Raw genomic sequence first — 113,483 nt, 5'->3', positions numbered from 1 at the left:
TGCTGCTTTCCGAACAAGCCTACCGAAAAATCGACGCGGAATTAACCAAATTCCCGAGCGATCAGAAGCAATCGGTCATTATGGCGGCGCTCGCCTTCGCCCAGGACGAAAAAGGCTGGCTTTCCACTGATGTCATCGAAGATATCGCCAATTATCTCCAAGTGCCGCCCATCGCCGTGCAAGAGGTTGCGTCCTTCTACGACATGTTCAACACCAAGCCGGTGGGGCGCTTCAAGATCACCGTATGCACCAACCTTCCCTGTGCTTTGCGCGACGGGGTCAAGACGGCCGACTACATCAGCCGGAAATTGGGCATTGGTTTTCACGAGACCACCGAAGACGGCCAGTTCACCCTGATGGAAGGCGAATGCATGGGCGCTTGCGGCGATTCGCCGGTGCTGCTGGTCAACGACAAGCATATGTGCGTACGCATGGCCCCCGAAAAAATCGACGCCATGCTCGATGAACTCAAACGACACGGAGAATCGGCATGAACGCTCCGGAACCCGATGTGCTAAAGCAGTTTTCGCAGGGCCTCGACATTGCGCCTGACGGTGATTTGTCGCGCAGCATGATCTTCCACGGGCGTCACATCAAGCCGCAGATCGTAGCCGATCTGGACGGCGAGAACTGGCGCTTGCAAGACTACGTAAAGCGAGGCGGCTACGAGGGCCTGCGCAAGATTCTGACCACGGGCATGAAGCCCGAGGATGTCATTGCCGAAGTTAAAACCTCGGCCCTGAGAGGGCGGGGCGGCGCCGGCTTTCCCACCGGCCTCAAGTGGAGCTTCATGCCGCGCAGCTTGCCCGGCCAGAAATACCTGGTTTGCAACTCGGACGAGGGCGAGCCCGGTACTTTCAAAGACCGCGACATCCTACGTTTCAACCCGCATATTGTTATTGAAGGCATGGCCATCGCGGCTTACGCAATGGGCATCAGCGTGGGCTACAACTATATCCACGGTGAAATTTTCGAGGTTTACGACCGTTTCGAAGAGGCGCTCGAAGAGGCACGCGAAGCGGGTTTCCTGGGTGATCGAATTCTGGGCTCTGATTTCAACTTTCAGTTGCATGCCTTCCACGGCTATGGCGCCTACATTTGCGGTGAAGAAACCGCACTGCTCGAGTCGCTCGAGGGCAAGAAGGGCCAGCCGCGCTTCAAGCCGCCGTTCCCGGCCAGCTTCGGCCTGTACGGCAAGCCCACCACCGTCAACAACACCGAAACCTTCGCGGCCGTGCCCTGGATTTTCCGCAACAGCGGCCAGGCTTATCTCGAAACCGGCCTGCCCAACAATGGCGGCACCAAGCTGTTCTCAATGTCGGGCGACGTCGAACTGCCCGGCAACTATGAAGTACCGCTGGGCACGCCGTTTTCCGAACTGCTTGAACTGGCGGGCGGGATGCGTGGCGGGCGCAAGATCAAAGCCGTTATCCCGGGCGGCTCCAGCGCTCCGGTGCTGCCGGGCGACATCATGATGCAGACCACCATGGATTACGACGGTATCGCCAAGGCCGGTTCCATGCTTGGTTCGGGCGCCGTCATCGTCATGGATGAAACCCGCTGCATGGTCAAGTCGCTCTTGCGGCTGTCGTATTTCTATTTTGAAGAAAGCTGCGGCCAATGCACGCCGTGTCGTGAAGGCACCGGCTGGCTCTACCGCATGATCCATCGCATCGAGAACGGCCAGGGCCGCCCTGAAGATCTCGACGTGCTCGATTCCGTCGCCCATAACATCATGGGACGCACCATCTGCGCCCTGGGTGATGCGGCGGCCATGCCCGTGCGTAGCTTCATCAAGCATTTCCGCGACGAGTTCGCACACCACATCGAGCACAAAAGCTGCGTGGTGCCCAAATATCTGTAGGTCAGGACAAGCAATGGTTGAACTCACCATAGACGGCAACAAGGTTGAAGTGCCCGAGGGCAGCATGGTCATGCATGCCGCTCACAAGCTGGGCCTGTATGTGCCGCATTTCTGCTATCACAAGAAGCTCTCCATCGCGGCGAACTGCCGCATGTGTCTGGTCGAGGTTGAAAAAGCGCCCAAGCCCATGCCCGCCTGCGCCACGCCCGCCACCAACGGCATGGTTGTGCACATAAGCTCTGAAATAGCAGTGGCCGCACAGAAAAGCGTCATGGAGTTCCTGCTGATCAACCACCCGCTCGATTGTCCGGTATGCGATCAGGGCGGCGAGTGTCAGTTGCAGGACCTTGCCGTGGGCTACGGCGCATCGGCTTCACGCTATAAAGAAGAAAAGCGCGTGGTGTTCCACAAGCCCATGGGGCCGCTTATCTCCGCCGAGGAAATGCCGCGATGCATCCACTGCACTCGTTGCGTGCGCTTTGGTCAAGAGGTCGGCGGCATCATGGAGCTGGGCATGGTCCAGCGAGGCGAGCATGCCGAGATAACGTCCTTCGTCGGGCGCGCGGTCGAATCCGAGCTTTCCGGCAACATGATCGACATATGCCCGGTGGGCGCGCTTACTTCCAAACCGTTCCGCTATGCCGCGCGCACCTGGGAGCTTGCCCGGCGCCGCTCGGTCAGCCCGCACGACAGCCTGGGCGCCAACCTGGTAATTCACGTCAAAGATCATCGGGTGCTGCGCGTTGTGCCTTTCGAGAACGAAGAGGTCAATGAATGCTGGATCAGTGATCGAGACCGTTTCTCGTATACCGGCCTCTACACGGAAGACCGCCTTGCCCATCCCATGGTGCGTGATGCTACCGGGCAATGGCGCGAAGCCTCCTGGAGCGATGCGCTTCAGGCGGTGGTGCGCGGCCTGAACCAGGCTCGTGAAGATCACGGAGCTGATCAACTGGGCGCCATCGGCGCTCATACCGCAACGGTTGAAGAGCTTGCCTTGCTGGCGCGGTTGACACGCAGCCTGGGCTCCGACAATGTGGATTTTCGCCTGCGCTTCAACGACCCCGCGTTTGACAAAGCCTTGCCCGGAGTACCTTGGCTGGGCATGTCCATTGAAGAGTTCGGCCAACTCGACCGCGTGCTGGTCGTGGGGTCTTTCCTGCGCAAAGATCACCCTTTGCTGGCCCAGCGCCTGCGCCAGGCGGCCAAGCACGGCACACAGATCGCTTTCATCGACAGTGCGGCCGACGATCCTTTGTTTCCAGTTGCAGCGCGCCAAGTCGTGGCGCCGGCCGGTATTCCCAACGCCCTTGCGCAAGTGCTGGCGGCATGGGCCAAGGCCAACCAGCAAACCGTGCCGGAAGCCTTCGCATCGGTTGAGCCTTCGGAAGAGGCCGAACGCATAGCGGCGGCTTTGGCGGGCGGCGAAAAAGTGGCGGTCATGCTGGGCAATATGGCGGTTTCATCGCCCGACGCCGCCCTTATCGCGGCCAACGCGCAAGCATTGGCCAAAGCCATGGGCGCCACTCTGGGTTTTCTTACCCTGGGCGGCAACACGGTGGGGGGCTACTTGGCCGGCGCCGTGCCGCAAGAAGATGGGCTGACTGCCGAGCAAATGCTGCAAAAGGGCCTCAAGGGCTATGTGGTGTTGCATGCCGAACCCGCATTCGATTCCGATAACGGCGTGCAAGCACTGCGCTCGCTTCAGAATGCGCAGTTCGCCGTCGCACTCACTTCGTATTATTCGGCAGCGGCCGATTGGGCCGACGTCATGCTGCCCATCTCGCCGTTTACCGAAACTTCAGGCACTTTCGTCAATGCCGAAGGGCGCACGCAAAGCTTCAAGGGCACGGCCGCGCCTTATGGCGACGCTCGTCCGGCCTGGAAGGTGCTGCGTGTAATGGGCAATCTGCTCGAGCTTGCGGGTTTCGATGACGAAACCTCCGAGTCGGTGCGCGACACGGTGCTCGTGGACGGCATTCAAGAGCGTCTGTCCAACCAGGTTGCCGCCCCTGTGGGGTTGGGCCACGCCCCGCAAGGTTTGCAGCGTGTGGCCGATGTGCCCATTTATCGTAGCGATGCCCTGGTCAGACGCGCCGAGCCGCTGCAAGAGACTGCAGATTCACGCAAGCCGACAGCGCGCATGAACGCCGCCACGCTGCAGGGCTTGAGCCTCAGCGACGGCGACGCAATCCGTGTTCGTTCGGCTGACGGCGAGGTCGCCCTTCAGGCAAAGCTGGATCCTGCCGTAGCTGATGGCGCGATCAGGATTTCGACGGCGTTTGCCGAAACCCTGCCGCTGGGAGCCTCCTTCGGCGAAATTTCGGTGGAGCGTGCTTAAATGGACTGGTTGATTCAACTCGAAGCCTTCGGAACGGGGCTGGTCGGGCCGAACGCCTGGTACGTGGTGTGGACTCTCATCAAGGTCCTGGTGGTGGCCGTGCCGGTCATCTTGTGCGTCGCCTACCTAACCTACTGGGAACGCAAGATGATAGGCGCAATGCACGCGCGCCTTGGTCCGACCCGAGTCGGTTTCCGTGGGTTGCTCCAGCCTTTTGCGGACGTTTTCAAGCTGCTGACAAAAGAGCTGATCGTACCGACCAAGTCAAGCAAGCTGCTGTTTTTGTTGGCGCCGGTGGTAACCTTGATGCCCGCGCTGGCAGCTTGGGCTGTAGTGCCCTTCGGCCCCGACATGGTGTTGTCCAACGTCAATGCCGGGCTGCTGTATATCATGGCAGTCACCTCGCTGGGCGTTTACGGCGTTATCGTGGCGGGCTGGGCTTCCAACTCAAAGTACGCATTGCTCGGAGCCATGCGGGCCTCGGCTCAAATGATCTCTTATGAACTGGCCATCGGCTTTGTGCTGCTGACCGTGTTGCTGGTTTCAGGCTCGCTCAACATGAGCGAGATTGTTGTGGGGCAGGGCAGTGGCTGGTTTGCCGATCGCGGCCTGACTTTTCTTTCCTGGAACTGGTTGCCGCTGCTGCCGCTATTCGTTATTTACGTGATCTCGGCCGTGGCCGAGACCAACCGTCACCCCTTCGATGTGGTCGAGGGCGAGTCCGAAATTGTGGCCGGCCACATGGTCGAATATTCGGGAACGGCCTTCGCACTGTTCTTCCTTGGTGAATACGCCAACATGATCCTGCTGTCCGCCGTGGCCGCGATCATGTTCCTGGGTGGCTGGATGCCTCCGCTCGACGTTGCACCGTTCACCTGGGTGCCGGGCTGGCTGTGGCTGGGCATCAAGACTTTTTGTGTCGTCTCTATGTTCATTTGGTTCCGTGCGACTTTCCCGCGCTATCGCTATGACCAGATCATGCGCTTGGGCTGGAAGGTGTTCATTCCCGTCACCGGCGTCTGGCTGGTGGTGGTGGCGATCTGGATGCAGACGCCCTGGAACATTTGGCAATAGACTGACTGGGGCTAGATATGGAAGCTATCAAAGATTTTTTCGGCAGCCTGATGCTGACCGAGATGCTCAAGGGTATGCGCCTGACAGGCAAGTATTTTTTCAAACGCAAGGTCACCTTGCGCTACCCGCAGGAAAAAACGCCCGCGTCGCCGCGCTTCAGGGGCTTGCACGCCTTGCGTCGTTATCCAAACGGCGAAGAGCGTTGCATTGCCTGCAAGCTGTGCGAGGCGGTATGCCCAGCACTGGCCATCACCATCGAGTCGCACGAGCGGGAAGACGGCACCCGCCGCACCACCCGATATGACATCGACCTGGCCAAATGCATTTTCTGCGGCTTTTGCGAAGAAAGCTGTCCGGTGGACTCCATCGTCGAGACCCATATGCACGAATACCATGGTGAAAAGCGGGGCGACCTGTACTACACCAAGGATATGCTGCTGGCGGTCGGCGACCAGTTCGAAGAAGAAATCGCTCGCCGGCGCGAAGCCGACGCGCCTTACCGCTGATCTCGGGACAAAATCCATGACTTTTTATTCCGTCCTGTTCTACATCCTGTCGTTCGTGCTGGTGTATGCCGCGATCCGCGTGATCGCCGCCGCCAACCCGATCACGGCTGTATTGCATTTGATTCTGGCTTTCTTCAACGCTTCCATGCTTTGGATCATGGCGGGCGCCGAATTCCTGGGCCTGCTGCTGGTGCTGGTGTATGTGGGCGCCGTCATGGTGCTTTTCCTGTTTGTCGTCATGATGCTCGACGTGCGCATGGAAAGCCTGCGGCGGGGCTTCAAGGCTTACATGGTCATGGGCTCGATCATCGGCATCATCATGGTGCTGGAACTGTCATTCGTGCTGGGTAGTCTATGGCGCGGTTATGGCCCGCAGGCGCAGATGGGCGCCGACTTCAACAACACGCATGCCCTGGGCAGCCTGATGTACAGCGAATATGTATTCGCGGTACAGGTGGGCGCCGTCATACTGCTGGTCGGCATGGTGTCGGCCATTGCCCTGACTTTGCGCAAGCGACGCGACGTCAAGCGCTCCGACCCTTCCAAGCAGGTGCGCGTGCGCGCCCAAGACCGCCTGCGGATGGTCAGTATCCCGTCGCAGACCGAATCAACCGGCAAGGACACAAAATGACAATAACGCTGGCTCATTATCTGATACTGGGTGGCATTCTGTTTGCCATCGGCGTGTTCGGCTTTTTCCTGAACCGCCGGAATCTCATCATTCTCTTGATGTCGATCGAGTTGATCCTGCTCGCCGCCAATTTTAATTTCGTGGCGTTTTCCACATGGTTCGGCGATATGTCGGGCCAGGTGTTCGTTTTCTTCATCCTGACGGTCGCAGCGGCCGAGGCGGCCATCGGCCTTGCCATTCTGGTGTTGCTGTACCGCAACCTAAACACGATCAACGTCGACGAACTAGACCAGCTTAAGGGTTGATGGGATTACCGATACTATGAGTTCAATCAGTCTTTACCTCGTTATTGCGCTGGCGCCGCTGGTCGGAGCCCTCATCACGGGCTTGTTCGGCACCGGCTTCATGGGCCGCTTCGTGGGCCGAAGCGCCGCGCACAGCATCACCATTCTGGGGGTGCTTGTTTCTTTCATTGGTTCGGTCGTGGTTCTGTTCCAGGTACTGAACGGCCAGACATTCGACGGCACGGTATACATCTGGAACGCCATCGGCGACATCCAGATCGAGATCGGCTTCCTGATCGATTCGCTCAGCGCCATGATGATGGTGGTGGTTACGTCGGTGTCGCTGATGGTGCACATATACACCATCGGCTACATGGCCGACGACCCGGGCTATCAGCGTTTCTTCTCGTATATTTCGCTGTTCACGTTCTCGATGCTGATGCTGGTCATGTCGAACAACATGCTGCAGCTGTTTTTCGGCTGGGAGGCTGTTGGCCTGGTTTCGTATCTGCTGATCGGCTTCTGGTTCAAGCGCCCGACGGCCATCTTCGCAAACATGAAGGCCTTTGTGATCAACCGGGTGGGCGACTTCGGCTTCATCCTGGGCATCGGCTTGCTGTTCGCCTATACCGGCAGCATGCACTACGGCCAGGTGTTTGATCAGACCGACCAACTTGGCTCGCTGGCGTTTCCGGGCACCGACTGGAAGCTGATCACCGTCGCCTGCATTTCGCTGTTCATCGGCGCCATGGGCAAGTCGGCCCAAGTGCCGCTGCACAGCTGGCTGCCCGATTCAATGGAAGGCCCCACGCCCATCTCGGCGCTGATCCACGCGGCGACCATGGTCACCGCGGGCATTTTCATGGTGGCCCGCTTTTCGCCGGTGTTCGAACTGTCGTCCACCGCGCTTTCATTCATGATTGTCATCGGCGCCATTGGCGCACTGTTCCTGGGCATTCTGGGCATTATCCAGAACGACATCAAACGAGTCATTGCGTATTCCACCTTGTCTCAACTGGGATACATGACGGTCGCCCTTGGTGCGTCTGCCTATTCGGCTTCGGTATTCCACTTGATGACCCATGCCTTCTTCAAGGCCCTGCTGTTCCTGGCCGCGGGCTCGGTCATCATTGGCATGCATCACGACCAGGACATCCGCAATATGGGCGGCATGCGCAAATACATGCCGGTCACCTGGATCACCTTTTTGCTGGGCACGCTGGCCCTGGTCGGCACGCCGTTCTTCTCGGGTTTCTATTCCAAAGAGCACATCATCGAGGCGGCCGGCGCCGCCAATGTCTGGGGCGCGGGCATTGCCTACTACGCAACCCTCATTGGTGTCTTCGTCACTTCGCTGTACTCGTTCCGCGTGTACTTCCTGGTCTTCCATGGTAAAGAGCGTTTCGATACGTCCGGCCATGCGGCCGACGATCATGGACATCACGGCGGCACGCCCAAAGAATCGCCTTGGGTGGTTACTTTGCCTCTCGTTCTGCTGGCTATTCCATCGGTGGTCGTGGGGGCATGGCTGATCGAGCCGATGTTGTTTGGCGGGTTCTTTGACGGCGCCATTGCGGTGCTGCCCGAGCATCCGGCCATGGCTGAGCTGGCTTCGCATTGGCATGGCTGGGTCGCCTATGCTTTGCATGGCTTCGTCACAGTGCCGTTCTGGCTGATGATTGCCGGCCTCGTCGTGGCCTGGTACTGCTATATCGTGAATCCGGCCGTTTCGGCCGCCATCCGGCGCAGTTTGTCGGGCGTCTACAAAGTGCTCGACAACAAATACTATGCCGACTGGTTCAACGAGCAAGTCCTGTCCCGCTTTGTGTTCTGCCTGGGCCATGGTTTGTGGCAAAGGGGTGATCGCGGCCTGATCGACGGGGTTGTCGTAGACGGCAGCGCCAAGTTGATCGGCTGGGTGGCGGCCGTCAGTCGGCGCCTGCAGTCGGGCTACATCTATCACTACGCCTTTGCAATGATCATCGGCATCATGGCGTTCCTAACCTTTTTCGTGCTGACGGTTTACTGATGGCAAGCGACATGGCGTCTTCTACTTTTCCCTGGCTGACTCTATCGATCTTCGTGCCGATAGTCGCCGGCCTGATCGTCCTGCTTCTGGGACGCGACGACCGGCCCGCGTTTACCCGCTGGCTGTCGCTGGCCGGCTCGGTCCTGGCCTTCCTGGTTACGCTGCCTCTGTACACGGGCTTCAACTACGAGACGGCGGACATGCAGTTTGTTGAGAAGACGAGCTGGATTGAAACCTTTGCCGTCAACTACCACTTGGGCATCGACGGCATCTCGTTGTGGTTCGTGCTGCTTACCGCCTTCATCACGGTGATCGTGGTGCTGGCCGGCTGGGAGGTAATCAAGCAGCGCGTCGCCCAGTACATGGGCGCCTTTCTGATTCTTTCGGGCCTGATGGTGGGCGTGTTCGCCTCGCTGGACGGCATGCTGTTCTATGTGTTCTTCGAGGCCACCCTGATTCCGATGTATCTCATCATCGGCGTGTGGGGCGGGCCCAACCGGGTCTATGCGGCGTTCAAGTTCTTCCTTTATACGCTGCTAGGCTCGCTGCTGACGCTGGTTGCCTTCATCTACTTGTGGCATGCGGCCGGCGGCTCGTTCGACATCCTCACCTGGCATCAACTGCCGTTGGGCCAGACGCCGCAGATCCTGGTTTTCCTGGCATTGCTCGCCGCCTTCGCCGTCAAGGTTCCCATGTGGCCGGTGCATACCTGGTTGCCGGATGCCCACGTCGAGGCTCCCACCGGGGGCTCTGTGGTGCTGGCGGCCATCATGCTCAAGCTGGGCGCATACGGCTTCTTGCGTTTTTCGCTGCCTATCGCGCCCGATGCTTCTCATAGCCTGGCCGGCCTGATGATTGCGCTATCGCTGATCGCCGTCATTTACATCGGCCTGGTCGCCATCGTTCAAGACGACATGAAGAAGCTGGTCGCCTATTCCTCGGTGGCCCATATGGGCTTCGTAACACTGGGCTTCTTCCTGTTCAATACCGCCGGCCTTGAAGGCGCCATCGTCCAGATGATTTCGCACGGTTTCGTGTCAGGAGCGATGTTCCTGTGCATAGGCGTGCTGTATGACCGCATGCATACACGCCGCATCGCCGACTACGGCGGGGTCATCAACGTGATGCCACGGTTCGTCACCTTCTTTGTGCTGTTTTCGCTGGCCAACAGCGGCCTGCCGGCCACAAGCGGCTTCGTCGGCGAATTCACGGTCATCATGGGTGCAGTCGAGTACAACTTCTGGATCGGCCTGCTGACGGCCACCGCCCTGATCTGGGCCGCCGTTTATTCCTTGTGGATGCTCAAGCGCGTGGCGTTTGGTGAAATCACCAATGATCAGGTGCGCGCCATGCCCGATTTGAACGCACGCGAATTCCTCATCATGGGGATCATGGCTGTCATGGTTCTTTATATGGGCATTCATCCAAAACCGTTTACGGACGTCATGCATGTGTCAGTACAGGCCCTGTTGCAGCACGTCTCCATTTCCAAACTGTAGGCCTGGATCACTATGCAAAATCAATTTCATTTCGCATTGGCGCTGCCCGAGATTCTGCTCCTGGTCCTTACCGCGGCAATTCTGCTGATCGACGCCTTTTCCAAGACTACGGATCGTCATCTGACTTTCGTTCTTAGCCTGGGCACGCTTGTCGTGGTAACCGTGGTCAGCGCGCTGCAGTGGTCCAACGGCCTGGTGGGCACGACTTTCCACGGCCTGTACGTGGTTGATCCCTTAGCCCATCTGTTGAAGATCGCCTCCTATATCGCCGTGGCGGTTACCCTTGTATACGGTCGCGCGTATGCGGAAGGGCGCGACATGCTCAATAACGGTGGAGAGCTGTACACGCTGACGCTCTTTGCCTTGCTGGGGCAGATGGTCATGATCTCGGCGGGCAACCTGCTTACCGTCTATCTGGGCGTAGAGTTGATGTCCTTCGCTCTGTATGCGCTTATCGCGCTACGTCGAGACCACAGGCCTGCCGTCGAGTCGGCCATGAAATACTTTGTGCTCGGCTCACTGGCGTCGGGGGTGCTGCTGTATGGCCTGTCGATGATCTACGGCGCCACCGGCCAGTTGGACTTGACCTTGGTCGCGCAGACCATCGCGGCGGGCGAAACCAATCATATGGCCTTGGTGTTCGGAGTGGTGTTTATTGTCGCCGGCCTGGCGTTCAAGCTGGGCGCCGTGCCCTTCCACATGTGGGTGCCCGACGTCTACCATGGCGCTCCCACCTCGGTGACCTTGATCCTGGGCGCGGCGCCCAAGATTGCTTCGTTCGCTATTGTGCTGCGCCTGCTTACCGAGGCGTTGCATGGGCTCGCCTTCGATTGGCAACCGATGCTGCTGATCATGGCCGTGCTTTCGCTTGCCATTGGCAACCTGACGGCCATTGTTCAAACGAACTTCAAGCGCATGCTGGCATATTCCACCATCTCGCACATGGGCTTTGTGTTTCTCGGCTTGCTGTCGGGCGTGGTCGAAGGCCAGGCTGCCGCCACAGGCCAGGCTTATGGGTCGGCGCTTTTCTATATGCTTACCTATGTGTTGACCACGCTAGCCTCATTCGGCCTGATCTTGTTGCTTAGTCGCCAGGGGTTCGATTGCGAGAAGATTTCTGATCTGAAAGGCCTGAATCAGCGTAGCCCGGTCCTTGCCGGGGTGTTGCTGGTAACGATGTTCTCCTTGACCGGTATTCCGCCCATGGTGGGCTTTTATGCGAAGCTGGCGGTGCTTCAAGCCTTGATCGGAGCAGGCTATATCTCGATCGCGGTGATAGCAGTGCTGTTCTCTTTGATTGGCGCTTTCTATTACCTGCGTGTGGTGAAAATGGCTTATTTCGACGAGCCGGAAGGCGAGACTCTTTCGGCGCCCGCCGGCATCTTGCCGAATGGGTTGATGTCGATCAACGGATTGGCCATCCTGGTTCTGGGCGTCCTGCCTGGCGGGCTCATGGCTCTGTGTGTACGGGCCATTGAAACCTCGTTGGGATACTAAACGCGCATGGATCAATCGCTTGCGGTCTGGGTGGTGATATTGCTGGCTTTTGCTACCGCAAGCCTGCCGTTTTTGTTGGAACGCCATTTGTTGGCGTTGCCATGGGCGCAGCCAGGCGAGCCCCCGCGCCCGATAGTGCTCCGTTTACTTGAGTCGGTGGTTTTCTTTGCTTTGCTGGCGGGATGGTACCGGCTGACGCTCGATCTGATCGGCGATGCTTTCATTGGATCGGACGGGGCGTCGGCGGCGTTGTTCCTGGGCAAGGTGGCCGGCACGCTGGTGCTCGCAGTGCTGCTGCTGGCCTACCCCGGATGGCGTAATCGAGCGGTTTCGGTCGGGAAGCCGGTGCTGGCGCGCCTGATCGAGGTGCTGGTGTTGTATTCGATGGTGGGTACGCTCGGCCTGGCTTTCGAAGCGAATATCGGCAACCCGTTTGAGCAAGGCTGGGAGTTCTACGCCATTACGCTCAGCCTTTATCTGGTGTTGGCTTATCCGGGGTTTGTGCTGCGGTATTTGATGCGGCGGCAGGGGCGACGGCGGTAGGGGGTTTTTGATTCGACTCAATGGTTCGATTAATTGTCGATTCGTTGGGGTTGCGGATGTGGGTTCTTAAGCGCCGTCGGCCTGCCATGTTTGTGTCTCAAATCAAGGTTGGGCTAAACCGCCTCTTGTATGCCCAGATAGGTGTCGCGCACGGCGGGGGAATTCAGCAATTCTTGGCTGGCTCCGCTAAGCGCCATGTGGCCGTCTTCCATCACGTAGGCGAAATCAGACAGGCTCAGCGCTGCCTGGATGTTCTGTTCCACCAAGCCTATCGTAACGCCCGTATCGCGTATGCGGCCCAGAATATCGAAGAGCTCGTCGACCATGGTGGGGGCCAGGCCCAGTGTGGGTTCGTCCAGCAGCAGCAGGCTGGGGTTTGACATCAGGCTGCGGGCCAGCGCCAGCATCTGTTGTTCGCCGCCCGATAGAAACCCGGCCTGGTTGCCGCGGCGTTCTTTCAGGCGTGGAAACAATTCATACATCTGCTCGGCGCGCTCGCGCCAGCCTGCCCGCGCATGGGGCGTATAAGCGCCTATGCGCAAGGTGTCGGCCACCGAGAAATCGGGAAACACCAGCCGGCCCTCGGGCACGAGTGACAGCCCAAGCGCCAGCCTTTCGGGCGGACTCAGCTTGTCCACGGGCTTGCCCGCCAGAAGGATGGAGCCGCGCCTGGTGGACAACAGGCCGGCCAGCGTGCGCATCAAGGTGGTTTTGCCCGCTCCGTTGCTGCCGACGAAAGCCGTCACCTTGCCTTGCTCCAGCGTGATGCTGACCTGCTTCAGAATCTGTATGTCGCCATATCCGCTGCACAAGTCGCGCGTTTCAAGCAGTACGGGCATTTCTTTCTCCGAGGTAGGCTTGGATGACACGAGGGTCGCCGCCGACTTCGGCAGGCGTGCCTTCCATCAGTTTCTTGCCTTCGTGCAAAACCACGATGCGGTGGCTCATGCGCATAAGCACCTTCATGACGTGTTCAATGATGATGACGCTAAGGCTGTGTCGTTGCCTGATTTGTTCGATCAGCGCCACAGCTTCGTCGACCTCGCTGGCGTTCAGGCCCGCCAGCACTTCGTCCAGCAAGAGCAGGCGAGGCTGGGTGGAAAGGGCGCGTGCAATCTCCAGGCGCTTGCGGCCGGCGAGCGTCAGGGCAGCGGCTGCCTTGTGCATCTGCGTGGACAGCCCGACCTCTTCCAGTATCTCTTCGCAGAAACCGCGGGCCACAGCCATATCGCGCTGGCGACCGCTGCCGTACAAGGCGCCCACCATGCAGTTCTCCAGCACCGTCATGCCGGGAAAGGGCCTGACGATCTGGAATGTGCGGGCTATGCCCAGCCGGCTGGTCTGCTCGGGGCGGGCCGGCACAGCCTTGCCCTCGAACAGTATCCGCCCTGAACTGGGTGGCAGATTGCCCGCTATCATCGAAAACAAGGTCGTCTTGCCGGCGCCGTTTGCTCCCATCAGGCCCAGGATTTCGTTCTGGCGCATCTCGAAACTGACGTCCGACACGGCGACGATGCCGCCGAAACGCCGGGTGACCTGTTGCACTTGTAATAAGGTTTCCATCAGCCGCCTCCGCCGGCGCGGCCGCGCCGCGCCTGCCATTTACCCACGATGCCATCGGGCGCGAACAATACGAAGCCCAGCAGCAGCACACCCAGCAGAACCATGTAGAACTCGGGCATGCGGGACCACAGCAGTTCGGACAGCAGCATGATGAATGCAGCCCCCAGCACCGGCCCGGCCGGCCTGTCGCTTCCGCCTATGATGGCCATCGTGACAATGGTGAACGAGGTCATGGGGCTGAACATCTGCATGGGTTCGAAATAGGTCGAGCGCAATACCGTCAGGGCGCCCACCATCGCGGGTATGACGGCTGACAGGACGAAAGCCAGCAGCTTTACCCGGGTGGTGGGCACGCCCAGGGTCGCCGCCGCCGTTTCGTCCTCGCGCACCGCCCACAGCGCCACGCCAAGCCGCGAATGTCTTAGCGCCATCACCAGCAGCACAGCCAGCGCCGCCAGCGCTAGCATGCCGTAGCTCAGCCACAGGACGTCGGGTGCGCCCAGCAGCAAGCGGCCGCTGATGCCCAAGGCAGACTCTATCGCCACCACCACGTATTTGAAGAACTCCGCCAGTCCGAAGGTCAGGATGACGAAGTAGGGCCCTCTGACGCGCAGCGCCGGCAGGCCGACCAGGGCCGCGAAAGCGGCGGCCGCCAATGCGGCCAAAGGCAACACCACCAGTATCGGCGCCTGCATCCACAACAGGGCCATGATGTAGCCGCCCATGCCGTAGAAAACAGCGTGCCCAAGCGAGATATAGCCCGTCATGCCTGAGAAGGCGACCCAGCTCGCTGTCAGTGCTATCCACCCGTACATCTGCATCAGGACGTTCTGGCCATAGCTGCCCAGCGTGAGGGGGGCGATGGCCGATGCCGCCAGTACGACCAACCAGCCCGCGAAACCTGAAAAACGCGCACTGCTCATGCCGTCCTCCTGCCAAACAAACCTTGGGGCCGCACGAACAGCACGAGAATGAACACGCCGTACAGCAGGATGGAGCGATAGGCCGGTGAAGTGAGCGCTCCGCCGTAAACCTCTACACAGGCCAGCAGCAAGGCGCCCGCCATGCTGCCGCCTATGGAACCCAGCCCGCCCAGGATAATGACGAAGAACGCCGCTATCGTGAAGGGAAAGCCCGAGAACGGCGTGATGCTTTCGACCATGCTGACGAGCGACCCGGCCAGCGCCGCCAGGGCGAAGCCCAGGCAGAAGATGACGCGGTTGACTTTGTCGGCGTGGATGCCCACCAGCGAGGCCGCGTCGCGCTGTTGTATCAGCGCGCGTATCGCAAGGCCGGTGATGCCGAAGCGAAAGAACAGCATCACGGCGGCTGTGGCCGCCACGCTGACGGCGATGATGACCAGGCGGTTCAGGGCCACGCTGACCGAGCCTATCTGCACCAGCGACTCCATGTAGCTGTAGCTGCGCGCGTTGGCCGAGAAGGCCAGCGCGCCCAGGTTTTGCAAGATCACCGACAAGGCGAAGAACACCAGCAGCGAGTTGGCTTCGATGCGCTGCACCAGGGCCGGTGTGCGCGACAGGCGCTTGATCAGCAGCTCATAGCACAGCCAGCCCAGCGCCGCGGCGGCCAGCATGGCGCCGAACATGGATACCAGCGGCGACACTTTCCACGCCGTGAACAGGCCGAAGGCGATGTAGGCGCCCAGCATCATGATTTCACCATGCGCCACGTTCAACAGCCGCATCGCCCCGTAGATAAGGTTCAAGCCCAAGGCAACCAAGGCATAGATCGACGCCAATGCCAAGGTTGCGATCAGCAGTTCAGGAGAGAACAGGACATTCATCTTGGATTACTGTTCCCACTTTTGCTTGGGCTGGAACTTGGCCGTGGCCATCTCAGGCGGATGGATGATCTGTGCGGCGCCATCCTGGAACTGGAGGAACATCGTGGGCGTGGTCACGTTTTGCACGCCCTCGAAGCGGACCGGACCGTTGATGGTGGAGAAGGTTTCGGTGGAGATGGCTTCGCGCAAGGCGTCTTTGTCCAGCCCCGCCTTGGCCACGGCCTGTTCAAGTATCTCGGCGGACATATAGGCCAGCACGGCGTCCAGGTAGTCGGGCGCTTCGCCCATCTTGGCCTTGTAGGCGTCGAAGAAGGGCTTGGCCTTTGGCCAGTCGGTCTTGTCGGGCGACCAGTGGCCCATGGTTACGATGTTGTCCAGGTTGGCGCCGAACATCTTGCTGAAGAAAGCCGCGGTGGGGCCGACCAGCAGGAACTGGAACGGCACCGTAATGTTCTGCTCTCGGGCGCCGCGCATATACAGGATGGCATCTGGCGGATACGACAGATTGATGACCGCATCGGGCTGCAAGCGCTTGATTTCCGTCAGGGTGCTGGTCATGTCCTTGGCTCCCAGCGCGTATTGGCGGTCCAGCACAACCTTTATTCCCGCTTCTTTCAGCGCCGGGAGCAATTCCTGGCGGTTTTCCATTGGAAAGCCCGACTGCACGGTGTTGACCGCCACGGTCTTGACGCCCAGGTCGGTCAGCATTTTTGCCATTTCCCTGCCGTGGGCGTCCGGCATAGACGAGGTGGGAAACCAGATGTTCTTCGCCTTCAGTGAGCGGATCTGCAACGACGAGGCCGTGCTGCCCACCATGGGAAAGCCGTGTTTCTCCAACACACCGACAATGGCGAAGTGATTGTGCGAGCCCCAGGGCGACAGAAGCAGATCCACTTCGTCGTCCGAGATCAGCTTCTCATAGATTGCGGCTTCTTTGCTTACGTCGGATTGGTCGTCGTAGATGACGAATTCCACCGGGCGCTTCTCGCCCTTGACGTCCAAGCCTCCGTTGGCGTTGACCTGGTCGCGCCATAGCTCGTAGGCCGCGAGCGGCCCCGCCGATGTCGGCGCGGTATCGCCTGTGCGCGAAATGCCGAAACCGATACGCACAGGGTCAGCCGCAAGTGCGGCGCCGGATGCGCATAACGCCAGGGCCGCGACGGCCAGGCGCAATATTACGCTTCGTTGTTTCATTCTTGTCTCCTGATTGTTTTATGGGGCCAAGCCCGGCCCACGGGGTAAAACTTACTTCGTGCCTGTCGGTGCATGGTTGGCCGCGCGAAATACTTGCGAGGCGATCCAGGGGTCGCTCATGGCTCCGCGCATGACGCGGTTGCGAATGTCGTCCGGCAGGTAAGTGACTTCGCCATACAAAGAGGCCCATCGCTGGCAGTGCTCGGTGAGCTCACGCTCACTGCCTTCCCAGCGCTCGAGGGCGGCGGGGATGTCGCGTGGGTCGTCCACCCCCTGGAGGTGCACGGCCAAGGACAGGCCGTTTTGCATGGCCATGCCGCCGCCCTGCCCAAGATTGGGGGTTTGGGCGTGGGCCGCGTCGCCAAGGATGGCGGTACGGCCGGCCGACCAGGCATGACAGCGTGTAATGCTGTAGACGCCCCAGTTGATGGGCGCGCTGCCGATGCGGTCGATCAGATGCTTCCATTGCGGAAAATCGGCTGTCCATAATGCTTTGTTTACGGGCATGCTGCGCGCGGCTTTGTCATCATGTGGGCAGGTGAGCGCGAGGTAGGTTTCGTGCTCGCTGACCGGGGTGATCAGGAAGCGTCGTTCGCCGTTCCAGCATTCAATGTATTTGCCCACGCCGTCCGGGCCGAAATCGCCGGGTTGTGCGGGTATCATCGTGCGCAGGGCGCCTTCGCGGGTTTGCTCATGCAGCCGCTCCAGCCCCAGCGAGGTGCGCACCTTGGACCAGATGCCGTCCACGCCCACCGCCAGGTCGGCCTGCACCGTTTCATTGTTTGGGAACAACAGTTCGCCGCGTGACGTGGCGCCTATGACTTCGGCATGTGTCACCACGTGCACCCCCGCCCGCAGACAGGCGTTTTTCAGCGCGTCCAGCAGCATGCTGCGCGGCACGGTCAATAGGCGCTTGTCGGCTTCAATGGGAGCCGACTCGATGATGTTGCCTTGTGCATCGCGCTGCTCGAAATGCGTGCCCCGAAAAGCGCCCGCCGTGGCTTCTTCGTATGCGCCCAGGGCTTCCAGCACCCTGAGGCCGTTCTCCCAGATGTAGATGCCGGCGCCGACTGCGCGCAAAGCGTCCTGACGCTCGTAGACGGTGACATCCCATCCGCGCTGGGCCAGAGCCGCAGCCGTAGCCAGCCCGCCTATGCCGCCGCCCGCGATAATCGCCTTTAGTTTCTTCGTCATGTAAATGCTCCTACACGGCCATGGCCAAAGGCAGATCGCCGCGCGCCGACAGCATTCGTTTACCGGGCTGAGCGACATACCATTCGCTGAGCTGGCCGTCGGGGTCGCGCAGGAAGAGACTGTGCTTCCAGGGCAGTTGCGTTTCCTGCTCGATGGCCACGCCCGCCTGGGCCAGGCCCGCCTTGGCCCGTTCGAGAGTTTCAAGGTTGGCAAGCTGAAACGAGACGTGGTGATAGGCCGGCTTGTCGTCGGGCACCAATATCAGCGTGTAATCGTAAGCCTCAAGGTTGGTGTTCAGGTAAACAGCGCCGTCTTCGCGGGCCACGACACGCAGGCCGGCTATGTTGGTATAGAACTCGACCATTTCGTCCAGGCGCGGCGTTTGAAGCGTGGCATGCGTCAGGCGCCAGGGATGCACGGGCGCCGACTCGACGATTTCAAGGACGGGGTTATGTTCGTAGCGCCCTTCGGTAAAGCCTTCGGCCTGAAGAGGATCCCAGAAACTGGTCAGAAGCTCCATGGGGCCGGTCAGCACTTTGCGCCAGTCTTTGACGGTGTCGCAGTAGAACTCGTTGTAGTTGCCGTCGGGGTCGAACATGTAGACGCTGTGGGCGACTTGATGATCGACTGTCAGGTCGGTTTCGATGTTGTCTTGTTTCAGCTTGCGAAAGGCTTCCACCAGTTGAGCTTCATTTTCAAGTTCCCAGGCCAGATGGTTCAGCCCCGGTTCCAGGCCTATGGTGCCCGGCAGTTGCAACAGGCCGTTGCGGCCATAACGGGGTATGCCCTTGGTGGTTTGCATCATGCCCAGGTCGTGCGGGGTATGCCCGGTGCCCAGAAACGTGGCGATCAGGTCGGGTTCGGTGAACTCCACCTTCAGGCCGCAGACTGTGCTGTAGAAGCGTTCGGATTCGTGAATATCCTCTACCCAAAGATTGACGTGCCCCAGGCGCCGAGGTTGATAGTAGCGCTGCGCGGATGCTGGTTGAGTTGACTGTTCCATAGTTTCCTCCATGGCTTGATGTTCTGCGTATGGGGAAAATCATAAGAGCCGAATTGATATACGTCAATACATATGTAGAATCATATAATCAGTGAAAACACCTAGCTGAAAAAGTTTCCTATACTTCTGCCCTGGGGTATTTGGTCTAATGTTTATGCGTGTATTGGTGAATACACCTATACATATGTATTAGCATGTTAAATACCATTCCCCAATCTTGAAACGCTATCACCAGAGATATTTCCACCCATGCCGAGCCATAGCGCAAAGAACAATTCAGAGCGTCCGTATCATGAAAGCACCACCAGCTAGACGCCGAAAGGCCCCTGTCACGCAAGCCGTACTGACGGACGACAACTGGAGCCTGCAAAAAAACGTGGCGTTCCGCATGGACTCCATTACTTCACGCATGAATCAAGAACTGCGCGACTCTGTGCTGCGCGACCTGGACCTGACCCATGCGCACTTCCGTGTGCTGCAAGTGCTGTTCGAAATCGACGGCCAGCAGATCGGCGATATCGCCCGCAGCATTGTCATACGCCAGCCCGCGCTTAGCCGGGTCATCGACCAGATGGAAGCGCGCAAGCTGGTGCGCCGCAAACAAGACAAAGACGACAGCCGCTACATGCGCGTGTTCTTGACGGCGGCGGGCAAGCGGACCTATCAAGACGCCTGGCCCGCGGGCCACCAAATTATTGAAGATGCGTTAGAGGCCATTACCGCCAAAGAGCGTGAGCTGCTGCTCGAGCTGCTCAAGCGCATCGACCTGTATATGCAGAAGAAATAAGTCGCAGCGGTGTGCCCCGCTTGAAACGGGGGTGGCGGTTCAGGCCTTGAACCAGTTCAGCACGGCGTCCAATCCGCTGAAATTGATCGCGAAGCGGGTTTGCTCGCGCACCACCGGCTTGGCCCGGTAGGCCACCGAATATCCTGCCAAGGCCAGCATTTTCAGATCGTTGGCCCCATCGCCCAGGGCGATGATCTGGTCCTTCTCCGCCCCCAGGCGTTGAGCCAGCGCCGATACATGATCGGCCTTGCCTTGGGCGTCCACGATGGGGCCCAAGACCTTGCCGGTTAGCATTCCGTTCTCGATTTCAAGCACATTTGCATGGGTTTCATCCAGGCCCAACCGTTCTTGCAGCTTGTGTGTGAACAAGGTGAAGCCTCCGGATACGAGCAGAGTCTTGAGCCCCGCCGCGTGTGCGCTTTCAATGAGGCGCTCTGCGCCCGCGTTCAAGCAGAGACGTTCGGCATAGACCCTTTCCAGATCGGAGGCCGGCACGCCTTCAAGCAGTGCCACCCGGCGACGCAGGCTGTCGGCGAAATCGGTGATTTCACCGCGCATGGCGGCTTCGGTGATGGCCGCGACCTCGGATTTGCGGCCGACCATGTCGGCGATCTCGTCGATACATTCGATGTTGATCAGGGTGGAGTCCATGTCCATGGCCAGTATCTTGCATTCACGCAGGCTGCGAATGCGATCCAGGAAGGCGTAATCCATGCCGAGGGCTTCGCACTCCGGGCCGATTTCAGCGCTCAGGCCTTCGTCAACGTCCAGGAGATGGACCGCTGTGTTGCCCAAGCTGTGCACGCCCTGGGCGCTGGCGAGGGCGGCTATTCGTTCGACATTTTCAGTGCGCAGGCTTGGAGACTGGAGGATGAGATGGCTCATGGTGGAATGTTGTCAGGTGATGGTTGCTGAATTGGACGAATTGTTCATGCCTTTATCTGCACGGCGAAGGCTTTGGGCGAGCATAAACGCGGGAAGCGGCCAAGGTTTCGAGCCGGCCGCGTGCAAAGCGGCCCACAGTGCGCAAGCGCCGGCGGCATGGAGGCACAAGCACCTTATACCAGTGCGCGCAGCACTGCGCGCACCGCGTCTATGCGGGCCGGAACATTGCTGGTTGCGCCTTGGCCTGCACCGCCGGACGCGATGTCGCGCGCATTGGGTTTGCCGCCGGTGGCTGGGGGCTTGATCTCTATCTTGATCTTGTCCTGGCCCGCCAGCTTGACGTCGCGCCGGGTTTGCACCAGCTCGATGATGCGCATCGGATCGATGTTGGGCTGGGCGTTGAACTGTATCATGGCCTGGTTCTCGCCGGCGTCGATCTTGATGACGCCCAGCGGCTCGGCGATGAGGCGCAGGCGGTGGGTGGCCAGCAGCGTCTGCGCAGCTTCGGGCAGCTTGCCATAGCGGTCGATCAGTTCTTCCTGGATCATGATCAGGTCGTCTTCGCTGCGGGCATGAGAGAGCTTCTTGTACAGCCCAAGGCGAGCATGCACATCGGGGCAGTAGTCGGACGGCAGCAGCGCCGAGGCGTGCAGGTTCACTTCGCAGTTTGTGGCGAACGGCGTTTCCAGGTCGGGTTCTTCGCCCGCCTTAAGGGCGCGTACCGCGGTATTGAGCATCTCGGAGTACATCGAGAAACCGATCTCGTGGATGTTGCCCGATTGCGATTCTCCGAGCACCTCGCCGGTTCCCCGTATTTCGAGGTCGTGCATGGCCAGGTAGAAGCCCGCGCCCAGCTCTTCCATGGCCTGTATGGCCTCCAGGCGCTTCTTGGCATTGTTCGTAATGGCGTCTTCGCCGGGGGTAAGCAGGTAGGCATAGGCCTGGTGGTGGGAACGGCCCACGCGGCCGCGCAGCTGGTGAAGCTGCGCCAGGCCCAGGCGATCGGCTCGATGGATGACGATGGTGTTGGCCGTGGGTACATCGATGCCGGTTTCAATGATGGTGGTGCATAGCAGCACGTTGTAGCGCTGCTGATAGAAGCCTTTCATGACCTCTTCAAGCTCACGTTCCGGCATTTGGCCGTGTGCGACGGCGATGCGGGCTTCAGGCACCAGTTCTTCCAGGCGGGCTCGCCGGTTGTGTATGGTTTCGACCTCGTTGTGCAGGAAGTACACCTGGCCGCCGCGCTTCAGCTCGCGCAAGAGCGCCTCGCGTATGGTGCCGTTGTCTTCGCGCCGCAGGAAGGTCTTGATGGCCAGGCGCTTTTGTGGCGCGGTGGCGATTACTGAGAAATCGCGTATGCCCTCAAGCGACATGCCCAAGGTGCGGGGAATGGGCGTGGCAGTAAGGGTAAGAACATCCACCTCGGCCCGCAGCGCTTTCAATGCCTCTTTCTGGCGCACGCCGAACCGGTGCTCTTCATCGATGATGACCAGGCCCAGGCGCTTGAAGGAAACGTCTTTGGACAAAATCTTGTGGGTGCCGATCACGATATCCACGGTGCCGTCCTTCAGGCCGGCCACCGTGGCGGTGACCTCTTTGCTGGAACGGAAGCGCGACAGTTCGACTACCTTTACGGGCCAGTCGGCGAAGCGATCGGCGAAGGTTTGGGCGTGTTGCTCGGCCAACAGGGTGGTGGGACACAACAGGGCCACCTGACGGTCATTGGCCACCGCCAGAAAGGCGGCGCGCAGCGCAACTTCGGTCTTGCCGAAGCCCACGTCGCCACAGACCAGGCGGTCCATGGGCTTGCCCGAGGTCATGTCGCCCAGGACGGCCTCGATGGCGGCGGCTTGGTCGGGGGTTTCCTCGAAACCGAAGCCTTCGGAGAAAGCTTCGTAATCGGTAAGCGGCAGCTTGAAAGCGTGGCCCTCGCGTGCTGCACGCAGTGCATAGAGCGCCAGCAGTTCGGCGGCAGCGTCCCGTACCTGGCGCGCGGCCTTGCGGCGCGCCTTGTCCCATTGACCAGAGCCCAGCTGGTGCAGTGGGGCGCTGTCCGGATCGGCGCCGCTGTAGCGGGCGATGACGTGCAACTGCGAGACGGGCACATAGAGCGTGCTGCCGTTGGCGTATTCCAGATGCAGGAACTCCATCTTGCCGTCGCCCAGGTCCATGTCGACCAGCCCATGGTATCGGCCTATGCCGTGCTGGGCATGGACGACCGGGTCGCCTTCACGCAGTTCGGACAGGTCGCGAACCATGGCCTCGACGTCGCTGCTGCGCTCTTGCGCACGGCGTCGCCTACGCAGAGCATGGCCCTGGTTGGGGTAGAGGTCGTTCTCGGTCAGCAGTATCAGGCCGCTGCCCGGCAGGCGAAATCCGCCCGCCAACGGCGCCACGACGACGCTGAAGTGGTTATCCTGGTTGAGGAATTCTTGCAGCGTGTCGGCGCTGCCGTCGGGACGGATGCCGTGTTCGGCAAGCATCTGCAGGAGGGTCTCGCGACGGCCCGCAGAATCGGCGCACAGCACCAGCCGGGCGTCGCTTTCATCCAGGACGGATTGCAAGCGGGCCAAGGGGTTCTCGGCTCGACGCGCCACAGCGACGTCGGGTACAGGTGCGAATTCCGGATGTGGTCCGTCTGCCGCCAGGGCGAGGCGCGCGAAACTCTTCAACTGCATGAAAAGCGTTTCGGCATCCAAGAACAGCATTTCAGGGGGCAGCACCGGACGTTCGCGGTCGCTTTTCAGGAATTGATATCGGCTATGGGTATCTTGGGCGAAACGGCGCATGGCGTCGTCGATGTCGCCCACCGACACGGTAAGCGTGCTGTCTGGAAGATAATCAAACAGCGTGGCCGTTTCCTCGAAGAACAGCGGCAGGTAGTACTCGATTCCTGCGAAGGCGATGCCGTTGCCGATGTCTTTATAAGGCAGTGCGCGCGAGGGATCGCCTTCGATGTGCTCCCGAAAACGGGCGCGGAATCGGTTGCGCGCCTCTTCGTCCATCGGAAATTCCCGCCCGGGCAGCAATTGCACTTCTTTGACGGGATACAGGCTGCGCTGGCTGTCGACGTCGAAACTGCGTATGGACTCGATTTCGTCGTCAAATAGATCGAGCCGATAAGGCAGGACCGATCCCATGGGAAAGAGATCGATCAGCCCGCCGCGTATGCAGAACTCGCCGGGGGCTGTAACCTGGGTGACGTGCGAGTAATTAGCCAAGGTCAACTGGCGGCGCAGGGCTTCTTCGTCGAGTTGGTCGCCCTGGCGAAACGAGAACGTATAGGCGGCCAGGAAGGTCGGCGGCGCCAGGCGGTACAACGCCGTCGTAACCGGCACCGTCAGGATGTCGACGGTCTCTTGCAGCAGGGCGTTGAGGGTCTGCAGCCGTTCCGAGATCAGGTCATGGTGCGGCGAAAAATTATCATAGGGAAGGGTCTCCCAGTCGGGCAGCTGCCGTATGCGCAACTGTGGCGCGAATAGCCTGATCTCGTCGGCCAGGCGCTGCGCGGTCAGCGGGTCGGCGCAAAGTGCCACAATGGGCTTGCCGGCGTGGCGCGCCAGGTCGGCAAGAAGCCACGCGTCGCCGGACCCGGGCGGTGTCGGCGCGGCATGGCGCTGGCCCGTTTTGAGCGCCTTCAGCAGGGCGGGAGTTGAGGAAAGCAAGAAGGGGGAAGAGGTATCTGTAGCCATTTATGGCTCTCATTATAAAATCTTTGTATGCCTCATAAATTAATTGCCATTGTTCCTGCTGCGGGGGTCGGTCAGCGAGCGCAAATTGCGGCAAGCGAACATGCCTCCCAGCCCAAGCAATACCGTCTGTTGCACGGCGAACCCATGCTGCGCCACGCGGTGCGCGCCTTGCTGGCCGATGAGCGCATCGAGCGGGTGCTGGTGGCCGTGGCGGCCGGCGACGAGGCTGCCGAAGCGGCCCTGGCGGGGCTGCCCCGCACGGTGGTCAGCCCCTGCGGCGGGCCCACTCGGGCGCAAACGGTGATGTCGGCCCTGCGCGAGGCCCGGCCGGGGCCTGGCGATTGGGCGCTGGTGCATGATGCTGCCCGTCCAGGCTTGCCTGCGCAGGCCTTGGCACGGCTCATCGACACTTGCCTTGCCCATGGCGTGGGTGGCTTGCTGGCGCTGCCGGTGGCCGATACGGTCAAGCGAGCCGTGGCGATTGATCGCGATGCCTGCCTGCTTACCGGCGGGCCGGGCATGGCCGACAGCGGTTTCGCGGTGCAATCCACCGTCGACCGTGAGGCTTTGTGGGCGGCCCAGACACCCCAGATGTTCCTCGCCCTGAAGCTGCTGCACGCCCTTGAACGTGCGCACGCGGCCGGCAGGCCGGTCACCGACGAGGCCTCGGCCATGGAGGCGGCCGGAGTCCAGCCTCGGCTGGTGGCCGGCTCGGTGCGCAATTTCAAGGTGACATGGCCGGAAGATTTTCAACTGATGGAAAAATGGTTATGAGTTTTCCCTTCCGGGTGGGACAGGGCTTCGACGTACACGCGTTGGTGGAAGGCAGGCCGTTGATCATAGGGGGGGTAAGCATCCCCCATACCCACGGGCTGGCGGGGCATTCCGATGCCGACGTCTTGCTGCATGCCGTAACCGACGCCTTGCTGGGCGCGGCCGGTCTGGGCGACATCGGCAGGCATTTTCCCGATACCGACCCGGCCTACAAAGGCGCCGACAGCCGCCGCCTGCTGCGCCATGCCTATGCAAAAGTAATGGCGGCCGGTTGGCGGGTTGTCAATATCGACGCCACGGTGCATGCCCAGGCGCCCAAGATCGGGCCGCATGCGGCGGCGATGGCGGCGAACATTGCCGCCGACCTGGCGCTGGAGGAAAGCGCCGTCAACATCAAGGCCAAGACCAACGAAGGGCTGGGCCATCTGGGCCGCAAAGAAGGCATAGCCGCCACGGTGGCGGCCATGCTGGCGCGCGTTTAGCGCAGGAGCGAACTCAAGGGGAAAGCCAGGGTTTCCAGCCACCGCCGCTTCAATGTATTATTCGATATAAATAGTTTATTTTTGTTACTTTTATATTGGGTTTTTTGAAGATGGCGGCTTCATGAAAGCACCGGATATTTTCCTGGCATGCGCCGCGGCGCTTGTCCTGGCGGGTTGCGGCGGTAGCGGCGGCGGTGGCGGTGGCGGTGGGGGCGACGAGCCACCCGATCCGCTGGCCGCATACAAGAACCAGACGGTCGCTTGGGGCTCTTGCAAGCAGTATTTCAATGGCAACGACGCCGCCTCCACCCTCCTGGCCAAACTCGGAAGCCGCGTAAAGTGTGCGGACGTCAAGGCGCCCCTCGATTACCAAAACCCCGATGGCCTGCGGATAAGTGTTTCCATGTTGCGCGTGGAAGCGGCCGATTCCTCCGAAACAAAACCCAACCTGTTTTTCAACCCCGGCGGGCCGGGCGGAGACGGCCAAACGCTTTCGCTGTATTTTTACGGCCTGCTTTCGGGAGGCAACCGCGAGTCCGTTCTAGGCCGAAAATACGTGGAGCTTAGCGAGGCCTACAATTTCGTCGGCTTTTCGCCTCGCGGGGTCGGCGCCAGCACCACCGTCGCTTGCTCCGGCAACGAACTGATCTATCAGATCGATACCACCAAGTGGGGAGACGAGCCCCAGAACCTTCAAAAAATAGCCGATCTGGCGCGCTACACGGCCGGCAATTGCCAGAAAAACCCCCTTGCTCATCATATTCATACCGACGCCACCGCACGCGACATGGACCTCATGCGCCATCTGTTGGGCGACGAAAAGCTGCATTACCACGGCACGTCGTACGGAACCTGGCTGGGCTTCTGGTATGCGGGCACGTTTCCCGACAGGGTCGGCCCCATGGTGCTGGACAGCAACGCAAATTTCACCAAGACGCTTCATGAGGCGTTCATCCACTACCGGCTTGGCCAGATTCATTCGTTCAAAGCGTTCATGGCGCCATACATGGCCAGGCACGACAGCGTTTTTCATATGGGCGTCGATGCTGAAACCGTCATCGGCAACCTGGCCGGCATGAATCACGAGGTCAATCTGGGCCTGTTCGACATAAGCAACGCGTTCAGGGTCGAGCCGCAGTTGATCCGGTCGTATGTCGGGTCCGTAAAGGCCGCCATTGAAACCCAGAAACTTCTTGCCCAAGGCAAATCGCTCGACGACATACGGGCCGAACTTACAAGCGGGCGCCACATCGACGACGATCTGTTTGACGCTGCCTTCAAGCGGCAGGCGTCAAATCTTATTGAGCGCATGGAAGTGCACGCAGACCCTCTCTTCTACACCAGGTCCGAGCCTTTCAAGCTCGATGCTGAAGACGCCGTGTGGCAACTGGTGGTTTGCAACGATGAGCCGATGCCCAATAAAGACGAAGCGTTTTGGGTCGCCAAGGGTTTCGAGCTGGCCAACCTGGCGCCAATCGCCGACAACATGGTCGCTTCGCAGCCCTGCCTGCACTGGGACCGCATAGAACAAAGTACAAGAAAACCTACGACGGCCAGCCTGAAAGACGCCCAGGTGCTGATGATGCAAACGGAGTTCGACGTTCCCACCCCGCTCGAGGGGGCGATGGAAACCTTTGAGGCGCTTCCGGCCGCCAGCATGGTGTATCTGCGGGGCGAGGGCGCGCATGGGGTGCTGGTGCATCAGACCGAGTGCGTCGATCTGGCGATGATGGACTATCTGCTGGGCAAGGCGCCCGCGCGGCGCCTGACCGAATGCGAGGGCCGGACGCTGCCTTTGGACCCGGCGCCGCCCCCTGAAGACAGTGCTTTGTCCGCGCGGGCTGTCAGCGTAAAGTCCGTGTCCAACTTCGAAGATCCCGCACTGGCGGAAGAACTTCTCGATCGTTTGAAAGAGGCTGTGGCTCCATGAGTACACCCATAATGCCCGGAATTTCGGCGGGCCGGATATCGATGGCCCTGCTTTCTTGCGCCGCGGCCTTGGCTCTGGCCGCGTGTGGCGGCAGCGGCGGAAGCGGCGACGGGGACGAGCCGCCCCCCGATCCGCTTGCCGCCTACAAGACCCAAACAGTTAACTGGGGTTCTTGCCTGAAGTACTTCAGCGACGACGGGGAATACACCTCTTACCTGAAGGAAATCGGAGATCGCGCGCAGTGCGCCGACATTCGCGCTCCCCTCGATTACGACAACCCGGACGGCAATCATATCGTCGTGTCCATGCTGCGGGTCAAGGCCGCCGCTTCGCCTGAAGCCAAGCCCAGCCTGTTCTTCAACCCCGGCGGGCCGGGCGGCGACGGCCAACTCGATTCCTTGGTCTTTTCCAGGCTGTTGTCCCTGGGCAGCAATGATTCCGTGCTGGGCCGGAAATACAAAGAGCTTAGCGAGGCCTACAATTTTGTGGGCTTTTCGCCGCGCGGGGTGGGCGCCAGCACGACTGTTCAGTGCGCCGGCAACGAGCTTGTCTATGAAACGGACGACACCAGGTGGGGCGACGACTCCGCCGAGAACATCCGCCGAATCGTTGATCACGCCCGCCATACCGCCAGCAATTGCCAAAAGAACCCTGTCTCTGATTACATCCATACCGACGCCACCGCGCGTGACATGGACCTGATGCGCCATCTGCTGGGCGACGAGAAGCTGCATTATCACGGCACATCGTACGGAACCTGGCTGGGGTTCTGGTACGCGGGCCTGTTCCCCGACCGGGTCGGGCCCATGGTGCTGGACAGCAACATGAACTTCAGCGCCACCATGCACGATGCGAGCATCGCCTACGACATGGGTGTGGCTCATACATTTCGCGAGTACATCGTTCCGTACATTGCCAGGCACGACAATGTCTTTCACATGGGGGACAAAGCCGAGTCCATCATCAGCGACCTGGAAGCCGTTGGCCGTGAAATCAATCAGGCCATGCTCGGCATCACCGAAAACTTCAGGGGCGACACCGACGACATACCCGAATATATCACCACGCTGAAGGCGGCCATCGAAGCCCACAAGCTGGCCGAAGACGGCAAGACGCCAGACGAGATAGGGATTATCCTTACAGACCAGACCAAGCCCCCCTACATCTCCAGCCCAGCGTTCAACGAGGTCTTTCTAGAGATAGCGCCCAAGCTGGTGGATGAGCTGAACAAACGCGCGCAGCCTGGCTTCTACAGCAGTTCGAAGCCCCTCTTCCTCGAAGCGGAAGAAGCCGTGTACCAGGTGGTGAAATGCAATGACGAAGCCCTGCAAAACAAAGACCAGGAGTTCTGGATCAACAAGGGTTTCGAGCTCGCCCGCGATGTTCCCATCCTCTCGAGCAGCATCGCCCAGCAACCCTGCATATACTGGGATCGCCGCACATCCATCAGCAAGCCCGTCATCGACAGCCTGAAAGACGCTCCGTTGCTGATGGTGCAAAGCGAGTACGATGTTCCAACCCCGCTTGAGGGGGCGATGAAGACCTTCGAGCAGCTTCCAGCGGCCAGAATGGTCTATGTCAATAATGAAGGCGACCATGGCGTGTTTTTGTACCGGACCGAATGCGTCGACCTGAGGGTGGCGGATTATTTGCTGGGCAAGCCCCCGGCGCAGCGCTTGATTGAATGCCAAGGCAAGCCGCTGCCTTTCGATCCGCCGCCACCGCAAAAAGATACCGCGTCATCCACTCGTGCCGGTACGCAGCCCGAGTCGCCTTTCGAAGACCCAGAGCTGGCTGAACGCCTGCTCGAAGAGCTGCGCAAGGCGACGCGCCGGTAGGCGCTTGTTGATGGGCCTAAAGCAGCGTTGCGCCGCCAATCTGGCGGTTGCACGCGCATAGCCCGTCGGCTTGAAGGCCGTCCAGCACCCGCAGGATTTCTTCGGGGTTGCGCCCCACATCGAGGTTGTTCACCGACACGTGCTGGATGACGTTGTCGGGGTCGACAATGAACGTGGCGCGCAGTGCGACGCCCTCGGATTTGCGGCGTATGCCCAACTGGTCGATGAGCGAACCCGTTATATCGGCAAACTGGTGATGGCCAAGCTTGTCGAGTTCCGGATCTGCCCGCCGCCAGGCGAGCTTGACGTACTCATTGTCGACCGAGCCGCCCATTAGAACAGCATCGCGCTGTTCAAATTGTGCAACAAGCTGGTCAAAGCCCACGATCTCGGTGGGGCAGACATAGGTGAAGTCTTTGGGATAAAAGTAAATTACCTTCCATTTGCCGGGGAAGGAGCTTTCTGTGATGTCTTCGAAGGCCGATACGCCATTTTCTTCGGGCAGATTAAAGCCCGGTTTCACGCCTATGACCTTGAAAGGCTCAAGCTTGTCGCCTACGGTTTTCATGTGGTCTCCTGTGCGCGTCTGCAATACCAAATTATGCCTGATAGGCATCAGCCTCTGGCGCGTGGCAATTCGATGCGTGCTATCAGGCCGCCCGATGGGCGGCGCAGCAGTTTCAGTTGGCCGCCCACTTGGCCCAGAAGGCGCTCGACGATTGAAAGGCCCAGGCCGGCTCCCGACACCCCTGTGCGCGCCAACTCGCCTCGCGAGAAGGGCCGCAGCAGGCGTTCGATATCGGCTTCGGGGATGCCCGCGCCCTGGTCGGTAACTTCAATAGCCAGGGCGCCGCTTTCCTGGCGCGCCAAAAGCTGTATGTAGGCGCGGTCATCAGCAGGTGAGCGGCCGTAGCGCCGGGCGTTCTCGATAAGGTTGCTGACCACGCGCTTGAGGTCGTGCGCGGCAATCTTGGCGTACAGGTCGGGCTGGATTGACGCGGATAAATTGCCGCCCAACGATTCGGTGTGGGTTCGTTCGCGGTCGAACAGGTCGTTCAAGACCCTGGATATATTGATGCCTTTGCTGGGCACGACGCCGGCCGGGCGCGCGTACTCCATCAACTGCCCTATGCTGTGGTCGATTTGTGCCAGATCTTCGTCGATGGCCTGGCGCGCTTCGTCGCTGACCGAACTCATCTCGATCTCGAGACGCATGCGGGCCAGGGGGGTGCGCAAGTCATGAGAAATACCCGCCAACATGATCTCGCGGTCAGCTTCGGCCTGGCGCAGGTCGCGCGTCATGCGATTGAAGGCGATGTTCATTTCGCGGATTTCCAGCGGGCCTTTTTCGGGAAGCGGCGATGGGGTTTCGCCGCGCGCCAGTTGCTGCGCGACCTTCGCCAATTGGGCCAGGGGCCGGTTGACGAATCGCACACTGATAGCCGAGCCGATCAGGGCCAACAATAAGGCGGTGACGCCCCAGCCGAACCACTCGATGCCGGCTGTGAGGCCAAGCTGTTCGCGGTCAAATACCAGCCAATATTGGTCTCGATTGATCTCGAAGCTGACCCAAACCCCTGGCGCCTGGTTCACCGCCCACATGACCTGGGTGCCGGCGCCCAGTCTTTTCTTGATTTCGGACGCCACGTGATTCCAGTAATTGGAATCGGGCAGGGGTTCGAGCTGGTCGGTTTCTTCGCGCGGCTGGATGCGCAAGCTTTCTTTGGTGGCCAGATCGAGCAGCAGGGACGGCCTGACCGGGGCGGGTGCGTACACCAGGGCCGAACGCGTAATACTGACTGAGGTGGCCGCCCGTTGCGCCATTTGGGTGGCGCGAGGGCCTTCTTCCATGCTGAAGAACACCTGCAACCAGGCCCCCAGGCTGACCAGCATGAGAGCGGCCAGCAGCAAGAAGGAACGGCTGAACAGGCCCAGGCGCAGCCTGGACGTGACTTTCTTGAGTTGTCTGGAAAGACGTGGCATGCAGGCGACCGCCCAAAACTACCCGGCCCCGCCGGGGGACGTTAGCGTCCGCCGTCGGGGACGAATACATAACCCAGGCCCCAGACCGTTTGTATGAAGACCGGTTTGGAGGGGTTGGGCTCGATGAGCTTTCGCAGACGGGAAATCTGGACGTCGAGGCTGCGGTCGAAAGCTTCGTATTCGCGGCCGCGGGCCAGTTCCATGAGCTTGTCGCGCGAAAGTGGAATCTTGGGGTGGCGCGCAAACACTTTGAGGACTGAGAATTCGCCCGTAGTGATGGGCACTTGCTCGTTGTTTCGGGTGAGGGTGCGGGTGGATAAGTTGAGCACGTAGGGCCCGAACTCGATCGACTCGTTCTCTTGGCTGGGGGCGCCAGGGTGTTCTTCAGTGCCCCGGCGGCGCAGGATGGCGTTGACTCGAGCCAGCAGTTCTCGGGGGTTGAACGGCTTGGAAAGGTAGTCGTCTGCGCCCATTTCGAGCCCGACGATGCGGTCGATTTCTTCGGCCTTGGCCGTGAGCATGATGATAGGCGTATTGTCGTGCCCGCCGCGCAGCCGCCGGCAGATGGACAGGCCGTCTTCGCCGGGAAGCATGAGGTCGAGCACGAGCAGGTCGAAATGTTCTCGCTGCCAGAGCTTGCTCATTTCTTTGCCGTCTTCGGCCACGAAAACGTTGAAGCCTTGCTCCGAGAGATAGCGCCGCAGGAGATCGCGTAGCCGGGGGTCGTCGTCGACGACAAGGATTTTTCGAACGAGGGATTGGTTTTGTGTATTCATGGTCGAAAATGTAACAGGCTCGGAGAAACCCGGATAGGGGCTAGTAGCAAGAAATTACATATTAAGCGTTTGGTAGAATCAAAACCATCTAATACAACCAGCATAGCTTATCACTATTGGTCGTAAAATGGTCGGCTACAAACACCCTATATTGTACTTTTTGGAGGGGCATGGGCATCGATGGACAACAGCTTCTAGCGCTAGAGACCTCTTCCAGCGTGTGCGACGTGGCTTTGCTCTCGTCCAACGCAGAAACCGTCACGGTGCGCTCTTTGTCGCATGACGCAACCGGAGAGCACGCCGAGCGCCTGCTGCCCATGGTGGACGAGCTGCTCGGCCAGGCCGGTTTGCGCCGCACCGATCTCGATGCCGTCGCCTTTGGCCAGGGGCCCGGCGGCTTCACCGGTTTGCGCGTGGCCTGCGGGGTGGCGCAGGGCATTGCATTCGCCCTTGACCTGCCGGTTATCCCGGTGGTGTCCCTGCATGCCGCGGCGCTGCGCGAAAGCGGTGATGAACCCATACGGGTGGTGGCTCAAGATGCCCGCATGTCTGAGGTCTATGTGGCCGCATACGGCAAAGCCGCCGATCACCCCTCGGGTTGGCACGTTCTGCACGAACCTGTTTTGCTGGATATCGCCGATTTGATCCCCTGGGCGGCCGGACAGGCGCGTCAGTGGACCCGACACAACACTCCGGCGGTGAAGCTGCTTGGCGATGCGCTCGAGGCTTATCCTGAAGTGCTGCGGGAAGACGCGCTACTACAGGCTGCCCACGTGCTTCAAGGCGATATTATCCTGCGCCGGGGCGGGCCTTGGCGCGCATCGGCTGAATCGGTGGCGCGGCTTGCCTGGCCTGCGTTTCAGGCCGGCCGGACCGTACCCCCCCATCTGGCTGCGCCGCTTTATGTGCGCGACAAGGTGGCTTACACCACTGCCGAGCGCGAGCAAGGCAGGGGGGGCAACCCGCGTGCGCGGCAGGCGATTTCGATTCGGGGCATGACCGAAGCCGACATCGAAGAAGCCGCAGCGATAGAAAACGGTGTGCAGGCCTTTCCCTGGACCAGCGGCAACTTTCGGGATGCCCTTCAGTCAGGCTATGCCGGTTGGGTGGCTTGCCAAGAGGGGCGCATACAAGGGTTCGCCCTTATGATGTTCGCCCCCGACGTGGCCCATCTGCTGTTGATAGCGGTGCGGCCCGATGCCCAACGCACTGGCGTTGGCTACGGGCTGCTGCGTCATTGCGAAAGCCAGGCCGCAGCACGCGGCTTGCCGGCGCTTATCCTTGAAGTTCGCCCCTCCAACGTCCGGGCCCTGGCTTTTTATCGTAATCGCGGCTTTGCTCAAATAGGCTTGCGAAAAGACTATTATCCCGCCGAGCGGAACACCCGCGAAGACGCACTGGTGATGGAAAAAAAGCTTGATGGGACAGAGGCCGGCCGTGGTTGAGCGCATGCCTCTCGCACCGCGCCTGAGCAGCGTGCAGCGGCTCTGGCTGCTCGAGCTGGGGTTGGACCGGCCCATGTTGGCCAAGCTAGCGCCAGACAGCCCTGAGAAGCTTGCCGGCCCGGCCCGCGGCGTCGCGCCAATCGCTGCGAATTCCTCAAAGGAAAATAACCGTGCCACGGCAACCGCGGCACTTGCCGCCATGCGGCACGGAAGCGACCAGCCTCGTCCAGCCTCAACAAATTCCGTTCAGGGCCAAAGCACGCACGCAGCGCCTTCAACGGGTCCGGCACCCTTCGCGAAGGACATTCCCTCGAAAGCGCCGACCGAAGCGGCCCTGATCCCTGCCAAATCCTTGGCCGCGAACCATCCAGCGCCCGACGACGTACCGGCCGACTGGGCTGCGCTCGAGGCGCGCATCCGCGCCTGCGAAATTTGCGAACTGCACACCGGCCGGCATCGCGCCGTTGCAGGCTCGGGCGCCATTGAGGCTGTTGACTGGCTGGTGGTGGGCGAGGCGCCGGGCGAACGCGATGATCAGTCGGGCCAACCTTTTCAGGGCAAGGCTGGTGAGCTTTTGCATGCCATGCTTGGCGCGGCCGGCATCGATCCCCTTCAGGCTGTTTTCTATACCAACCTGGTTAAGTGCCGCCCCCGCAGCAACCGCCTTCCCACTGCTGCAGAAATTGCCGCTTGCAGGCCTCATTTGCACAACCAGATCATCTTGTTGCGTCCGCGGGGCATCCTGGCTTTGGGTCGGCTGGCTGCGCATGCATTGCTGGCCGACGGAAAATCCGACGGCAGATCTTTTGAAGCCCTACGGGGCCGAGTTCATGAGTTTCAGCTCTCGGAGGCAATCACCATCCCTCTGGTGGTTACCTACCATCCGGCATCGCTGTTATCGCGCCCCCGCCACAAAGCTGCAAGCTGGCAAGACCTGAACCTGGCCCGCACAGTGGCGTAAATGCGTTCAACGCAAGGCTTGCCCGTGGCCGTGCTGCCCAATCAGTTTTTGCAGCTCGGGATCGGCCTTGTGGTTGCGATGGTTCCAGCGCATGAACACCAGCATCAGCGAGGCCACCAGCAAGCCGAAGATGACGATGATCACGCCGATGCGGATATTCAGCCAAAGCATCAGGCTGTATACCGCCAGCATCAGCAGAATATTCAGTTGCTCATTGAAGTTCTGCACCGCTATTGAATGCCCGGCCGATAGCAACACATGCCCGCGATGCTGCAACAGCGCATTCATGGGCACCACGAAGAAGCCGGACAAAGCCCCTACCAGCAGCAGCAGGCCGTAGACCTCCCAGGTCTTGCTGACCAGGGGCATCATCAGCACGGCCAGGCCCATCGCCACCCCTAAAGGCAATACAGACAATGCTTTGCGCAAAGGGATCCTGCCCGCACAGATGGAGCCGAACACAGTGCCCAGCGCCGCCACCCCCATCAGTATCGACGCTTGGTCCAGCCGATAGCCCAGGTGCTGGGCGCCCCATTCGATGACGATGAATTGCAGCGTGGCCCCTGCGCCCCAGAACAGTGTCGTGACCGCCAGCGAAATCTGCCCTAGTTTGTCTGTCCAGAGTATGCGTACATAGCCGGCGAATTCGGAGATCAGCTTGAACGGGTTGGTTTGCTGTCTGGGATAGCTGACGCCGGTTTCAGGAATGAGCAGGTTGCACAGAGCAGCCAGGCAGTAGACGAAGCCGATGAGCAGGATGGCCGCCTCGGCGCGTGTGCTTACCCTGTCAGGCATCCATGAAAGGCTCAGCAGATGCTCTGAAACGCTGGGGTTGACCAGCACGCCCCCCAACACCGTACCCAGTATGATGGAAAGCACGGTGAGGCCTTCTATCCAGCTATTGCCTTTAACCAATTGATCCGGCGGCAGCATCTCGGTGACGATGCCGTATTTGGCCGGTGAATAGGCCGCCGCGCCAATGCCCACCAGCGTATATGCCGCGAAGACCAGCACCAGTTGACCCGAAACTTCCAGGCCGGTCATTTGGTAGCTGAACATCAGCAGGCATCCCGCTATCTTGACCATGTTCGTTGTGAACATCACCCGGCCCTTGGGATAAGAGTCGGCGAAGGCTCCTACGAAAGCGGCAAGCACGACATAGGCCAGGGCGAACCACCATTTCATCATCGGCGCCATCCAGTCGGGGCCTTGCAGATCGACGATGAGGGCGATGGCCGCGATCAAGAGCGCATTGTCCGCCAGAGAAGACAATGCCTGCGCCGCCATGACGAGATAAAAACCTTTCTTCAAGCGTTGTCCCGGCTAAGTGAGGAATCGTGGCAAAAGGATGGGTTGCTGGAGCAGAGCATGAGAAATTAGGCCGGCGGCGATTTGTTCAGCGTCAACATTCTGTGGGTGATACGGCGCTTGATTCGGAAAACATCGAAACAATTCACGAAAAGAGTTAAAGAGTATAGCGTCAGGCGTGCCCGCATAATCAGCTATGCCTGAAAACCGACGTTCAATCAGGCAAAATCGCCTATGGGAAGACCATTACGGTGCGGTATCATACAAACCAGTTGCCTTCGGGGTTCGCCCGGTTTCCCGCTTTGTGCCGCTATAACATTTCTGTTCATCCATTGTGCGCCTGACTCAAATAAAACTTGCCGGCTTCAAGTCGTTCGTCGAACCGACGGTCATACCCACGCCCAGTCAACTGGTTGGCGTCGTGGGCCCCAATGGCTGCGGTAAATCCAATATCATTGACGCAGTACGCTGGGTGCTGGGCGAGAGCCGGGCCTCCGAGCTTCGCGGCGAATCAATGCAAGATGTCATCTTCAATGGCTCGGGCAATCGCAAGCCGGCAGCGCGCGCCTCTGTTGAACTGGTGTTTGACAACTCAGAAGGCAGGGCCGCGGGCCAATGGAGCACGTATTCCGAAATAGCTGTGCGCCGCGTGCTGACACGCGACGGCACCAGTAGCTACTTCATCAATAATCAGCAGGTGCGCCGCCGCGACATCAACGATATATTCCTCGGCACCGGCCTGGGCAGCCGGGGCTACGCCATCATCGGCCAAGGCATGATCAACCGCCTGATCGAAGCCAAGCCTGAAGAGCTTCGCGTCTTTCTCGAAGAGGCGGCCGGCGTGTCGCGCTACAAAGAGCGTCGCCGCGAAACCGAAAACCGCCTTGGCGATACGCGTGAAAACCTCACCCGCGTCGAAGACATTCTGCAGGAACTTACCGGCCAGCTTGAAAAACTCGAGTCCCAGGCACAGGTGGCCGAGCGTTACCGGTCGCTGCAAGAAGACGGCGAACAAAAGCAGCATGCCTTGTGGTTGCTAAAAGAAAGCAACGCACGCGAAGAGCGTCAAGCCAAGTTTCTTGCCATCGAGCAGGCCCAAACTGAACTCGAGGGCGCCATCGCCGGCCTGCGCGCGGGCGAAGCAGCGCTCGAATCGCGCCGTCAGGCCCATTATGCGGCGTCTGACGCGGTGCATGCGGCCCAAGGCAAGCTGTTCGAGGCCGGCGCCCAGGTCAGCCGGCTCGAGGCCGAGATACGGCATGTTGTCGATTCGCGCAATCGCGTCCAGGCACGGCGCGGGCAGTTGCAGCAACAAATCCAAGAGTGGTCCGATCAAGAGGCGCATTGCAACGAGCAGCTCGCCCATAGCGAAGGAGAGCTCCAGACCGCAGCTGCGCGCATCGAAGAAAGCCGTGCTTTGGCCGAAGAAGCCGCGGCGGCCTTGCCCGACATCGAGACCCGGGTCAGGGCGGCGGGCTCCTCGCGCGATGAGCTGCGTGGCGTGCTGGCGCGGGTGGAGCAAAACCTGGCTCTTGTCGCCCAGGCCCAGCGCGATGCCGACCGCCAGTTGTCAGCGCTCGAGCAGCGCCGCGAGCGGCTTCAGCACGAAATGCGCGAGCTTGCGGCGCCAGATCCAGATAATCTTCATCGCTTGGCCGGAGAGCTCGCCGTTCTTGACGAGCAACTTGAAGAGGCCCAGGGCCGCCTCGTCGAACTGGAAGACCAGCTTCCCGGCCTGGATGCCCAGCGTGAGCAGGCGCATGCGGAAGCACGCGAACAATCGCAAGAGCTTTCCCGTCTCGAGGCCAGGCTGTCCGCCCTGGCCCGCCTGCAGGAAGACGTTCAAAAGCAAGGGGCGCTGCAGCCCTGGCTCGAGCAGCACGAGCTGACTCGGCTGGGCCGCCTGTGGCAAAAACTGCACGTCGAAACAGGATGGGAGCCGGCGCTCGAGGCCGTGCTGCGCGAACGCATGGCGGCGCTTGAAGTGCGGCAGCTTGAGCACGCCCGGGCCTTCGCTGCCGAACCGCCGCCGGCCAGACTGGCGTTTTATCAGTTGCCGCCGGCTTCTCCCGCTGAGGGGGCTTCGGCGGGTCTTGTGCCCTTGGCCACTTTGCTGCGCATCAGCGACGCCGACCTGCGGGCGTTGCTTAACGACTGGCTTAAAGATGTTTACATGGCCGATGACGTCGACTCGGCCTTGTCCGGACGAAATCAATTGCCGGCCGGCGGCGTCTATGTGGTCAAGGCAGGCCACATGGTCGATAGGCACAGCGTGCGCTTTTACGCACCGGACACCGAGCAGGCGGGCCTGTTGGCACGCCAGACCGAAATCGAGAACCTGCAACGCGAGACTAAAGCGCGGCAACTCCTTGCCGACGAAGCCATTGCTGGTGTGGCCAAGGCCGAGACAACCTGGCAGCAGGTTTCTCAAGCCATGGCTCCCGCACGAACCCGGGTGGGGGAACTTACCCAGCGCACACACACGCTGCGATTGGAGCATTCTCGGCTCGATCAGCAGGCGCGCCAAACCGGGGAGCGAACTTCGCGCATCCACGAAGAACTGGCCGAAATCGACATCCAATCCGAAGAGCTGCACGCAGCCCGCGAAGAATCCGAAGCCAGGTTCGAGGCTTTGGACCTGGAACTGGCCGAACATCAGACGCGCTTTTCGGATGCCGAGATGTCCGGCGAAGACTTGGCCCGTGAAGCCGATCAGGCCCGTCAGCGCCTGCGTGATTGCGAACTGGCGGTTCATGAGGCCGAGTTTGCCGAACGCTCACTACAGACGCGGCTTGCCGAATTGCGGCGCAACCTGCAGCTTGCGCAAGACCAGGTCGGGCGCGCGCGCGACGAACTCGAAGGTTTGCAGGGCGAGCTTTTCGAACTTGACGCATCGGCTGCGCAGGCAGGTCTTCAAGATGCCCTTGAAGAGCGCGCTCGATGCGAAGAGGCGCTTAATCTGGCGCGTATTGAACTGGACAACCTGGCCGCTGAACTGCGCGCAGCCGACGAAGAAAGGCTTTCCCACGAGCGTTCGCTGGAACCCAAGCGCGAACGCATCATGCAGTTGCAGTTGCAAGAGCAGGCCGCCCGCCTTGCCGTCGAGCAGTATTCAGAGCAACTGGATGCCAACGAAGTTGATCGCGAAGCCTTGGGCCGCCTGTTGGCCGAGCGCCCCGAAGATTGGCGCCGCACCGCGTGGCTCCAATCTGAAGTGCAGCGTATTTCCCGTCAGGTAGATGCCCTGGGTCCTGTCAATCTGGCGGCGCTTGATGAACTGGCCACGGCTCGCGAGCGGCGCTCGTTCCTGGGCGCCCAGCATCAAGATCTTTGCGAGGCCATCGACACGCTCGAAGACGCAATACGCAAGATCGACAAAGAGACGCGCGAGCTGTTGCAGGGCACCTTCGATGCGGTCAACACTCACTTCGGCGAGCTGTTCCCCCGCCTGTTCGGCGGCGGTGAAGCGAAGCTGGTGATAACGGGCGAAGAAATCCTTGATGCCGGCGTACAGGTCATGGCGCAGCCGCCGGGCAAGCGCAACAGCACCATCCACTTGCTGTCGGGCGGCGAGAAAGCCCTTACTGCGACAGCGCTTGTCTTTGCTCTGTTCAAGCTTAATCCGGCGCCTTTCTGCCTTCTGGACGAGGTGGACGCACCTCTGGACGATGCCAATACCGAACGTTATACGGCGCTCGTGTCCAGCATGAGCGAGCAGACTCAGTTTTTATTTATCTCTCACAATAAAATTGCCATGCAGATGGCTAGGCAGCTTGTCGGAGTCACTATGCAGGAACAAGGTGTGTCCCGCATAGTGGCTGTGGATATCGAGTCGGCCTTGCAACTGGCCGAGGCCTGATGTTTTGAAATGCTTAACAATTTACGGACGCTACGGGGCGCACAATGAGTGATTTGCAGATAGGCCTGATTTCACTGGGCGTAATCCTGATTCTGGTATTGGTGTGCTTCAATTGGTGGCAAGACCGGCGCGTCAGGCAGCGCATGCAGGAACATTTTCCCGAAGCCGACGAAGACCCCTTGATGGGCGGGCCGGCCACTGCAGGCGGACGGCGCGAGCCGGGCATCGGTGGCGGCGCGGCGCCAGAGGCCGATGTCGACGAAATTACCGAGGCCGACCCGGTTTGCGAGGCGGTCATTGATGTGGTGTTCTCACATCCAGTTGCGGGCGCCGAACTGATGACGGCCGTGCGACCTATTCAGAAAGCCGGCGAGAAGCCGGTGCGCGTGCTGGTGGAACACGAGGGCGGGCACAGCTTGCGGCTGCGTGACGGCAGCAATTATCTTTCAGTGCAACTGGCGGTGCTGCTGGCCAATCGCAGCGGGGCGCTTACCGATATCGAGTGGTCGCATCTGTGGACTACCGCTGAAGACCTTGCCGAACGTTTCGAAGGCTCGGTGGAAGGGCCCGAGCAAGACCAGGTGTTGCAGCGCGCCCGCGCGCTGGACGAACTTTGCGCGGGTCTCGATGCCCAGGTCGCGCTGGTGTTGAAGCTCGGTCAGGCCCAGCCCGTGGCGCAAGTGACACAGGCCGTCAAAGAGGCCGGTTTTGTGGGCTTCGGCAACCAGCTTGCCTGGATGTCCGAGGCGGGTGTGCCTCGATTCACATTGTTGTATGCAGGCGAACCCGCGGGCAATTTCAACTCGGCCGGAGTCGACCGGCTCGATCTGGTGCTGGATGTGCCGCGCAGCCAACCCGACGAACATGCGTTCAGCCGCATGGCTTGTGTAGGGCGCGACCTGGCGTTTCGGCTACAGGCGACCCTGGTCGATGAGCAGGGCCAGCCTGTGAATGAAAGCGCCGATCATGCCGTCGACGAGAAGCTCCATGAGCTGTACAACAATCTAGAGCAGGCGGGCTTCCCAGCGGCTGAAACTCGTACGGTCAGGCTGTTTTCGTGAGTGCGGGAAAAGAAATAGCTCCGGGCATCCAGCAAGAGCTGCAAGAGCTGCGCGACGAGATTTCCGCCCACAATCACCGCTACTATGTGCTGGATGCGCCGGTTGTCTCGGATGCCAAGTACGATGAGCTCATGCTGCGATTGCAGGCTCTTGAGCAGCAACATCCCGACCTGATCACGCCCGAGTCTCCCACCCAACGGGTGGGCGCCGCGCCGCTGGCGGCATTCGAAAGCGTGCGTCATGCCGTACCCATGCTGTCACTGGGCAATGCGTTCGAACCCGATGATATCGTCGCGTTCGACAAGCGCGTCACCGACACGTTGCGCGCGGCAGGCATGCTGCAGGAAAACGCTCAAGCCGAGTACATGGCTGAATGCAAGTTTGACGGCCTGGCCATCAGTTTGCGTTACGAGCACGGTCGCCTGTTGCGTGCAGCCACGCGCGGCGACGGCCAAGTGGGCGAAGACGTCACCAGCAATATCCGCACATTGCGTTCCGTGCCGCTCAAGCTGCGAGGCGACTTCCCCGAGGTGTTGGAGGTGCGCGGCGAGGTGCTTATGTACCGCAGTGATTTCGACGCACTCAATCAGGCTCAGCAGGCGCGAGGCGAGAAAATCTTCGTCAACCCACGCAACGCCGCCGCGGGCAGCTTGCGTCAACTAGACCCCCGGATCACGGCGCGACGTCCCTTGCGGTTCTTCGCATACGGCTGGGGGCAGATACAAGGGGACCATCCTCGCACCCAGGCGGGCGTGCTTGATTGGCTCGAGCAGTTCGGTCTTCCGGTCAACAAAGAACGCGAGGTGCTGTGCGGTGCGGAACAATTGCTTGAGTTTCACCAGCGCATGGGCCGGCGCCGGGGCGCGCTGCCGTTCGATATCGACGGGGTGGTGTATAAGGTCAATGCGCTCGACGCGCAAGAGGTGCTGGGCTACGTGGCCAGGGCGCCTCGTTTTGCCGTGGCCCACAAATATCCCGCCCAGGAAGAAACCACGCTGCTCACGGGTATCGAGGTGCAGGTGGGTCGCACCGGCGCCATCACGCCCGTCGCCCGTCTCAGGCCGGTATTCGTGGGCGGTGTTACGGTTACCAACGCCACGCTTCACAACGAAGATGAAATCCGCCGCAAGGATGTCCGGATAGGGGATACCGTCATCGTGCGGCGCGCAGGCGACGTCATTCCCGAGGTGGTGGGGCCTGTTGTGCAGTTGCGGCCCGATAACGCCGAGTTTTTCGTCATGCCCGCCGAGTGCCCGGTTTGCGGCTCGGCCATCCAGCGCCTTGAGGGCGAAGCGGTGTCGCGCTGCACAGGCGGCCTTTTTTGCGCGGCGCAGCGCAAGCAGACGCTGATCCATGCCGCGGGTCGCAAGGCGCTCGATATTGAAGGGCTGGGCGAGAAGCTCGTCGATCAGCTTGTCGATAGCGATCGCGTCCGGTCGTTGGCCGACCTGTTCAGCCTGCAGGTCGAAGAGCTGCTCCTTTATGACCGCATGGGACGAAAATCAGCGGAAAACCTCATTGTCGCCATCGATAAGGCTCGCGAGCCGTCGTTGGGCAGCCTCTTGTTCGCCCTGGGCATACGGCAAGTGGGCGAGACGACGGCGCGAGATCTTGCCTTGCACTTTGGGTCGATCGAGGCGGTAATGGCTGCGGATGAAGACGCCTTGCTTGCTGTCAAGGATGTCGGCCCTGTGGTGGCGCATTCCATTACGCAGTTTTTCGCCGAGCCGCATAATCGCGAGGTGGTTCAGGCTTTGCTCGACGCGGGGGTACGGCCGAGTGTCGATGCCGCACCTGCCGGGCGGCTGGTGCTAAGCGGCAAGACACTGGTGTTGACCGGAACGCTGCCTACGTTGACGCGCGACGAGGCGACCCGCCTTGTTCTGGCGGCGGGCGGCAAGGTCAGCGGCTCGGTGTCGAAAAAGACCAGCTATGTGGTGGCGGGCGAAGAGGCGGGCAGCAAGCTGGCCAAGGCGCAGGATTTGGGCGTGGCGGTGCTTGACGAGGCTGGGTTGATGGCGCTGCTGGAAGCCGGGGCGCCTTGAGTGTTTCGTTGCTCGTGGCAGCGAGGTGCTTGATGAGGATGGGGCGTACGCGCTTTTGACGTGGTGCCGGTGGGTGTGGCGCTGGTGAATGTGGCGGCGCTGGTATTTGGGTTCTTTAGGCGCCGTCGGCGTCGGAGGGCCTGAAACCGGACAGCGCTCGCGGTCCAGCCTTTCGGCTGGACTTCCCGCACTCAGAATATTTTGCGAGGGCGTCGCAAGAACTCAACCTCGCCGCCATGCGGCTCGGGATTCAAACAGGCTTGCGCCGTTCCCGCGCAAAATATCCTGAGCGCGGCGCTTACGATGCCCGGTTTCAGGCCCTCCGACGCCGACGGCTTGGCATGGGGTGAGTGACGGGCGGCGCCGCCTTTTATTTGACGTTGGCGGACGTCATGAGTTCTTGCTGGAATTGCACAAGCTTTTCCTGACGCAGCATTTCTTCGATTTGCGGCTTGACGTCGTCGAGGGCGGGAAGCGAGATTGGGCGGCTGTCTTCGAGCTGGATGATGTGCCAGCCGAACTGGCTCTGGACGGGTGCGTCGGTCATGTCGCCTTTTTTGAGGCTTTCGACGGCCTGGGCGAACTCGGGCACGTAATTGCCGCTGGGGGCCCAGCCCAGGTCGCCGCCGTTGGCGCCGCTGCCTGGATCGATCGAGTCTTTTTTGGCTGCCGCGTCGAACGTGGTTTTCTTGCTCTTGATCGAGGCGATGATGTCTTTGGCGGCTTGTTCTTCTTCTACAAGGATGTGGCGTACCTTGTATTCGTGGCGGTTTTCCTGGGTCTTCTTGATTTCGTCGTACTCGGCCTGGATATCGGCGTCGGTGACAGGGTGCTTTTCAAGGTAATCGGACATCAGGGCGCGCACCAGGATGCCCTGGCGGGCCAGTTCAATTTCCTGCTTGACTGCCGCCTGTTTGTCCAGGCCGGCCTTCTCGGCTGCTTGCACGGCGACGGTGCGGCCAATCATTTCCTGCTTGACCCTCTCGCGCAGTTGCGGGGAATCTTGTGCGCCTTGTTCGACGAGCAAGGCAACGAAATCGTCGAGCTGCTTCTGGGTTATGGCCTTGTCATTGACGGTGGCGATGTTCTGAGCATAAAGGGGAAGGGAGATGGCGCAGCTTGCGACAATCAGAGCGAGTCGTTTCATAAGTACCTTCTGAGCGATTTGGCGGGTTAGGTTTTGCTGGTCACGATGGCCAGGGCATGGATGGGGTGGGGGATGAGATCGTGCACGCGATCATACACGAGGCGATGCCGGGCCAGCGAGCTGAGGCCGGTAAATTGCGGTGTGTCGATAACGACCCGAAAGTGGCTGGCGCCATCGCGCGCACCGGCATGGCCGGCGTGCAAATGAGACTCGTCGATGATGTCGAGGCTGGTGGGCTCGAGCGCCGTTAGGCGCTCGCGCAACAAGACGGCACGTTCGGCCTTGACGGAATCAGAAATGGACATCAGGTGTTTTCCTTGTTGCCGGGCAGGGGTTGGCGGTCGTCTTCTTTGATGTGGCGCCCCAGCCAGAGGGACTGGGCAATGACGAATACGATCATCAGGGCCATCAGGCCGAACACCTTGAAGTTGACCCACTGCGCTTCGGTAAAGCGCCCGGAAAAAGCGACGTATAGATTAAGGGCGCCGGAAAGCACGAAAAAGCCCGCCCAGCTAAGATTGAGCTTGTCCCAGATGGGTTCTTCCAGCCTAATTTGAGCGCCCATGACTTTTTGCAGCAGGTTGCGCTTGAATATCCAGCGGCCACCCAGCAAAATCGCCGCGAACAGCCAATAAAGCACGGTGGGCTTCCATTTGATGAAAGCATCGTTGTGCAGCAATAAAGTAGCGCCGCCAAACACCACGATCACGGTAAGATTGATCCAGTGTGTGGTTTCGATGGCCTTGCCGCGCAGCTTGATCCATAAGATCTGTGCCACGCTGGCCGCCATGGCCACCGCTGTGGCGGTATATATGTCGTAAAACTTGAACGCCAGAAAAAAAAGTATTAACGGGAAAAGGTCGAAGAGGAATTTTTTCATTCAGACGGTTCGAAATTAAGGGAAAGCGAGTTGATGCAATACCGCAGGCCGGTGGGCGGAGGGCCATCGGGGAAAACGTGCCCCAGATGAGAATCGCATACATTGCATAGAACTTCGGTGCGCACCATGCCGTGAGACGCATCTTTTTCTTCGCGGACCAGTTCCGGGTCAAGGGCTTCGAAGTAGCTGGGCCAGCCGCAACCCGCATCGAACTTGGTGTCAGAGGCGAACAGGGCGGTGCCGCAACCTACGCAACGATAGATGCCCGATTGATCAGTATTCCAGTAGCGGCCCGAAAACGGCCGTTCGGTGCCTTTTTGCCGCGTAACGTAATATTCTTCCGGAGACAGTTGAGCGCGCCATTCGGCGTCGGATTTATGGACTTTTTGCATGAAAATACCTTGTGCCTGAACAAAATGCCGAAGCATTCCCTATGTTAATCGACTTTGAAATGCGATGTCGGTTCCCTGCTGTGCTTCAATACGGGCAAGGAAAAGGCTGTCGGTCAAAGTGAAAACCTGCCATATGCAGGGAATCCCCTAAAAGACTTTGCAATTTTTTCTCTCCATAATTCCAAGTTAGCACAAGCCTGAAATGTATTTCAGGCTAACAGTTGTGCTGCCTAATTGACTTAACTAGTGTGGCAGGGATGGATTCAACGATAATATTAATATTGCTTCAGGATGGCGTCTTGAATGGCGCCGTCTATGCACTGCTGGGCCTGGCCCTGGTGCTGGTCTTCCTGGTTACGCGGGTCATCTTCATCCCGCAGGGCGAATACGTTGCCTACGGGGCGCTGACACTCGCCTTTCTTGTAAATGGCCAGATCCCCGGCACGGTCCTGCTGTTGCTCATCGTCGGTATCGTCGTATTCATCGCCGACCTGATCGCAGCGCTGCGCCACCGCGAATGGGCCTCTTTGCCCAAAAAGGCCGTCTGGTCGCTGGCGCTGCCCCTGGTGCTGTACTTTGCCGCGCCATATATCGTCAGCACCACCACGCCTTTGTGGGTCAACGTGCTTTATTCGTTGGCGCTGGTCATCCCGCTTGGCCCCATGGTGTATCGCCTGGTATACCAGCCTGTGGCCGAGGCCAGCGTACTGGTGCTGCTTATCATCTCGGTGGCGGTCCACTTTGCCATGACCGGCCTGGGCCTGGTCTTCTTTGGCGCCGAGGGCTGGCGCACGCCTCCGTTCATGGAGGGTGAAATCCAGATGGGCGCGATCTCGTGGTCGGCGCAAACCTTCTTCGTGCTGGCCACCTGCGCGCTGCTGATCATTGCGCTATGGATCTTCTTCGGCAAGACCCTGTATGGCCGCGCTTTGCGTGCCACGGCCGTCAACCGGCGCGGCGCAAGGCTGGTGGGCATCAGCACCAGCATGTCGGGCAACCTGACATTCACGCTGGCGGCCGCCATCGGCGCGCTGTCAGGCATGCTGATCTCCCCCGTCACCACCATCTATTACGATACCGGCTTCCTCATCGGCCTCAAGGGCTTCGTGGCAGCCATCATCGGCGGGCTGGGCAGCTATCCCCTAGCGGCCATCGGTGCGCTGTTTGTCGGCATTCTCGAGGCATTCTCGTCGTTCTGGGCAAGCGCCTATAAAGAGGTCATTGTGTTTACCCTGATCATTCCTGTATTACTGTGGCGCTCGTTCGGCACAACTCACGTTGACGACGAGGAGTAATCATGAACCGCATCATCCTGATTGTTTTCCTCGTCATCATGGCTGTGTTGCCCGCTTGGTCCGGCACGCCTGAATTCTGGATTACACAACTCAACTACATCGGGCTGGCCGCTTTGGTCGTGCTGGGTTTAATTTTGCTTACCGGGGTTGGCGGCCTTACGTCATTCGGGCAAGCGGCTTTCGTAGGCATCGGCGCCTATGCCACCGCCTATCTCACCACCGCCTCGGGCTGGTCGCCCTGGTTTGCGTTGTTTGCCGGCCTGGCGATTACCTTTGTGGTTGCCTATATTTTGGGCGCCATCACCTTGCGGCTATCGGGGCACTACCTGCCCTTGGGCACCATCGCCTGGTGCCTGTCGCTGTATTACTTGTTCGGCAACCTGCAGTTTCTGGGCCAGTACGATGGTATCGCCGGTATCCAGCCTATCTACTTTCTGGGCTTGTCGCTGCGTGACGGCCGCGACATCTATTACCTGATCTGGCTGGTGGTGCTGCTGTCCATGTGGGCCACGCGCAACCTGCTCGACTCCAGGCCCGGGCGCGCCATCCGGGCGCTAAGAAGCGGCGGCGGCATGGCCGAGTCCTTCGGCATCAACATGGCGTCGTACAAGGTCATTATTTTTGTCTATTCGGCTTTGCTTGCGTGTTTGTCCGGATGGCTATATGCCCACATGCAGCGTGCGGTCAGCCCCAGTCCCTTCGGCCTGAACTACGGTATCGAATACCTCTTCATGGCCGTGGTGGGGGGCACCAGCGTATGGGGCGCCATCATCGGCTCAGGCCTGATCCTCACGCTCAAGGACCAAATCCAGAACGTGTTGCCCAAGATCATCGACACCACAGCCAACTTCGAGCTCGTTGTCTTTGGCATCTTGATGATCCTGGTGCTGCAATACGCGCGTGAAGGCGTCTGGCCCATCATTGCCAATCGGTGGGCCGACATTACCGGTCAGGCCAAAACGCGGCGCAGCGGCGGCGCTCCTGCGGAAGCGCCCGCGTTGCCGCAGAGGCAGCGCCCCGAAGCCGGCAAGATCGTGCTCGAGGTTGACGCCGCACGTAAAGAGTTCGGCGGCCTGGTGGCGGTAAACGATATCAGCTTCAAGCTCAAGGCAGGCGAGATCATGGGCCTTATCGGCCCCAACGGCGCCGGCAAAAGCACCACCTTCAACCTGATCACGGGTGTTCTGCCCGCTACCAGCGGCAAGATCAACTTCCAGGGCAACCGTCTCGACAAAATGCCCTCGCGTGAAATCGCCAAGCTGGGCGTGGGCCGCACTTTTCAGCACGTACAACTGCTGCCCACCATGACGGTGCTTGAAAACGTGGCCCTGGGCGCCCACTTGCGCAGCGAGGTCGGCGTCCTGCCCGCCGCCCTGCGCATCGATCGTCGCACCGAGGCCGCCTTGCTGCACGAGGCCGCCAAGCAATTGCAGCGCGTAGGTCTGGGCGATTATCTGTACGAACAGGCGGGTAACCTGGCCCTGGGTCAGCAGCGCATTCTCGAGATCGCGCGAGCATTGGCGGCCGATCCGATACTGCTGCTGCTCGACGAGCCTGCGGCGGGTTTGCGCTATAAAGAAAAACAAGAGCTCGCCCAGGTGCTTGATCAATTGCGCAAAGAGGGCATGAGCATCCTGCTGGTCGAGCATGACATGGATTTTGTCATGAACCTTACCGATCACCTGGTCGTGATGGACTTCGGCACCAAATTGGCCGAAGGCACACCCGCCGACATCCAACAAAACCCTGTCGTGCTCGAGGCCTATCTAGGAGGCGTCGATGACGAACTCGAGACCCCCGACAACCCGGCAACCGCAGGAGGCACAGCATGAGCACGGCCGAGCTACAACCAGTGTTGAAGGTCGAAGGCCTCAGCACGCAGTATGGCAAGGTACACGCCCTGCTCAATGCCAACATCACCGTGGCGCCAGGCAGCATCGTCACAGTTATTGGCGGCAATGGCGCAGGTAAATCCACCTTGCTCAATTCCATCATGGGCTCGCTGCCTTCGGCGGGCAGCAGTGTGGGTTCGGTGCAATACCTGGGCCAGCAGATCAGCGGCTGGAACGTCGAGCGTCGAGTTGGCGGCGGCATGTCGCTGGTGCCCGAGCTGCGCGAGCTGTTCGGCAGCATGACCGTCGAAGACAACCTGCTGCTCGGAGGCTTCCGACTGTACCGCGCGCGCCAGGCCGGCTGGAAAGAAAAGCTCGATGAGGTCTTCGACATCTTTCCAAGGCTGCGCGAACGCCGTCAGCAGCAAGCGGGTACGCTTTCGGGGGGCGAACGCCAGATGCTGGCCGTCGGCCGCGCGCTGATGGCCCAGCCCAAGCTACTGATGCTCGACGAACCAAGCCTGGGCCTGGCCCCGCGCATCGTGCGCGAGATCTTCCAGATTATTTCCAGGTTGCGCAGCACGGGCGTATCTATCTTGCTGGTCGAGCAAAATGCGCGTGCGGCCCTTCAGGTGGCCGATTACGGCTATGTGCTTGAAACCGGCGAAGTGGTGCTTGAAGGCGCCGCCAAAGAGCTGGCCCACAACCCCCGCGTGATTGAAAGCTATCTGGGGCTGGGCAAGAAAGGCCAAGAGACCGAATTGGCCTCTTAGCCGCCCAACATGAGGCCGAAGGTGTCTTGTTTGGAGGCTAATGAATCGGGAGCGGCCTGGTCTACGACCTGGCCGTTTTGCATGACGTAGAAGCGGTCGGCAAGATGGCCCGAGAAGTTGAGATTCGGCTCGATGAGCAGCACCGTATAGCCCATGTTGCGCAGTTGTTCGATCGTGTCGGCCAGGTTCTGGACCATGACCGGCGCCAGCCCATCGGTGATGTTATCCAATAAAAGCAGGTTGGCCCCAGTGCGCAAAATACGCGCGATGGCGAGCATTTGCTGTTCACCACCCGACAGGCGGGTACAGGGCAGGTGTCGACGCGGATAAAGGTGGGGGATGAGTTCGTAGATTTCGGCCAGCGACATGCCGCCACCGAGGGTGTCTTCGGTGTTTGAGGGCAACAGCAGGTTTTCTTCGCACGACAGGCCGACCGAAATGCCTTTGCCCGGGCCGCAATAGCCCACCCCCAGGTGCTGGATTTTATCCGCAGTCTGGTGGATGGATTCGGCGCCGTGGATGCGCACCGACCCCTTGCGCGACGGAGTTTGCCCCATGATGGCCCGCAGCAATGAGTCGTGGCCCGAGCCGGGCTGTCCTAGAAGTGCTGCAACTTGCCCGACGCCCACTGTGAGATCGACGCCTCGTAGCACGTGGGCGTCTTTATGCCAGGCGTGCAGGCCGATGGTCTCAAGAGCGGGGACATTTGATGCCGCAGCTGCGGGATGCTCATTCATTTTATTGATTATCAAACATGGCTTACAGCTTTGTTTAGGGGCGATAAGCGCATTGACCCGGGCCCTCGATATCTTGATCGGCAACGCGCAAAAAATTCGCAGTTTATGTAGTGCTTCCTCTAGTATGAAATTTTCTTTTAGCGAACACTATGGGGGTTTCTCATAGGCTATGGAAAACCCCAGGGCATGCGATTTCGGCGTGCGAAGAGATAGCGCGAAGCCTCAGCGGGCTGGTGTCTTGTGCTTATAGTCGCACAGGTCGGCAATGCCGCATTGTGGGCATTTCGGCGTTCGTGCCACACAGACGTAGCGCCCATGCAGTATCAGCCAATGGTGGGCGTCCTGCAAAAATTCCTTGGGCACGTGTTTTTCAAGCTTGCGCTCCACTTCCAACACTGTCTTGCCCGGCGCAATGCCGGTTCGGTTGGATACTCGGAAGATATGGGTGTCGACCGCGATCGTGGGAATGCCGAAGGCGGTGTTGAGCACCACGTTGGCGGTCTTGCGGCCCACGCCCGGCAGGGCCTCAAGGGCCGCGCGGTCGCAGGGCACTTTGCCGCCATAGTGCTCCAGCAATATCTGACAGGTCTTCAAGACATTCTGCGCTTTTGTCTTGTAGAGCCCGATCGTCCTTACGTATTGGGTGAGCTGTTCAAGGCCCAAATCGACCAGGCCTTGCGGGGTGCCATGCTCTGGAAAGAACTTGGCGGTTGCCAGGTTAACCGACCTGTCTGTGGCCTGGGCCGACAGAATTACGGCGATCAGCAACTGGAAAGTCGATTCATAATGAAGTTCGGTGGTGGGAGAGGGGTTGGCAGCCCGGAAGCGTTCGAATATTTCTTGGCGTTTCTGTTTGTTCATGGGTCAAGCCGCACATCAGGCGGTAGCTCGCCGCGCGCGTGCGCGAGCCAGGGCGGCGGCGATGATCTTTTGCTTGGTGTCGTCATCATGGTTTGCCGCGGCGCTCAAGCCGGCCTTGTTGGCCAGTGTGCGTGCAGCCAGCGATGACGTTTCAGTGTGTTGGGCCTGCAGCCGCTGTTGCCGGGCCTGGTGATGCAGCCGGGCCTGATTGGCATGGGCGGCCGTCCATTCATATTCGGCCGGCTTCATCTGGATGCAGTCGACGGGGCAGGGGGGCAGGCACAGGCCGCAGCCTGTGCACTGGTCGGAAATGACTGTGTGCATGAGCTTATTGGCCCCGACGATGGCATCGACCGGACAGGCTTGTATGCACAGCGTGCATCCAATGCAATGCGACTCGTCTATATGGGCCAGATGCAGGGGCTGATGCTTGCCACAAGAAGTATCCAGCGGGGTTTCGGGTCGGGACAACAGCCCGGCCAGCGCCGCAATGCCTTCCTGTCCGCCGGGAGGGCAGCGATTGATGTGCTCGCCTTCGTGGGCGATGGCGTGGGCGTATGGCCGGCATCCCTCGTAGCCGCATTGCGTACATTGCGTCTGCGGCAGCAGGGCATCGATCTGGTCGACGAGGGATGGCATTGTCATGACAAAAAAAGGGGGCGTGACGCCCCCGGTTCTATTATTCGGGGGCAAGCCCCTATAAGGCTGGTTAAGTTTGGCGAATGAACTTACTGATTTTAGGACAAATCGTCTTACGCCACCGGCGCCCCGAGAAAATGCCGTAATGCCCCGCGCCGGGCACCGTGTAATGCTGCTTGCGGCTGCTGGGAATATTCTTGCACAGTTTTTGCGCAGCCCGAGTTTGCCCCAGCCCCGATATGTCGTCGAGCTCGCCCTCGATCGTCATGAGAGCTGTGCGGGTGATGGCGGCCGGGTCGACCAGCCGGCCGTCGATTTCCCATTCGCCCCGAGGCAGCCGGAACTCTTGGAAAACCGTGCGGATGGTATCCAGGTAGAACTTGGCCGGCATGTCCAGCACGGCGTTGTATTCATCGTAAAAACGGCGATGCGCCTCGGCGTCTCCATCGTCGCCCTTGACCAGATCGAGATAGAAATCGTAGTGCGAGCGCAGGTGCCGCTGCGGGTTCATGGCGACGAAGCCGGTGTGCTGCAGAAAACCCGGATATACGGCTCGGCCGGCGCCCGGATAACGTGGCGGGACGCGATGGATGAGGTTGTCTTCGAACCACGAATAGGGCTTGGTGGTGGCCAGTAGATTGACTTCTGTCGGCGACTCGCGCGGATCGATCGGACCGCCCATCATGACCATGCTGGCCGGCGTACAGGGGTCGTTTTCAGCGGCCATGAGCGAGACGGCCGCCAGGACAGGCACGGTAGGCTGGCAGACGGCAATGACATGGACTTCAGGGCCGAGATGCTGGATGAACTCGCGCACGTAGCGCACGTAGTCGTCGAGATGGAAAGAACCCTTGCTTAGCGGCACCATGCGCGCATCGATCCAATCGGCAACGTAGATGTCGTGCGCAGGCAACAGCGCCCTGACGGTGTCGCGCAGCAAAGTGGCGTGGTGGCCCGACAATGGCGCGACCAGCAGCACCGTGGGGTCGCGCGGTCGGTCGGCGGGTAAGCGACGCTGAAAGTGAATCAGGTTGCAAAAAGGCTTTTTCAACACAGCCTTGTCGCGCACCGCAATATTCTTGCCGTCCACCAGGGTGGATTCCAGGCCCCAAGCGGGCTTCTCGTAATCTTTGCCCAGCCTGTGAATAAGCTCATAGCCGGCTGCTATATGGCGCGACAATGGCGTGTATGCCAAAGGACTGTAAGGATGCGAAAACAGCTGTGAGCCGGTGTCTGTGAAGGCCGAAAGCGGGGTCAGGAACGAGCGCTGGAGTTCGTGCAGGTCGTAGAGCATGAATACCCGGGGCTAAGTGGTTGAAGCCTGAATTATAGGGCCATGCCGAAATAAATTTATAAATATTTATTTACGAAAGGTATTAAGCGTGTGCGCTCTTTTATGAATATCAACAGCGGGCCAAGCCGGAGTAGGGCTTTACCAATAGTTTTCCAGGGCGAGATTGCCTGGATTGCCCCGGCGGCCCACCGCGAAACCGCGCTCTTTGAGCAATGCACGCGCCTCGGTGAGCATGTCGGGGTTGCCGCACAGCATGATCTTCGACTTATCCGCGTCCAGTGCACGTCCGGCCAGTTTTTCGAGCCCGCCGTCTTCGATCAGGCGGGTGAGACGGGCCCTGGGCATGCCCGGATAAGCTTCACGGGTCGGAATCGGCAGATAAGCAAGCTGTGCCCGCTGGGGGGCGCCCGCAAGTTGCGGCAGGCCGTCGCGTACCCATTGAAGGATTTCATCGCGATAGGCCAGTTCTTGAGTCGAACGAACGCCGTGCACCAGGAAAATATGGTCGAATGTTGTCCAAACGGCTGGATCTTGCAGCATGGACAGATACGCGGATAGCCCGGTGCCCGTCGCCAGCAGCCACAGATCGCCGCCGGGCGCACGCTTGCCGTCGGCTCCCGCAAAGCGGTCCAGGGTTAGAAAACCAAAAGCCGTTTTGTCGACGTATAGTGCGTCTCCGGCCTGCAGTGCCGCCATCCTGGGGCTGAATTCGCCTTCGGGCACGACGATGGAATAGAACTCGAGCCGGTCGCGCTGCGAGGGCGGGGTCACCATGGAGTAAGCGCGCCATATCGTGGGCGGAGCATCCGGAGAGTGATCAGCGGGCAGCCCCAGTCGAGCAAATTGGCCCGGTGCGAATTCGTATTCGGGATTGCGCGTGGTGACAATGGACAGAAGCTTGCCGGGCGCCCACGGCCGCACTTCCAGCACGGTTTCCCGCGTGTACTTGGAATCGGACATCTAGCGGCCTTGTCAGCGTTCGAGGTGTTTGAGCTTGCCTTCGACACCGTTCCAGTCGTCGGCATCGGGCTGAGGTTTTTTGGATCGATTGATCATGCCGAATTCGGGCGAGAGTTCGGCGTTCAACGCAATGAAGTCGAGCTGGTCGGCGGGCACGTCTTCTTCGGCAAAAATGGCATTGGCGGGACATTCGGGCACACAAACGGCACAGTCAATGCATTCGTCGGGATCGATGACCAGGAAATTGGGGCCCTCGCGAAAGCAATCGACGGGGCAGACATCGACACAGTCTGTAAATTTGCATTTGATGCAGTTTTCGGTGACGACGTGGGTCATGGGAACAAGCTCCAGTAAGTATCGCAATGGTCAACACCCTTGCGACCTGGCTTGCTGGGCTTTGCTGCGTCGAAAAAAGGAAAGGCATTAAACATTACAATAGGGGCGAAAGTACGCGATAGCAATTTTACCCAATAAAAACATAGGCCTCCCGATTGACCTGCCGCCCAGTCAGGTCTTTCGTCCACTTTGCGGCTCTGGCGCCCGCCCTGGTTTCCACCGTTCCATGATCATTACTTCTCTTCTAGACACCGATCTGTACAAGTTCACCATGATGCAGGTGGTGTTGCATCATTTTCCGGCTGCGCAGGTCGAGTACCGATATAAATGCCGTACTCCCAACGTCAATCTCAGTGCCTATCTCGACGAAATCCGGGCCGAGGTGCATTCGCTGTGCCAGCTCAAGTTCACCGACAAAGAGCTTGAATATCTGCGCAGCCTGCGTTTCATTAAAAGCGATTTTGTCGATTTTCTGGGCTTGTTCCATTTGCCCGAAAAATGCATCCAGCTGTCGCTGGGCGAGCACCCCGGTGAAATCGACATCACGGTCAAGGGGCCTTGGCTGCACACGATATTGTTCGAGATTCCGGTGCTGGCCATCGTCAACGAGGTGTATTTCCGCAACGAATGCAAGGAGCCGGGTTGGGAGGAAGGGCGGCAGCGCCTGCAGTCCAAGATGCAGCTTGTCACCGACGACCCCGATCTGGCCGATTTTCGGGTGGCCGAGTACGGTACCCGGCGGCGTTTTTCCAAGGTGTGGCACGACGAGGTGGTTACCACCATGAAACGGCAGATGGGTGTGCACTTCGCCGGCACCAGCAACGTCGATATGGCCATGAAGCACAACGTGACTCCGTTGGGCACCATGGGCCATGAATATCTGCAGGCCTGCCAGGCATTGGGGCCCAGGTTGCGCGATTCCCAGGTATTTGCGCTCGAGGTGTGGGCCAAGGAATACCGGGGCGACCTGGGCATCGCCTTGTCCGACGTTTACGGCATGGATGCGTTCTTGCGCGATTTCGACATGTATTTCTGCAAGTTGTTTGACGGCGCACGGCACGATTCAGGCGACCCTTTCCTATGGGGCGAACGCCTGCTGGCCCACTACGCAGCCAACCGCACCGATCCTCGCACCAAGACCCTGGTTTTCTCGGATGCGCTGACCTTTCCCCGTGCCATCGAGCTTGCGCGGCGCTTTGCCGGACGCTGCAAGGTGTCGTTTGGCATCGGCACCAACCTGACAAACGATCTCGGCCACGAGCCGCTGCAAATCGTCATGAAGATGGTGCGCTGCAATGGGCAGCCGGTGGCCAAGGTGTCTGACGCGCCCGAAAAAACGATGTGTGACGATCCCGCCTACCTGGCATATCTGCGCCAGGTCTTCCAGTTGCCGCCAAGCCCTTAGCTATTGCGAGCGCAGGTGCCCCACGATCCGTCGACATGCATGAAGTTTTCCAAGCAATCGCTGGCGCGGCGACTGAAGCTGCAGCAGTTGGCAATATTCGACCGGGTTCTAGCATGCGGATCCTTGCTGGCTGCGGCGCGTGAGCTGCACTTGACACAGCCCGCGGTCAGCAAATCCATCCAAGAGCTGGAAGACCATTTCGGACAGCCCTTGCTGATACGCAGTCGCCGCGGAGTGCAGCCCACCGACTTCGGCCTGATGTTGCAGGCCCACTCGCAGGCGCTGCTGGCGGATCTGCGATTCCTTGCTGATGATCTGAACTCCTGGAACGCAGGGGTGTCGGGGAAAGTGGTGGCCGGTACCCTGCTAACCGCGGCAGCCGATTTGCTGCCGCGAGCTTTACTGCGTTTGCGCGAACTGGCTCCCAGCGTTGTCGTTGAGGTGCGGGTAGGCGTGAATGAAAAAATGTTTGCGGAACTGGCGGCAGGCGAGCTCGACATCGTCGTTGGCTTGATTCCCGTCCAGGACGCGTCCTCCACCTTGCAACATACTCCTTTATATGTTGAATCTTTGTGCGCGGTCGTCGGCCGACGTCACCCCCTGGCCACTACGGGAATAGCGAATGTGTCGCAGCTGGCCACGATGGATTGGATTCTGCCGGTCTCCCAGTCCGAGGCGCGTCACGCGGCCGTGCGATTTTTCCAAGAGCTGGGGTTACCTATGCCTGCCCGGGTAATTGAATCGGTGTCGATCATGACCAATATCGGGCTGCTGGTTGATTCGCGCATGATCGCATTGATGCCCTTCAGCGTTGCCCGGAAGTTCGTTCACCTGGGCCTATTGAGTGTTCTTCCCCTAGGGCGGCAACTTCCTTTTGGTAACGTAGGGTATACCGTAGCAAAAGGCCGAACCATCACCCCTGCCAACCAGCGTCTGATAATGGCTTTGCATGACGTCGAAGCCGAGGCCCAAGCAGTTTAGGTATTCCTGCTGTTTATATAAAAGGCCTGTTTTTTCATTATTCACGCCAACTTTGTTTGATTACGATGGTTCTTTGAGCAATTTTCCCTCTGCATTGGCAGAGGTGCTTACGGCGCTTGAGGCGGTCGACTACGTCGAGGCGGTTGTGCAGCCGGCTCGTTGATCATGGCGGGCGGCGCAACCGCCGCGCAGGCGTGGGCGCAGGGTCTGCATGTCCGCTGCGATGTCAGCAGCCTGGGCAACGTTGAATTTTTTACTCGATAGGGATTAATGCAATGAATGATAAAAGTGCTGTCATCACCGGCAAGGCCAAACCGCGTGGCCGCTTCCCCCACTTCAAGCGTGCGGGTGATTTCATCTTTGTTTCCGGCACCAGTTCGCGTCGGCCCGACAACACGTTCGAAGGGGTTGAGGTCGACGCCCTGGGTGTCACCAACCTGGATATTCGCGCGCAGACGCGAGCGGTGATCAAGAACATCGAAGATATCTTGAAGCATGCCGATGCAGACTTGTCGGATTTGGTGGAAGCCCAGGTGTTTTTGGTCAATATGAATGATTTTGGCGGATACAACGAGGTATGGGCCGAGTTCTTCGACTATGAAGGCCCGACGCGCACCACGGTTGCGGTCCATCAATTGCCGCATCCGCATCTACTGATCGAGATTCGCGCTACAGCGTATAAACCGCTGAAAACCGAGGACTAATACACATGAGCAAATTCAAGTATGGCTACCCGCTGAATTTCAAGCGCTGGCTTGACGACAACGCCCATTTGCTCAAGCCGCCCGTGGGAAACCAGCAAATCTGGAAAGACAGCAACTTCATGGTGACCGTGGTTGGCGGGCCCAACGAGCGCAGCGACTTTCACGATGACCCCAGCGAAGAGTTTTTTTACCAGTTCAAGGGCAACGCTCACCTGTTGATGTGGGATCGCGGCCAGTACGAGCGGATTCATCTTAAAGAAGGCGATGTCTTCCTGATGGCGCCGCACGTCAAGCATTCTCCGCAACGCCCCGAGGCCGACAGCTTGTGTCTGGTGATTGAGCATGTTCGCGCGCAAGGCGATAAAGACGCCTTGCAATGGAGCTGCGCCAAGTGCGGCACCTTGGTGCGACGCTATGAAATGCAGCTTACCGACATTGTTACCGACCTGCCTCCCGTTTACGAGCAGTTCTACGCCACAAGCGAAGCCGAGCGCACCTGCCCCGGCTGCGGCGAAGTGCATCCGGGGCGTGACTTCAAATCCTGGCATGCGACGCTTAATGCGTCCTTTCCCAACATATAAATAGAAGCATGGACAGAGCAATGATCGATATCCACTCTCATTTTTTTCCATTGATAAGCCAAGAGACTGCTCGGCGGATGGACAGCGAACAGGCGCCCTGGCTGCGCGTTGACGGTGACGGCGATGTCGGCCACATCATGCACGGCGACCAGCCGTTTCGGCCGGTTTACCGCGCATTGTGGGACGCCGATTTTCGCATCAAGGAACTTGACTCGCAGGGGGTCGATGTGCAGGTCACCTGCGCTACGCCCATTATGTTCGGTTACTCGTGGGAAGCATCCAAGGCGGCGGACTGGGCAAGGCAAATGAACGACGAGGCCATCGCCTTTTGCTCGAAGCATCCCACCAGGCTGAAGGCGCTTTCTCAAGTTCCCTTGCAAGACACCAAGCTGGCTTGCGAGGAGGCATCGCGAGCCCAGGCTGCCGGATGCATCGGCGTGCAGATTGGCAACCACGTGGGCGATAAAGACCTCGATCACCCCGATCTGGTCGATTTTCTGACCCATTGCGCCAACGAGTCCATACCGGTGTTTGTGCACCCGTGGGACATGATGGGCGGCGACGGGCGCATGAAGAAATGGATGCTGCCATGGCTGGTCGCCATGCCGGCTGAAACCCAACTGGGCATGTTGTCGCTTATTTTGTCGGGTGCGCTCGAGCGTATTCCCGAGAGCCTGAAGATGTGCTTCGCGCATGGGGGCGGAAGCTTCGCCTATACGCTGGGCCGTGTCGATAATGCCTGGAAGCATCGGGACATCGTCCGCCAGGATTGCCCGCGCCCGCCGTCGGAATATGCAAGCCGTCTGTATACCGACGCGGCCGTTTTCGATCACGACGCGCTGAATCTGTTGGTGAACACCATGGGCGAAGATCGGGTGATGATGGGTTCGGATTATCCCTATCCGCTCGGAGAACAGCCCATCGGGTCTCTGATCAACTCGGCGCCCTCGCTTAACCAAGACCAACGCCGTAAGTTGCTTGTCGGCAACGCGCAAACGTTTTTCAACTTGTCTTGAACTTCCGCAAACTTGCGCTCATGCTGGTAACTTTCATTCCGCAGCTGTCACTGTGGCTGCTGGCTCGCTAACCTATGTTCATAAAAGCAGCGCGGCCATGGTGCCGCCGATTTCTTTACATCGGGCCTGGTCTTCAGGCCCGATCTGCTTGGGGGCGGCTATGGCTTCGGGGCTTTGCGCATGGGTAAGCGTGATATGGGGCGGGGCAATGGCTTCGAGACGCCAGCCGGTGCAGATTTTTTGTGTTTGCCGCACGGCGCCTTGGCCGTCGGAGCCGGCGGCGATCAGCAGGGCATAGGGAAGGCCGTTAAGCCGGTCCAGCACGCCGTAATAGCAGCGATCGAAAAACTCCTTCATTTCGCCGCTGAGCGAAGCGAGGTTTTCGGGGGCGCAGAAGATGAAGCCGTCGGCGGCTAGTAAATCTTCGGCATGGGTGTTTTCGGCACGGGACAGCTTTGCCGCGAACCTTTCCGTAGCCTCCAGGGTTTGCGCGATTTCGAGCGCGCCATCATGGGCCGCCTCGGCCATTTGGCGCGCAGCGCCAGTGCGAGAGTGCCAGACAATAAGCAGCGTGGGGCGGTTTGTGTCCATGATTCCATATGGCGGGCTGAATGAAGAAACGGTAGTATAGATATCGCTCCCAGGCAATGGTGTGGCGCACGCTTGCTCGTGCCCGCCGTGCACGGTCGGGGTCGTAAACCTATTTAAGTCGTTAACCCTTATGTCCAGTACGCCTTCCACCCATGCCGATGCGCCTCCCTTTGATGCGGCCTGGTTCGAGCAGGTGACGGCCGGGCTGGATGATAAAGGGGTGGCGCTGCTGGATGAGGCCGTCAAGTGGGTCAGGCAGCCCTTGCGCGGCATTGAGGCCAGCACCGGCGAGCCGCTCGACTCTCATTGCGCCTCGGTGGCCGGTATTTTGGCCCGTATGCATACTGACGCCCAGACCAGGGCCAGCGCCTTGCTTGCCGTCTTGCCTGACGATGGCGAGTCGTCCGGCAAGCACAAAAGCCCCATGCTCAAGGCTTTCGGCCCCGAGATTTCGGCCCTGGTCCAGGGTACGCGCACACTTCTCAGGCTGGGCCGCATAGCCGGCCAGTCGCGTGACGAGTCCGCCGATAGGCAAGACCAGAAAGAAATGCAGCGCAAGATGCTGTTGGCCATGGCGGCCGACTTGCGCATCGTGCTGTTAAGGCTGGCCTCGCGCTTGCAGTCGCTGCGGTGGTATGCCGAGTCGCGAACGCCGTGTCCGGCCGAATTCGCCCGCGAAACCATGGAGCTTTATGCGCCCCTGGCCAACCGCCTGGGCATCTGGCAGCTAAAGTGGGAAATGGAAGACCTGTCTTTCCGCTTTTTGCAGCCCGACACGTACAAGGGCATTGCCCGGCAGCTTGAAGAGCGCCGGGCCGAGCGCCAGACCTTCATCACCGAGGTAGTGGAAGAGCTTCGGTCCATGCTGGCCGACGCAAACATCCAGGCGGCGGTCTCGGGCCGGCCAAAGCATATCTTCAGCATCTGGAACAAGATGCGAATCAAGAGCCTGCCCTTCGACAAACTGTACGATTTGCGGGCGCTGCGTGTCATCGTCGATGACGAAAGAGACTGCTATGCGGCGCTGGCGCTTGTGCACGCACGCTGGACACCTATCGCCGACGAGTTCGACGACTACATCTCGCGGCCTAAGCCCAATGGCTATCGCTCGCTGCACACCGTCGTGGCCGACGAGCGCGGGCGCACGTTCGAAATTCAAATCCGCACCCACGAAATGCACATGTTCGCCGAGTACGGCATGGCCGCGCACTGGCGCTATAAAGAGGCGGGCGCGCAGGGCGGCACGCAGCAGGCTTCCGGCGACTACGATCGCAAGATTTCCTGGATGCGGCAGTTGCTTTCCTGGGGCGGCGGCGACGGCTCCGAAGCGCCGCCGCCGGCCGATGAGCCGTCTATTTCCGAGCACTCGGATACCGTGGCCGAGCCTAGGCAGTCAGGCCGCATTGGGCCCGAGCGCATCTACGTCCTGACGCCGCAGGCTCGCGTCATTGAATTACCCGAGGGGGCCACGCCGGTTGATTTTGCCTATTACCTGCACACCGACCTGGGGCACCGTTGCCGCGGGGCCCGTGTCGACGGTCAGATGACGCCGCTTTTGACGCGATTGCAAACCGGCCAGACGGTCGAAATCATTGCAGCCAAATCCGGCGGGCCCTCGCGAGATTGGCTCAATCCCCAGCTTGGCTATCTGGCCAGCCCAAGGTCGCGGGCCAAGGTCAGGGCATGGTTCAATGCCATCGAGTTGCAAGAACGCATTTCCAACGGGCAGGCGCTGGTCGAGAAAGAGTTGCAGCGCCTGGGCAAGACGGCTGTCAATCTCGAGCATCTGGCCGAGCAATTGGGCTTCGCCCGCGCTGACGACCTGTACGTGGCGGTAGCCAAGGACGAGTTCAGCTTGCGCCAGATTGACCACGCCCTGAAGGCGCCCTTATCCGGCGCCGACGCCGAACAGAGGCAGGTGTTTGTCCCAAGCCAGGCCAGGGCGCCCGAAGCGGGCGGCAGCGGGGTCTTGGTGATGGGCGTCGATTCCTTGTTGACCCAACTGGCACGCTGCTGCCGGCCGGCTCCACCCGACCACATCGCCGGCTTCGTGACGCGAGGCCGTGGCGTGTCCGTTCATCGGCGTGATTGCCCGTCGTTTGCCACCCTGATGGCGCGCCAGCCCGAACGCATTATCGAAGTCGATTGGGGCGATACCGGCGAAACTGTCTACCCCGTCGATATCGGCATACATGCACCGCAAAGCGCCAATCTGCTGCGCGACCTTTCCGACGTATTCGGACGTCTCAGGCTCAATGTGGTCGGGGTCAACACGCATAGCCGTCGGTCGCTCGCGCATATGGTCTTTACGGTAGAGGTGCGCAACGGCGAGCAGACCAGCCGGGCTCTTGCCGCGCTCAATGAACTGCCGGGCGTCACGGCCATTCGTCAATAACCGGCTACGTTACGGCGCGACCGTCGCGGCGCTGGTAAAATCAGGGATTACGTATTGATTCGGCGTGCCCTGCGGCTGCCGTATAACTTAAGAGTCAATCATTGAAATCTTATAACCTGCCCGACGACCAAGGACATTTTGGCCGGTATGGCGGTTCGTTCGTGTCGGAAACCCTTGTCCATGCGCTGGACGAGTTGAAGCACGCCTACGAAAAATACCGCAACGATCCCGACTTCCAGAACGAGTTCGCCTACGAGTTGAAGCATTTCGTTGGGCGGCCCAGCCCGGTATATCACGCGAAGCGATGGTCCGAACGCCTTGGCGGCGCGCAAATCTGGTTCAAGCGCGAAGATCTCAATCACACGGGCGCCCACAAGATCAACAACTGCATTGGCCAGATTCTGTTGGCCCGGCGCATGGGCAAGCCCCGCATCATCGCAGAAACCGGCGCGGGCCAGCACGGCGTGGCCACGGCCACGGTGGCGGCGCGCTATGGGCTCGAGTGCGTCGTGTACATGGGCAGCGAAGATACCCGCCGTCAAGCGTCAAATGTCTATCGCATGAAACTGCTTGGCGCCAATGTGGTGCCTGTGGATTCGGGTTCGTGCACGCTCAAGGACGCGCTTAACGAGGCCATGCGCGATTGGGTGACCAACGTCGAAAATACCTTCTACATTATCGGCACGGTGGCCGGGCCGCATCCGTATCCGGCCATGGTGCGCGATTTCCAGACGGTCATCGGCAACGAGTGCCTCGAGCAGATGCCCGCCAGTGCCGGACGCCAGCCCGACTACGTCGTGGCCTCGGTGGGCGGCGGCTCAAACGCCATGGGTATATTCCACCCTTATATCGACCACGATGAAGTGCAACTGATCGGGGTCGAGGCGGCGGGCGAGGGCATCGACTCGGGTCGCCACGCGGCTTCGCTCAACGCCGGCGCAGTCGGTGTGCTGCACGGCAATCGCACCTATGTCATTCAGGACGAAAACGGCCAGGTCATCGAAACCCATTCGGTTTCAGCCGGCCTGGACTATCCGGGCGTCGGCCCGGAGCACGCCTGGCTAAAGGACAGCGGGCGCGCCCAGTATGTTGGCATTACCGACGACGAAGCCCTGCAGGCCTTCCACGACTGCTGCCGAACCGAAGGCATTATGCCGGCGCTCGAGTCTTCCCATGCCATCGCGCATGCCGTCCGGCTTGCGCCCACGTTGTCCAAGGACAAGATCATTTTGGTCAACCTGTCGGGCCGGGGTGACAAAGACATGCATACCGTTGCCGAACGCAGCGGTATTACGCTGTAGAACAACAAGGTGGCAATCCATGAATTCCCCGAATAATCGGTTGGCCGCGGCATTTGCCAAGACAGCCTCGCGCGCGGCGCTGATTCCCTATATTACGTCGGGCGAGCCTTCCATGAAGGCGACGCCGCCCCTTATGCACGCATTGGTCAAGGCGGGCGCCGACATCATCGAGCTGGGTGTGCCGTTTTCCGACCCCATGGCTGACGGCCCCGTTATTCAGCGGGCGGGCCAACGGGCCATTGAGCGCGGCGTGGGCCTGGCTCAGGTGCTCGAGATGGTCGCGCAGTTTCGTCAGCAAGACAACGCCACGCCAGTGGTTCTGATGGGCTATGCCAACCCTATTGAGCGCATGGGACAGCAAGTTTTCGTTGATGCGGCCGCACGGGCCGGTGTAGACGGTGTACTCGTGGTCGATTACCCGCCCGAAGAAACTGAATTCGCCGCCATGCTCAACGATGCCGGCCTGGCTCCCATCTTCCTGCTGGCGCCCACGTCCACCGAAGAGCGTATCAAGAAAGTAGGGCAGATCGCCCGCGGCTATGTGTATTATGTGTCATTGAAAGGCATTACCGGCGCCGGCACCTTGGACACCGCCGACGTTGAACGACGGCTTGAACTTATTCGCAAGCATGTTCACCTGCCGGTGGGCGTAGGCTTCGGCATCCGCGACGCCGAAAGCGCACAGCGCCTGGGAAGATTTTCAGATGCCGTCATCATAGGCAGCAAGCTGATCGAAACCATGGAGCAGGCGGCTGAGCAAGCGCGCGAGCAAGGCCTTATACAAGAAACCGACATCGACGCACACGTGATAAACGCCGCCGCCAACTGGCTGGCCGGCATACGCAAGGCGCTTGACTAAATGCCGTCCGCTTTGCGCATTGCGATAAGAAAATTCATCAGGGATACTCAATGAGCTGGATCGAGAAAATTCTGCCGCCCCGGATCAACCGCAACGACAGCGGTACACGCCGGGTGCCCGAGGGCTTGTGGGTCAAATGCCCCGGCTGTGAAACAGTGCTGTACAAAGAAGACCTTCAGGCAACACTTAACGTCTGCCCCAATTGCAGTCACCATATGCGCATCGGGGCGCGGGCTCGTATCGACGCCTTGCTCGACCTGGAAGGCCGCGTCGAGATCGGGCAAAACACCCGGCCTGTCGATCCTCTTAAATTCAAGGACACACGCAAATATCCCGAGCGCGTGGTCGAAGCCACCAAGCAGACTGGCGAGTCTGAAGCCATGGTTACCATGAGCGGCAGTATTCGGTCGCTTCCGGTCGTACTGTCGTGCTTCGAGTTCGCGTTCATGGGCGGCTCCATGGGGTCGGTGGTGGGCGAGCGCTTCGTGCGCGGTGTCCAGGAAGCCATCAAGAACCGCACCCCATTCATATGCGTGGCCGCCTCGGGTGGGGCGCGCATGCAGGAAAGCCTGTTCTCGCTGATGCAAATGGCCAAGACCAACGCTATGCTTACCCGGCTCTCCGACGCCGGCCTGCCTTTCATCAGTGTATTGACCGATCCCACCATGGGTGGCGTGTCCGCCAGCTTCGCTTTCCTGGGTGATGTGGTTATTGCCGAGCCCAAAGCCCTCATTGGCTTTGCCGGGCCGCGAGTCATCGAGCAGACCGTACGCGAAAAACTGCCGGAAGGCTTTCAGCGGGCAGAGTTCCTGCTCGACAAGGGAGCCATCGACATGGTGATCGATCGCCGCGAAATGCGGGACGAAATTGCACACCTGCTGGCTTTGCTGATGCGCCAGTCGGCGGACAGTATCGCCAAAGCCGAATAGCTCGCCTCAGGCGACAACCGGCACGGTTGTAATCGTGCAGGTGGTTGCACAGGCAGCAGCCAGAGCCTATGGGCCCAGGCGAAAAAAACCCCAAACAGAGGAAGCCCTGTTTGGGGTTTTTTAACGTTTGAAAACAGGGCGTTGCCGCGTTTTCAACAGGCGATATTGCTGCGTGGGTTAACCTGGCTGGTGTAACCCGGTTGTGGGTTCTTGCCAGCCAGGTGTGTGCCGGTCTTAATTGCGGGTCTCGACCTGCTGCAGCGGTTCGTCGGCCACCATGGGGGCGGCCTTGCGGGCGCGTCCCAGACGCTCAACAGGCTCCGGCGCAGGGGCGGGCGCATTTGAGCGGGTCTCGATCAGTTGCATCCCAGCGGCGCGAATGGCTTCGTCGAGGGAGCTTGCGCGAGGTGCGGCCGTGCCGTTGCCCTGTGACGTCTGGGTGACCGGGCCGCTGCTGTCCGCGCCATCTGCCGTGGCGCTGCCATTAACCTTGGCAGCATCAGGGCGGGCCGGGTCTTCTGTGCGCACTTCGGCGCCAGCCGCTTGTGCAATCGGTTCGGAAACAGCGACTACAGCACTTGGCGCGGCTACCGCAATAGCAGTCGTGGCGCCGGTTTCCACAGGCTCAACTGCTTCGTCCGGTGTGGCGGTTTCAGCTTGCCCTTCATCGATTATGATCGTTTCGACCTGGGCATGCACCGGTGCGTCGGCGCTGGCCGGCATCGTTTCTACCGCATCCGGCGTGTCGTCCGATGCCATGGTTTGGCCGGCGGTTTCGATCGACTCGTCGGGAGTCTGCTGAGCCGAAGCCGTTTCGACGGCCGTTGGGGCGGCAGCTTGAGCCGGAGCCGCTTCGACCTGCGCTGGCGAGATGTCTGCCGGCGCTAGCTCGGCAGCCGTGGCTGCTGGGTCAACGGGGGGCTGCTGGCCGGCAGCGGCGGCGTGCGCAGGAGCTGTGGACGACTGGGCAGGAGCTGCGCGGTCTGCTTCGGATTGGTCCGATTCGGGCTGCGGTACAGCAGAAGCAGCGGCAAGACCGGACTCTGTCTGCTGGGCATCAGATGCCTCGACCTGACCGTCGCCGGAGCGACGGCCTCGACGGCTGCGGCGACGGCGACGCTTGCGCTCGGGATCGCCTTGTTCGGCGTCGGCGCCCGGTACGGAAGCGGCTACAGTCGGTGTAGTGTCGTCGTCATGCGAAGGTTGCTGCGTGGCATCGGCAGGCTGGTCGCCGCTTGCCGCCGCGACGGTTGCCGCTGTGGTTTCGAGTGTTGTTTCGGTAGCGGTGTCGTCACGACGATTGCGTCCACGGCCACGGCGTCCGCGCCCGCTGCGGTTCGACGTGTTTTCGGTGTTGTCCGTGGTTTCGACGCCCGGTGCCGTCTGGATGTCCTGCTCGGCTACGGCCTTGTCGCCGCGATTGCCCGCGCCCCGCCGCTGGCCACGTGCCTGGCGTTGTTCGCCATCGGCTTCGGCGTTGCGGGCGGCGTCTGCGCGGCCTGCTTCGCTTCGGCCGCCACCGCCCCGGCGTGAGCGGGAGCGTTCGTCGTGGGTCCGTTCGCGGCGTTCGCCTGGACGGCCGCCTTTACGTCGGGTAGCTGAAGCCTGTTTTTCTTCCGACTGAGCCTTGGATTCGACCTGGGGCTGCGTGGAGGCGTTGGCGCCGGTCAGCCAAGCTATCACGCGAGAGAGCCAGCTTCGGCGTTGGGTTGTGATGGCGGCCGGCTGGACGGCGGGGGCCGAGGCGCCCGGGGCGGGCTGGGCAGGGGTTATGCCCTTGACCAGCGCCTCGGGGCGCGCCTTGGCCTCTTCGCCGTTCTGTGTCGTCCAGCTTAGTGACTCGTCGGGTGGGCTCTGTACCAGATCGAAGCTGGTTTCGCCGGCCTCGAGACGGGGGTCGTCGTGGCGCAGGCGTTCAATGTGATGATGCGGCGTCTCGAGGTTCTTGTTCGGTATGAGAACCAGGGAGACCTTGAGGCGGGATTCGATCTTGGTAATGTCGTTGCGCTTCTCGTTGAGCAGGAAGGTGGCCACGTCGACCGGCACCTGAGCATGCAGGGCTGCCGTGTTTTCCTTCATGGCTTCTTCTTGCAGCAAGCGCAGCACGTGCAGCGCGCTGGATTCAGCATCACGGATGACGCCGGTGCCGGTGCAACGCGGGCAGGTGATGTGCGAGCCTTCGTTCAGGGCGGGACGCAGGCGCTGACGCGAGAGCTCCATCAGGCCGAAGCGGGATATCTTGCCCATTTGCACCCGGGCGCGATCAAAACGCAGCGCATCCCGCAGACGGTGTTCGACGGCACGCTGGTTTTTGCCGTCTTCCATGTCGATGAAGTCGATGACGATCAGACCGCCCAGGTCGCGCAGGCGCAACTGGCGCGCGACTTCGTCGGCGGCTTCGAGGTTGGTGCGCAGGGCGGTTTCTTCGATGTCGGCGCCGCGAGTGGAGCGGGCGGAGTTGACGTCGATGGCCACCAGGGCTTCGGTATGATCGATAACGACCGAGCCGCCCGACGGCAACTGAATGGTGCGCGAATAGGCGGTTTCTATCTGGTGTTCGATCTGGAAGCGCGAGAACAGGGGAACGTCGTCGCGATACACTTTGACGCGCTGAACGTTGTCGGGCATTACCACGCTCATGAAGGCGGTGGCTTGCTCGGCGATTTCGTCGGTATCGATCAGGATCTCGCCGATTTCGGGCGAGAAATAGTCGCGGATGGCGCGGATGACCAGGCTGGATTCGAGATAGATGAGAATGGGCGCTGCGTTGTCGCGGGCCGCCGCATCAATGGCGTTCCAGAGCTGTTCCAGATAGGAAAGGTCCCACTGCAATTCTTCGACGCTGCGGCCGATGCCCGCGGTGCGGGCAATGATGCTCATGCCCTGGGGCGTATTGAGCTGATCCATGGCTTCGCGCAGCTCTTGGCGATCTTCACCCTCGACGCGGCGCGATACACCGCCGCCGCGGGGATTGTTGGGCATCAGCACCAGGTAGCGGCCCGCCAACGAAATAAAGGTGGTCAGGGCGGCGCCCTTGTTGCCGCGCTCTTCTTTTTCGACCTGGACAATAAGCTCTTGCCCTTCAGACAGAGCATCCTGGATACGCGCAGTGCGTACATCGACGCCTTCTTTGAAGTAGCTGCGGGCGATTTCCTTGAAAGGCAGGAAGCCATGGCGCTCTTCACCGTAGCTGACGAAGCAGGCTTCGAGACCAGGTTCGATGCGGGTGATGACCCCTTTATAGATATTGCCTTTGCGCTGTTCGCGCCCGGCGGATTCGATGTCGAGGTCGATGAGTTTCTGACCGTCGACAATGGCAACGCGTAATTCTTCTTGATGCGTTGCATTGAACAACATGCGTTTCATGAGTGTATTTCTCCGTAGTCATGGCGCGCCGGTTATCGGCGCACGACCGCGGGCCACTCGGTGTGCTGCGCAAAATCTTGCGGCTGGGGGCAGGGCTGGCTCGAACACTACAGCGCCTGCCGGTGTCGTTAGGCAGGCACGGCGTGCCAGCGGGCACGCTGTTCGGTCAGCAGGGAGGTCAGGATCACGATAGTGGTTGACGAAAAAAATTGCTGGAGAACGGCAGACGCACGGTTTGTAGGTGCGGCTGGTGCATAAAACGATGATCTTAGCTTGCAAGACTACAGCGCCGCACGCGGCAGGCGGAACCTGGAACTTCTGGCTGGCATCTTGCCCCGCCATTGTTGCAACAGGCATCGCCCCGGCGACCTTATGGCCCAGAGGTTGAAAACACAGGCAGTACAATGGGTTCTTGCAACCGACGGAGACGCATCCATTGCATCTCTACGTCAGGGGTGGTTTCAGCCTCTATAGGCTGCCCTGATTATATGCCGCTTTTCCATATATGCGCAAAACTGAATCCAGTACCCCTCCGGCGCCCAGCGTGCGGATGTTTGAAATCGATATAGACCAGGCAGGCCAGCGCCTGGACAACTTTTTGATACGCGTTTGCAAGGGCGTGCCAAAAAGCCATTTATACAAAGCAATACGCAGTGGGCAGGTGCGGATCAATAAAGGCCGCGTCACAGCCGACTATCGCTTGCAGCAGGGCGACATGCTGCGGGTGCCGCCTTTACGATTACCCGCGCCGGGCGAGGCGCGCCCGGTTCCCCCGGCGGCGTTCCCTGTGGTCTACGAAGACGACGCCATGCTTGTTGTGAATAAGCCGGCCGGTGTGGCGGTGCATGGCGGCAGCGGGGTGTCGTTCGGCGTCATCGAGCAGTTGCGGGCCGCGCGGCCCAATACCATGCTCGAGCTGGCCCATCGTCTCGACCGCGAAACCTCCGGCCTTTTGATGGTCGCCAAGAAAAGGTCATCCCTGATTGCATTGCATCAGATGTTGCGTGAGGGCGCAGGGCGCAAGCATTATCTTGCGCTGGTCAGGGGCGATTGGGTAAACGACCGGCAGCACCTTCGTGCTCCGCTGCTGAAATGGCTTACCGCTTCGGGCGAACGGCGGGTGAAGGTGGACCCTGCCGGCAAACCGGCGCACACTATCATCACTTTGCAAAAGCGGTTCGGCCAGTATTCCTTGCTGGACGCCGAGTTGCGCACCGGACGGACGCATCAGATACGGGTGCATTTGGCCGCCGCGGGGTATCCCATCATTGGAGACGACAAATACGGGCCGGACGAAGTGCGCGCTCACTTCGCCCGCATGGGATTGAATCGCATGTTCCTGCATGCCCATCACCTGGAAATCCCTCACCCTCTTACCGGCGGCACGCTCAGGCTGCACGCCGATCTGCCCGACGCGTGTCGGGGCATTCTTGCCTGTCTGGAGCAAACATGAAGAGTTATCGCGCCGTGGTCTTTGATTGGGATGGAACGGTCATGGATTCGACCCGTGCGATCGTGGCGTCGATACAAGGGGCGTGCGTCGACCTGAACTTGCCCGTACCCGATGATCGACAGGCTAGCTGGGTGATCGGCCTGTCACTTGAAAGCGCCTTGTATCACGTGGTGCCTACTCTCACCGCCGATAAGCTCGAAGATTTCCAGAACTGCTATCGCAACCATTACTTTAGTCAGGACGGCGATTTACCCTTGTTCGACGGCATGGCCGAGATGCTGGAATCCCTGCGTGTCCAGGGGGCCTTGCTGGGCGTTGCCACGGGCAAGAGCCGGGCGGGCCTTGACCGTGTCCTGACCCAAAGCGGCATGCACGGACACTTCGACATTACTCGTTGCGCCGACGAGACATTCGGCAAGCCCCATCCGGGCATGTTGCTGGAAATCCTCGACGAGTTGTACTTGGCGCCGCACGAGGTGCTGATGGTCGGCGATACCTGCCACGACATGCAGATGGCTCGAAACGCCGGCATTGACGGGCTTGCGGTTACCTACGGCGCTCAAGATGCCGAGGCGCTGAGCGCGGGCCAGCCGCTGGCCATGGTCGACAGCGTCGAGCAGATGCGCGCCTGGCTTAACGACCGTGTCGTGCCTTCCAGTTAGCGACACGCCCGGCCGATTCACCTTTATCAGGAGATCACCATGGCCAAAATACGTATTCCGCCGATTCCCTCTTCGCAGATCACGCCCGAAGATGTCTGGCGCGAACGACGGCAATGGTTATTGCGGGCGGGTGTGGCCACCGCCGGGTTGGGCCTGGCGGGGCTTGCGCCGGGCGGTAGCGCTGCCACCAGCATGCAGGCTGCAGATTCCGATAACGCCGATCTTTGGAAAGCAGCGCGCAATCCCGCCTACGATCTGGATGATCCGCTGACCCCGGAGCGCGACGTCTCCACCTACAACAATTATTACGAATTCGGCACGGGCAAAAGCGACCCGTCCCGCCATGGGGGCAACTTCAAGTCCCGACCCTGGACTGTGTCCGTCGAGGGCGAAGTGGCCAGGCCCCGCGAATTCGATCTGGACGACCTCCTGCGTTTGGCGCCCATGCAAGAGCGCGTCTATCGACTGCGTTGCGTGGAGGCCTGGTCGATGGTCATTCCTTGGCTGGGTTACCCGCTGGCAAGCCTGATCAAGGCGGTCGAGCCGACCTCCAACGCCAAATTCGTGGAATTCACCACGGCGATGCAGCCCGAAGCCATGCCGGGCCTGCGCAGCCGCATACTCGACTGGCCGTACAGGGAGGCTTTGCGGCTGGATGAGGCCGTGCACCCCTTGACCCTTCTGGTGTTCGGCGTTTATGGCAAGCCCTTGCCCACTGCCAATGGTGCGCCCCTACGGGTCGCCATCCCCTGGAAGTACGGATTCAAGTCAGGCAAGTCCATTGTCCGCATCCGTTTCACCCGCGAACAGCCTGTGACGAGCTGGGTCAGGGTGGCTCCGCAGGAATATGGCTTCTATGCCAATGTCAACCCGGACGTACCGCATCCTCGCTGGAGCCAGGCGACCGAAAGGCGTATTGGCGCGGGAGTTTTCGCTTCGCGCGACAAGACGCTGTTGTTCAATGGCTACGCCGAGCAGGTTGCTTCCCTATATCAGGGCATGGATCTGCGACACAGCTATTGAAACCGGTCAGGCAACTGTGGCGGAGGCTTTAATGAGCGACTGGGCAGGCAGGCTATGAAGCGCGACGAACCGGTGGACAAGACGGCAGGCCGACGCAGGGGCGCCGGCAAAAACGCCGGCTCAGAGCCGCATGGCGGCATTGCCACGCGCTGGACCGCGCGCCAGGTGGGGCGGTTCAAGCCTTTGCTGTTCTTGGCCGGGCTGTTTCCCATGATTCGCTGGATATGGCTGGGCCTGAACGATGGGCTAAGCGCCAATCCGCCCGAATTTCTGATTCGTTCCTCGGGAGTCTGGGCCCTTGTGGCCCTTTGCCTTACTTTGGCGGTCAGCCCCTTGCGACACTACCTGGGCCAGCCAGCGCTGCTTCGGTGCCGTCGCATGCTTGGCCTGTTCGCTTTTTTCTATACCGTCTTGCACGTGCTGGCATGGGCATGGTGGGAAATGGGGTGGTCGGCGCCGGCCATGTGGGACGACTTCATGCAGCGCCCCTTTATTGCAATAGGGGTGGTGGCGGTGGCGCCCATGGCGGCCTTGGCATGGACGTCGACACGGGGGTGGATGAGCCGTCTTGGCGCCAACTGGCATGCGCTGCACAGAACCATCTACGCTATTGCCATATTGTCGGTCTGGCATTTCTGGCTGGTGCGTGCAGGCAAGAACGACTTTGGCGAAGTTTATGTATACGCGGCTGTGGTGGCGGTATTGCTGCTGCTGCGGTTAATGCCGCGCGTCAGTCGGGCGCCTTAGGGCGCATGGCCTGTTGTTTAAGGAAGGCTTCGGAGTATGCCCAATGTTTCAGCGTCCGGGTTGCCGTCGTAAAGCCGGGGCCGATAACGCATCTGGAACGCCCTGATCACGTTTCGGGTCGCTTTATCCAGCTTGCCATGGCGGGGAGCCTCGTAGCCCACACGATCAAGCTCTCTTTGTATCCAGGCCGTATCCGGCAGGCCCTTGCGTTCGAATTCGCGGCGATACCCGGCGGCTTTGTCTTCATCGTACCAGCGAGCCAGACCGGCGGCGGCCAGGCGTTTCCATGGGAAAAGCGGGCCCGGATCGACCTTGCGCTGTGGCGCGATGTCGCTGTGTCCGACGATGTTATGAGCCTTGATCTGATGGCGCTGCACGATGCCTGTCATCAGCAGGATCAAAGTCTCGATCTGCGCTTCTGGATACGGCGCCCATTCTGTGCCCGCTCCGCCCGGATTCACGATCTCTATGCCGATCGAAGCGGCGTTTATTCCGGCGCTGCCGTACCACTGGCTGACGCCCGCGTGCCAGGCCCGCCGGGATTCGTCCACAAGCTGGTAGACATGGGGCTCCGGCTCGTCGGTAATGAGGTAGTGGCTGCTGACATTGCGGCGAGACAGAAGCTCTAGCGAGCGCTCGTTCGATGCCGACGTGTAGTGCAGCACGATAAGTTCGACCCGGCTGTTCTGGCTTTGGGCCTGAACGCTGCGGTCTATTTTAAGCGCCGGTGGTTCGTGGGGAGCTCCGGCGCAGGCTGCCAGCAGGGCCGGCAGGAAAAAGCCGCAAAGCCGCCTGGCGGTGCGCAGGGGGCGTCCGGCAAGCAAGTAGCGGGTGAAATGACCAAGCGTGAAGCTTTCCATTGTGCTTGCGGCCGGCGGGTCAACCGGCCAGAAACAGAAATATGGCCGGCTTTTTGTTCAGCTCCGGCGCCGGCAGGGTTTTCCAGTGTTCGATCGTGTGGGTACGTATCCATTCCTCGCTGGTTGTGAGCGAGCGAGCCACACAAAGCCGGGTCCGACCACTAAGCGACTGAAGCAGGGCCTTGAACATCGCATCGTTGCGGTAGGGCGTTTCGATGAGTAATTGGCTCTGGCTGTGCTTGCGCGACTCGGCTTCCCACTGTTTTAGCGTCTTGCTGCGCGCGGCGGCGTCGACTGGCGCGTAGCCGTGAAAAGTAAACCGCTGGCCATCCAGGCCGCTGGCCATCAGCGCCAGCAAAATCGACGAGGGGCCGACCCAAGGCGCAACTTGTATACCCATTTCATGGGCCAGGGCCACGACCTTGGCGCCAGGGTCGGCCACAGCGGGGCAGCCGGCTTCGGAGACCAGGCCGATCTCTGCGCCGCGGGCGACATCGGCCAGCCATGTACGGATTTCCTGTGCGTCGGTCTTGGGCCCGAGGGTATGGATGGTAATTTCCTGTAGCGGCGCGACGGCACCAATCAGCTTCAAGAAAGCCCGGGCCGTCTTGGCGTTTTCAGCGATGTAGGTCGTGAGCCGGCCGGCAAGCTCCTGCACGGCGGGTGGCAGCCAGGCGGCAACGGGCGCATCGCCCAGGCCCACGGGAATGAGATGCAATGTTCCGTTGGTTTTCATGTGCCGTGTGTAATGGGATCAATACCAAAAGAGCGTAACATGCGGCTAAGGGCAATAAGAGGCAGCCCTATGATGGCGGTGGGGTCGTCGCTGTGTACGGCACGCATCAGTGCTATGCCCAGGCCCTCGGCCTTGGCGCTGCCGGCGGTGTCGAAGGGTTTTTCGCGGTGCAGATACACATCGATCTGCGCATCCGATAAGACAAGAAACTCGCAGCGCGTGATGATGTCTTCAACTTCATGGCGGTTTCCGTCGTGCACGCACAAGGCGCTGTGAAACTCCACGGTGCGCCCGCTAAGCATCCGCAACTGCTCGCGGGCCCGCTCGAGGCTGCCTGGCTTGCCGATGGGTTCGCCGTCAAAGGTGGCCACTTGATCCGAGCCGATTACCACGGCGCCGGGGTGCTGCGCGCAAACCGCCTCTGCCTTGGCGCGCGAAAGCCGCATGGACAGTTCAGCGGGCGTCTCGCCGGATAGTGGCGTTTCGTCCACGTCGGGCGAGACGGTTTCAAATGAGATGTTCAGCCGCGAAAGCATTTCGTGGCGGTAACGTGAGCTGGATGCGAGAATGAGGCGCATGGTGTCGTGATTTGACGGCAATTGGTTTGACTGGAAGAGCTGGAAAGCGTTATTATCTAATGTTTTCTTAGCGTTGGTTTTTTAGCCCACTTACTTTCTTGGTGTGTTTTTTAGTGCGATTTTTTGCCCGGCGCGCTCTTTTACTCTATATAGCGAAGCTTGCGGGAAACGGAGTAGCGATCGCAGAAAAACGCAGTAGAAAAGCAAGTGCAGGGCAAAGCTATGCGCTTGAATTGAAAGAGTAACAGGAACGGACGTGTATCCAGAAAAATCGGCGAACCGTAAAATCGGGAAGCCGAAATTGCGGGAAACCGACAAAACTGGAAACCGAGAACGTGGGTAACAGGAACAAAAGGTAAAGAGGCAATCATGAGCCGCGAAGTTGTCGACCTTTTTGCGCTTGCCGCCCCTGAAGGTTCAGGCCGCAACCCGACGCAGCCCAGGCAGGTGTCGGGCCGGCGTGCTCTTTCCGGGTTTTCGCGCCTGATCGAGGGTTTGCCGCCGCAAGCGGATTCCCAAGTGCAGTGGTCCTTGCAGGGCGAGGGCACAACTGCCGGAAGGCGGTTCATCGAAGTACGTGCGCACGCCGAGGTTACGCTGGAGTGCCAGCGCTGTTTGCAGCCCTTTGTGTTGCCATTGCGGGTCGAGAACCGTCTCGAGGTCGTGCGGAGCCCCACCGAGCTCGAAGACGACGACGAGACCGAGCGTATTGTCGGCTCGCCTAAGTTTGACGTGCTGGAACTCATCGAAGACGAGCTTATCCTGAGCCTGCCTTCGGTGCCCAAGCACGATGTTTGTACTTCTTTGCCTGGCGGGCCGGAGCCTGCCGATCAGCCGGACGAAGAAGCAGCGCGCCCATCGCCGTTCGCGGCGCTGGAAAAGCTCAAGAAAGACCAGAATTGATTTAATTTTATTTTTTGCGGGAAACACGCCAGTAGTGGCGCCCCGTCTTAGGAGTCACCATGGCTGTTCAGCAAAACAAGAAAAGTCCGTCCAAGCGCGGCATGCATCGTTCGCACGATTCCCTGGGCACGCCTCCCACGGCGATCGAGCCCACCACGGGTGAGCTCCACCTGCGCCACCATATCAGCCCCAACGGCTTCTATCGTGGCCGCAAAGTGCTGAAAACCAAAAACGACGAATAATCCACGCAGTTCGTGCGATCTTTCGCTAGCTTGCGCGCTTAATGTCGACAGCTCCGATACGTATCGCCATCGATTGCATGGGGGGAGACGTCGGTTTGCCGGTAACGGTAGCCGCCGCGTACCAGGTGGCCCAACGCCATCCGGATACCCGATTCCTGCTTACAGGCGATACGGCGGCCATTCAGTCTCAGCTCTCAGGGCTGGGCTGTACGCGTAACGATTGGTTCGAACTGCTGCCCGCGTCCGAGGTCGTCACCATGGACGACACGGTCGAGGTGGCGCTGCGTCGTAAAAAAGATTCGTCCATGCGGGTGGCCGTGCAGTCCGTCAAGGAAGGCAGGGCGGATGCCTGCGTTTCGGCCGGCAATACGGGCGCCTGGATGGCGATATCGCGCTACGTGCTCAAGACACTGGACGGCATCGATCGTCCGGCCATCGCCACGTCCATCCCTAACCAAAAGGGTGGGGCGACGACCATGCTCGACCTGGGCGCCAATGTCGATTGCACGGCCGAGCATCTGCTGCAATTCGCCATTATGGGCACTGCCCTTGTCACCGCGCTGTATGGCCGCGAGCGGCCCACGGTTGGCCTGCTCAATATCGGTGAAGAAGTCATCAAGGGCAATGAGGTTGTCAAGCAGGCAGCCGAATTGTTGCGCGGCAGCGGGCTTAATTTTTACGGCAACGTCGAGGGCGACGACATATGCAAGGGCACCGTGGATGTTATCGTGTGCGACGGCTTTGTCGGCAATGTCGTGCTCAAGTCCATTGAGGGCCTGGCGCGCATGGTCAGCCAGATGATGCATGCCGAGTTCAAGCGCGACATGTTGTCGATGGCCTCCGGCCTGATCGCCAAGCCGGTTCTTAACCGCTTTCGAGACAAGGTGGACAACCGCCGCTACAATGGCGCCGCCTTGCTGGGCTTGCGTGGTATCGTCATCAAAAGCCATGGGTCGGCCGATGCCTATGCATTCAGCAACGCACTGCTTCGCGCGCGCGAAGCAGTGCACAACGGATTGCTCGCCGGCACCACTGCCACGGTAGATCATCTTCGCCAAAGCTTGCAGGCTGCTGCCGACCAGGCGGCGAAGAACCCCCACGAACTTTCGGGCCCGGGTCAGCCGGGCGCTTGATGGAATCGAATATGGCTTACTCAAGGATCATTGGATCGGGCGCCTGCCTGCCGCCCCGCGCTGTCTCGAACGACGAGCTGGCCGCCGAGCTGGCGCAGCGTAACGTCGAGACCTCGGATCAATGGATCGTCGAGCGCACCGGCATCCGCCAGCGCCACATCGCCGAAGCCGGCACGACTTCCAGCAAGCTCGCCACCGAAGCGGCACGCGCCGCTCTGGAAGACGCCGGTCTGGCGCCGCAAGACGTTGATCTCATCATTGTGGCCACCTCCACTCCGGACTACATCTTTCCCAGTACGGCCTGCTTGGTTCAGGCCAACCTCGATATCAAGGGTTGCCCTGCGTTTGACGTGCAGGCGGTCTGCAGCGGTTTTGTTTACGCCGTTACCACAGCCGACGCCTTCATCCGTTCCGGCCAGGCCCGCAATGCTCTGGTCATCGGCGCCGAAGTGTTCTCGTCGATTCTCGACTGGAATGACCGGCGCACCTGTGTATTGTTCGGCGATGGTGCGGGCGCCGTGGTGCTGCAAAAGTCCGAGCAGCCCGGCATTATCGGCGCCAAGCTGCATGCCGATGGCAGCCATATGGGAATTCTGTCCGCCGCCGGCAATGTGGTGGGCGGACAGGTTGTCGGCGACCCTTTCCTTCGCATGGATGGGCAGGCGGTGTTCAAGCTGGCTGTCAATTCGCTTTACCAGTCGGCGCTGGATGTCTGTGAAAAGGCCGGTGTGTCTCTGGACGATATCGACTGGATGGTGCCTCATCAGGCCAATGTGCGGATACTTAATTTCCTGGGTCGAAAGCTGGGTATCGCACCCGAAAAAGTTATTATTACACTGGATAAACACGCCAACACCTCGGCGGCCAGCGTGCCGCTGGCCCTTGATGTCGCACGTCGCGACGGCCGGATCAAAGAGGGAGATCTGGTCCTGATGCAAGGCGTCGGCGGCGGTTTTACCTGGGGCTCGGTACTGGCCAGAATGTAAACACAGCAGTAGATAAAAACCATGAAGATTGCATTTGTTTTCCCGGGGCAGGGGTCCCAGGCGGTCGGCATGCTCGATGCCTGGGCGCAAGATGCCACCGTATCCGGCACGCTGGAGCAGGCCGGCAAGGCGTTGGGGCAGGATTTGTCGTCCCTTATCAGCGGGGGCCCTGCCGAAGAACTCAACCTCACCACCAATACGCAGCCGGTTATGCTGGCATCGGCTGTGGCCATGTATCGAGCCTGGATAGCCGCCGGTGGCATGACGCCCCATTGGGTCGCGGGCCATAGCCTGGGCGAATACTCCGCCCTGACCGCCGCCGGCTCGCTGGAACTGGCTGATGCCGTCAAGCTGGTTCGCATCCGGGCAGATGCCATGCAACAGGCCGTGCCTGTCGGGCAGGGCGGCATGGCTGCCGTGCTGGGGCTGGATGACGACGCCGTGCGTCAAGTATGCGCCGACGCCGCCCAGGGCGAGATAGTCGAGGCCGTCAACTACAACGCGCCCGCCCAGGTCGTCATCGCGGGCCACAAGGCCGCCGTCGAGCGCGCTTGCGAGCTTGCCAAGCAGGCCGGCGCCAAGCGCGCCCTGGTGCTGCCGGTTTCCGCGCCGTTTCATTCCAGCTTGCTCAAGCCGGCCGCAGACAAACTGGCCGAAGCGTTGGCAGGCATCGAGCTCAATCCGCCTGCCGTGCCCCTGGTCAACAACGTCGATGTGGCCAGCACCAATAATGCCGCATCCATCAAAGACGCATTGGTGCGCCAGGCCTGGAATCCGGTACGCTGGGTCGAAACCATACAATTCATGAAGTCGCAGGGCGTCACGCATGTAGTCGAGTGCGGGCCCGGCAAGGTCTTGAGCGGTCTGCTCAAACGCATCGACCGTGACCTGGTCGGCCTGTCGATCAGCGATCCCGAGTCGCTGCGTTCAACTTTGGAAACTTTGAAGGGGTAGGCTCGTGCAACAAGAACTCAGCGGCAAGACCGCATTGGTCACCGGCGCGACGCGCGGCATTGGCAAGGCGATCGCCCTCGAGCTGGCCGAGCGGGGCGCCCAGGTTATCGGAACCGCCACATCCGCGGCGGGCGCCGAAACCATTTCCGATATGCTGTCTGCATCCGGCGGACGCGGTGTGGTGCTCGACGTAAACGACGCGCCTGCCTGCGAGGCGCTGGTGGCCGAGCTGGCTGCCGATGGCGGTCCGCACATTCTGGTCAACAACGCTGGCATCACGCGCGATACGCTGGCCATGCGCATGAAGGACGACGACTGGACCGCCGTGCTGGACACCAATCTCAGCGCCGTGTTTCGCCTCTCTCGTGCCGTGCTCAAGACCATGATGAAGGCCCGCGCCGGACGCATCATCAACATCACGTCCATCGTCGGGTCCAGCGGCAATCCGGGGCAGGCGAACTATGCCGCCGCGAAGGCGGGCGTCGCCGGCATGACGCGCGCCTTGGCACGCGAGCTGGGCAGCCGCAACATTACGGTCAATTGTGTGTCGCCGGGTTTCATCGAAACCGATATGACACGTGCCCTGAACGAGACCCAGACCGCCGCTTTGCTGACTCAAATACCCTTGGGTCGCCTGGGCGCGGCCGCCGATATCGCCAATGCGGTGGCCTTCCTGGCCAGCCCTCAGGCGGGCTACATCACGGGCACTACCTTGCACGTCAACGGCGGTATGTACATGTAATCAGACGAACAGGGTAAAATCTGTTCATTTCACAGGTGTTTCCGATGCGGCCCGCCCAAGCGGTGCAAGTTACACAAATATTGGAAATGCCATTTTTTTGTCATGGCCGGCGCCCATTAACCGAGACGTTTGGCTATAATTCGCGGGATTTTTTCCCAATTGGAGATCTGCATGGAAAGCATCGAACAGCGCGTCAAGAAGATCGTCGCTGAACAACTTGGCGTCAACGAAGCCGAGATCAAGAACGAATCTTCATTCCTTGACGACCTCGGTGCCGATTCGCTCGACATGGTCGAGCTCGTGATGGCACTCGAAGACGAATTCGAAACCGAAATCCCCGACGAGGAAGCAGAGAAGATCACGACGGTTCAGCAAGCCATGGACTATATCAACTCGCACAGCAAGCAGTAATTCAATCATCAGTTGTGGCCGCGGCGTGTTGCGCCGGGCCAAAGGGCGGTTCCTAGAAAACAGGCCTGTGGCGTCCGGTCTTCCGATCCGGCGTCGTTGCCACGTTTGCCTCGAACCGCTCTTTCAATTTTAGGGAGTCATCCGTGAAACGACGTGTCGTCATTACCGGCCTTGGTATTGTCTCGCCTGTGGGCAACAGTATCGAAAGCGCTTGGGACAATATCGTCAACGGGCGTTCGGGCATTGGGCGCATTACGCGCTTCGATCCCTCGGCTTTCAACGCGCAGATAGCGGGTGAAGTCAAAGATTTCGACGTTACGCATTACATGGCCGCCAAAGAAGCCAAGCAGATGGATACCTTCATCCATTACGGCGTGGCTGCCGGAGCGCAAGCCTGGAAAGATTCCGGCCTCGAAATCACCGAGGAGAACGCTGATCGTATTGGGGTTATTGTGGGTTCGGGCATAGGCGGGCTGCCGCGCATCGAAGAAACCCAAATCGACTACCTCGAACGTGGCCCGCGCCGCATTTCGCCGTTCTTCGTGCCCGCCTCGCTCATCAATCTCGTCTCGGGGCAATTGTCCATCATGCTGGGCCTCAAGGGGCCAAGCTACGCCGTCGTGTCGGCCTGCACGACGGGGCTGCATTCCATCGGCGATGCGGCGCGGCTCATCAAGTACGGTGATGCCGACGTGATGGTGGCCGGAGGCACGGAATCTACTGTGTCCCCCTTGGGCATCGGCGGCTTCGCCGCGATGCGGGCGCTGTCCACACGCAACGACGACCCCACCACCGCCTCGCGTCCCTGGGACGTCGACCGTGACGGCTTCGTGCTGGGCGAGGGCGCCGGCGCGCTGGTCCTCGAAGAATACGAGCACGCACGCAAGCGCGGCGCCAGAATCTATGGCGAGTTCGTAGGCTACGGCATGAGCTCCGATGCTCATCACATTACGTCGCCCGACCGACAGGGCCCCTGCCGCGGCATGATCAACGCGCTGCGCGACGGCCAGATCAACCCCGAAGAGATCAGCTACGTCAATGCCCACGGCACATCCACGCCATTGGGCGACAAAAACGAAACCGAAGCGCTCAAGCTCGCTTTCGGCGATCACGCTCGCAAGCTGGTTGTCAATTCCACCAAGTCCATGACCGGCCACTTGCTGGGCGCGGCCGGTGGTATCGAAGCGGTGTTTACAACCCTGGCCGTGTATCGGCAGGTTTCGCCGCCCACCATCAACATCTTCAATCAGGACCCCGAGTGCGATCTCGACTACTGCGCCAATCAGGCGCGTGATCTCAAGATCGACCTTGCCCTGTCCAACTCGTTCGGATTCGGCGGCACCAACGGGTCCATGATCGTCAAGCGGGTCTAGGTCTGTCCCCCCGGTCGACACATCGATTCGCTTGGCCTGTTCGACAGGCCTTATGGGTGCGCTGGTTCGCCGGCGCCCTGGGCCTGGCGGCGCTGGCTTGCCTGTATGTCGCCGTGTCCTGGTGGGCGGCCCTTGCTGCCTCATTGCTGGCCGGGCTTGTGGCGAAGCGGCGTTTCAAGGCCGGTTCCAAGGGGCTGCTGTACTCCACCGGCTGGGATGGCGGCTGGGGGCTCGAGCGGGACGGGGCGCAGCAAATCCTGGTTCTCGAACACGTATGGCACGGTCCTGTCTGGACCACCTTGAGGTTTTTCGAGGCTGTATCGGGCGAACCCCTGTATTTGACCGTTTGGCGCCGCGAGGTATCATCAAACGATTGGCGGCTCCTGCGTCAGCTCGCATCGCGTGGCGCCAGGCCGCTGAGTCCCAGCACGGAGGCCCAATGAGCGAACGCGATGTCGATGCCGAGTTGGTCGCTCGCGTGCAGCAAGGCGATAAAAGGGCCTTTGACCTGCTGGTGCTTAAATACCAGCGCAAGATCATGCGCTTGCTGTCGCGCATGCTGCGCGACCCCGGCGACGTCGAAGACGTCGCCCAAGAGGCTTTCATCAAGGCATACCGGGCGTTGCCGCAATTTCGAGGCGATAGCGCCTTTTACACCTGGTTGTATCGTATCGCGATCAACACTGCGCGCAATTGGCAGGCGGCCAGCGCAAGGCGGCCCAGCGCTTCAAATGTAATAGAGACCGAAGACGGTGAAACTTTTAGTCAAATCGACAACCTAACCGATATCAGCACGCCGGAGTCGCTGATGGCCAGCAGACAGATCGTCGAAACGGTCAATACTGCCATCGGCGCGTTGCCGGAAGAGCTGCGCACCGCGATTATTCTGCGTGAGATCGAGGGCATGAGCTACGAGGACATCGCTCAAACCATGCAGTGTCCCATAGGCACGGTCCGTTCACGTATCTTTCGCGCCCGGGAAGCCATCGCGGCGCAGTTGCGTCCTGTTTTGGACTCCGACTCAGAAAGTCGGTGGTAAGGAGTATTCAAATGCAAGGTGTCAAACTTGATGCCCAGACTGATTCATGGGACCGCACCGTATCCGAATGGATGGACGGCGACGGCGAAATTCGTTCCGATGATCTCGATTCACCATACGGTCGCCAGGTGTGGGATACCTACCACCTGATCGGTGACGTCTTGCGCAGCGAAGATCTCGCCATCAAGCCTTCCGATCTGTTCTATGCTCGAGTGTCAAAGGCCATCGACGCCGAGCCCGCCATTGTTGCGCCGCAACGTAGAGGCTACTCCGCAGCCCGTCTTGGGCTCTCCGGAGTGGCCGTGGCCGCGGCGGTTGCGTCGGTGATCTGGGTCGCGTTGCCTTATTTTTCTAGTCAAGCCCCCGAAAGCACACCCGTGCTGGCCGCAGCCGACGAGGGTCAGGTCAACGATTACATCCAGGCGCATCGCCAGTTCGCCGGAGCCAACCCCATCCGGCAGGTGTCGTTCGACAGCGGAGCCTCCCGTTGATGGCCTGCAGGGTACCGCTGCTGTCTCGAGGTGGCAGGCATGTCGCGCGCGATCGAGCACTGATCGGCCTGGGCCTGGCATTCCTATGGCTGGCGAGTGTCGCATCGGCCCCCGCACGGGGCGCCGAGCCGCTCGCCGACCAGGTTACGTTATTTCTTCAGCAAACCCAGCAGGCCGCCCGCAATTCAGATTACTCCGGCGTGTTCACTTACCAGCAGGGCGCCAGCATGCAGTCGTCGCGCATCGTGCATGTGGTCGACGGCACAGGCGAGCGCGAGCGTCTGGTCATTCTTGACGGCGAACCGCGGGAATTCATCCGGCACAACGATACGGTGCAATGCCTGGTGCCGGCCAAACAGCTCGTTCTGGTCGAGAAGCACCGCATGGACCGCTTCCCAGGCGTGCTGCTCGGAGAAGGTCATGACCTGGACTCTCACTATGTTCTGCGGCTGGGCGAAACCCGCGAGCGAGTCGCCGGTTACGAGTGCATGCCGGCCGAGATTCAACCGCGCGACGGCCTGCGCTACGGCTATCGCTTCTGCGTCGAACCTGAAAGCAAGCTGTTGATCCAGGCCCAGACCATCGACAGTCAGGGTGAAGTCGTAAACCAGATCGCCTTCACGTCGTTGCAGCAGGGCGCTGCGGTGCAGGCCAACGAACTCGAAACCTCGTGGGATCTTCGCAACTGGCGCAAGATCGAATTCTCCACCAAGGCCATTGACGTTGCCGAACTGGGTTGGCGGGTCGTGTTGCCGCCTGGTTTTGAACACACCACACAAATCTCGCGCCCCATGAAATCCGGCAAGCCTGTCATCCAGATGGTGCTTTCCGACGGGCTCGCAGCCATATCGGTGTTTATTGAACAGTTTCAGCCGTCCATGGATTCGCGGCTGTTGCCTAAAGGCCCGGCGCGTAATGGCGCCATGAATATCTATGGTGCGCGCATCGGCGACCATTGGTTGACGGCGATCGGCGAAGTTCCCGTCGGCACCTTGCATCAGCTGATCGAGCACATCGAATACGTGCCGCCCGCCGGTGTCCAGCCATAGATTCAGATTTTAAGTACGAGGAGTCAAACAAGATGCGTACAGCATGCATTTCCATGTATCAAGCCAGGCGTTTCCTGCACTTGGCGGCCATCGCTGTCCTGATGGCCTGTGCCTCCATGGTCTCGAACGCCCAGACCCAGGTTCCGGTTCTGTCCGTGCCTGATTTCACCGAAATCGTCGCCAAGTCTGAAGGTTCTGTGGTCAATATACGCACCACCGAAGCCGTCCCGGTGCGCCGTTCACCTCTCGGACCAGGAGGCAACGATCCCTATGAAATGTTCCGCTGGTTCTTCGGCCCCGACTTCATGCCCCCTGGCATGCAGCCGTCGCCCCGGCGCAATACGCCTCCCACAGACCAGGAAGAGCGCATTGTGCCGCGCGGGGTAGGGTCGGGTTTCATCATTTCGGCCGATGGCTACATTCTTACGAACAACCACGTGGTCGAAGGCGCCAATGGAATCTTCGTCACCATGACCGACGGCAAAGAGCATACCGCCGAGATCATCGGCACCGATCCGCGCACCGACATCGCCCTTATCAAGATCGACGTCAAGGGATTGCAGCCGCTGCCCATCGGCGACTCCAAGGCGCTGAAAAAGGGTCAATGGGTGCTTGCCATCGGTTCGCCCTTCGGGCTGGATTCGACGGTAACCTCCGGAATCATCAGCGCCATCAATCGCGATACCGGCGACTACCTGCCCTTCATCCAGACTGATGTTGCTGTCAATCCGGGCAACTCGGGCGGACCGCTTATCAACCTGGCGGGTGAAGTGGTCGGCATCAACTCGCAAATCATCTCTCAAAGCGGGGGCTTCATGGGTATATCTCTGGCCATTCCCATTGACGAAGTGATGCGGGTGGTAGAGCAGCTCAAGGAGCATGGCAAGGTTACGCGCGGCCGCATCGGCGTGCAGATCGGCCAGGTTTCGCCAGACGTGGCCAAGGCGATCGGCCTGGGCGACGCGCGCGGCGCCATGGTCAGCAATGTCGACCCGGACGGTCCGGCGGCCGACGCCGGTGTGCGATCGGGCGATGTCATCACCAAGTTCGATGGCAAGGATATCAAGCACTGGACCGATCTGCCCCGCATCGTCGGCGAAACCAAACCCGACACCCGAACCAACCTCGAGGTCTGGCGCAAAGGCAAGTCGCAGACCCTGAAGGTCAAGGTGGGCGAAATGCCCTCGGCCACTGAAACCGCGAGCACTCCATCCCCCAGTGCGCCTGAAGCCACGGCCGATGCCCTTGGCCTGATCGTGGCCGAGGTTCCCGAAGCCCTTCGCAACAGGGCCGACATAAAAGGCGGGGTGCAGGTGTCACAAGTGCAAGGCCCGGGCGCAGCGGCAGGCATTGTGCCCGGCGATATCATTCTTACCGTCAACAACGAGGACATCTCCAGCGTTTCGCAGTTTGCCAAGGTTGTCAAAGGCCTGGACAAGGACAAGGCTGCCGCTGTTCTCGTGTGGCGCGACGGACAGACCCAATGGGTGCCCGTCACGCCCGCAAAATAAAAAGGGCGCACAGGCAACGCGGGCTGACGCTCGCTTGCCGCCTCCCGGGGGCGTATTTTCCCCTCGGGAGGGCCCGGCGGAAAGAACAGCCCCCACGCAACGTGAGCAAACGCCCGCTTGCTGCCTCCTGTGGGCGGATATTTTTCCGTTGGGAAGGTCCGGCGGGAAAAAGCGTGCCTAAAACGGCTAAAATGCAGGAATAGCAAGAGGGGCGCCCGATGCGCTCCTCTTTTTTACGTATCGCCGCGTTGGCGCTTCCTTTTCACAATCGCTCCGTTCCGGAGTTGCTTTCGCAGGTTTATGGATCACATCCGCAATTTTTCCATCATTGCCCATATAGATCACGGCAAGTCGACGTTAGCCGACAGGCTGATCCATCGCTGTGGAGGCCTCGCCGACCGAGAAATGTCGATGCAGGTGCTTGATTCCATGGATATCGAGCGCGAAAGGGGGATCACCATCAAGGCCCAGACCGCCTCGCTCAACTACAAGGCGCGCGACGGAAAGGTATACGCCCTGAACCTCATCGATACGCCCGGCCACGTCGACTTTTCGTACGAAGTCAGCCGCTCTTTGTCGGCTTGCGAGGGCGCCCTGCTGGTCGTGGATGCTTCCCAGGGGGTCGAGGCTCAGACTGTCGCCAATTGCTATACCGCCATCGAGCTTGGCGTCGAAGTACTGCCGGTGCTCAACAAGATGGACCTGGCTTCCGCCGACCCCGACGCCGCAAGCCAAGAGATTGAAGACGTTATCGGCATCGATGCCTCTGAGGCGATTCCCGCCAGTGCCAAAACCGGCATGGGCGTGGATGACATCCTCGAGGCCATCGTGGCCAAGGTGCCGGCCCCTGTGGGCGATCCCGGTAAACCCTTGCAGGCGCTTATCATTGATTCTTGGTTCGACAACTACGTCGGCGTCATCATGCTGGTGCGCATCGTCAACGGTGTGCTCAATGTCAAGGATAAAGTGCTGCTCATGGCCAGCGGGGCCACGCATCCCTGCGACCAGCTTGGCGTGTTCACGCCCAAGTCCGAACCCCGAAAAAAGCTTTCCGCGGGCGAGGTGGGCTTCGTTATTACGGGCATCAAGGAACTGGAGCACGCCAAGGTCGGTGACACCCTCACCTTGGCGGGCAAGCCGGCTGATAAGGCGCTGCCCGGCTTCAAAGAGGTCAAGCCGCAGGTGTTCGCCGGGGTCTATCCCGTCGAAAGCAGCGAATATGATCAATTGCGCGATTCGCTCGAAAAACTCAAGCTCAACGATTCGTCCCTGATGTTCGAGCCCGAAGTTTCGCAGGCCTTGGGTTTCGGCTTCCGTTGCGGTTTCCTGGGGCTGCTGCACATGGAAATCGTGCAGGAACGCCTCGAGCGTGAATTCGACATGGACATCATCACCACTGCGCCGTCGGTGGTCTACGAGGTCGAACTGCGCGATGGTTCCGTGGTCATGATAGAAAGCCCCTCGCGCATGCCCGAAATTGGCCAGATCGAAGAGATTCGCGAGCCCATGGTCACACTTACCTTGTTCATGCCGCAAGAATACGTCGGCCCGGTAATGACGCTGACCCTGGCCAAGCGTGGCGTGCAAAAGAACATGAGCTATCACGGCAGGCAGGTTCACCTGGTCTACGAGATACCCCTGGCCGAAATCGTGCTCGATTTCTTCGACCGGCTCAAATCCGTGTCGCGCGGCTACGCATCCATGGATTACGAGTTCAAGCAGTACGAGCCTTCCGATGTAGTCAAGGTAGACGTCCTCATCAACGGCGACCGGGTCGATGCGCTATCCATGATGGTCCATCGCAGCAATGCTCGATATCGTGGCCGCGAGGTGGTCAGCAAGATGCGCAGCCTGATTCCTCGCCAGATGTTCGACATTGCCATCCAGGCCGCAATCGGCGCCGACATCATCGCCCGCGAGAGTATCAAGGCGCTGCGCAAAAACGTCTTGGCCAAATGCTATGGCGGGGATATTTCCCGCAAGAAGAAGCTGCTCGAGAAACAGAAAGCGGGCAAGAAGCGTATGAAGCAGGTTGGCAACGTCGAGATACCGCAAGAGGCTTTCCTGGCCATTTTGCAGGTCGAAGACAAATAAAAGAAATAATAGGATTAGCTTGGCATGAGCTGGGATTTCGCACTAATACTTTTTGTGCTGTTGGTCATAACCGGGGCGGTTTGGGCGCTTGATTTCTTCTTTCTGCGCTCCAGACGCCTGGGCCGCGCCCAGGCGCAGATGGCGGTATTTGATGCCAACCCGACAGGGGTGGGCACGCTCGAGGCCGCCAAGCTGCGCCAGGAAGCCTACGACGATGCCCACCGTGTGCCATGGTGGATCGAATACTGCGTCAGCTTTTTTCCGGTCATTCTGTTCGTATTCGTGTTGCGGTCTTTTGTGGTCGAGCCGTTCCGCATCCCGTCGGGCTCCATGCTGCCCACTTTGCAAAACGGCGACCTGATCCTGGTGAACAAGTTTCAGTACGGCATACGCCTGCCCGTCATTGATAAGAAGATCATCGACGTGGGCGAGCCGGCGCGCGGCGATGTCATGGTGTTTCGCTACCCTGTCGATACCGACATCGATTACGTCAAGCGGGTGGTGGGCCTGCCGGGCGACGAAGTGGTCTATCAGGACAAGAATCTGTTTATCAACGGGCAGCCTGTCGCCCAGGCCCGGGCAGGAGACTATTTCGAGCCTGATCGTTCGGTCTATGTGGGGCGCTATACTGAAGACTTGGGCGCCACCGAGCATTACCTGCTGCTCAACAGGCATGCGCCGCAAGATTACATGCCTATCACTGATTTTCCGTATCGAAACCACTGCGAGTATTTTCACAACGGCATACGCTGCAAAGTGCCCGAGGGCCACTACTTCATGATGGGCGACAACCGCGATAACAGCCTCGACAGCCGTTATTGGGGTTTCGTGCCCGAAGAGAACATTGTCGGAAGGGCCTTCCTTATCTGGATGAACTTCAGCGAACCCAGTCGAATCGGTGGATTCAAGTAATGGCTAGCACGGCTACCCTCGAAACAGCTCTTGATTATCAGTTCCAGGATGCTTCTTTGCTTGAGCAGGCCCTGACGCACCGCAGTCATGGCGCCCGCCACAACGAAAGGCTCGAGTTCCTGGGTGATTCGGTGCTTAATTTCGTGGTTGCCGCCATGTTGTACAAGCGCTTTGCCAAAATCGACGAGGGCGATCTTTCGCGCTTGCGCGCCAACCTGGTCAAGCAGTCTTCGCTGGCCGAAATCGCTCAGAAGCTTTCCTTGTCCCAGTACTTGCGCCTGGGTGAGGGCGAGCTCAAAAGCGGGGGCTTTCGTCGGCCATCCATCCTGGCCGATACGCTTGAAGCCATATTCGGCGCGATCTTTCTCGATACCGGCTTTGATGCGGCCCAGCAAACCATCGCTAAACTTTATATGCCCATCATTCAGGGTGTCGATCCCAAGACATTGGGTAAAGACCCCAAGACCCTGCTGCAAGAGCTTCTGCAGGGGCGCAAGCTTGATCTTCCCGCTTACAACGTCGTTGCCACGCATGGCGCCGCCCACAGCCAGATGTTCGATGTAGAGTGCTCTATTCCCGCACTCGATATCAAGGTGCTGGCAGCCGGCTCCAGCCGCCGTGCGGCCGAGCAGCTTGCCGCCACCCAAGCCATTGCCGCCGCCCAGGCGCTGGGTCTGGGCAAGGCTTCCGGCAGGGGCAAGGCGCGCAAGTCTGCGCAGTTGTCGTTGCCGGTGGCGGTTTCCCAGGAAAACAAATGAGCAACACTCCATTCCGATGCGGGTTTGTTGCAGTGGTCGGCCGTCCCAACGTGGGCAAATCGACGCTGGCCAACGCACTGATCGGCAGCAAGATTTCCATCGTGTCGCGCAAGGCGCAGACAACGCGACATCGTATTCACGGCATTCTGACTCGCGAGAACGAGCAGTTCGTGTTCGTGGATACTCCCGGGTTCCAGACTCGCCATGGCGGCGCCATGAATCGCATGATGAACCGGGTGGTAACCCAGGCTCTTTCCGAGGTCGACGTCGTGCTGCACGTGGTCGAGGCGGGCAAGTGGTCAGCCGGCGACCAGCAGTTGCTGCCGCTGTTGCCCAATCAGGGCCATACCATTCTGGTCGTCAACAAGGTCGATACCCTCAAAGACAAGAACGCCATGTTTCCGTATGTCAGCAAGATCATGGCCTTGCACCCCTATTCGGCCGTTGTGCCAGTCAGTGCCGCACGCGGCGTACAGCTCGAGAACCTGCTGGCTGAAATTGCTGCCCGCCTGCCAGAGGGCGAGCCCATGTTCGAGGCCGACTCCCTCACCGACCGTCCGGTACGCTTCATCGCCGCGGAGCTATTGCGCGAGAAGATTTTCCGTCTCGTCGGCGACGAGCTTCCTTATGGCTGCACCGTCGTCATTGAACAGTGGGAAGAAGTCGAAGAGGGCGCACGTATCGCAGCCTGCATTCTCATCGAGCGCGAAAGCCACCGTCCCATTCTGCTTGGCGCAGGGGGTGGGCACATGAAGCGCATCGCCTCCGAGGCTCGGCAGGATATCCAGGCGCTGCTCGAAAAACCTGTGCACCTTGAGGTCTACATCAAGGTACGCAAGGGCTGGTCCGACCGCGACGCCAGCCTGCGTGAACTGGGATATGAGTAGTGTGCCGTCTAGCCGGCAAGGCGGCCGCCGCAGTAGCCGCATCCAGGACGCGGCAGGGTATATGCTGCACGCCACCGATTGGAAGGAAACTTCCTTAATCGTCCAGACCTTCACGCGTGATCACGGTAATGTGGCGTTGGTGGCAAAGGGCGCCAAAAGGCCTTATTCGGTTCTGCGGCCCGTGTTGGCGGCCTTCCAGCCCCTAATGCTGACATGGAGCGGCAACGGCGACGTCAAGACCCTGGTGCGTGCCGAGAGTGGCGGTGTACGACCCCTGGGCGGAAAGGCTCTGATGTCGGCCTGGTACATGAACGAGCTGCTGCTGCGCCTTTTGGCTCGGGAAGACCCCCATCCCACCTTGTTCGACGCCTATGACGCAGCCCTTGAACAGTTGGCAAGCGGGTCGCGCGCCGCAGGGGCCTTGCGCCGCTTCGAATGGACACTGCTTCACGAGTCGGGCTACGGCTTGGACGAAGCTCCCCCCGATTTCGATGACCCGGGCATCGAGCCCGCCTTGCGGGTATCGCTGCGCCAGCGCCTGGATGAGCTATTGACGCGCCCCTTGCAAACCCGCCGGGTCCTTATGGCGCTACAGCGAATTTGAAAGCGTGTGCGTGTGGCACGCGTAAAATTACAGCGACGCCCTGGCCCGCAAGCTGTTTCGTTTTCCTCTTTTCAGGGCGGCCCTCAATGCTTCATGCTGCAACTTGGCGTCTGGAAGACGCAAAAGTTGAATGAATATGGTTTCAGGCACGACTCGAAGTTCTGTTCCCGACATTGTCGTATTGGATACTTGCGTTCTCATTTCCAATGTGCTGCGCCGCTTGTTGCTGTGTCTGGCCGATCACGCTTGTTTCCGGCCCGCCTGGAGCGAGATTATCGGTGACGAATGGCGCCGCAACGTGGCGCGTGTCTGGGAGGTCGATTTCGAGGCTGTAGTCGCCGAGTGGGATGCGTTGCAGGCGCTGTATCCAGAGGCCGATCAGGGAGATATCGCGCCATTCAAGCAGGGTCTCGTATATAGCGACCCCAAGGATTGGCACGTAATCGCAGCCGCCCGTGCCGCTCTGGCCAAACAGCCTTCCGCGAATGTGGCTGTCGTTACCCGCAACCTGCGGGATTTTCGCCGTGCTGAGTTGCGCCGCCTGGACATAGGCTTGATGGACCCCGACCAGCTCCTGGTGCACTGCTGGCAGAGCCATCGCGAGCCTTTATTGTCCGCGCTTGAGTCCGTTCCGCAAGACTTGGCCGCAAGCGGCCGCCCCCGGGAGGCTCTGGATATTATCCTGAAGCGGGAGAGATTGTTTCGCTTGAACAAACTGTATGCGCCCGGTGCTTGAGACTGAACTGATACGTAGCCGGCAGCAGGCCGAGGGTGTGGCCGAGATCATGGGCGAGTCGCCCGCCGTGGTTATGCGCTGAAATGGCGCGGTAGGTTTGGCCGCGTAATGTGCTCTTAGCTGACTATCTTCCAGGTTTTAGTTGCTCTGCGCGTTATTAGTTTGAGTTCATAACACGCCGCCGGTGGGCGGTCTTGGTTTATTGGTCGGAGCTTTGCGGTCTGGCTCCGCCAGACTACCCGCGTTTGGCGCATTTGCGCGGGCGGTGAAAAAACTCAACCTCGTCGCTGCGCTCCTCGGGATTCGACAGCTTTCACCGACACCTCCCCGCGCAAATACGCCAAATGCGGCGCAAGCAACGCCCAATAAACCAAGACCGCCCACCGACGGCTCATCGTGGAGGCGCTTGTCCCGCTCACTTGGCGCGTCGCATGGAGGTTTATCTGGAATATTGTTCGCACCTCGTAACTTGTATAGTTTGTAGGCGTCTTTGGTGCGTTACTAAAGACGCTGGGGTGGAGGAGCTGTAATCGGGGCTCGGTAATTCGACACGTCGGCAATCCAGCAATTTGCCTTTTCGGCCGTTCGATAATCGGTAACACGCAGGGTCTGGGGCGGGGCAAGGGTTGGCGGGCCTTTCAGCGTGCGCCGAGTTTTTTCGTCTTGGGCGGGATGAAGGCGCCCGCTTGTCCGAATCCCGAGGAGCGTAGCGACGAGGTTGAGTTCGGACGCCGCCCGCTCAAGGCGAGAAAACTCGGGAAGTTCCGCGTAGCGGAACCGCTCGCTGCGGCCCGCCAACCCTTGCCCCGCCCCAGACCCGGCACAAGTACTCCATCCGACCAGTAAGCTTCGTCAGGTCAGATCCATCCGACCAGTAAGCTTCGTCAGGTCAGATCCATCCGACCAGTAAGCTCCGTCAGGTCAGATCCATCCGATCAGAAAAGAGCCAACCGAACGGAAAAGCCCATCCGATCAGAAACATCGTATTCTGGGAATCGCAAAGCGCCCACCAAAAAAAAGGGCCGGATAACCCGGCCCAATTCATGCAGAAATGCTTTGTGGCTTAATCGCGGTCGCCGCCAAAAATACCCAACAGCATCAGCAAATTAGCGAAAATGTTGTAAAGATCAAGATAAATGGCCAGCGTCGCCGAAATATAGTTCGTTTCGCCACCGTTGATCACTCGCTGCAAATCGACCAACAAAAAGGCCGAGAAAATACCAATAGCCAGCACCGATACGGTTAGCACCAGCGCAGGCAACTGCAGGAAAATATTCGCTACCGCCGCGACGATAAGAATGATCACCCCGGTGAACAAGAACTTCTGCCAGTGCGAAAAATCACGCTTGGTGGTGCTGGCAACGCTGGCCATCGTGCCCAGCACCAGCGCAGTGCCGCCAAAGGCCAGCATGATCAGCTGTGAACCGTTCGAGAACCCAAGTACATGGCCCACCAGGCGCGACAACATGATGCCCATGAAGAAGGTGAACGCCAGCAGCAGCGCCACGCCCAGCGAACTGTTCTTGTTGCGCTCGACCAGAAACATGAGACCAAAAGCGCCAACCAGGAACACCATGATGCTCATTCCGGGGCTTGCCGCCATCACGGCATTGAGGCCCGTGTTCAGGCCTACAAAAGCGCCCAGCACCGTAGGTATCAGCGACAGCGCAAGCAGCCAATACGTATTACGCAAGACCCGATTGCGCACAACCTCGCCCTGAGCGGCGTAGTCTTGGCGGGACAAAGTGTTTTGTCGTGGATCGTTCATGAAGAATCCTTGTGTCTGAAAGCAAAAATGCAATGCAGCCAGTATGTTGGCAGAAGTAGCGGCCCACGGCCACTGCTATTTAAGGAGATTAACTTACAAAATGCTGAATAATCAAGCGTTGCGTGATAGATCGTGGGCATGCAGATCGTATCCGTCGCTTTTATATTGGCGCCAGCGCTGACGAGCAGCCTGCACCGAAGCCTCGTCACGAGAAACTATCTCGAGTATGCGTTCGTAACGATCCGCCGCCGGCGGGCATTGTTCGTCAAGATTGACAAGCCACGGCGCCGGATCGGAGCCGGGCGGCTCGATGGCCTTGTCTGTCAGCAGGATGGGCGTTTGCGCGGCCAGAGGGTCGTCGGCCGCCACATGAGGCACGAACGCCGTCGCCTCGAAGCCCCAAAGCATGAGGTCGAAACGCTCAAGCAAGGTGGCATCGGCACAATACACGACCAAGCGCCGGCCTTTGTCATAGTGTTTGCGCACCACATCGCAGGCCATGCGCAGCCGGTCTGGCGCACCGAAGGCGAAGTCGACGCGCGCCGTCATTGCATGGTGCGCGCAGCGCGTGTGCCGTTAAGCGTTGCGGCCGGCGGAACCATGGGCTACGCCTGATCCTGCAGGAACTGCACCAGCAGCGGCACCGGACGACCCGAGGCGCCTTTGTCTTTGCCGCTGCGCCAAGCCGTTCCGGCAATGTCAAGGTGGGCCCAACGGTACTTGCCTGTAAAGCGGGACAGGAAGCAGGCTGCCGTGACCGAGCCGGCCGGCGGGCCGCCGATGTTGGCGATGTCGGCGAAGTTGGATCGAAGCTGCTCTTGGTAGGCTTCTTCGAGGGGCATGCGCCACGCGGGGTCATTGGCCGTGCGACCCGCCTTGACAAGGCCTTCCGCCAGCTCGTCGTCTTGCGAGAAAAGCCCGGTGTTGACGTGCCCCAGGGCCACCACGCAGGCGCCGGTAAGCGTGGCGATGTCTATGACAGCTGCGGGCTTGAAGCGCTCGGCGTAAGTGAGGGCGTCGCAAAGCACCAGGCGGCCTTCAGCATCGGTGTTGAGAATTTCGATGGTTTGCCCCGACATGCTCGTGACCACGTCGCCGGGTTTATTGGCTTGCCCGCTGGGCAGGTTTTCGCAGGCGGGAATGAGAGCGACCACGGGTTGCTCGATGTTGAGCTCGGCAACGGCCCGCATCGTGCCCAAGACACTGGCGGCCCCGCACATGTCGTACTTCATTTCGTCCATGTTGGCGGCGGGCTTGAGCGAGATGCCGCCCGCGTCGAAGGTGATGCCTTTGCCGACCAGCACGATGGGCGCCTTGGCGTTTTTGCCGCTTGGCGAGCCGGACGGCGTGTACTTGAGTTCGATGAAGGCCGGCGGCTGGGTTGAGCCCTTGGCCACCGACAGAAAGGAGCCCATCTTGAGAGCTTCGATCTGCTTGGTGTTGAGCACCCGCGCAGACAAGGTCTTGAATTCGCGGGCAAGCTGCTTGGCTGTGGCGCCCAAATAGGTGGGCGTGCAGACATTGCCCGGCAGATCGCCCAGCTTGCGGGCAAGCTGCATTCCGTTGGCGATGGCCCAACCGGCCACTAAACCTTGTTGGGCCTGCGGAGCTTGGCCGCGCCCGACGCTGACGGTAATTTTTTTAAGCTTGGGTTGTTCGTTGCGGTCGCGCTTGCCGACCGTGGCGTCATAGCGGTATACGGCCTGCCCGGCGGCGATGGCGCAAGCCTGAGCGCGGCTGCGTAATGTAGAGTTCGGGCACTCGATGGACGCCAGAGTGGAGACGCCTTCAGTAAGGCGGGCTTGCGCGCAGTATTTGGCGAAAGTTAATTCGGCGCCGGCGTGGGCTTTGGCGTTATAGCTTTCTTGTTTGCCCAGACCGATTAAAATGACTCGGGCAGCGGAAACACCCGGAAGTTGGCGTAGCACCAGATGCGTATTGGGCTTGGCTGAAAACTCAGATTTGAGTACTTCGCGGATGGCGCCGCCACTGGCGTTGTCTATGATGTCGGCGGCAGAGCCGAGCACGCCGTCGGCAAAGACGCCGACTGCCAGCGCCGCCGTTTTGATTTGGTGCAAAGAGGCCGAGGTCTGTGTGCTAAATTCCATACGAGTTTTCCTATGGTGTCTTGCAGATGCTGTTGAGTAAACTATCGATTATCCAGCATATTGTCTCATGTCACTATTCAAGCGTTCCGTTGTCTCCGAAATCATGAGCCATGCCGGCGTGGTGTTTTCCACCTTGCTGGTCGTATGGCTTAGTGTATTGCTGGTTCGTTTGCTGGGCGAGGCGGCCAATGGAACCATCGGCGGAGACGTCGTGCTGGGGCTTGCCACATTCTCCAGCATTACCGCATTGCCGGTGATTCTCGCCGTATCGCTGTTCATTGCCGTGCTTACCACCGTTACACGCAACTTTCGCGAATCCGAGATGGTGGTTTGGTTTGCCAGCGGCTTGTCGCTCAAAGACTGGATCCGGCCTGTTCTGCGTTGCGCCGTGCCGGTGGCGCTGCTTATCGCGTTTCTTACCCTGTTTGCATCGCCCTGGGCCTATCGGCAGATTGCAGAGTATCGCCAGCGCTATGAGCAAAGGTCTGATCTTTCCAAGGTAACGGTGGGGCAGTTCATTGAAACCCAGGATGGCGCACGGGTCTTCTTTGCTGAAGAGCCCGTATCGCCTCAAGACGAGTTGGGTCGGGTGGTGGCGCGCGTTATCGACTCCGAATGGCTTAGCGTGGTGGCGGCCGAAAGCGCTCGTGTCGAAACCCAAGAAAACGGTGACCGTTTCCTTGTGCTTAATGAGGGGCATCGTTACGACCTGCGGCAAGATTCATCCGAATTCAGGCTGTTTGATTTCGATAAGTATGGCTTCCGGCTTGAAAGCAGCGCCGATGCGGCCTCGCCGCAGGCCATGCGCGAACTGGTCGAGCGCCAGATCAAGGCCAGGCCTACCGAGCAGTTGTTCCTCGACAGCAACGACACAGCCCGTTCGCAGATTATGTGGCGGCTTGCCCTGCCTTTGGCGGCGCTCAATCTGGCCTTGTTGGCTTTGCCGCTCGGGTCAGTCAACCCGCGCCTGGGCCGGTCGGGAGACTTGCTTATTGCAGGCCTTGTGGGCCTGTTGTATATGAACCTCATCAATCTTTCGCGCGGATGGATAGGCAGCGGGCAACTTAGTTTTGGGCTTGGCGTGTGGTTGGTGCACGGGGTGTTTGCAGGCCTTATGGCCTTTATGTTGTGGCGCAAGTTGCGTATAAAAGCACCCAGGCAGACGCCGTCTCAACCGGTCTGAGGCCAGGCGGCTAAATTACATATTCTTGATGGCTGCAAACAGGGCGGCGGCCGAAACAGGGCTTCAAGCGGCTGGCAAGAGGCGCTCTCCGAGCATATATGTTTATACATAAAAATAATTTGGAATTGCTTTTATATTACTTATAATGGATAGGTTCCAACCGGCCTATCTAACCATGAATCTCCAACAATTCCGTTTTGTCCGTGAAACCATTCGGCGCAATTTCAACCTTACCGAAGCGGCGCGTGCATTGTTCACGTCGCAGCCCGGGGTTTCGAAATCCATTATCGAGTTCGAGGACGAGCTCGGAATCAAGATCTTCGAGCGCCATGGCAAGCGGATCAAGGGGTTGACCAAACCCGGCGCCGTCGTGGCGCAGGTAATCGATCGCATCATGCGCGAAGTCGATAACCTGAAAAAGGTCAGCGAGGAGTTCGCACATCGCGATGAGGGCGGGGTGGTTATCGGGTGCACGCATGCTCAGGCACGATACATATTGCCTAAAGTCATCCCCGCTTTTCGCGAGCGCTTTCCCAAGGTGCGCGTTTCGCTCGCCGAGGGCAACCCTCCAACGCTTGCGAAGATGGTGCTGCATGAACAGGCGGACATTGCCATTGCGACCGAATCGTTGTCGCGTACCGCCGGCCTTGCCACCTTGCCCGTGTATTCATGGGAGCACGTCATCGTCATCAGGCCGGACCATCCGTTAGCCGAGCTAACCTCGAGCCAGGCCAAGACTATTTCGCTGGCGCAGCTTGCCGAATATCCCATCATCACTTACGACCGCCAGTTCTCCGGGCGCTGCACCATCGACGAGGTGTTCGCCTCGGCGCACATCACGCCTGACATCGTTCTAGAGGCCATCGATGCCGATATCATTAAAACTTATGTCGACGTAGGCCTGGGCGTTGGAATCATTGCGGGCATGGCTTTTGACCCTCGACGAGACAAGGGCATGGTCGGCATCCCCGCCGGTCATCTATTTGGCACCCACACCACTCGGGTCGCCGTGAAGTCCGGCGTCTTCCTGCGCGATTACGTGTACGTGTTGCTAGAGATGCTTTCATCCGAATTGACCCGCGAGGTCGTGCAGGAAGCCGTCGATGCGGAACCCTTGCGCCAGGTCGTTAACGGCTAGGGCGCCCAAGGCGGCCGCTTTCTCCACATTGGGCTGCGGTTGGCAAGTATTGTGCGCAGCCTTCTCGACCGCTCTGACATGACGGCTTGCATGGGGCGGCATTGCTGCGGCCGGGGCGGCCGACACATCCGATTATGAAACACGAATCGTAAAAACGTTATCAAAAATAAGAATGATTCTTATTGACGAATAAGATAAGAATGATTATCGTTACGAAGACGTTGGTTCTTTGGAGACTCTTCATGACGGAATTAGTTAGGGCGGTAGTGGTCGGAGCGGATCGGCTGGGAAATATCCCCGACTTGCTCAAAGTGCACAACATCGCCATCAGGCACCATATCAGCGGACGCGACCCCGCGCACCAGAAGAAAACGCTTCAACTGCCTTCCGGCACAGACCTTTTAATACTACTCACCGATTTTTTGGGGCACAACGTGATGAAAACCTTTCGCGCGGCGGCCCAGCGCTCGGGGGTCAAGGTATTGGTGTGCCGGCGTTCGGTATGTTGCATGAAGCGAGCGTTGACGCAAAGCGGTTATTGCGAGGCATGTCCGACGCAGGCAGAGAAGCAGTCGGCCGGCAAGAAAGGGCTGAAGTTCGCAGCCTGAGGCGGGTTTGAAATTTATTTGCAGTTTATAGCGCGCGTACGTTGGCGCGCGCTATTTTTTGAGGCGTGCATGCCTTGCTGAACGGCTGGGTAGCTAGTTGCCGCGCGATGCGGCCGCTACGAGCCGGCGTGCGCCGTTGTAGCGCTTTCGCCAGTACGAGACGTTCATGTCTTCGATGCGAACCACGGCGCCTGTGCGGGGCGCATGCACGAACTTGTGATTGCCCAAATAGATGCCCACATGCGAGAAGCGTGCGCCGCGGGTGTTGAAAAACACCAGGTCGCCTCGCTTGAGTTCGGAACGCTTGACTGATTTGCCTTGGCGCGCGATGTCTGCCGACCGCCGTGGCAGTTTCAACCCCAGGGACTTTTCGGCGGCGTAGCCGACCAGCCCGCTGCAATCAAAGCCCGTGTTCGGCGTTTCGCCGCCATATTTGTATTTGGTGCCTAACAGGCCCAGAGCCGTGCCGACCAATGTTTGCGTGCGGGGTTCGGAGTAGGCGCGGCTTGCACCAGCCCGATTGAAGTCTGAGCTTGCCAGATAGGCGCCGAGCGGATCGGATTTTGTCTTGGAAAGATAGCTGTCGCGGACTATGAGGTGATGGGAGTCGTTACCGGCTTGTTGCTCCGAGCCAGGATTACCAGCGCAGCCTACGAGCGCCAGGGTCGAGGCTACCAGCAGGGCTTTGCCTGCGCGCCATAGACTTCGAGGTGAGAGCGTCGGAATCAATGGAGTGGAATGGAGCGACATGTGCAATGGTGTTTATAGGACGACAGCACGCGTTTGGCTTCATAGGCGCTTGGCCCAGCCAGCCGTGGCGGCGACAATCAAATAAGCGTATGCGCTTGAAAATTAAGCGCTTGGATAAAAAAACTGCCCCGAGTTTAACGAAACTTGGATGTTGGGTAAAGCGTAGTTACAAAGTAGCAGGCGGCAAAAGGTTTATGGCATCATGGCGGGCGCAGGCACGTCGCTGGCATGTGCTCGTTGTCGTGAAAGGAACCTAAAGAGGCCGCCATGGACACCGTGAAGAAGAGTTTGTCGTTCGATCATGCCCCTTCGGCAGGCACGCAAGCCGCTGTGCTTCTGCCATGAGCAGGCCGTCTCAAGCGGGTTCTGAACCGCGCGCCGCGGCGGATGCTGACGCCGCCGACGCAGTCCCGCCGGGAGGCGGGGGCTTGTTTCGCAACGCGCTCAAACCCGGCGTGGGGCGTCGCGAAGTCTGGGCCTGGGCAATGTACGACTTTGCCAATTCCGGTTATACCACCGTCGTCATCACGACGGTGTTCAGCACGTACTTCGTCGGTGTGGTGGCGCAAGGCCGAAGTTGGGGAACGCTGGCATTCACCATGGCGTTGTCACTGTCCTATCTGGCCATCATGCTGACCATGCCGGCGCTGGGCGCGCGTGCCGACGCCCGGGCGGGCAAGCGGCGGCTTTTGTTCACCAGTACCGTAGGGTGTGTGGCCGCTACCGCGTTGCTTGCATTGGTCGGACCCAACGACATTGCCCTGGCCCTGGTGCTATTGGCGTTGTCCAATTATTGCTATTGCGTCGGCGAATCCGTGGTGGCCGCGTTCTTGCCAGAGATGGCGCAGCCCAACGCCTTGGGCCGGGTGTCCGGCTGGGGTTGGGGTTTTGGCTATTTTGGCGGCATGCTCACGCTTGGCCTGTCGCTGGCACTGGTGGGGTGGGCCTCGGCCCGGGGTGCGGAAGCGCACCAGTATGTGCCCTATGTGATGCTGCTGACCGCCCTGGTATTTGCGATCGCCGCCGTGCCTTCTTTTCTTTTCCTGCGTGAACGCAGCGCGCCCAGCAACCGGCCGGCGCTGGGCTGGCTAAAAAGGTTGGCTACCGCCTGGCGCGAAACCGGCGAGCATTTTGTCGACTTTCGCCTGTTGCTGATATGCGGAGCCTTCTATCATGCGGGCATCTCCGTGGTGGTAACCCTGGCTGCCGTCTATGCAAACCAGGCCATGGGTTTCACCATGGCTCAGACAATGGTGCTGGTATTTACCGTCAACATCGCCGCGGCGGCCGGGGCGCTGTCTTTTGGACACTTTCAAGATAAGGTGGGGCACAAACGAGCGTTGACGATTACCTTGTATGGCTGGATCGTCATGGTGCTGGTCGCCTATTCGGCGGTGCAGGTGTGGGTGTTCTGGATCGCCGCCACACTGGCCGGGCTGTGCATGGGCACCAGCCAGAGCGCCGGCAGGGCCATGGTGGGCGGGCTTGCGCCCGCGCGGCGTCTGGCCGAATTCTATTCTTTATGGACGTTTGCGACGCAGCTTGCAGCGGTGGTGGGCCCGCTGTGCTACGGCGTCGTCACTTGGGTAACCGATGGCAATCACCGGCTGGCGCTATTGCTTACCGGCCTGTTCTTTGTCGGCGGCTTGATGGTGCTTAGCCGTATGGATTTTGCGCGCGGGGCGGGTGTGCGCGATACTGTGTCGATATAAGCGTCCCGTCAGGGCAATAGGTTATCAAGTCTTATGAAACAACAGCCAACACAGGAGTCAATCATGTCTAGTGCGGTCCAATCAATCCTGGTCGAGAAACGTGTTTTCCAGCCCTTCGAGGCGCTTGTCCAGCAGGCCAATATATCGGGTATGGATGCGTACCGGGCCTTGTGCGATGAGGCCGAAAGATCACCGGACGAGTTTTGGGGCCGTCTGGCGCGTGAGAATCTGATCTGGGACAAGCCGTTCACACAAGTGCTTGACGAATCGGAAGCGCCTTTCTACAAATGGTTTGCCGATGGCGAGCTGAACGTTTCCGCCAACTGTCTTGATAAACACCTCGATACGCCCACTGCCGACAAGACCGCCATCGTCTTCGAATCCGACGACGGCAAGGTTACCAAGATCACTTATCGTGAGTTGCATGCGCGGGTGTGCGAGTTCGCCAACGGCATCAAGTCGCTGGGCTATAAGGCCGGTGAGCGCGCCATCATCTATTTGCCCATGTCCATTGAAGCCGTGGTGGCCATGCAGGCTTGCGCGCGCCTGGGCATTGTTCATTCCGTGGTATTCGGCGGTTTCTCGGCCAAGAGCCTGAACGACCGCATTGTCGACGTGGGCGCCACGCTGGTCATCACGGCCGACGAGCAGATGCGCGGGGGCCGCAATATTCCACTTAAGCCGGCAGTGGACGAAGGCATCGGCATGGGCGGCTGCGAAGCCATTCGCCATGTCATCGTCTACCGTCGCACCGGCAGTGCAATCGACTGGACCGAGGGACGCGACCTATGGATGCACGATGTTTGCGCCGGTCAACCCGCCACCTGCGAGGCCGCGCCCGTCAATGCCGAACATCCGCTCTTTATCTTGTACACCTCGGGCTCCACGGGCAAACCCAAGGGCGTCCAGCATGCTTCAGCGGGTTTCCTGCTGTGGGCCTTGCTGACCACCAAATGGACATTCGACGCCAAGGACAGCGATGTTTATTGGTGCACGGCCGATGTCGGCTGGGTTACCGGCCATACCTATATCACCTACGGCCCCTTGGCCGCAGGCCTGACCCAGGTCGTGTTCGAGGGGGTGCCCACTTATCCGGACGCAGGCCGTTTTTGGGAAATGATCCAGCGCCACAAGGTTACGGTGTTCTACACCGCCCCCACAGCAATCCGGTCGCTGACCAAGGCGGCAGAGACCAATGCCCAGGTGCATCCGCGGCGATACGACCTAAGCAGCCTGCGCATCATTGGCTCCGTGGGCGAGCCCATCAACCCCGAGGCCTGGATGTGGTACTACACCAATGTGGGCGGGGAGCGCTGCCCGGTGCTGGACACTTGGTGGCAGACCGAAACGGGTGCCCACATGATCACTCCGTTGCCGGGCGTAACTCCGCTCAAGCCAGGTTCGTGCACCCTGCCTTTGCCGGGCATTGCCGCGGCCATCGTCGACGAGGCGGGCAACGATGTGGCTCCGGGCACGGGGGGATTCCTGGCCGTGAAGCGGCCCTGGCCCGGCATGATCCGCGCAGTCTGGGGTGACCCCGAACGCTACAAGAGCAGCTACTTTCCGCCAGAGCTCAAGGGCTACTATCTGGCGGGCGATAGTGCACAGCGCGATGTCGACGGCTATTTCTGGATCATGGGTAGGGTCGACGACGTCTTGAACGTCTCCGGCCACCGCTTGGGCACGATGGAGGTCGAGTCGGCGCTTGTGTCTCATCCCCTGGTGGCCGAGGCTGCGGTGGTGGGTCGGCCCGACAACACGACGGGCGAGGCCGTGGTGGCCTTTGTGGTGCTCAAGCGCGACCTTCCGCAGGGTGACGAAGCTGTCGACATCGCCAAGCAGTTGCGAGACTGGGTGGCGCACGAGATCGGCCCCATCGCCAAGCCCCGCGATATCCGTTTTGGCGAGAACCTTCCCAAGACGCGTTCAGGCAAGATCATGCGCCGTCTGCTGCGTGTGGTTGCCAAGGGCGAAGAGGTGACGCAGGATGTTTCCACCTTGGAAAATCCTGCAATTCTCGGCCAGTTGTCGCAGTCGGTGTAGTACGGCGAGGCGGGCCGGCATTCGGTTGAATGCGTCCCGTCGTACGCCGGCATGAACGGATTGAGTATTTTGTATCGGGCCGGGCGGCTAAGTAAGCCGCCCGGCCCGACGTTTGGGAGGGTTGGGTGGATAAAGCTCAAACTGATCGTGCCGCCTTGATGTGGATGGCGCTGACGGTGGTGATCTGGGGTAGCGGGTGGGTGATGATGAAGGCGCTCGTGCCATACATCGGGCCCTTCGATCTAGTGGCGTTGCGGTACGCCGTGGGCTTTCTGACCTTGCTGGTTCTGGTGTTGGTCTTGCGGCGGCCCCTTGCCTTTCCGCCATTCTGGCTCACCATAGGCATTGCGGTGTTTCAGACCACCGCTTACCAATGCCTGGTGCAGATGGCGTTGGTGGCCGGCGGCACCGGCCGAGTCGTGATGGTGGCCTATACCATGCCGTTCTGGGTGGCACTGTTTGCGTGGGCGCTGATGGGCGACCGCCCCTTGCGCCGGCACTGGATCGGCTTTATCCCGGCGGCCCTGGGCCTGGTGGCGGTCATCCAGCCTTGGCAGGGCTTGGGTGGCATCGGTCCTTCGCTGCTGGCCTTGGCCGGCGGCATGTCCTGGGCGTTGGGGACACTTCTTGGCAAGATGTTGTTTCAGCGAAGCCGCCCCGACGTTCTCAGCCTCACGATGTGGCAGTTGCTGCTTGGAACCTTGATGGCGTTGCCATTTGGGTGGCTGATTCCTCAGACGCCCATCGTATGGGGCGGCGGGATGATACTCGGCGTGCTCTATCTGGGGGTGATGTCGTCGGCCGCGGCGTGGGGCCTTTGGCTGATGGTGGTCAGCCGAATCCATCCCACGGTGGCGGGAATGGCCGGGCTTGGAGTGCCGGTGGTTGCGGTGGCCGGCGCCTGGATTACGTTGGGCGAGCGTCCTCAGCCAATTGAACTGGTGGGTATGTTTCTGATGATGGTGGGCCTGGTAATTGTGTCATGGACGCCGGCAAAGCGGCCGGCCGGCAATGTGAAGGCTGCTTGAGTCGGCCCGGCTGCATCCGACGCACCAGAAGCAGCCGGCCGATGGCGTGCGCGGCTACGCTTTGGCCGGCTGTGTCCCGCTTTTTTCTTACATGCCGTTGTAAACGGGCCCTTCACCGCCTTGCGGCGCCACCCAGACAATGTTCTGCGTCGGGTCTTTAATGTCGCAGGTTTTGCAATGAACGCAGTTTTGCGCGTTGATCTGCAACTGGTCCTTGCCTTCGTCGTCCTTGACGAATTCGTACACAGCGGCCGGGCAGTAGCGGGCCTCGGGGCCGGCATACTTGGCCAGGTTGATATTTACCGGCACCGAAGGGTCTTTCAGGGTCAGGTGAACCGGCTCGTTCTCGTCGTGGTTGGTGTTCGAGATAAACACCGAACTAAGGCGGTCGAAGGTAAGTTTGCCGTCGGGCTTGGGGTATTCGATGGGGGCGCACTCGGAAGCGGGCTGCAAACAGGCGTGGTCGGGCTTGTTGTGGCGCAGGCTCCAGGGCATCTTGCCCTTGAGCAGCCATTGCTCGATGCCTGTCATCAGGGTGCCGACTGTACGACCTTTCTTGAACCACTGTTTGAAATTTCGGGATTTGTTCAGTTCGGCATGCAGCCACGATTTTTCAAACGCTTCGGTAAAGGCGGGAAGCTCGTCGTGCTGGCGCCCCGCCGATACCGCCTCGAAAATCGCCTCGGCGGCCAGCGACCCAGTCTTGATTGCCGCGTGGCTGCCTTTGATGCGTGAGGCGTTCAGGAAGCCCGCTTCGCAGCCCACCATCGCACCGCCCGGAAAAGTAAGCTTGGGCAAGGATAGAAGCCCACCGGCGGTAAGAGAACGCGCGCCGTAGGCGATGCGCTTGCCGCCTTCGAAGGTGGCGCGGATGGTCGGATGTGTTTTGAAGCGCTGAAACTCTTCAAACGGCGATAGCCAGGGGTTGGCGTAATCAAGGCCGACGACCAGGCCCACCACCACCAGATTGTCGGAAAGGTGGTACAGGAATGAGCCCCCGTAAGTGTCGGAATCGAGGGGCCAGCCCGAAGTGTGCATCACCAGGCCGGGTTGCGCCTGGGCCGGATCGACCTCCCACATTTCTTTGACGCCGATGGCATAGCTTTGCGGGTTGCGGCCTTCGTCCAGCTTGTATCGCTCGATCAACTGGCGGCCGAGCTGGCCGCGCGAGCCCTCGGCAAAGATGGTGTAGCGAGCGTGAAGCTCCATGCCGGGCTGGTAGTTGGGTGTATGTGAGCCGTCGCGCGCCACGCCCATGTCGCCTGTGGCAATGCCCCTGACTGCACCGCTGTCGGTGTACAGGACCTCTGCGGCGGCAAAGCCGGGAAATATTTCCACGCCGAGAGCCTCGGCTTGCTCACCCAGCCAGCGGGTGACGTCTCCTAGACGCACGACGTAGTTCCCGTGGTTCTTGAAGCACTCGGGCAGCAGCCAGTTGGGCGTGCTGCGGGCGCCCTTGGCGGTAAGAAACAGGAACTTGTCTTCGGTTACGGGGACGTTGATTGGAGCGCCTTTTTCTTTCCAGTCGGGGATGAGTTCGTCCAGGGCTTTGGTGTCCATGACAGCGCCTGACAGGATGTGCGCGCCAACCTCGGCCCCTTTCTCGAGCACACACACGCTGATTTCGCTTTGCCGCTGGGCGGCGAGTTGCTTGAGGCGGATGGCGCTTGCCAACCCGGCGGGCCCCGCTCCGACGATGACGACGTCGTATTCCATTGATTCGCGCTCGGCCATGAGTATGGATCTCCCGTATTGATTTCTGTCTTGTGGCGGCGTTGCCGCCGACTTGCGCACCTGCGGCAGTGCTGCAAAGTTACAAGGATTTTATAAATAGTCGTTCAGGCCGATTGTATTGCAGACCGAAGATGCGATGTGCGGACCGATGCAAAAGGGCGTCGCGGATGCCGTTATATACTTAGCAAGTATTATCTTTTAATGCCAAGATCGCCGCTATGTTGCAAGATGCAGTATCCGCCGTGCCGCAGGCCGGACACATATTCGATTGCGTGATACCTGTGCGGTGGGGCGACCAAGACGCTCTCCACCATGTCAACAACACGCTTTACTTCCGCTATGTCGAAGAGGCAAGGGCCGTGCTGTACTTGCAAGCAGGCATTCCGGTGCCTGGCGAGCGCGATCCTGTTTTGGTGCATGCAAGCTGCGATTTCATGAAGCCCTTGCTGTACCCGGCCACGGTCGTGGTGAAGCTGGTGTTCGTTCGGTTCGGGCGCACCAGCATGGATTACGATTTTATTATCGAGCGCCAGGACGAGCCGGGTGTCGCATACGCGCGCGGCAAGAATATAACCGTGAACACCGAGTCTGCCACGGGCCAGCCTTGCCTGTGGTCAGAGTCGCAGTTGGCGGCCTATGCGCGCTGTTTTCGCGCGCCCGATAGCTAAACGATTTTCAACCGTTCGGCATATATGCCAAGCCGAGCGAATTTTTTGGGATGGAGTGATGGATAAAGTCTATGCAAGTGCCGCAGAAGCACTCGATGGCATTGTGGCAGACGGGCAGACAATTGCCGTGGGCGGCTTCGGCCTTTGCGGCATTCCCGAAGCCCTTATCGAGGCCCTGCGTGATTCAAAGGTGCAAAACCTTACCTGCATTAGTAATAATGCCGGGGTCGATGGCTTAGGTCTGGGCCAGTTGCTGGCCACGCGGCAGATCAAGAAGATGATCTCTTCTTATGTGGGTGAAAACAAAGAATTCGAACGGCAGTACCTGGCCGGAGAGCTTGAGCTCGAATTCACTCCACAAGGTACGCTGGCCGAGAAGCTGCGTGCCGGCGGTGCCGGTATTCCCGCCTTCTTTACTCGCACCGGCGTGGGCACCATGGTGGCTGACGGCAAGGAAGTGCGCGAGTTCGATGGTGATCAGTATGTGCTCGAGCGGTCGCTGACGCCCGACGTTTCACTCGTCAAGGCCTATATTGCCGACCGCAGCGGCAACCTGATCTTTCGCAAGACAGCCCGCAACTTCAACCCGAACGTTGCAATGGCGGGAAAAATCACCGTGGTCGAAGTCGAGAAGATTGTCGAGACGGGCGAGCTCGAGCCCGACTCCATCCACCTGCCGGGCATCTATGTGCATCGCATCGTTCTGAACGAGAACCCGGCGAAGCACATCGAACACCGCACCCTGCGCAACGCCTAAGGAGACACACGAAATGGCTTGGAATCGAGACGAAATGGCGGCGCGCGCGGCGCGTGAGCTGCAAGACGGCTTTTATGTCAACCTGGGTATCGGCATGCCCACCCTGGTGGCCAATCATGTGCCGCCCGGCGTCGAAGTATGGCTGCAGTCTGAAAACGGCCTGCTGGGCATCGGCCCCTTTCCCACCGAAGAAGAAATCGATGCCGACCTCATCAATGCGGGCAAGCAGACTGTTACCACACTGCCCGGCTCTTCCTTCTTTTCGTCGGCGGATTCGTTCGCGATGATACGCGGGGGCAAGATCAATCTTGCCATCCTGGGCGCAATGCAGGTGTCCGAAAAAGGCGATCTGGCCAATTGGATGATCCCCGGCAAGATGATCAAGGGCATGGGCGGAGCCATGGACCTGGTCGCGGGCGTCGGGCGGGTTGTCATTTTGATGGATCACGTGGCCCGCAAAAAGGACGGCACCGAAGACATCAAGCTGCTGCCCGAATGCACGCTGCCCCTTACGGGCGTCGGCGTGGTCGACCTGATCATCACCGACCTGGGCGTGATGGAGGTCACCGATAACGGCCTCAAGCTGATCGAGGTCGCGCCAGGCGTAACCGTCGAAGAGATCCAGGCCAAGACCAAGGCCAAGCTGGATGTCTCTGCGGTGGCTTAATCAGGCTTGCCGCAGTTCTGGCTGGTTCCTTGGTTTCACCGGCCGGCCTGTTGGCGGGTAACTTCCGTTTTTCCCCAGCGCCCGTCCTTCGTAACGGGCGCTCTCTTTTTGATCAAGGCTCAACTCAAATGGATGATTCCGTTCATTCCGCCCGTCTTTTCGCACTGCGCAAAGTGATGGCTGCACAGAACATTGACGCCTGCGTCGTTCTGTCATCCGACCCCCACCTTTCCGAGTACCTTCCCGACCATTGGCAAGCGCGCGCGTGGCTAAGCGGTTTTGAGGGCTCGGCGGGCACGCTGGTGGTCACCGCAGCCTTCGCGGGCTTATGGACGGATTCGCGCTACTGGGAGCAGGCAGTGGGCGACCTGGCAGGCACAGGTATCGAGTTGATGCGTGCCGGCGCCGACGGCGTGCCGAGCATTCCGCGTTGGCTGTGCGAGCGTCTTCTCGAGGGCGCTCGCATTGCTGTGCATGGCTTGACCCTAAGCCTGCGCACGCAGCAAGACTGGCAGGCCGAATTCGACGAAGGGCGCCTGCAGCTTGTGACCGAGCTCGATCTGCCCGGCGCTGTCTGGCCAGACCGTCCCGCACTGCCGCTGTCGCCGCTATATGAGCATCAGGCTCCGTTTGCCTGCCGCAGCCGTGCGGCGAATCTCGTCGCCGTGCGTGCAGCCATGAGCGATGAGGGTGTGGCATGGCATTGGATCTCATCGCTGGACGACATTGCGTGGCTGTTGAACCTGCGCGGCGGCGATGTGTCGTACAACCCCGTATTCCTGGCCCATGCCCTGATCGGCATGGACGATGCAAAGCTGTTTGTCGATAGCTCTCGTATTGATGATGCCTTGCGCCGGGCTTTGCGGGCGGACGGCGTGCAGTTGCTGCCCTACGAAGAAGCCGCCGCAGGGCTGGCGGGTGTTCCGGCCGAACAAAAGGTGTTGGTAGACCCGGCGCGCACCACAGTGGGCATCACCCGGCATGCAGGGGCGGAGCTTGTCGAAGCCATCAACCCTTCGCACATGCTCAAATCGCGCAAGACCGATGCCGAGCTGGCTCATGTACGCCGGGCGATGGAGCAGGACGGCGCAGCGCTGTGTGAGTTTTTTGCCTGGTTCGAGACTGCGCTGGGCAAGGAGCGAATCACCGAACTGACGATAGACGAGAAAATTACCGAGGCGCGTGCGCGGCGCGAAAATTTCGTCTCCCCCAGCTTTTCGACCATCGCCGCTTACCGGGCCAATGGCGCGATGCCTCACTATCATGCAACGCCGCAGTCGCATGCGGTAATCGAGGGCGACGGCTTGCTGCTTATCGATTCGGGCGGACAATACCTGGGTGGAACGACGGACATTACCCGTGTGGTGCCGGTGGGCCATGTGGATGCCGAGCAGAAGTGCGACTACACCGTGGTTCTTAAGGGCATGATCGCGCTTTCCCGGGCAGTGTTTCCCGCGGGGGTGGCGGCGCCGGTGCTGGACGCGATCGCCCGCCAGCCCATTTGGGCGGCGCTGGCCGACTTCGGTCATGGCACGGGGCATGGCGTGGGGTATTTCCTGAATGTCCACGAGGGCCCGCAAGCAATCTCGTATCGGACTCCGGCTAGGGCGTCCATGGCGATGGAGGCGGGGATGATCACATCGAACGAGCCGGGTCTGTATCGCCCTGGGAAATGGGGCATTCGCATTGAGAACCTGGTGGCCAACCGGCCGGCGGGCGAGTCTGAGTTCGGGGCGTTTCTTAAATTTGAAACCCTGACGTTGTGCCCGATTGATACTCGCTGCGTGTTGCCCGAGCTTCTGGATGATGTAGAGCGCGGCTGGCTCAATGATTACCACCGCGAGGTGCGGCAGCGTCTGGCTCCGCTTCTCGCGGGCCCGGCGCTGGAGTGGCTTACGCTGCGCACTGAGCCGATCTGAGGCGTTATTAATTCCCATTCTTGTACTTGGTGGCTCATCATGTTCGCGGTCTTGGGGCGCGTAATTAGTTTCTGTCCCTAGGCGTTTGGATTGAGTTTTTTAGCGCCGTTTCAGGCTCCACCGCCTCCGACAGCTGAGGGCGGCGCAGGTTTCGCGGTCCCGGTTTTGTTGTGGCGTTTTAGCTTTGCTTCCTTGGTGTTGGTGGAATGATTAACCTCGACTGCCCGAACACAAAAAAGCTGGTGTTCCCGTGTCGATTCGCCGCTCATGACGGCAGCAGTTGGCAGTCGCCAAGGCTGACACGTTTTCCATTAGCCCCCCTTTATTTCTGGCCCATCGTCAGCCGCAACTGCAAGCCGCTGGTGGTGAAATGGTTTAGACCGGGGCGTTGGAGGGCGCTGCCGCAAACCGCCCGACCGCCCCGGTCTAAACCATTTCACCACCAGCGGCGTTTAAAGACCCAAACCGACGCAGCGCTGTCCAAGGCTAGACGTTTAAAGACTCAAACCGACGCAGCACCGTTCAAGCCAGACGCTATGGAAACGGGTCTGAATCGGCACAGTTCAGCAGGATGCTCATGAGCACGGAACCAAACGTCGCGGCTGAGCTTCACGATATAAAAATCCTCTTCCCGCATCATCTTCACGACCAATGCCTGACATTCATGTCGAATATGCCCAATACCCCTATCGTCGTCGGCTATAATCTCAATTTCCCGCTCCTGCCCGGCCACCCCGGGCGCCAATTACGATGACCAAATATGTATTTGTCACGGGTGGGGTAGTGTCCTCTCTCGGTAAGGGCATTGCTGCTGCTTCTCTGGCCGCTATCCTCGAATCGCGCGGCCTGCGCGTCACCATGCTGAAGCTCGATCCGTACATCAACGTCGATCCGGGCACCATGAGCCCCTTCCAGCATGGCGAGGTCTTCGTCACCGAAGACGGCGCCGAAACCGATCTTGACCTGGGTCATTACGAACGTTTCATCTCGGCCCGGATGCGCAAGTTCAACAACTTCACAACCGGCCAAATCTACGAGTCCGTGCTGCGCAAAGAGCGTCGCGGCGATTATCTGGGCAAGACCGTTCAGGTAATTCCACACATCACCAACGAAATACAAGAGTTCATCGCCCGCGGCGCCAACGCCGCCTGGAACGGTGAAACCGACATCGCCATCGTCGAAATCGGTGGCACCGTCGGCGACATTGAATCTCTGCCTTTCCTTGAGGCGGCGCGCCAAATGAGCCTGCGCCTTGGGCGCAACAACGCGGCCTTCGTTCACCTGACCCTTGTGCCTTTCATCGCGTCCGCAGGCGAGCTCAAGACCAAGCCTACCCAACACTCGGTGCAAAAGCTGCGCGAGATCGGCATCTACCCGAATGCACTGTTGTGTCGCGCCGACCGTCCCGTGCCCGAGGACGAGCGCGCCAAGATATCCCTGTTTTCCAACGTGCCGTTGGATGCCGTGATCTCGGTCTGGGATGCCGACTCCATCTATCAGATTCCCTCCATGCTCCACAAGCAGGGGCTGGATAATCTGGTGTGTGACGCGTTGGCCATTTCGCCTCCCCCGGCCGATCTCACCATTTGGGACAACATGGTCGAGGTCCTGGAAAACCCCAAGCATGAAGTACATATCGGCATGGTCGGCAAGTATGTCGACCTGACCGAATCTTACAAGTCGCTTACCGAAGCCCTGGTGCATGCGGGCATCCATACGCATTCCCATGTGTGCATCGAGTACATCGATTCCGAAAGCATCGAATCCGAAGGCACAGACTGTCTCTCTCACCTTGATGCCATCCTGGTTCCGGGCGGGTTCGGCAAGCGCGGAACCGAAGGCAAGATCGCGGCCATTCGTTATGCGCGCGAAAACGGCTTGCCGTATCTGGGCATTTGCCTGGGCATGCAGTTGGCGGTTATCGAGTTTGCTCGCAACGTGGCGGGCTTGCAAGATGCCAACAGCACCGAGTTCAACCCCTCGACCCCGCATCCGGTGGTGGCTCTTATCAGCGAGTGGCAAGATCGCGAAGGCCAGATTGAACGCCGCGATGCGTCGTCCGACCTGGGAGGCACCATGCGCAAGGGCGCACAGCGTTGCCCCGTAAAGGCCGGCACCCGCGCACATGCCATCTACGGAGACGAAGTCTACGAACGCCATCGCCATCGTTACGAGGTGAATAACGCCTATGTGCCGCGTCTGGAAGAGGCCGGCATGGTGATCAGCGCTCGCACGCCCACCGAGCAATTGCCCGAAATCATGGAGCTTCCGGAGCACGCCTGGTTCATGGGCGTGCAGTTTCATCCCGAGTTCACCTCCACGCCGCGCGACGGCCACCCGTTGTTCAGCAGCTTCATTAATGCGGCGCTGCAACGCCAGGCCCAGGCCGCCCTCAAGGAAAATGTCACATGAAGCTCGGAGGACACCAGGTTGGTCTTGATCAACCCTTCTTCCTGATAGCGGGCCCATGCGTCATCGAATCGCGTCAGCTGGCGTTCGATACCGCGGGGAGGCTCCAAGAGATCACCCGCGCGCTGGGCATACCTTTTGTTTACAAGAGCTCATTTGACAAGGCCAACCGCAGTTCGGGAAAATCGTTCCGGGGCCCAGGCATGCAAGAGGGCCTGGCCATACTGGCCGATGTGCGCGACCATTTCGGCGTACCTGTGCTAACCGACGTGCATACGGCCGAGCAGGTGCCCGAGGTGGCGTCCGTCGTCGATGTTTTGCAGACCCCGGCTTTCCTGTGCCGCCAAACTGATTTCATCCGGGCATGCGCGGCATCGCTCAAGCCCGTCAACATCAAGAAAGGCCAGTTCCTGGCGCCCCACGACATGGTGCAGGTCGTCAACAAGGCTCGCGAGGCCGCCATCGAGGCGGGAGGCGACGGTGACAACATCCTGGTGTGCGAACGCGGAGCGTCCTTTGGCTACAACAACCTGGTGTCTGACATGCGGTCGTTGGCCATCATGCGCGAAACCGGTTGCCCCGTGGTGTTCGACGCCACCCATTCGGTCCAGCTTCCTGGCGGCCAGGGCTCCAGTTCGGGCGGCCAAAGCGAATTCGTGCCGGTGCTGGCGCGCGCCGCGGTCGCGGCCGGTATTTCGGGGCTGTTCATGGAAACCCATCCCGATCCGGCAAAGGCGCTGTCAGACGGTCCCAACGCGGTGCCCTTGGACCGCATGGCGGCGTTGCTGGAATCTCTGGCATCCATTGATCGCATCGTTAAGAACAGCGGGGCGCTCAAGCAGGGCCTCTGATTTTATGCAAGGGCCTGAAACAGGCGCTTGGGCTCTTGCTTTTGCACAGTACAATCGAAGTTTTTGTGGCGGCCCGGCGATCCGGCAATCCGGCAGTTCGGGGCTCCGGCAGTCACTGGCTCCAATTCATCAGGCAGGAAAACCAATACCATGAGTGCAATCGTAGACATTATTGGACGCGAAATCCTTGATTCACGCGGAAACCCCACTGTCGAGTGCGACGTCTTGCTCGAGTCGGGCGCCATGGGGCGCGCCGCCGTGCCTTCAGGCGCGTCGACCGGTTCGCGCGAAGCCATCGAGTTGCGCGACGGCGATCAGGCCCGCTACTTGGGTAAAGGCGTGCTGCGCGCGGTCGAGAACCTCAACACCGAGATTTCCGAGGCGCTGATGGGCCTGGATGCCCAAGAGCAGACTTTCCTCGATCGCACCCTGATCGACCTGGACGGCACAGAAAACAAAGAGCGCCTGGGTGCCAACGCCATGTTGGCGGCCAGCATGGCCGTGGCGCGCGCCGCGGCCGATGATTCCGGCCTGTCGCTGTATCGTTATTTTGGCGGTAGCGGCCCAATGCAGATGCCCGTGCCCATGATGAACGTGATCAACGGCGGTGCGCATGCCAACAACACGCTCGATATGCAGGAATTCATGATCCTGCCCATCGGCGCCACCAGTTTCCGCGAGTCGTTGCGCATGGGCGCCGAGGTCTTTCATGCCCTGAAAAAGCTCATCCACGACCAAGGCATGTCGACGGCCGTGGGAGACGAAGGCGGCTTTGCGCCGAACGTCGCCAACCACGAGGCCGCCATCCAGCTCATACTCCAGGCTATTTCCGAAGCCGGGTACGAAGCCGGCTCTCAGATCGCCTTGGGCCTTGATTGCGCCAGCACCGAGTTCTACCGCGACGGCCGCTATCATCTGGCCGGCGAAGGCGGTGTCGCGCTTACTTCCCAAGATCTTTCCAACTTGCTGGCTACTTGGTGCGACAAATATCCCATCATCACCATCGAAGACGGCATGGCCGAGGACGACTGGGAAGGCTGGAAGATTCTTTCCGACCAGCTTGGCAAAAAGGTGCAATTGGTGGGCGACGACCTGTTCGTCACCAACACCCGCATTCTTAAACAAGG

103 protein-coding genes (1 of these 103 running past the window's edge) are annotated in these 113,483 nt (G+C 60.0%); 70 read left to right on the top strand and 33 right to left on the bottom strand.

All coding sequences use genetic code 11. The features are described 5' to 3' along the window. The 11 genes in view from nuoE to ACIY1O_RS17515 are tightly spaced (at most 17 nt apart) and all read left to right on the top strand, a layout consistent with a single transcriptional unit that may run on beyond the window. A protein-coding gene (gene nuoE / locus ACIY1O_RS07245) for an NADH-quinone oxidoreductase subunit NuoE (RefSeq protein ID WP_397474418.1) crosses the window boundary here: on the top strand, positions 1 to 494 show its 3' portion. It extends 1 nt beyond the left edge of the window; 494 of the gene's 495 nt are visible here — the last part of the coding sequence; its start codon straddles the left edge of the window (only 2 of its three bases are visible, at positions 1 to 2); the stop codon is at positions 492 to 494. Continuing rightward, positions 491 to 1,864, top strand: a complete 1,374-nt coding sequence (nuoF, locus tag ACIY1O_RS07240) for an NADH-quinone oxidoreductase subunit NuoF (RefSeq protein ID WP_397474417.1) — start codon at positions 491 to 493, stop codon at positions 1,862 to 1,864. Before nuoE ends, nuoF begins: the two co-directional genes overlap by 4 nt. 13 nt (positions 1,865 to 1,877) lie before the next feature. Then, entirely contained in the window at positions 1,878 to 4,205 is a 2,328-nt protein-coding gene (gene nuoG, locus ACIY1O_RS07235) for an NADH-quinone oxidoreductase subunit NuoG (protein WP_397474416.1), read from the top strand. Beyond that, positions 4,206 to 5,279 (top strand): NADH-quinone oxidoreductase subunit NuoH, encoded by a 1,074-nt coding sequence (nuoH, locus tag ACIY1O_RS07230; RefSeq protein WP_397474415.1) that lies wholly within the window; start codon positions 4,206 to 4,208, stop codon positions 5,277 to 5,279. A gap of 17 nt (positions 5,280 to 5,296) precedes the next feature. After that, on the top strand, positions 5,297 to 5,785 hold the full coding sequence (gene nuoI / locus ACIY1O_RS07225) for an NADH-quinone oxidoreductase subunit NuoI (protein WP_397474414.1): 489 nt from the start codon (positions 5,297 to 5,299) through the stop codon (positions 5,783 to 5,785). Between the two features lie 16 nt (positions 5,786 to 5,801). After that, the gene (locus ACIY1O_RS07220; protein WP_397474413.1) at positions 5,802 to 6,416 is read left to right on the top strand and encodes an NADH-quinone oxidoreductase subunit J; all 615 of its coding nucleotides are present in this window, start codon (positions 5,802 to 5,804) and stop codon (positions 6,414 to 6,416) included. Next, a complete protein-coding gene (nuoK, locus tag ACIY1O_RS07215) occupies positions 6,413 to 6,721 on the top strand; it encodes an NADH-quinone oxidoreductase subunit NuoK (RefSeq protein WP_397474412.1) in 309 nt (102 codons plus the stop codon). The genes ACIY1O_RS07220 and nuoK overlap by 4 nt, the downstream gene beginning before the upstream one ends. Positions 6,722 to 6,737: 16 nt before the next feature. After that, complete coding sequence (gene nuoL / locus ACIY1O_RS07210) at positions 6,738 to 8,729, top strand: NADH-quinone oxidoreductase subunit L (RefSeq protein ID WP_397474411.1); 1,992 nt, start codon at positions 6,738 to 6,740, stop codon at positions 8,727 to 8,729. After that, on the top strand, positions 8,726 to 10,228 hold the full coding sequence (locus tag ACIY1O_RS07205; RefSeq protein ID WP_397474432.1) for an NADH-quinone oxidoreductase subunit M: 1,503 nt from the start codon (positions 8,726 to 8,728) through the stop codon (positions 10,226 to 10,228). Before nuoL ends, ACIY1O_RS07205 begins: the two co-directional genes overlap by 4 nt. Positions 10,229 to 10,240: 12 nt before the next feature. Next, positions 10,241 to 11,725: an NADH-quinone oxidoreductase subunit NuoN gene (gene nuoN / locus ACIY1O_RS07200; RefSeq protein ID WP_397474410.1), complete on the top strand. Its 1,485-nt coding sequence runs from the start codon at positions 10,241 to 10,243 to the stop codon at positions 11,723 to 11,725. Positions 11,726 to 11,731: 6 nt separating this feature from the next. Continuing rightward, entirely contained in the window at positions 11,732 to 12,268 is a 537-nt protein-coding gene (locus ACIY1O_RS17515; RefSeq protein ID WP_487047368.1) for a DUF2818 family protein, read from the top strand. A gap of 113 nt (positions 12,269 to 12,381) precedes the next feature. Here ACIY1O_RS17515 and ACIY1O_RS07185 read toward each other — a convergent pair whose 3' ends face one another. From ACIY1O_RS07185 to ACIY1O_RS07155, 7 genes are read right to left on the bottom strand one after another with little or no spacing between them, the layout of a single operon-like run. Next, entirely contained in the window at positions 12,382 to 13,107 is a 726-nt protein-coding gene (locus ACIY1O_RS07185) for an ABC transporter ATP-binding protein (protein WP_397474409.1), read from the bottom strand. Continuing rightward, positions 13,091 to 13,831 carry an ABC transporter ATP-binding protein gene (locus ACIY1O_RS07180; RefSeq protein WP_397474408.1) on the bottom strand — a complete coding sequence of 247 codons (741 nt, stop codon included), beginning with the start codon at positions 13,829 to 13,831 and terminating at the stop codon, positions 13,091 to 13,093. The genes ACIY1O_RS07185 and ACIY1O_RS07180 overlap by 17 nt, the downstream gene beginning before the upstream one ends. Further along, the gene (locus tag ACIY1O_RS07175) at positions 13,831 to 14,754 is read right to left on the bottom strand and encodes a branched-chain amino acid ABC transporter permease (protein WP_397474407.1); all 924 of its coding nucleotides are present in this window, start codon (positions 14,752 to 14,754) and stop codon (positions 13,831 to 13,833) included. Before ACIY1O_RS07175 ends, ACIY1O_RS07180 begins: the two co-directional genes overlap by 1 nt. Continuing rightward, a complete protein-coding gene (locus ACIY1O_RS07170) occupies positions 14,751 to 15,635 on the bottom strand; it encodes a branched-chain amino acid ABC transporter permease (protein ID WP_397474406.1) in 885 nt (294 codons plus the stop codon). Before ACIY1O_RS07170 ends, ACIY1O_RS07175 begins: the two co-directional genes overlap by 4 nt. Before the next feature lie 6 nt (positions 15,636 to 15,641). After that, positions 15,642 to 16,829, bottom strand: a complete 1,188-nt coding sequence (locus ACIY1O_RS07165; protein ID WP_397474405.1) for an amino acid ABC transporter substrate-binding protein — start codon at positions 16,827 to 16,829, stop codon at positions 15,642 to 15,644. Positions 16,830 to 16,880: 51 nt separating this feature from the next. After that, complete coding sequence (locus tag ACIY1O_RS07160; RefSeq protein ID WP_397474404.1) at positions 16,881 to 18,023, bottom strand: FAD-dependent oxidoreductase; 1,143 nt, start codon at positions 18,021 to 18,023, stop codon at positions 16,881 to 16,883. Between the two features lie 10 nt (positions 18,024 to 18,033). Then, on the bottom strand, positions 18,034 to 19,026 hold the full coding sequence (locus ACIY1O_RS07155) for a VOC family protein (protein ID WP_397474403.1): 993 nt from the start codon (positions 19,024 to 19,026) through the stop codon (positions 18,034 to 18,036). A 292-nt stretch (positions 19,027 to 19,318) separates the two neighbouring features. Here ACIY1O_RS07155 and ACIY1O_RS07150 point away from each other — a divergent pair, with 292 nt between their 5' ends. Beyond that, on the top strand, positions 19,319 to 19,813 hold the full coding sequence (locus tag ACIY1O_RS07150; protein ID WP_397474402.1) for a MarR family winged helix-turn-helix transcriptional regulator: 495 nt from the start codon (positions 19,319 to 19,321) through the stop codon (positions 19,811 to 19,813). 39 nt (positions 19,814 to 19,852) lie between these two features. Here the strand turns inward: ACIY1O_RS07150 and serB are convergent, their stop codons facing one another. Further along, entirely contained in the window at positions 19,853 to 20,698 is an 846-nt protein-coding gene (serB, locus tag ACIY1O_RS07145) for a phosphoserine phosphatase SerB (RefSeq protein ID WP_397474401.1), read from the bottom strand. A 173-nt stretch (positions 20,699 to 20,871) separates the two neighbouring features. After that, positions 20,872 to 24,393: a transcription-repair coupling factor gene (gene mfd / locus ACIY1O_RS07140; RefSeq protein ID WP_397474400.1), complete on the bottom strand. Its 3,522-nt coding sequence runs from the start codon at positions 24,391 to 24,393 to the stop codon at positions 20,872 to 20,874. Positions 24,394 to 24,420: 27 nt separating this feature from the next. On the opposite strand from mfd, the gene ispD reads away from it, so the two are divergent. From ispD to ACIY1O_RS07120, 4 genes are all read left to right on the top strand, one after another. Then, on the top strand, positions 24,421 to 25,167 hold the full coding sequence (ispD, locus tag ACIY1O_RS07135) for a 2-C-methyl-D-erythritol 4-phosphate cytidylyltransferase (RefSeq protein WP_397474399.1): 747 nt from the start codon (positions 24,421 to 24,423) through the stop codon (positions 25,165 to 25,167). Next, a complete protein-coding gene (ispF, locus tag ACIY1O_RS07130; protein ID WP_397474398.1) occupies positions 25,164 to 25,649 on the top strand; it encodes a 2-C-methyl-D-erythritol 2,4-cyclodiphosphate synthase in 486 nt (161 codons plus the stop codon). The genes ispD and ispF overlap by 4 nt, the downstream gene beginning before the upstream one ends. A gap of 121 nt (positions 25,650 to 25,770) precedes the next feature. Continuing rightward, the gene (locus ACIY1O_RS07125; protein WP_397474397.1) at positions 25,771 to 27,579 is read left to right on the top strand and encodes an alpha/beta fold hydrolase; all 1,809 of its coding nucleotides are present in this window, start codon (positions 25,771 to 25,773) and stop codon (positions 27,577 to 27,579) included. Next, positions 27,576 to 29,417, top strand: a complete 1,842-nt coding sequence (locus tag ACIY1O_RS07120) for an alpha/beta fold hydrolase (protein WP_397474396.1) — start codon at positions 27,576 to 27,578, stop codon at positions 29,415 to 29,417. Before ACIY1O_RS07125 ends, ACIY1O_RS07120 begins: the two co-directional genes overlap by 4 nt. A 16-nt stretch (positions 29,418 to 29,433) precedes the next feature. On the opposite strand, the gene ACIY1O_RS07115 is transcribed toward ACIY1O_RS07120, so the two are convergent. From ACIY1O_RS07115 to ompR, 3 genes are read right to left on the bottom strand one after another with little or no spacing between them, the layout of a single operon-like run. Then, positions 29,434 to 29,985: a peroxiredoxin gene (locus ACIY1O_RS07115; protein ID WP_397474395.1), complete on the bottom strand. Its 552-nt coding sequence runs from the start codon at positions 29,983 to 29,985 to the stop codon at positions 29,434 to 29,436. Positions 29,986 to 30,032: 47 nt separating this feature from the next. Then, complete coding sequence (locus ACIY1O_RS07110; RefSeq protein ID WP_397474394.1) at positions 30,033 to 31,400, bottom strand: ATP-binding protein; 1,368 nt, start codon at positions 31,398 to 31,400, stop codon at positions 30,033 to 30,035. Between the two features lie 41 nt (positions 31,401 to 31,441). Continuing rightward, positions 31,442 to 32,176, bottom strand: coding sequence for an osmolarity response regulator transcription factor OmpR (ompR, locus tag ACIY1O_RS07105; protein ID WP_397474393.1), 735 nt, complete (start codon positions 32,174 to 32,176; stop codon positions 31,442 to 31,444). A 170-nt stretch (positions 32,177 to 32,346) separates the two neighbouring features. Between ompR and tsaB the strand changes: the two genes are divergently transcribed. After that, complete coding sequence (gene tsaB, locus ACIY1O_RS07100) at positions 32,347 to 33,621, top strand: tRNA (adenosine(37)-N6)-threonylcarbamoyltransferase complex dimerization subunit type 1 TsaB (RefSeq protein WP_397474392.1); 1,275 nt, start codon at positions 32,347 to 32,349, stop codon at positions 33,619 to 33,621. Next, positions 33,596 to 34,582 carry a uracil-DNA glycosylase gene (locus ACIY1O_RS07095; protein ID WP_397474391.1) on the top strand — a complete coding sequence of 329 codons (987 nt, stop codon included), beginning with the start codon at positions 33,596 to 33,598 and terminating at the stop codon, positions 34,580 to 34,582. Before tsaB ends, ACIY1O_RS07095 begins: the two co-directional genes overlap by 26 nt. A 6-nt stretch (positions 34,583 to 34,588) precedes the next feature. Here ACIY1O_RS07095 and lplT read toward each other — a convergent pair whose 3' ends face one another. Continuing rightward, a complete protein-coding gene (gene lplT, locus ACIY1O_RS07090; protein ID WP_397474390.1) occupies positions 34,589 to 35,893 on the bottom strand; it encodes a lysophospholipid transporter LplT in 1,305 nt (434 codons plus the stop codon). A gap of 331 nt (positions 35,894 to 36,224) precedes the next feature. On the opposite strand from lplT, the gene smc reads away from it, so the two are divergent. The 3 genes from smc to ligA are packed head-to-tail and all read left to right on the top strand — an operon-like array spanning position 36,225 to position 42,855. Further along, the gene (smc, locus tag ACIY1O_RS07085; RefSeq protein WP_397474389.1) at positions 36,225 to 39,749 is read left to right on the top strand and encodes a chromosome segregation protein SMC; all 3,525 of its coding nucleotides are present in this window, start codon (positions 36,225 to 36,227) and stop codon (positions 39,747 to 39,749) included. Positions 39,750 to 39,793: 44 nt separating this feature from the next. Further along, complete coding sequence (locus ACIY1O_RS07080) at positions 39,794 to 40,810, top strand: cell division protein ZipA C-terminal FtsZ-binding domain-containing protein (RefSeq protein ID WP_397474388.1); 1,017 nt, start codon at positions 39,794 to 39,796, stop codon at positions 40,808 to 40,810. After that, positions 40,807 to 42,855 carry an NAD-dependent DNA ligase LigA gene (ligA, locus tag ACIY1O_RS07075; protein WP_397474387.1) on the top strand — a complete coding sequence of 683 codons (2,049 nt, stop codon included), beginning with the start codon at positions 40,807 to 40,809 and terminating at the stop codon, positions 42,853 to 42,855. The genes ACIY1O_RS07080 and ligA overlap by 4 nt, the downstream gene beginning before the upstream one ends. Positions 42,856 to 43,225: 370 nt before the next feature. Here ligA and ACIY1O_RS07070 read toward each other — a convergent pair whose 3' ends face one another. From ACIY1O_RS07070 to msrB, 4 genes are read right to left on the bottom strand one after another with little or no spacing between them, the layout of a single operon-like run. Further along, positions 43,226 to 44,002 (bottom strand): peptidylprolyl isomerase, encoded by a 777-nt coding sequence (locus ACIY1O_RS07070; protein WP_397474386.1) that lies wholly within the window; start codon positions 44,000 to 44,002, stop codon positions 43,226 to 43,228. Between the two features lie 26 nt (positions 44,003 to 44,028). Then, a complete protein-coding gene (locus tag ACIY1O_RS07065; protein ID WP_397474385.1) occupies positions 44,029 to 44,307 on the bottom strand; it encodes a BolA family protein in 279 nt (92 codons plus the stop codon). Then, positions 44,307 to 44,882 (bottom strand): septation protein A, encoded by a 576-nt coding sequence (locus ACIY1O_RS07060; RefSeq protein WP_397474384.1) that lies wholly within the window; start codon positions 44,880 to 44,882, stop codon positions 44,307 to 44,309. Before ACIY1O_RS07060 ends, ACIY1O_RS07065 begins: the two co-directional genes overlap by 1 nt. Next, on the bottom strand, positions 44,879 to 45,274 hold the full coding sequence (gene msrB / locus ACIY1O_RS07055; protein WP_397474383.1) for a peptide-methionine (R)-S-oxide reductase MsrB: 396 nt from the start codon (positions 45,272 to 45,274) through the stop codon (positions 44,879 to 44,881). The genes ACIY1O_RS07060 and msrB overlap by 4 nt, the downstream gene beginning before the upstream one ends. 257 nt (positions 45,275 to 45,531) lie before the next feature. Between msrB and ACIY1O_RS07050 the strand changes: the two genes are divergently transcribed. The 3 genes from ACIY1O_RS07050 to ACIY1O_RS07040 are packed head-to-tail and all read left to right on the top strand — an operon-like array spanning position 45,532 to position 49,174. Then, complete coding sequence (locus tag ACIY1O_RS07050; RefSeq protein WP_397474382.1) at positions 45,532 to 46,569, top strand: branched-chain amino acid ABC transporter permease; 1,038 nt, start codon at positions 45,532 to 45,534, stop codon at positions 46,567 to 46,569. 2 nt (positions 46,570 to 46,571) lie between these two features. After that, a complete protein-coding gene (locus ACIY1O_RS07045) occupies positions 46,572 to 48,401 on the top strand; it encodes a branched-chain amino acid ABC transporter ATP-binding protein/permease (RefSeq protein WP_397474381.1) in 1,830 nt (609 codons plus the stop codon). Then, entirely contained in the window at positions 48,398 to 49,174 is a 777-nt protein-coding gene (locus tag ACIY1O_RS07040) for an ABC transporter ATP-binding protein (protein WP_397474380.1), read from the top strand. The genes ACIY1O_RS07045 and ACIY1O_RS07040 overlap by 4 nt, the downstream gene beginning before the upstream one ends. Here the strand turns inward: ACIY1O_RS07040 and ACIY1O_RS07035 are convergent. From ACIY1O_RS07035 to fdxA, 6 genes are all read right to left on the bottom strand, one after another. Further along, the gene (locus ACIY1O_RS07035; RefSeq protein ID WP_397474379.1) at positions 49,171 to 49,911 is read right to left on the bottom strand and encodes an ABC transporter ATP-binding protein; all 741 of its coding nucleotides are present in this window, start codon (positions 49,909 to 49,911) and stop codon (positions 49,171 to 49,173) included. The two genes, ACIY1O_RS07040 and ACIY1O_RS07035, sit on opposite strands and share 4 nt — an antisense overlap. Positions 49,912 to 50,133: 222 nt before the next feature. Further along, positions 50,134 to 50,772 (bottom strand): endonuclease III, encoded by a 639-nt coding sequence (gene nth / locus ACIY1O_RS07030; RefSeq protein ID WP_397474378.1) that lies wholly within the window; start codon positions 50,770 to 50,772, stop codon positions 50,134 to 50,136. 15 nt (positions 50,773 to 50,787) lie between these two features. After that, complete coding sequence (gene rsxB, locus ACIY1O_RS07025; RefSeq protein ID WP_397474377.1) at positions 50,788 to 51,417, bottom strand: electron transport complex subunit RsxB; 630 nt, start codon at positions 51,415 to 51,417, stop codon at positions 50,788 to 50,790. Positions 51,418 to 51,481: 64 nt separating this feature from the next. Further along, positions 51,482 to 52,705: a polyhydroxyalkanoate depolymerase gene (locus tag ACIY1O_RS07020; RefSeq protein ID WP_397474376.1), complete on the bottom strand. Its 1,224-nt coding sequence runs from the start codon at positions 52,703 to 52,705 to the stop codon at positions 51,482 to 51,484. 138 nt (positions 52,706 to 52,843) lie between these two features. After that, positions 52,844 to 53,665 carry a ferredoxin--NADP reductase gene (locus tag ACIY1O_RS07015; RefSeq protein ID WP_397474375.1) on the bottom strand — a complete coding sequence of 274 codons (822 nt, stop codon included), beginning with the start codon at positions 53,663 to 53,665 and terminating at the stop codon, positions 52,844 to 52,846. Positions 53,666 to 53,677: 12 nt separating this feature from the next. Further along, positions 53,678 to 54,001, bottom strand: coding sequence for a ferredoxin FdxA (gene fdxA / locus ACIY1O_RS07010; protein WP_397474374.1), 324 nt, complete (start codon positions 53,999 to 54,001; stop codon positions 53,678 to 53,680). A 226-nt stretch (positions 54,002 to 54,227) separates the two neighbouring features. Here fdxA and pncB point away from each other — a divergent pair, with 226 nt between their 5' ends. The 5 genes from pncB to ACIY1O_RS06985 all read left to right on the top strand — a co-directional run bounded on the left by pncB (position 54,228) and on the right by ACIY1O_RS06985 (position 58,688). Then, the gene (pncB, locus tag ACIY1O_RS07005; protein WP_397474373.1) at positions 54,228 to 55,406 is read left to right on the top strand and encodes a nicotinate phosphoribosyltransferase; all 1,179 of its coding nucleotides are present in this window, start codon (positions 54,228 to 54,230) and stop codon (positions 55,404 to 55,406) included. 39 nt (positions 55,407 to 55,445) lie between these two features. Then, positions 55,446 to 56,387, top strand: a complete 942-nt coding sequence (locus ACIY1O_RS07000; protein WP_397474372.1) for a LysR substrate-binding domain-containing protein — start codon at positions 55,446 to 55,448, stop codon at positions 56,385 to 56,387. Positions 56,388 to 56,662: 275 nt separating this feature from the next. Further along, a complete protein-coding gene (locus ACIY1O_RS06995) occupies positions 56,663 to 57,091 on the top strand; it encodes a RidA family protein (protein ID WP_397474371.1) in 429 nt (142 codons plus the stop codon). A gap of 5 nt (positions 57,092 to 57,096) precedes the next feature. Next, the gene (locus ACIY1O_RS06990; RefSeq protein ID WP_397474370.1) at positions 57,097 to 57,672 is read left to right on the top strand and encodes a 3-hydroxyanthranilate 3,4-dioxygenase; all 576 of its coding nucleotides are present in this window, start codon (positions 57,097 to 57,099) and stop codon (positions 57,670 to 57,672) included. Between the two features lie 20 nt (positions 57,673 to 57,692). Then, positions 57,693 to 58,688 (top strand): amidohydrolase family protein, encoded by a 996-nt coding sequence (locus ACIY1O_RS06985; protein WP_397474369.1) that lies wholly within the window; start codon positions 57,693 to 57,695, stop codon positions 58,686 to 58,688. 78 nt (positions 58,689 to 58,766) lie between these two features. On the opposite strand, the gene ACIY1O_RS06980 is transcribed toward ACIY1O_RS06985, so the two are convergent. Further along, positions 58,767 to 59,279 (bottom strand): flavodoxin family protein, encoded by a 513-nt coding sequence (locus tag ACIY1O_RS06980; protein WP_397474368.1) that lies wholly within the window; start codon positions 59,277 to 59,279, stop codon positions 58,767 to 58,769. 130 nt (positions 59,280 to 59,409) lie between these two features. Between ACIY1O_RS06980 and ACIY1O_RS06975 the strand changes: the two genes are divergently transcribed. The 4 genes from ACIY1O_RS06975 to accD all read left to right on the top strand — a co-directional run bounded on the left by ACIY1O_RS06975 (position 59,410) and on the right by accD (position 64,763). After that, positions 59,410 to 61,674, top strand: a complete 2,265-nt coding sequence (locus tag ACIY1O_RS06975; RefSeq protein ID WP_397474367.1) for a RelA/SpoT family protein — start codon at positions 59,410 to 59,412, stop codon at positions 61,672 to 61,674. Positions 61,675 to 61,775: 101 nt separating this feature from the next. Beyond that, on the top strand, positions 61,776 to 62,975 hold the full coding sequence (gene trpB, locus ACIY1O_RS06970; RefSeq protein WP_397474366.1) for a tryptophan synthase subunit beta: 1,200 nt from the start codon (positions 61,776 to 61,778) through the stop codon (positions 62,973 to 62,975). Between the two features lie 19 nt (positions 62,976 to 62,994). Further along, complete coding sequence (trpA, locus tag ACIY1O_RS06965) at positions 62,995 to 63,834, top strand: tryptophan synthase subunit alpha (protein ID WP_397474365.1); 840 nt, start codon at positions 62,995 to 62,997, stop codon at positions 63,832 to 63,834. 50 nt (positions 63,835 to 63,884) lie between these two features. Continuing rightward, entirely contained in the window at positions 63,885 to 64,763 is an 879-nt protein-coding gene (gene accD / locus ACIY1O_RS06960; protein ID WP_397474364.1) for an acetyl-CoA carboxylase, carboxyltransferase subunit beta, read from the top strand. 234 nt (positions 64,764 to 64,997) lie between these two features. Here the strand turns inward: accD and ACIY1O_RS06955 are convergent, their stop codons facing one another. Then, on the bottom strand, positions 64,998 to 68,129 hold the full coding sequence (locus ACIY1O_RS06955) for an Rne/Rng family ribonuclease (protein WP_397474363.1): 3,132 nt from the start codon (positions 68,127 to 68,129) through the stop codon (positions 64,998 to 65,000). Positions 68,130 to 68,634: 505 nt separating this feature from the next. Here ACIY1O_RS06955 and ACIY1O_RS06950 point away from each other — a divergent pair. From ACIY1O_RS06950 to ACIY1O_RS06935, 4 genes are read left to right on the top strand one after another with little or no spacing between them, the layout of a single operon-like run. Further along, positions 68,635 to 69,582 (top strand): RluA family pseudouridine synthase, encoded by a 948-nt coding sequence (locus ACIY1O_RS06950; protein ID WP_397474362.1) that lies wholly within the window; start codon positions 68,635 to 68,637, stop codon positions 69,580 to 69,582. Continuing rightward, positions 69,579 to 70,244: an HAD-IA family hydrolase gene (locus ACIY1O_RS06945; RefSeq protein ID WP_397474361.1), complete on the top strand. Its 666-nt coding sequence runs from the start codon at positions 69,579 to 69,581 to the stop codon at positions 70,242 to 70,244. Before ACIY1O_RS06950 ends, ACIY1O_RS06945 begins: the two co-directional genes overlap by 4 nt. 39 nt (positions 70,245 to 70,283) lie before the next feature. Beyond that, complete coding sequence (gene msrP, locus ACIY1O_RS06940; protein ID WP_397474360.1) at positions 70,284 to 71,267, top strand: protein-methionine-sulfoxide reductase catalytic subunit MsrP; 984 nt, start codon at positions 70,284 to 70,286, stop codon at positions 71,265 to 71,267. Positions 71,268 to 71,321: 54 nt separating this feature from the next. Further along, positions 71,322 to 72,014, top strand: a complete 693-nt coding sequence (locus tag ACIY1O_RS06935; RefSeq protein ID WP_397474359.1) for a protein-methionine-sulfoxide reductase heme-binding subunit MsrQ — start codon at positions 71,322 to 71,324, stop codon at positions 72,012 to 72,014. Positions 72,015 to 72,031: 17 nt separating this feature from the next. Here the strand turns inward: ACIY1O_RS06935 and ACIY1O_RS06930 are convergent, their stop codons facing one another. Genes ACIY1O_RS06930 through ACIY1O_RS06920 form a run of 3 tightly spaced genes read right to left on the bottom strand, consistent with a single transcriptional unit; the run spans position 72,032 to position 74,188 of the window. Then, positions 72,032 to 72,874, bottom strand: a complete 843-nt coding sequence (locus tag ACIY1O_RS06930) for an N-acetylmuramoyl-L-alanine amidase (RefSeq protein ID WP_397474358.1) — start codon at positions 72,872 to 72,874, stop codon at positions 72,032 to 72,034. 19 nt (positions 72,875 to 72,893) lie between these two features. Beyond that, positions 72,894 to 73,610, bottom strand: coding sequence for an SAM-dependent methyltransferase (locus tag ACIY1O_RS06925; RefSeq protein WP_397474357.1), 717 nt, complete (start codon positions 73,608 to 73,610; stop codon positions 72,894 to 72,896). Continuing rightward, a complete protein-coding gene (locus ACIY1O_RS06920; protein WP_397474356.1) occupies positions 73,607 to 74,188 on the bottom strand; it encodes a Maf-like protein in 582 nt (193 codons plus the stop codon). The genes ACIY1O_RS06925 and ACIY1O_RS06920 overlap by 4 nt, the downstream gene beginning before the upstream one ends. 369 nt (positions 74,189 to 74,557) lie before the next feature. Between ACIY1O_RS06920 and ACIY1O_RS06915 the strand changes: the two genes are divergently transcribed. From ACIY1O_RS06915 to ACIY1O_RS06825, 19 genes are all read left to right on the top strand, one after another. Beyond that, a complete protein-coding gene (locus tag ACIY1O_RS06915; RefSeq protein WP_397474355.1) occupies positions 74,558 to 75,091 on the top strand; it encodes a YceD family protein in 534 nt (177 codons plus the stop codon). Positions 75,092 to 75,150: 59 nt separating this feature from the next. Further along, positions 75,151 to 75,333 (top strand): 50S ribosomal protein L32, encoded by a 183-nt coding sequence (rpmF, locus tag ACIY1O_RS06910; RefSeq protein WP_118994579.1) that lies wholly within the window; start codon positions 75,151 to 75,153, stop codon positions 75,331 to 75,333. Positions 75,334 to 75,374: 41 nt separating this feature from the next. Next, positions 75,375 to 76,466 (top strand): phosphate acyltransferase PlsX, encoded by a 1,092-nt coding sequence (plsX, locus tag ACIY1O_RS06905; RefSeq protein ID WP_397474354.1) that lies wholly within the window; start codon positions 75,375 to 75,377, stop codon positions 76,464 to 76,466. After that, positions 76,466 to 77,452, top strand: coding sequence for a beta-ketoacyl-ACP synthase III (locus ACIY1O_RS06900; protein WP_397474353.1), 987 nt, complete (start codon positions 76,466 to 76,468; stop codon positions 77,450 to 77,452). Before plsX ends, ACIY1O_RS06900 begins: the two co-directional genes overlap by 1 nt. A 21-nt stretch (positions 77,453 to 77,473) precedes the next feature. Continuing rightward, positions 77,474 to 78,406 carry an ACP S-malonyltransferase gene (gene fabD / locus ACIY1O_RS06895; protein WP_397474352.1) on the top strand — a complete coding sequence of 311 codons (933 nt, stop codon included), beginning with the start codon at positions 77,474 to 77,476 and terminating at the stop codon, positions 78,404 to 78,406. 4 nt (positions 78,407 to 78,410) lie between these two features. Beyond that, positions 78,411 to 79,148 (top strand): 3-oxoacyl-ACP reductase FabG, encoded by a 738-nt coding sequence (gene fabG, locus ACIY1O_RS06890; RefSeq protein ID WP_397474351.1) that lies wholly within the window; start codon positions 78,411 to 78,413, stop codon positions 79,146 to 79,148. A 171-nt stretch (positions 79,149 to 79,319) separates the two neighbouring features. Further along, positions 79,320 to 79,559: an acyl carrier protein gene (acpP, locus tag ACIY1O_RS06885; protein ID WP_017524526.1), complete on the top strand. Its 240-nt coding sequence runs from the start codon at positions 79,320 to 79,322 to the stop codon at positions 79,557 to 79,559. A 143-nt stretch (positions 79,560 to 79,702) separates the two neighbouring features. Continuing rightward, entirely contained in the window at positions 79,703 to 80,932 is a 1,230-nt protein-coding gene (gene fabF / locus ACIY1O_RS06880) for a beta-ketoacyl-ACP synthase II (protein ID WP_397474350.1), read from the top strand. 56 nt (positions 80,933 to 80,988) lie between these two features. Then, positions 80,989 to 81,375 carry a hypothetical protein gene (locus ACIY1O_RS06875; protein WP_397474349.1) on the top strand — a complete coding sequence of 129 codons (387 nt, stop codon included), beginning with the start codon at positions 80,989 to 80,991 and terminating at the stop codon, positions 81,373 to 81,375. Continuing rightward, positions 81,372 to 81,971: an RNA polymerase sigma factor RpoE gene (gene rpoE, locus ACIY1O_RS06870; RefSeq protein ID WP_397474348.1), complete on the top strand. Its 600-nt coding sequence runs from the start codon at positions 81,372 to 81,374 to the stop codon at positions 81,969 to 81,971. The genes ACIY1O_RS06875 and rpoE overlap by 4 nt, the downstream gene beginning before the upstream one ends. Positions 81,972 to 81,982: 11 nt before the next feature. Continuing rightward, positions 81,983 to 82,462, top strand: coding sequence for a sigma-E factor negative regulatory protein (locus ACIY1O_RS06865; protein ID WP_397474347.1), 480 nt, complete (start codon positions 81,983 to 81,985; stop codon positions 82,460 to 82,462). Then, positions 82,462 to 83,511, top strand: a complete 1,050-nt coding sequence (locus ACIY1O_RS06860; RefSeq protein WP_397474346.1) for a MucB/RseB C-terminal domain-containing protein — start codon at positions 82,462 to 82,464, stop codon at positions 83,509 to 83,511. Before ACIY1O_RS06865 ends, ACIY1O_RS06860 begins: the two co-directional genes overlap by 1 nt. A 32-nt stretch (positions 83,512 to 83,543) precedes the next feature. After that, the gene (locus ACIY1O_RS06855) at positions 83,544 to 85,022 is read left to right on the top strand and encodes a DegQ family serine endoprotease (RefSeq protein WP_397474345.1); all 1,479 of its coding nucleotides are present in this window, start codon (positions 83,544 to 83,546) and stop codon (positions 85,020 to 85,022) included. A 300-nt stretch (positions 85,023 to 85,322) separates the two neighbouring features. Further along, on the top strand, positions 85,323 to 87,116 hold the full coding sequence (gene lepA / locus ACIY1O_RS06850; RefSeq protein ID WP_397474344.1) for a translation elongation factor 4: 1,794 nt from the start codon (positions 85,323 to 85,325) through the stop codon (positions 87,114 to 87,116). Positions 87,117 to 87,140: 24 nt separating this feature from the next. After that, positions 87,141 to 88,028, top strand: coding sequence for a signal peptidase I (gene lepB / locus ACIY1O_RS06845; RefSeq protein WP_397474343.1), 888 nt, complete (start codon positions 87,141 to 87,143; stop codon positions 88,026 to 88,028). Continuing rightward, positions 88,028 to 88,786: a ribonuclease III gene (rnc, locus tag ACIY1O_RS06840; protein WP_397474342.1), complete on the top strand. Its 759-nt coding sequence runs from the start codon at positions 88,028 to 88,030 to the stop codon at positions 88,784 to 88,786. The genes lepB and rnc overlap by 1 nt, the downstream gene beginning before the upstream one ends. Further along, on the top strand, positions 88,783 to 89,673 hold the full coding sequence (era, locus tag ACIY1O_RS06835) for a GTPase Era (RefSeq protein ID WP_397474341.1): 891 nt from the start codon (positions 88,783 to 88,785) through the stop codon (positions 89,671 to 89,673). Before rnc ends, era begins: the two co-directional genes overlap by 4 nt. Next, positions 89,666 to 90,277, top strand: coding sequence for a DNA repair protein RecO (recO, locus tag ACIY1O_RS06830; RefSeq protein ID WP_397474340.1), 612 nt, complete (start codon positions 89,666 to 89,668; stop codon positions 90,275 to 90,277). Before era ends, recO begins: the two co-directional genes overlap by 8 nt. 130 nt (positions 90,278 to 90,407) lie before the next feature. Next, positions 90,408 to 91,013, top strand: a complete 606-nt coding sequence (locus ACIY1O_RS06825; protein ID WP_397474339.1) for a PIN domain-containing protein — start codon at positions 90,408 to 90,410, stop codon at positions 91,011 to 91,013. Between the two features lie 1,063 nt (positions 91,014 to 92,076). Here ACIY1O_RS06825 and ACIY1O_RS06820 read toward each other — a convergent pair. The 3 genes from ACIY1O_RS06820 to ACIY1O_RS06810 form a co-directional block, all read right to left on the bottom strand. Beyond that, on the bottom strand, positions 92,077 to 92,781 hold the full coding sequence (locus ACIY1O_RS06820; RefSeq protein WP_397474338.1) for a Bax inhibitor-1/YccA family protein: 705 nt from the start codon (positions 92,779 to 92,781) through the stop codon (positions 92,077 to 92,079). A 111-nt stretch (positions 92,782 to 92,892) separates the two neighbouring features. Further along, complete coding sequence (locus ACIY1O_RS06815; protein ID WP_397474337.1) at positions 92,893 to 93,330, bottom strand: DNA polymerase III subunit chi; 438 nt, start codon at positions 93,328 to 93,330, stop codon at positions 92,893 to 92,895. Positions 93,331 to 93,386: 56 nt separating this feature from the next. After that, on the bottom strand, positions 93,387 to 94,889 hold the full coding sequence (locus tag ACIY1O_RS06810; protein ID WP_397474336.1) for a leucyl aminopeptidase: 1,503 nt from the start codon (positions 94,887 to 94,889) through the stop codon (positions 93,387 to 93,389). A gap of 67 nt (positions 94,890 to 94,956) precedes the next feature. Here ACIY1O_RS06810 and lptF point away from each other — a divergent pair, with 67 nt between their 5' ends. The 3 genes from lptF (at position 94,957) to ACIY1O_RS06795 (ending at position 97,818) form a co-directional block, all read left to right on the top strand. After that, positions 94,957 to 96,072 carry an LPS export ABC transporter permease LptF gene (gene lptF / locus ACIY1O_RS06805; protein WP_397474335.1) on the top strand — a complete coding sequence of 372 codons (1,116 nt, stop codon included), beginning with the start codon at positions 94,957 to 94,959 and terminating at the stop codon, positions 96,070 to 96,072. A 175-nt stretch (positions 96,073 to 96,247) separates the two neighbouring features. Next, a complete protein-coding gene (locus tag ACIY1O_RS06800; protein ID WP_397474334.1) occupies positions 96,248 to 97,210 on the top strand; it encodes a CysB family HTH-type transcriptional regulator in 963 nt (320 codons plus the stop codon). 242 nt (positions 97,211 to 97,452) lie between these two features. Beyond that, on the top strand, positions 97,453 to 97,818 hold the full coding sequence (locus tag ACIY1O_RS06795; protein WP_397474333.1) for a DUF2325 domain-containing protein: 366 nt from the start codon (positions 97,453 to 97,455) through the stop codon (positions 97,816 to 97,818). A 93-nt stretch (positions 97,819 to 97,911) separates the two neighbouring features. Here the strand turns inward: ACIY1O_RS06795 and ACIY1O_RS06790 are convergent, their stop codons facing one another. Continuing rightward, positions 97,912 to 98,568 carry a C40 family peptidase gene (locus tag ACIY1O_RS06790; protein ID WP_397474332.1) on the bottom strand — a complete coding sequence of 219 codons (657 nt, stop codon included), beginning with the start codon at positions 98,566 to 98,568 and terminating at the stop codon, positions 97,912 to 97,914. 341 nt (positions 98,569 to 98,909) lie between these two features. Here ACIY1O_RS06790 and ACIY1O_RS06785 point away from each other — a divergent pair, with 341 nt between their 5' ends. The 3 genes from ACIY1O_RS06785 to ACIY1O_RS06775 all read left to right on the top strand — a co-directional run bounded on the left by ACIY1O_RS06785 (position 98,910) and on the right by ACIY1O_RS06775 (position 103,351). After that, entirely contained in the window at positions 98,910 to 100,280 is a 1,371-nt protein-coding gene (locus ACIY1O_RS06785) for an MFS transporter (protein WP_397474331.1), read from the top strand. 63 nt (positions 100,281 to 100,343) lie between these two features. After that, positions 100,344 to 102,323 carry an acetate--CoA ligase gene (gene acs / locus ACIY1O_RS06780; protein ID WP_397474330.1) on the top strand — a complete coding sequence of 660 codons (1,980 nt, stop codon included), beginning with the start codon at positions 100,344 to 100,346 and terminating at the stop codon, positions 102,321 to 102,323. 125 nt (positions 102,324 to 102,448) lie between these two features. Next, positions 102,449 to 103,351: a DMT family transporter gene (locus tag ACIY1O_RS06775; RefSeq protein WP_397474329.1), complete on the top strand. Its 903-nt coding sequence runs from the start codon at positions 102,449 to 102,451 to the stop codon at positions 103,349 to 103,351. Between the two features lie 87 nt (positions 103,352 to 103,438). Here the strand turns inward: ACIY1O_RS06775 and ACIY1O_RS06770 are convergent, their stop codons facing one another. After that, positions 103,439 to 105,085, bottom strand: a complete 1,647-nt coding sequence (locus ACIY1O_RS06770; RefSeq protein WP_397474328.1) for an electron transfer flavoprotein-ubiquinone oxidoreductase — start codon at positions 105,083 to 105,085, stop codon at positions 103,439 to 103,441. Between the two features lie 218 nt (positions 105,086 to 105,303). Here ACIY1O_RS06770 and ACIY1O_RS06765 point away from each other — a divergent pair, with 218 nt between their 5' ends. From ACIY1O_RS06765 to eno, 8 genes are all read left to right on the top strand, one after another. Next, entirely contained in the window at positions 105,304 to 105,753 is a 450-nt protein-coding gene (locus ACIY1O_RS06765) for an acyl-CoA thioesterase (protein ID WP_397474327.1), read from the top strand. A gap of 58 nt (positions 105,754 to 105,811) precedes the next feature. Beyond that, the gene (locus ACIY1O_RS06760) at positions 105,812 to 106,510 is read left to right on the top strand and encodes a CoA transferase subunit A (protein WP_397474326.1); all 699 of its coding nucleotides are present in this window, start codon (positions 105,812 to 105,814) and stop codon (positions 106,508 to 106,510) included. Positions 106,511 to 106,523: 13 nt separating this feature from the next. Further along, complete coding sequence (locus tag ACIY1O_RS06755) at positions 106,524 to 107,177, top strand: 3-oxoacid CoA-transferase subunit B (protein WP_397474325.1); 654 nt, start codon at positions 106,524 to 106,526, stop codon at positions 107,175 to 107,177. A 128-nt stretch (positions 107,178 to 107,305) separates the two neighbouring features. Then, positions 107,306 to 109,096, top strand: coding sequence for a M24 family metallopeptidase (locus ACIY1O_RS06750; protein ID WP_397474324.1), 1,791 nt, complete (start codon positions 107,306 to 107,308; stop codon positions 109,094 to 109,096). 577 nt (positions 109,097 to 109,673) lie between these two features. Further along, a complete protein-coding gene (locus tag ACIY1O_RS06745; protein ID WP_397474323.1) occupies positions 109,674 to 109,850 on the top strand; it encodes a hypothetical protein in 177 nt (58 codons plus the stop codon). After that, positions 109,847 to 111,508: a CTP synthase gene (gene pyrG, locus ACIY1O_RS06740; RefSeq protein WP_397474322.1), complete on the top strand. Its 1,662-nt coding sequence runs from the start codon at positions 109,847 to 109,849 to the stop codon at positions 111,506 to 111,508. Before ACIY1O_RS06745 ends, pyrG begins: the two co-directional genes overlap by 4 nt. Continuing rightward, a complete protein-coding gene (kdsA, locus tag ACIY1O_RS06735) occupies positions 111,505 to 112,356 on the top strand; it encodes a 3-deoxy-8-phosphooctulonate synthase (protein WP_397474321.1) in 852 nt (283 codons plus the stop codon). Before pyrG ends, kdsA begins: the two co-directional genes overlap by 4 nt. Before the next feature lie 150 nt (positions 112,357 to 112,506). Continuing rightward, positions 112,507 to 113,483, top strand: a 977-nt coding sequence (gene eno, locus ACIY1O_RS06730; protein ID WP_397474320.1) for a phosphopyruvate hydratase, incomplete at its 3' end; no start/stop codon positions are given.

Origin of the sequence: Pusillimonas sp., assembly GCF_044464525.1 — a bacterium.
Classification (GTDB): domain Bacteria; phylum Pseudomonadota; class Gammaproteobacteria; order Burkholderiales; family Burkholderiaceae_B; genus Pusillimonas.
The sequence above is the reverse complement of the archived record's forward strand: the minus strand, read 5'-3'. Positions and strand labels throughout refer to the sequence as shown.

What these genes read in the sequence shown, in the direction of transcription:
- ACIY1O_RS06920 (WP_397474356.1), bottom strand. Translation starts at nt 74,188, where the DNA reads ATGCGCCTCATTCTCGCATCCAGCTCACGTTACCGCCACGAAATGCTT.
- nuoI (WP_397474414.1), top strand. Translation starts at nt 5,297, where the DNA reads ATGGAAGCTATCAAAGATTTTTTCGGCAGCCTGATGCTGACCGAGATG.
- ACIY1O_RS07070 (WP_397474386.1), bottom strand. Translation starts at nt 44,002, where the DNA reads ATGAAACGACTCGCTCTGATTGTCGCAAGCTGCGCCATCTCCCTTCCC.
- nuoF (WP_397474417.1), top strand. Translation starts at nt 491, where the DNA reads ATGAACGCTCCGGAACCCGATGTGCTAAAGCAGTTTTCGCAGGGCCTC.
- ACIY1O_RS07125 (WP_397474397.1), top strand. Translation starts at nt 25,771, where the DNA reads ATGAAAGCACCGGATATTTTCCTGGCATGCGCCGCGGCGCTTGTCCTG.
- ACIY1O_RS07035 (WP_397474379.1), bottom strand. Translation starts at nt 49,911, where the DNA reads ATGAATGAGCATCCCGCAGCTGCGGCATCAAATGTCCCCGCTCTTGAG.
- ACIY1O_RS06930 (WP_397474358.1), bottom strand. Translation starts at nt 72,874, where the DNA reads ATGGAAAGCTTCACGCTTGGTCATTTCACCCGCTACTTGCTTGCCGGA.
- ACIY1O_RS07155 (WP_397474403.1), bottom strand. Translation starts at nt 19,026, where the DNA reads ATGGAACAGTCAACTCAACCAGCATCCGCGCAGCGCTACTATCAACCT.
- ACIY1O_RS07000 (WP_397474372.1), top strand. Translation starts at nt 55,446, where the DNA reads ATGAAGTTTTCCAAGCAATCGCTGGCGCGGCGACTGAAGCTGCAGCAG.
- fdxA (WP_397474374.1), bottom strand. Translation starts at nt 54,001, where the DNA reads ATGACCCACGTCGTCACCGAAAACTGCATCAAATGCAAATTTACAGAC.
- rpoE (WP_397474348.1), top strand. Translation starts at nt 81,372, where the DNA reads ATGAGCGAACGCGATGTCGATGCCGAGTTGGTCGCTCGCGTGCAGCAA.
- ACIY1O_RS07160 (WP_397474404.1), bottom strand. Translation starts at nt 18,023, where the DNA reads ATGACGAAGAAACTAAAGGCGATTATCGCGGGCGGCGGCATAGGCGGG.
- trpA (WP_397474365.1), top strand. Translation starts at nt 62,995, where the DNA reads ATGAATTCCCCGAATAATCGGTTGGCCGCGGCATTTGCCAAGACAGCC.
- serB (WP_397474401.1), bottom strand. Translation starts at nt 20,698, where the DNA reads ATGAGCCATCTCATCCTCCAGTCTCCAAGCCTGCGCACTGAAAATGTC.
- ACIY1O_RS07220 (WP_397474413.1), top strand. Translation starts at nt 5,802, where the DNA reads ATGACTTTTTATTCCGTCCTGTTCTACATCCTGTCGTTCGTGCTGGTG.
- fabD (WP_397474352.1), top strand. Translation starts at nt 77,474, where the DNA reads ATGAAGATTGCATTTGTTTTCCCGGGGCAGGGGTCCCAGGCGGTCGGC.
- rsxB (WP_397474377.1), bottom strand. Translation starts at nt 51,417, where the DNA reads ATGACAATGCCATCCCTCGTCGACCAGATCGATGCCCTGCTGCCGCAG.
- ACIY1O_RS07175 (WP_397474407.1), bottom strand. Translation starts at nt 14,754, where the DNA reads ATGAGCAGTGCGCGTTTTTCAGGTTTCGCGGGCTGGTTGGTCGTACTG.
- ACIY1O_RS07060 (WP_397474384.1), bottom strand. Translation starts at nt 44,882, where the DNA reads ATGAAAAAATTCCTCTTCGACCTTTTCCCGTTAATACTTTTTTTTCTG.
- nuoG (WP_397474416.1), top strand. Translation starts at nt 1,878, where the DNA reads ATGGTTGAACTCACCATAGACGGCAACAAGGTTGAAGTGCCCGAGGGC.
- ACIY1O_RS07150 (WP_397474402.1), top strand. Translation starts at nt 19,319, where the DNA reads ATGAAAGCACCACCAGCTAGACGCCGAAAGGCCCCTGTCACGCAAGCC.
- ACIY1O_RS06995 (WP_397474371.1), top strand. Translation starts at nt 56,663, where the DNA reads ATGAATGATAAAAGTGCTGTCATCACCGGCAAGGCCAAACCGCGTGGC.
- plsX (WP_397474354.1), top strand. Translation starts at nt 75,375, where the DNA reads ATGTCGACAGCTCCGATACGTATCGCCATCGATTGCATGGGGGGAGAC.
- ACIY1O_RS06860 (WP_397474346.1), top strand. Translation starts at nt 82,462, where the DNA reads ATGGCCTGCAGGGTACCGCTGCTGTCTCGAGGTGGCAGGCATGTCGCG.
- ACIY1O_RS06795 (WP_397474333.1), top strand. Translation starts at nt 97,453, where the DNA reads ATGACGGAATTAGTTAGGGCGGTAGTGGTCGGAGCGGATCGGCTGGGA.
- pncB (WP_397474373.1), top strand. Translation starts at nt 54,228, where the DNA reads ATGATCATTACTTCTCTTCTAGACACCGATCTGTACAAGTTCACCATG.
- ispD (WP_397474399.1), top strand. Translation starts at nt 24,421, where the DNA reads ATGCCTCATAAATTAATTGCCATTGTTCCTGCTGCGGGGGTCGGTCAG.
- msrB (WP_397474383.1), bottom strand. Translation starts at nt 45,274, where the DNA reads ATGCAAAAAGTCCATAAATCCGACGCCGAATGGCGCGCTCAACTGTCT.
- lepB (WP_397474343.1), top strand. Translation starts at nt 87,141, where the DNA reads ATGAGCTGGGATTTCGCACTAATACTTTTTGTGCTGTTGGTCATAACC.
- accD (WP_397474364.1), top strand. Translation starts at nt 63,885, where the DNA reads ATGAGCTGGATCGAGAAAATTCTGCCGCCCCGGATCAACCGCAACGAC.
- ACIY1O_RS06990 (WP_397474370.1), top strand. Translation starts at nt 57,097, where the DNA reads ATGAGCAAATTCAAGTATGGCTACCCGCTGAATTTCAAGCGCTGGCTT.
- ACIY1O_RS06785 (WP_397474331.1), top strand. Translation starts at nt 98,910, where the DNA reads ATGAGCAGGCCGTCTCAAGCGGGTTCTGAACCGCGCGCCGCGGCGGAT.
- ACIY1O_RS07065 (WP_397474385.1), bottom strand. Translation starts at nt 44,307, where the DNA reads ATGTCCATTTCTGATTCCGTCAAGGCCGAACGTGCCGTCTTGTTGCGC.
- ACIY1O_RS06925 (WP_397474357.1), bottom strand. Translation starts at nt 73,610, where the DNA reads ATGAAAACCAACGGAACATTGCATCTCATTCCCGTGGGCCTGGGCGAT.
- ispF (WP_397474398.1), top strand. Translation starts at nt 25,164, where the DNA reads ATGAGTTTTCCCTTCCGGGTGGGACAGGGCTTCGACGTACACGCGTTG.
- ACIY1O_RS07110 (WP_397474394.1), bottom strand. Translation starts at nt 31,400, where the DNA reads ATGCCACGTCTTTCCAGACAACTCAAGAAAGTCACGTCCAGGCTGCGC.
- recO (WP_397474340.1), top strand. Translation starts at nt 89,666, where the DNA reads ATGAGTAGTGTGCCGTCTAGCCGGCAAGGCGGCCGCCGCAGTAGCCGC.
- nuoN (WP_397474410.1), top strand. Translation starts at nt 10,241, where the DNA reads ATGCAAAATCAATTTCATTTCGCATTGGCGCTGCCCGAGATTCTGCTC.
- ACIY1O_RS06980 (WP_397474368.1), bottom strand. Translation starts at nt 59,279, where the DNA reads ATGGACACAAACCGCCCCACGCTGCTTATTGTCTGGCACTCTCGCACT.
- ACIY1O_RS07095 (WP_397474391.1), top strand. Translation starts at nt 33,596, where the DNA reads ATGGGACAGAGGCCGGCCGTGGTTGAGCGCATGCCTCTCGCACCGCGC.
- ACIY1O_RS06820 (WP_397474338.1), bottom strand. Translation starts at nt 92,781, where the DNA reads ATGAACGATCCACGACAAAACACTTTGTCCCGCCAAGACTACGCCGCT.
- nuoL (WP_397474411.1), top strand. Translation starts at nt 6,738, where the DNA reads ATGAGTTCAATCAGTCTTTACCTCGTTATTGCGCTGGCGCCGCTGGTC.
- ACIY1O_RS06945 (WP_397474361.1), top strand. Translation starts at nt 69,579, where the DNA reads ATGAAGAGTTATCGCGCCGTGGTCTTTGATTGGGATGGAACGGTCATG.
- ACIY1O_RS06765 (WP_397474327.1), top strand. Translation starts at nt 105,304, where the DNA reads ATGTTGCAAGATGCAGTATCCGCCGTGCCGCAGGCCGGACACATATTC.
- ACIY1O_RS07165 (WP_397474405.1), bottom strand. Translation starts at nt 16,829, where the DNA reads ATGAAACAACGAAGCGTAATATTGCGCCTGGCCGTCGCGGCCCTGGCG.
- rpmF (WP_118994579.1), top strand. Translation starts at nt 75,151, where the DNA reads ATGGCTGTTCAGCAAAACAAGAAAAGTCCGTCCAAGCGCGGCATGCAT.
- ACIY1O_RS06810 (WP_397474336.1), bottom strand. Translation starts at nt 94,889, where the DNA reads ATGGAATTTAGCACACAGACCTCGGCCTCTTTGCACCAAATCAAAACG.
- ACIY1O_RS07170 (WP_397474406.1), bottom strand. Translation starts at nt 15,635, where the DNA reads ATGAATGTCCTGTTCTCTCCTGAACTGCTGATCGCAACCTTGGCATTG.
- lptF (WP_397474335.1), top strand. Translation starts at nt 94,957, where the DNA reads ATGTCACTATTCAAGCGTTCCGTTGTCTCCGAAATCATGAGCCATGCC.
- ACIY1O_RS07020 (WP_397474376.1), bottom strand. Translation starts at nt 52,705, where the DNA reads ATGCTCTACGACCTGCACGAACTCCAGCGCTCGTTCCTGACCCCGCTT.
- ACIY1O_RS06825 (WP_397474339.1), top strand. Translation starts at nt 90,408, where the DNA reads ATGAATATGGTTTCAGGCACGACTCGAAGTTCTGTTCCCGACATTGTC.
- ACIY1O_RS06745 (WP_397474323.1), top strand. Translation starts at nt 109,674, where the DNA reads ATGAGCACGGAACCAAACGTCGCGGCTGAGCTTCACGATATAAAAATC.
- ACIY1O_RS06900 (WP_397474353.1), top strand. Translation starts at nt 76,466, where the DNA reads ATGGAATCGAATATGGCTTACTCAAGGATCATTGGATCGGGCGCCTGC.
- ACIY1O_RS06955 (WP_397474363.1), bottom strand. Translation starts at nt 68,129, where the DNA reads ATGAAACGCATGTTGTTCAATGCAACGCATCAAGAAGAATTACGCGTT.
- ACIY1O_RS17515 (WP_487047368.1), top strand. Translation starts at nt 11,732, where the DNA reads ATGGATCAATCGCTTGCGGTCTGGGTGGTGATATTGCTGGCTTTTGCT.
- ompR (WP_397474393.1), bottom strand. Translation starts at nt 32,176, where the DNA reads ATGAATACACAAAACCAATCCCTCGTTCGAAAAATCCTTGTCGTCGAC.
- ACIY1O_RS07120 (WP_397474396.1), top strand. Translation starts at nt 27,576, where the DNA reads ATGAGTACACCCATAATGCCCGGAATTTCGGCGGGCCGGATATCGATG.
- rnc (WP_397474342.1), top strand. Translation starts at nt 88,028, where the DNA reads ATGGCTAGCACGGCTACCCTCGAAACAGCTCTTGATTATCAGTTCCAG.
- nuoH (WP_397474415.1), top strand. Translation starts at nt 4,206, where the DNA reads ATGGACTGGTTGATTCAACTCGAAGCCTTCGGAACGGGGCTGGTCGGG.
- acs (WP_397474330.1), top strand. Translation starts at nt 100,344, where the DNA reads ATGTCTAGTGCGGTCCAATCAATCCTGGTCGAGAAACGTGTTTTCCAG.
- nth (WP_397474378.1), bottom strand. Translation starts at nt 50,772, where the DNA reads ATGAACAAACAGAAACGCCAAGAAATATTCGAACGCTTCCGGGCTGCC.
- ACIY1O_RS06790 (WP_397474332.1), bottom strand. Translation starts at nt 98,568, where the DNA reads ATGTCGCTCCATTCCACTCCATTGATTCCGACGCTCTCACCTCGAAGT.
- ACIY1O_RS07015 (WP_397474375.1), bottom strand. Translation starts at nt 53,665, where the DNA reads ATGTCCGATTCCAAGTACACGCGGGAAACCGTGCTGGAAGTGCGGCCG.
- ACIY1O_RS07180 (WP_397474408.1), bottom strand. Translation starts at nt 13,831, where the DNA reads ATGGAAACCTTATTACAAGTGCAACAGGTCACCCGGCGTTTCGGCGGC.
- ACIY1O_RS06985 (WP_397474369.1), top strand. Translation starts at nt 57,693, where the DNA reads ATGATCGATATCCACTCTCATTTTTTTCCATTGATAAGCCAAGAGACT.
- ACIY1O_RS07045 (WP_397474381.1), top strand. Translation starts at nt 46,572, where the DNA reads ATGAACCGCATCATCCTGATTGTTTTCCTCGTCATCATGGCTGTGTTG.
- acpP (WP_017524526.1), top strand. Translation starts at nt 79,320, where the DNA reads ATGGAAAGCATCGAACAGCGCGTCAAGAAGATCGTCGCTGAACAACTT.
- ACIY1O_RS06760 (WP_397474326.1), top strand. Translation starts at nt 105,812, where the DNA reads ATGGATAAAGTCTATGCAAGTGCCGCAGAAGCACTCGATGGCATTGTG.
- kdsA (WP_397474321.1), top strand. Translation starts at nt 111,505, where the DNA reads ATGAAGCTCGGAGGACACCAGGTTGGTCTTGATCAACCCTTCTTCCTG.
- tsaB (WP_397474392.1), top strand. Translation starts at nt 32,347, where the DNA reads ATGGGCATCGATGGACAACAGCTTCTAGCGCTAGAGACCTCTTCCAGC.
- ACIY1O_RS07115 (WP_397474395.1), bottom strand. Translation starts at nt 29,985, where the DNA reads ATGAAAACCGTAGGCGACAAGCTTGAGCCTTTCAAGGTCATAGGCGTG.
- mfd (WP_397474400.1), bottom strand. Translation starts at nt 24,393, where the DNA reads ATGGCTACAGATACCTCTTCCCCCTTCTTGCTTTCCTCAACTCCCGCC.
- ACIY1O_RS06800 (WP_397474334.1), top strand. Translation starts at nt 96,248, where the DNA reads ATGAATCTCCAACAATTCCGTTTTGTCCGTGAAACCATTCGGCGCAAT.
- ACIY1O_RS06815 (WP_397474337.1), bottom strand. Translation starts at nt 93,330, where the DNA reads ATGACGGCGCGCGTCGACTTCGCCTTCGGTGCGCCAGACCGGCTGCGC.
- ACIY1O_RS06865 (WP_397474347.1), top strand. Translation starts at nt 81,983, where the DNA reads ATGCAAGGTGTCAAACTTGATGCCCAGACTGATTCATGGGACCGCACC.
- ACIY1O_RS06755 (WP_397474325.1), top strand. Translation starts at nt 106,524, where the DNA reads ATGGCTTGGAATCGAGACGAAATGGCGGCGCGCGCGGCGCGTGAGCTG.
- ACIY1O_RS06915 (WP_397474355.1), top strand. Translation starts at nt 74,558, where the DNA reads ATGAGCCGCGAAGTTGTCGACCTTTTTGCGCTTGCCGCCCCTGAAGGT.
- nuoK (WP_397474412.1), top strand. Translation starts at nt 6,413, where the DNA reads ATGACAATAACGCTGGCTCATTATCTGATACTGGGTGGCATTCTGTTT.
- ACIY1O_RS06770 (WP_397474328.1), bottom strand. Translation starts at nt 105,085, where the DNA reads ATGGCCGAGCGCGAATCAATGGAATACGACGTCGTCATCGTCGGAGCG.
- ACIY1O_RS06750 (WP_397474324.1), top strand. Translation starts at nt 107,306, where the DNA reads ATGGATGATTCCGTTCATTCCGCCCGTCTTTTCGCACTGCGCAAAGTG.
- era (WP_397474341.1), top strand. Translation starts at nt 88,783, where the DNA reads ATGAGCAACACTCCATTCCGATGCGGGTTTGTTGCAGTGGTCGGCCGT.
- ACIY1O_RS06855 (WP_397474345.1), top strand. Translation starts at nt 83,544, where the DNA reads ATGCGTACAGCATGCATTTCCATGTATCAAGCCAGGCGTTTCCTGCAC.
- ACIY1O_RS06950 (WP_397474362.1), top strand. Translation starts at nt 68,635, where the DNA reads ATGCGCAAAACTGAATCCAGTACCCCTCCGGCGCCCAGCGTGCGGATG.
- ACIY1O_RS07080 (WP_397474388.1), top strand. Translation starts at nt 39,794, where the DNA reads ATGAGTGATTTGCAGATAGGCCTGATTTCACTGGGCGTAATCCTGATT.
- ACIY1O_RS07040 (WP_397474380.1), top strand. Translation starts at nt 48,398, where the DNA reads ATGAGCACGGCCGAGCTACAACCAGTGTTGAAGGTCGAAGGCCTCAGC.
- ACIY1O_RS06975 (WP_397474367.1), top strand. Translation starts at nt 59,410, where the DNA reads ATGTCCAGTACGCCTTCCACCCATGCCGATGCGCCTCCCTTTGATGCG.
- msrP (WP_397474360.1), top strand. Translation starts at nt 70,284, where the DNA reads ATGGCCAAAATACGTATTCCGCCGATTCCCTCTTCGCAGATCACGCCC.
- ACIY1O_RS06935 (WP_397474359.1), top strand. Translation starts at nt 71,322, where the DNA reads ATGAAGCGCGACGAACCGGTGGACAAGACGGCAGGCCGACGCAGGGGC.
- lepA (WP_397474344.1), top strand. Translation starts at nt 85,323, where the DNA reads ATGGATCACATCCGCAATTTTTCCATCATTGCCCATATAGATCACGGC.
- pyrG (WP_397474322.1), top strand. Translation starts at nt 109,847, where the DNA reads ATGACCAAATATGTATTTGTCACGGGTGGGGTAGTGTCCTCTCTCGGT.
- ACIY1O_RS07050 (WP_397474382.1), top strand. Translation starts at nt 45,532, where the DNA reads ATGGATTCAACGATAATATTAATATTGCTTCAGGATGGCGTCTTGAAT.
- ACIY1O_RS07185 (WP_397474409.1), bottom strand. Translation starts at nt 13,107, where the DNA reads ATGCCCGTACTGCTTGAAACGCGCGACTTGTGCAGCGGATATGGCGAC.